Origin of the sequence: Microcoleus vaginatus FACHB-2002 (genome assembly GCF_040004035.1) — a bacterium.
GTDB classification, from domain to species: Bacteria; Cyanobacteriota; Cyanobacteriia; order Cyanobacteriales; family Microcoleaceae; genus Microcoleus; species Microcoleus vaginatus_C.
In genome coordinates, this window is sequence record NZ_JAMPLN010000009.1 from 1 (window position 1) to 115,343 (window position 115,343).

Genomic DNA, 115,343 nt, shown 5'->3' on the forward strand with positions numbered 1-115,343 from the left:
CTATCGGGAGCGCAATGGAATATTGAGAACGTTTCCTCTATCCTGGCTCTTCGCTGTGCTTATCTCAACGGTCAACTTTCAATTTGATGTATGTGCCAAAGTGAGATGCACCCGTTGCCCCTTCTCCTCGTGCTGCCAAAAACTGCAAAATAGCTAATCCTGCTGCATCTGCTTGATTGCAGGGCTTGCGATCAAATTGCTTTACGTACTTAATTTTGAGTAGTTTCATAAATATAACGATCGCTAGAAAACTATATCAAAGAAAGGATTAAATAAATTATCGAAGGACTGCATCTGTTTTAACCCTTCTTCCTGCCAGTCATCCCCCATTTCCTCATCTTCCAAACTAAATAATCGTTCTCGACAAAGGATTTGCAGCAGCAGAGGCCAGCATTTACTTTGAGTCAAAATCCACTCGACATCCTCAGCCGGAAAAGGCATGGGCGAACTGGCTATCAACTCGCGCGCTTCAGCTTCAGTCATAGCTCCGAGAGTTGTGGTATTATATCGAAAGATATTGAAAAAAGGCAAACTATGTCCGGTGCTACGCGCTAATTCGATCAGCGATACTGGAGTTGCCAAGACAAACCCTAAATTCCCATTGGTTTGGTATGTTCTCAAAGAGTGCAAACTCTCCCAAAACTCATCATCTAATTCGGGACAGCGCTGTAAACCTACACCAATTTCATCAAATAAGATGACTGTAGGCTGAAGTAAATTACTGCTAACCACATCCATAAATCCCTCTAAGTCGCAAGGGCTGGGAACTGACATTTTTAGGCATTCTAAAATGTAGCGCAGCAACCCTTCCCGACTCTGCCGTCGCGGATCTTGAAAATCTACGAAAATCCAGCGATAGTTTTCTGGAGAGGGCAACCAGTCAGATTTTTGACCGGGACGCAACTGTGCTGTTGGGGTGGTGGTAATATTTTTCAAGTATTCCAGCAAAGAAGTCTTGCCACTGCCGCTCTTGCCGATAATGACAGCATTTTGCAGGGGACGGCGTTTCAGTAAGTCGAATAGGCGTTTTAGTTCCTTCTTCCGCCCAAAAAAGTAGCGCGGATGGGTGATGGGAGTGCCAGTTACAAACGAGGAAGTTTCGCTATCTTCTGCATTTTGCAGTTGATTTTTAGGAGCCAAATCACAGTCAACCTCCTCCAGTTTTAGCCGAAGCGCCCTAAAAACAAGTTCAAGAGAGCTTTTTTCGACTCCCTGACCCCGCACTATCTTCCTGACTGTATCAGGATGTAACGTTTCGCCGTTGAGCTCAAGTTGAATTTTTTCATGGATTTTACCGACGGCGTATCTTTCGCTGGTGATACCCAACCGATCTATCTCAGCCTGAAGTTTCTGCTTTCCTGTGGGTGTCAGTATCACACCGCGATCGCGCTGCTGCGTCCGTGAATTCATAAATTGGCGAAGTTTAACGTTCGGGTGACGATATTCCCGAACTTAAGGAAGATAGTAATAGTTTATATGAACTTAAGCCAGTAAACCAAGTTTGCTCGGATCTCAGCCTCCCAAGCTGAAAAGCTAGCTGGAACTGAGATGGCAAAGTTAATTACTCAAAATCTACAAAGTTCCTGCCTATCGTCTTCAGAATCGTCCCAAAGCTGTTTCAGTAGGTGGAAGATAGACAGTGTACAGTTTAAAGAAATGAAATGCTTCTTAATAAGTCCACTTCCAACCCACCATTCCGTTCTGATGATTACCCAGAAATGGAGCGAGATGTCATTCAAGAACGTTTGCGTCAAGCTAAATTTAGTTTTAACGTGACTATTGGGTTAAAAATAGTAAACGCCTTTATGAGTATTTTAGTCATCGTACTGTTGTTTTCTGGAAAAGTCACAGAAGGCTCAGTTGCCACCGCTGGCGGATTAACATTAAATATTGTCAGCGGTAGGTTACTCAAGTTTACAAAAGAAACGAACGACAGACTCGATCGCCTAGCCAAAGAATTCAAAGACGACGATTAAATAAAAATCGTTAAAGTAGGGTGCGCCTTCCGCACCTGACAAATTACCAATTCCACTAATACGCGGTTTACAAGTCAAAGTAGGGCGCGCATTCCGCACCCTACAAATTCAACTAACGCGCACCTGACAAATTCAAGTTAAATTCTGCAAAAATTTATCAAAGGTTGCCCGATCGGGCATAGCACCTTGAGCACCCACTTTAGTTGTGCACAGAGCGCCCGCTGCTGCGCCCCACCGTACCGCTTCCGGCAAGGACAGACCGGCATCTAATGCAGAGGCCAACCCGCCGTTAAAAGCATCGCCAGCAGCCACAGTGTCGATCGCCTCCACAGCAAAAGCCGGTACAAAAAAGGTTTCATCCGCAGTAACAGCAACAGCCCCGCGATCGCCCAATTTAACAATAACAATCTTGACACCACGCTCCTGCAAGTGTTTGGCAGCTACAATCGCTGTTTCCCTGTCATTCACCCGAAAACCGACTAACTGGCTGGCTTCCACTTCATTCGGCGTGATAATGTCAATTAGCGGATAAAGTTCCAGTGGCAAATCCGCCCTAGCCGGTGCTGGATCGAGAATAACTCGCACCCCCGCTTGACGAGCAGCTTTCGCAGCTTTTTGGACAACTTCCAGGGGAATTTCTAACTGTAACAGCAAAGATGTAGCTGCTGTTAACACTTTTTTGAGACGTTCTATATCTGCTTCACCGACATTGTTATTCGCGCCCGGAATCACAATAATATTATTTTGACCTGTCTCGTCTACAGCGATAATTGCCACTCCTGAATGAGTGTTTTGGTCTATTAATACATTGTCTGTATTTACCCCATAAGATTGTAAATTTGTCAATAATTCTTCAGCAAATTTATCGGTGCCGACGCGACCGATGATGTTGGTAGAAGTGCCGAGACGGGCGGCGGCGACGGCTTGATTTGCTCCTTTGCCACCGCCGGCTGTGATAAAATTGCTACCGATGATAGTTTCCCCTGGCTGTGGCAACCGGGGAGTTTTGGCTGCTAGGTCGATGTTGATACTGCCGAATACGATGATCGTCATAAATTATTCAATTTGGTAATTGGTAAGCTGTAGCGCATTTAATTTGTAAGCTACTTTTTACTTAAACTCTTGTGGGGCGGGCAGGATAGTCCGGGGCGAGCAAGCTTCAATTTAAATGCCAAATAGCTTAATTGGTAATTGGTAATTCTCCCATTCTCCCACTTTCCCCTTCTCCCTCTCTCCCCCTCTCCCTCTCTTCCTTAAGACGTGCTAGAACAGTTATGGTCTTCACAGGTCAATTCAATGGCTGCAATTACTCTCGATCGCAATCCCTGTGTCCTGCTAGTTGAAACAGACGAAGTTCTCGCCGGACACTTGAGTCTCGACTTAAAATCCTCCGGCTATGAACCGGTAGTAGCTTCTAACACCGCCACCGGCCAAAATTTAGCTCATGAATTGCAGCCTGCTTTGATTGTAATTGACCGGATACTTGGCGCTGAGTCGGGGCTGTCACTGTGTTCTCACCTCAGAAGTATTGGCAATCGGGCGCCGGTGCTGCTATTGGTCGGTCGTGATACAGTTGACGATCGCGTAGCTTGTCTGGAAGCTGGGGCGGATGATTATTTTCTCAAACCTTACCGCACTGAGGAGTTTTTGCAGTTGGTGCGCTTGTATTTGCAGCCGGATAACAGCAGCAACGAACAATTGAGGTTTGGCGATTTAGTTTTGGATTTGGCATCTAGGCGGGCCCTACGCAACGGACGGGCGATCGACCTGACGATGAAGGAATTTGAGCTGCTAAAGTATTTGATGGAACATCCCCGCGAGGTTTTGACTCGGGAACAAATTCTGGAAAATGTTTGGGGTTACGACTTTCTGGGCGAGTCGAATGTAATTGAGGTTTACATCCGCTATCTGCGCCTCAAGATTGAAGATGAGGGCGAAAAGCGCTTGATTCAGACGGTGCGCGGTGTTGGCTATGTGATGCGCGAAGCTTGAAGCAGTCATTAGTCATCAGTCATTAGTCAGTTGTCTGTTGACAGTTGTCATCACTCAACGCAGTCAACAGTCAACAGTCAACAGTCAACAGTCAACAATCTAAAATCATTATGAGTTATTTAACTAATTTGCTCGGTATTGGAGTAAGTATATTTTTGCTGGGATGTTCGCCGACTTTACCGATCGCGAATGCTGGTGCTACTGGTATTTTGGCGGATCAGTCTCCGACGGCGACAACATCGGGTCAAGTGCTGCCTGTTTCTGCTAGAGCTCGGATAGGCGATCGCCCAATCGAACTCGAAGTCGCGAAAACACCGGAACAACAGGCTATGGGTTTAATGTACAGAACTTCTTTGCCGGATGACAGAGGAATGCTGTTTGATTTTAAACAGGCGCGGCGGGTCAATTTTTGGATGAAAAATTGCAAGATTTCTCTGGATATGATTTTTCTGCGAGATGGGGTAGTTGAGGCGATCGAAGTTTCTGCACCTCCTTGTACTGAAGATCCTTGTCCTACCTACGGGCCCGATACTGTTGTCGATCGAGTTATTGAACTCCGGGGCGGGCGAGCTGCTGAACTCGGTGTCAAAGTGGGCGATCGTATTGAAATCGAGTTTTTCCAGTAAAACTTCGGACTCTTTCAGTAAAACCTGCAAAAAGACACCATCCCTCGGTTCCCATCGCCCAGAGAGCCCCCTACCTTCGGAATACCGGAGAAAATTTAGAAACTTTACAAAAATTGATTAAATTTGTTAAGATATTAATGTAAGATTCAGTACAAACACCGAAAGATTTGCTAGGATGTCAATCTCAGTCAGTCAGGACTTGAGCTTGTTTCCGGAAGCTGTAGATTATTGGTCGCAGGTATGAGACGAGTCAGCGACTCGTTACCAATCCTGAGAGACGATACTCAGCCTCAAGGTGTAGCAACACGAAAAGAAATTCTCTGGAAGTTCTGGCGATCGAGCTAAATCTACTAAACCTATCTAAAGTAATATGCTACGAGCCAAGTTAATTGGCGGTAATTGGCCAACTTAACTTCTGGTAGCAGTTTCGGGTTTGATCGAAATATCTAACTAATTTTGCCGAAGTAGATTTGCGGATTCTGCATTTCGGCAGATGAAGTTAAACTCTGAACTTGGTTTAGTAGTTTTAGGTAGCAGAATTTATTCTGATTCGCGCTGCAAAGATGCCGAGGTATTCAGTTTAGGTTCGATCGGGCTCACCAGTCGATCGGGCAGACATCAGCCAAATTGCATAACCTTTCACTTTTTGGGAAAGGTTAGCTTTACAGTCGCACTCAGCATTACGTTTGGCAGTTCAACCGCTAATAGCGTTTTAAAACCTATCGACGGTAACAAGACAAATTTAAAACTGGCTTATTACTCATCAAAAACATCAGGTTCACATCAGAAAATGGTGTCCTATACTTAGAGGTGAAATCACATGGCACCCGCTAAATACACTCGATTAATTCGATTTTTACAAGAAGATTTGGCAATTTCTCCCGCGTCAATTGCTGTCGCCGAACGTCGTGGCGGTGACAAACAGCGCCAGCGTGATAAAGACCCGAATTCCTTGCCGATGGTTCTGTGGCAATACGGTTTAGTCACTCTCGAACAGTTGGATAAAATCTTTGATTGGTTATCCGAAGCATATTAAAAGGATTTTAGATTTTAGAGAGTATCAAAAATCTAAAATCCTTTAACAACTGAGATTAGGATTCAGCCAAGAATTTGGCAGCAGCAGCAACGCCGGCACCAGGAGTGTAGCCTTCATGACCCAATTCTCGCAACACGACTTCTAAAGAGGAAATTGCTGCTAGAATATCGCGATCGGCCACAAAGCCCAAATGACCGATTCGGAAGATTTTACCTTTCAAATGGTCTTGTCCGTCGGCGAGAGCAATGTCAAATCTCTTTCTCATCAAAGTCCGCACTTTTTGAGCATCTACGGATGCTGGCGGCATAACCGAGGTAATCGCAGGGCTGGCGGCATCGTCAGCAGCAAACAACGGCAAACCTAAAGCTTTTACAGCAGCCCGAGTAGTTGTCATTAACCGTTGGTGTCGCGCGAAAACATTTTCCAAGCCTTCTGTTTTCATCATCTGCAGCGATGCTTGCAGGGCAAAAAACATATTGACAGGGGGAGTAAAAGGAGTGGTATTTTTGGCAGCGTCTTTGCTATATTTGCCCAAATCCAAATAATAGCGGGGCAGTTTAGCAGTTTTGTAAGCTTCCCAAGCTTTGGGACTGACGGCCACAAAACCCAAACCTGGAGGAATCATGTAAGCTTTCTGAGAACCTGAAGCAATGACATCGATGCCCCAAGCGTCCATCGGAATATTGACAGCGCCTAAGCTAGTGACCGCATCGACCATAATTAAAGCTTCACCGTGGGCTTTAACGTGGCGGTTGATGGTTTCGAGGTCGTTGAGGACGCCGGTGGAGGTTTCAGAGTGGGTGAGGATGACAGCTTTGATTTGCTTCTCTGTATCTGCTTCGAGTTTTTCGCGGAAGTTTTCGGGGTCTAAAGGTTGGCCCCACTCGGCTTTAATAATTTCGGCGTTTAAACCGTAAGCTTCGGCGACTTCGGCCCAACGTTCACCAAATTTGCCGTTGCATCCGACTAAAACTCGATCGCCGGCACTCAAGAAATTAATTATCCCAGCTTCCATCGCGCCGGTACCGGAAACCGTTAAACTCAGCACGTCACTTTTTGTTTGGTGCAGCCATTTCAAGTTTTCGGTACATTCTGCAAAAATCGCGTCAAATTCCTTGCTGCGGTGGCCCATCGGGTGTTTTGCCATCGCTAACAAGGCCGCTTCAGGTACCGGCGTCGGGCCGGGAATCATCAGCATTAATTTGTTGTCCATGATATTGTCCTAAGTTTTTCTGTGGGAGTTCTATAGAATAAATCAAATACGATACGTCACGTCGCGTCGATACTCTAAGTTTTTTAACTTTTAACTCCCTTGTGGTTAATTTCATTTAGAGCCCAGCGATGTTCTACCGCTAAGTTCGATCGCTCGCAGCTTTGTTCTAATTGCTTTTGAATGGCAAGGGCTTTACGCAGTGTAATAATAAGCTGGTGAACTTGTTGCTGCTGCGGCGATTGTGGACTGACAGCAAACATCGTTTTGCGCTCTAACAATTGAAGTAGCAATTCATAATGAATGTACGAAGGAAGGGGGATTGGCTCCATGAAAGCTAATATACCTCAGCGAACCGACACCCCATTGCAATTGCATGAGGCATCACAGGTGAACATTAGATGCCCGATTTTTTATTTGTTTTCTAACCGTACAATAACCCCTGCTTTGCCGATCGAATATTCGGGGCTGGGTGCGTTGGACACGCTAAATCTTGCGATCGACAGGCTTACAGAATAGATTTAATTGCTTTCTGGCAAAATATTTCTATGCAATATAGCTTTCAGTGCTATTTCTTTTTTACAGTAGCGCTTGAGTCGATGCAGGCTAGAAATTCTCATTATTTACCTACTTAATCATTTTTTATCAGAATTAAGGGTGGTTTGTCAAGCGGTCTCGCCTTTCACAGGCTGGGAGGGCGATCGGCTAGCGAGGCTAAAGCAGCACCCGGATCGGGCTGCTTGACCAGAGATTCGCCGATGAGAACGGCTTCGGCTCCGGCGCTGGCAAGTTTAGCTAGGTCGTCGGGAGTGTGGATTCCTGACTCGCTGACGATGAGGATGCCTTTTGCTTGGATTTCGGTTTGTCTATCGGCTAATAGTTGACTGGTAGTTTCTAGGCTGACGAAAAAGTCTTCTAGGTTGCGGTTGTTGATGCCGATTAGGTTGACGCCTTCTAGGGTTAATACTCGATCGAGTTCTTCGAGAGTGTGAACTTCGATTAAAGCTGTCATCCCCAAAGTCTTGACAATTTTCACAAAGTATTGTAAGTCTTTATCTGACAGAATGGCTGCGATTAACAATACAGCATCGGCGCCGTGAATCCGGGCGAGATAGATTTGGTAGGGATAGATGATAAATTCTTTGCAAAGTAAGGGTAAATCGACAGCGGCACGGATTTTAGCGAGGTTGTCGAAACTGCCTTGAAAGAACTTTTCATCGGTGAGTACGGAGATGCAACTGGCGCCGTTTTGTTGGTAAGCTAGGGCGATCGCCACTGGGTCGAAATCTTCACGAATTACGCCTTTGCTGGGAGAAGCTTTTTTAACTTCGGCGATGATAGCGGGTGTGGTTTTGCCGTTTTTAAGGGCGGCAAGAAAGTCGCGGATGGGCGGTGCGAAGGGGAGTTTTTTGTGAAGATCGGCTAAGGGGGTGCGATCGCGCTTTTGGGCCACTTCTACTTCTTTTTGCCAGACGATTTCTTCGAGGATGTGCTGGGGTTCGGCGTCGGGTACGGCGATTTGGTAGCTGAGGTAGAGGACGGAGACGGATGTGCTGGGGGGACGACGGCGGATTTGAAGCATGATAAGGGGATAAAGGGCGATCGTAACAAGTTTCAACGTATTATATAATGGTTACAGTAAATCCTCCTAGCCTGAGAGCTAATGCGTGCCAGCTAAAGATATTTATCACGATACAGTTAAGCGTGCCTTACAAAAGGATGGTTGGATAATTACTCACGATCCATTTCCCCTGCAAATTGGTCGCAAGCGTTTATCTGCTGACCTGGGTGCAGAGCGTCTAATTAATGCCGAAAAAGGAACCCAAAAAATTGTTGTTGAGGTCAAGAGTTTTGTGGGACGATCGGATGTAAAAGATTTGGAGCAGGCTTTGGGGCAGTACGTTCTTTACCGCCAAGTGCTTAATGAAATGCGGAGCGATAGAAGCCTATATTTGGCAATTTCTCAACCTACTTTTAATAGCGTATTTACCATAGAATTAGGACAAGTGTTATTAAAAAATCAGATTGTCAAACTGATGGTTTTTGATGATAAAAGTGAGGCGATAGTTCAATGGATACCCGATTAAGATACCAAGAAATTATCAAAACCATACTGCAAGAGCACGCCAACTACCGCGCTGCCATACCTGACGGATATAATTCCCAAGTTCTCTTTGATGATGAACGAGGAAGCTACTTAGTCTTGGATATTGGTTGGAATGGCGACAAATACCTTCACGCCACACCAATCCACATCAATTTAATCGGCGATAAAATCTGGATTCAATATGATGATACCGAAGAAGGAGTGGCGACTGATTTACTGGCGGCAGGTGTTCCTAAAGAAGATATTGTACTCGGTTTTAGGCATCCTCAAGTGCGACAATATACTGAATTTGGAACTGGTTTGAGGGACAAAGATGAAGAAATTGTTGCTGAATCTGCTGCGGTGCGATCGGCCTAAGTAGAGTACGGAGACTGATGTGCTGGGGGGACGACGGCGGATTTGCAGCATGATAGGGGAATAAAGGGCGATCGTAACAACTTTCAATCTATTATTATTAGACCTCTTGCAAAAAAAATATGTGTTATCCTTAAAGGTTTGCTCAAGTTTAGGTCAAACTTTGAATTATTGGGTTGATTGGCATCTCCTTAAACTTGCCCAGCCTGCTAGATTATAAAATTGCCTAAACTTTCCATAATAGCACAAAATTATTTTGCAAGAGGTCTATTATAGAAGTTTCTATTACCATTAATCAAACAGAAACAAACCCGGATTTACATGAAAGAATTTTCCCAAAGCCTCAGCTTGTTTTTTGCTAATTTCTAGCTGACCGTTAACGATTTCAGTTACCGTCTCAATTGTGCCAATAATTTCTCCTAAATCTGCTATTTCTAAACTTCTAGCATCCATCAAATGAAGAAGTCTTGAGTGGGGAGTTGAAGCATTCAGTTGATAGTGATTTTCTTCATAATCCTCAATTAGTTTGACTAAAAGTTCTAACAGAGTATCTTCTTCGGGAGTTAGATTTTTCCGAGAGAGCAAGTTTTCAACTATTTCTAAAAAAGTCTCGTTTTCCGCTTCATTTTTGATAATTCGAGGTTGATATTGAGATAGCAGGCTGCTGTACCTGTCGGAGTCAAAAGTAAGGGTCATTTTTCCAGTTGTCTTTGTCATATTCTGCATGAGTCAAAATGTACTTGATATAAACAATCTGCTTTTGATAGTTAAGACTTACGATTAAGCGATATTTATTTCCTTTGATATTGAAAATTGTAAAATTTCCTACTGCTTCAGCTTGAGGATAAATAGTTTGAACATCAATAAGTTTAGTCCAGTTGGCTTGACTAGCAATCTTGTACCAATCATCGAGGGCTTCGCAGGAATCAGCATGATTTTGGCAGTAGTCTCTTAATTTTTTGCGACTGATAACGTGCATTGAGCGATCGGTCAGATGTTTTGCAGATACCTAATTCTATCAAATTTAAGTGCGAACGGCTAAAACCCCAATTTTACTCAAAGGGCGATCGGGCTTCTTTTTATATGTTTGGGCGGGAATAGTTAGTTTTGACATACTCTTTTAGTATCGGGCAAAGGGTAAAAAATGTGCGATCGCCCTCCGGGATTTTTTCAACTAATGAACGCCGTCCCAAAGATTGCATCACTTTCAAAAATTGCGATCGAGATAATTGCAGATTCTCTGGCACTTTTGAGATGGAAACTGGCGCGGTTTCACTCGCTAGCCATGACATTACCTGTTTTTCTGACTCGGATAAGCGATTAAATGGCTTATCCAGTAATAATTCTAAATCACCTAAAAATAGTTTCTCCTCAGACAAAAATTCATATATGCTGCCGTTAAATAAATCTTGAATCATTGTTGCAACTATTTTTAACCACAAGGGATTGCCTCTGTATTGTTCAATTAGTTCTGACCATTTTTGATGTTCAGCTAAACCTTTTTCTCTGATAATTTCCCCCCCTGCCGCACCTAAACCATTAAGTTGTAATGAGCGAATTGGCTGATTTTCGCCTTCTAATGCGGCGATTTCTCTGGGTTTTTCCGAACCTATCAGGATTAAGCAACTGTTGTGACATAATTCTCCTACCTGTCTGAAGAGTGTGCCGTAATCTTCATATCGAGGTTTGTAATTACCAGCGAGTTGTCCGCTGCTGTTTATCATTTGTACGTCATCGAGTATCAGCAGACAGCGGTATTTTTGCAAGTAGTTCAGTAGGGGCAATCCCCCCGTGGTTGCCCCATTCTCTGAAACAACCACGCCATCGGCATTTGGGGCGGGAACGGGGGCGCCGCCCCTACAGAAGAATTGAATTATATTGGTTTGAAGTATGGACAGGGGTGGAGATGTGGCGAGACTTCGCCAGATGACGAAATCAAATTCATCTTTGATTTGTTGGACAAGTTGTGCGACGAGTGCGGTTTTGCCAATGCCGACTATGCCTAGTATGGCGAGTAGGCGGGTGTTTTCTTGTAGAATCCACTGTTTGAGGGTGGTGAGTTCGGATGTGCGATCGTAGAAAATGCCACACTTAGGCATTTCAGCTAAGAATTGACGCAATTTTGATTCACTGTTGCCTTTGTTTAGAGGTTCTTCATCCGTTGGTGAATTGGGGACTTTTGGGGACTGTGAATTATTTTCACAGAAGTTGACTTCCCCAATTTGTACAATATGTTTATTGAAGTTCCAGAGATTTGAGAATTTTACTTGTTCCAATCTGACTCTAAAATTTGATTTATTGACTTCTTCGCCTAATACTTCTGATAGTAGCTTCCATAATGCAGAGGCAATATCTTTAATGTGACCTTCACTACAGTGAAATTCATCTGCTATTTTTGAGTATTTCTGACCTTGTAAAGTTCCCCGCAGTATCACCTCTTGCAGATTGTCTAAGTGTTTTCCCGTATTGATAAAAACTAGGTCGTCGGCAAGTTTTAAGACTTCTTGAACGTCCATAGGTCGGGTTAATGCTGGGGTTTTGCCTATTATATCCTACTCGATCCGACTTTTTCCGACCCGACCCGATCGAGTTGTCCAGCTTTTTCTGGCGTGGGTAAATGGCAAATGATATTAAAGTGCCTACTTGATCCGACTTTTTCCGACTGGACAAGACTGAGATTTTATAGCCACAATCATATTTAAGAGGCACTATTATAGCTTTCCCATAGGAAAAAAATGACTGCACAACCATTATCCCTCCCACAAGCAAACTTAAAAATGGCTCTCTGGCAAGTAGATGCCGATTCAATGAGTAGTAGCGAGTTGTATGTCTGGTTAAATGATAGCGGCTTGCCCCACGAAGTCACTATCAGATTGCACGAGTTAGCTAGCTACACAAAAAAAGCTGGTAACAAAGTTTTGGCAGTAGGGAAAATTGTTCTGATCAAAATTATCGAGTTTGTCAAGGCACATCCTCATTTAGCTACGGGCATTGCTCTAGGAGCTGCTGTGGGGCTATTGGCAAGTTCAGTACCAATTATAGGCCCGGTGTTAGCGCCATTGGCAGCAGTGCTAGGTATAACTGTTGGTGCGATCGCTGGACATAGACTAGATCAAGGCTACCGTCAAGTAGATGGCATAGTTGGAGTAACACAAGACTTTATTCAAATCGCCCAATTGTTTTTTCAACTACTGATTGATGTTTTCAATTCAGTTTTTCGCAACGTTATCACTGCTTAAATAAGAAAATTTGAAAAAATCACAAGGCTTAATATGTCAGGAAATAAAACCCTAACTAAGGAGCAAATCCTTAAAGCGATCGAGCAATTGGAAAAAAATCCTCATGATAAGCTAGGAATTTTAGCTGATATTGGGATTGGTGTGGTAGGTGCTGGTGCTGCTGGTGCTGCTGTTGCGGCTTTCGGCGGTACATCCATATTGTTTGGGCTAATAGCGGTTGCACCCCCAGTAGGATTGGTTGTTGGCGGTGCAGCATTAGGTGCAGCAGCTCTCGTTGGAGCAAAGAGGATCTTCTTTGATGGCACTTTCAACGAAGGGAAAAAAGCAGAAATGCTCCAACAGCTAAAAGAACAGCAAAGAGAGGTTGAAGCAAAAGAAAGAGCATCTAAGCTTGGAGAGAGTGACAAGACAAAATTTATTGTTTCCTTGAAAGAACCAGTTAGGCTTAATCTAATTAGCCCTAAAGAGGCTCAGGATTTAATGAGGGCTGTTGAAACTGGTCAAATACCTATCAGGGAAGCTATTAATATGGTCAAGGCTATAGTGGAAGCAGCTCAACTCCAATAGTCTTTTAAATTCATGACCTGAAAATGCTAGACACAGGCTATGTTGCTCGGGTATTTCTGAGATTTTATATCATGTCCGGGAACACGCCCATAGTAAAATGAATAAGTATGCCTTCAGTCGCCAGCATCCACGCTCTCCCATGCCAAAACGTATTAGTATAGAGCCACATCTATCATTGACCGAGTTAGAACAGCGCTACCGTCAGGCAAAAGATGCTGTGGAGAGAAGCCATTATCAAATTATTTGGTTATTAGCATCTGGTAGAAGTAGCCGAGAGGTTTCACAAATAACTGCTTACAGTCTCAGTTGGATTTATGAACTAGTCTGGGGGTATAACCGCATTGGTCCAAAATCACTTGGAGATAAAAGGCATGAACATCCAGGTGCCGATACACTTTTGAATGATGTACAACAAGCACAACTATGGCAAGCGCTACAATCACATCCAACTGTTGGTGGGCTTTGGAACGGACAGAAAGTTGCAAATTGGATGAGTGAATTATTAGGACATTCAGTTAGTAGACAACGAGGTTGGGAGTATTTGAAGGCAATGAGACTACGTTTGAGAGTACCTCGACCATCTCATCAGGAAGCCGACTTTACGGAACAGGAACAATGGAAAAAAAAACTAGCAAAAACGGTGACTCAAGTTCAAGAAAAGTACCCAGACGCCGATGTAGAAGTTTGGACAATGGATGAACATAGAGTTGGGCTAAAACCAATAATTAGACGTATTTGGGTAGATGAATGGACAGTACCCGTAGCATCGGTAAATTGGCGATTTAAATGGTTATGGTTGTATGGCTTCGTTCACCCACAATCTGGAGAAACATATTGGTGGATTCTACCTTTTGTGAATACCGAAATTTTTAATCAAGTTTTAGCCGATTTCGCGCAACATTTTGAAGTCGGGGAAAATAAACAAGTCGTATTGACGTAAGGATCAAGCTGGATGGCATACCGCTAAAAAACTTGATGTACCGCAGGGCATTCATATTATAGAAATGCCCTCTCACTCTCCAGAACTTCAACCTGCAGAAAGACTTTGGCCGCTTACAAATGAGCCTCTTGCTAATCGAACATTTAAAAATCTTGATGAATTAGAGGAAATTTTATTTAATCGCTGCCAACAATTACTCCAACAGCAAGACTTAGTTCGAGGTTTGACAAATTTCCATTGGTGGCCCCAAGTTGCGCCTTAATTATGGTTATACTACCGGACATGATATGACTTAGCTGCTGAAAGAGCGATCGCCCTTCTATTATTGAGGTGCGATCGCTCTTTTTTTGAGTATCACTAATTCTGTCTCTCCAACACCATAGGGAATTTTTACCGCTTTGACAAGCATTCATAAGACAAACTATAGTGAGTAGGAGAAAATCGGAGTGGGATATTTGGTATAACGAAAGAATCCCGATCGCCCTCCAATCCTTTATCACAAATATGAGCATTAACGATAAACTTAAGAACATATTGATGCAATTACGATCGCACTTCGAGCAACTCTACGGCGATCGCCTCACCCCAATGGTGCTCTATGGTTCCCAAGCGCGAGGTGATGCACATCCCGACTCAGATATAGATGTTTTAGTAGTTCTGAAAGCGCCACTTCAAGCGGGCGAAGAAATTGATAGAACTCTTCAGATTGTAGCAGATTTGTCGCTCCAAAATGATGAAGTGATTAGCTGTCTGTTTATGGACGAAGAGCGATTTATACATTACAGCGGGCCTTTATTGAGGAAGATTCGCAAAGAGGGAATGTCATTTCTCAATAAGCCTTTGACGGGCGGGCAGGATGCCCACCCCACAAAAAAACTTACTCTTTGTGGAACAGGCATCTTGCCTGTTCTGGAGAATGCTAAAAGATGCAATTGCAAGCAGTTTCATCTCCTTTAACTTGCTCTACCACCGCCCTAAAACCGAATACTGAAATCCCCGACTTATTCAACAAGTCGGGGATATAAAACAAGAAAACTGCCCCTACAGATTAATGACTACCCGCTCCAGCCGCCCGTTTGAAAGCCTCATCCAACACTTCCGAAAGCGTCGGGTGAGTGTGCACTCGGAATGCTAAATTGTTAACAGAATCGCGCTGGGCGATCGCATTTGCCGCCTCCTGAATCAAATCCGCAGCGTGCAAACCGAAAATGTGAACTCCCAACAACTCCCCAGTATCTTTCCGGTAAATCACCTTAGCCATACCGTCAGTTTCACCCTCCGCAATAGCCTTAGAATTTCCCTTAAAATAACTCTTGACAGAACCGACCTCAAACCCTTCAGTTTTTCCTAACTCCTTCGCCGCAGGTTCCGTCATCCCCACATAGCTAATTTCCGGGTGAGTAAACGCCGCCGCCGGGATACTCAAATAGTCAACTTCGCGGGCACGGCCACAAATATTTTCTACTGCGGCAATTCCCTGAGCAGACGCAGAATGCGCTAACATCATCTTGCCATTAACATCGCCGATCGCCCACAAATTTTGCACCGGTTCTCCCGCCGCCAAAACCTGCATCTTATCGTTAACTGGGATATAACCGCGCATCGTTTCCACGCCAACAGTTTCTAACCCCAAATTCTTGCTCACCGGAACCCGACCAGTTGCTACCAAACAAGCATCAACTTCCAAAACTTCGACAACTTCCTTAGTTTTGAAATCAGCTAATTCAATAATGACCGGCGAACCAGGAGTAATCTTCTTCGCCAAAACACCTACTTTTGTTTCAATATCGCGGGGTGCAATTAAGACTCGTTCTGCCAACTTAGCAATATCCGGGTCAAAAGTCGGCATCAATTGGTCTAGAGCTTCAATCATCGTAATTTCGCAGCCCAGGGCTGTGTAAATATCCGAAAACTCCAAACCGATATAACCGCTGCCAATAATTGCGATCCACTTCGGCAGCGATTCCAACCTGACAGCATCGTCGCTGGTAAATACTGTTTTTCCGTCAATTTCTATCCCGGGGGGGACGAAGGGAACCGAACCGGGAGCGAGAATAATATCCTTGGCGGTAATAGTTTTCTCGCCTTTATCGGTTTCGACGGTAATTTTTTGAGCACTGGCAATTTTGCCCCAACCTTGGATGACATCGACGTTCAAACGTTTGAGGCTGTTGGTCAAGTCGCCGCGAAGTTTGCTAACAATAGTGTTAGCGTGATTGGCGATCGCCCCGCGATCGAAATCCACACTCCCCAATTGAATTCCCAAAGTCTTCAGGTGGTGGGCATTCCGCAAATCCCGCACTCGCCCGGAAGCCGCCAACAGCGCCTTCGAGGGAATGCAGCCACGGTTGACGCAAGTCCCGCCCATGTCTCCCGCTTCGATAATTGCCACTTTCAGCCCGCAGCTAACCGCGTGTATGGCGGCCCCGTGTCCACCCACGCCAGCGCCGATAATTGCTAAATCGTAATCAAATCCCTGAGTCACCTTAAAATCTCCTAATGCCTTTGAAATCTTAGGACTCAAGCAAAAAATACCGTATGTCCGTCCTTTCGAGCTGGCGCGTTGCCATCGCAACCCTTGAACAGCGGTAATAGTTGCGCAAGTCCTGTTTCCTTATTCTCGACTAGACTAGGGTTAATTAGACAACGAAAGAGCCGTAACTGAGATTTTTTCATGGTCAATGATTTTGAGCTGGGTCTACACAAGTCTCAAATCACTCAGTAGGCGGGTGTACAGTTAAATATAGTTTGAAGGCTGACAATGCCCGCTGCGGCTTTTATATTGGGGCAGCAAGTTCAGCAGCAGGCATTCCACCGCCCGGTTAAATTGTGTGCGCCTGCTTGTTTTAGTCGGGTTTTCATGTCTGCACGCGCCGGGGTGGGCAGAGTTTGTTGACAATTTTTAGAGTCTATGGAGTAGCTTATGACAGATGATGACGATCAGAAAGATTTACGCCGTGCCTCGGCTCAATCATTTTTTGAGTCCCTTGATGAATTGTTCGATTCTATAGAATCGAACAGCAGTCAACCTGCACCACCTAAATCTCCACCGCCTCCGGCTAAGTCTTCGAGTCAGTCTTCGAGTCCGCCGAAGAAGACTAGACCTGCGAAAATTAATTTGTCGGATTTTGAAGATGCGATCGCCGATTTGGAACAGTTTATCCAAAATAAACACCAGAAGCGCCCGGAATCCAATCAATAGTGCGATCGACACATTTTCAAGTAATGACTGTTGACTGTTGACTGTTGACTGTTGACCAGGGAAAAATTTTAGACCGAAGTTCCAGCTCCCAGATTCATCTGTGGAGTCAATTTTTAAATCTCAAATCTCAAATCTCAAATCTCAAATCGACTGGCTGTTAACGGTGCTTTTGGCTTAAGCTGCTTAGGTTGCACCTACAAAATATTCACATTTGGTTGAGGATTGCTTTACAAGAATTAAGCCAAATAAATTATCTCAATTTACTATTAATAGCCTTGTTTTTAGGCTTTGAGTGCTGTGGTAATTGCCTCGATCGCACTTCGATCGCGCGATCGCCGATCGCACTCAAAGGCAACTCCCATTCATCAATATCAATATCATTGCGGAACTTGACCGGAATATCAGCACCGTTAATAATCGCTCCCAACAGCCGCGGCCCGGATTTATTCGACTCCTCATCCTCAGATTCCAGCAACTGATCTGCAGCCTCAGACAACATACTAGACAAAGTGTAACCAGGCCGCGCCACCAAAATCATACCGTCTGTGTACGGTTCCAGCGTCAGCGCGTCGTTGCACTCGCTCAAAGCCGGAGAATCCACAACCACAAAATCAAAGCGGTTGCGAACATCCTCAAACAATCTCCGCATTTCGCTTGATTCTAGTACGGCGGAGGCTTGTCGCAAAAAGCCGGGACTCGGCACAACGTATAGATTCTCTACCTCTGGAACCAAAAGAACGCACTCGCTAATATTGCCGTAATAGTGCAAAGGTTCCACCGTCGCCAGAGGATCTGCAGCAATTTTCAACGATTCAACATTAGAAGGCGATCGCAAATCTGCTTCAATTAGCAAAGTCCGTTTACCCGATCGAGCCGATGCAATTGCCAAATTGTAAGCACTAAAACTTTTCCCCTCCAAAGGCGCCGCCGAAGTCAGCAACACCACCTTCACCGGTTTGTTCCCGATCCGGCGCAAATTAGTACGCAACCGCTCGTAAAATTCCAAATAGGGAGAATTTGCCTCCAAGGCCAGCGGCATTATTTCATCGCCGTAAAAATCAAACACCGTCACTTCAGGCAAAACTGCCAGTATCGGCACCTCTTTTTCCACCAAAGCCGCCCGCACTTCTTCCCAACTGTAAAACTTGCCGTTGAGCATCCCCAACAAAAATATCAACCCCCCGCCCAGCAGCAATCCCACAAATCCGCCCACCGCCAGCATCACGGGCAAACCTCTCTTGTTTGACTCAACGTCATCAGTTTGCGGCCCTTGGGCGATTGTCAAACTCCCCGTTGTCTCAGCTACCGCCGCCTCAGCATCTACCAAAGCCGACTGCATCTTGTCGTAGAGAGCTTGTTTGAACGCCACTTGTTGAGCCAACCGCGCTTGTTCTAACTGCTTGTTGGGGATTGTCGCGTGTTCCCGACGCAATTCTTTTTCAGTTTTCTCGATTCCTTGAAGTTGCTGTTGCACCGTATCCCGCTGCGTTTGCAAAGCAATCAAAGTTTGAGCTAACTGCTGTCTGGCCGGATCTAAAGAAGAGTCTACCCGAATTCGAGCGGCACTTCTGAGCGGAGCCGCCACCCCGTTACCGCCGAGTACCTCAGATTGCCGCTGCTGCAACTGCTGCTCAAAAGCTTGTTTTTGTTTGAGCAATTCTACAATTTTCGGGTGTTCCTCCTGCAAGTCGCTGCGGAGAATTTTGAGCTGAGATTCGATCGAAAACAATTGCACTCGCAGTTGGGCAATAATTGGATCGGCAGAGAGTGCTTGAGCGACGTAAGCTTGCTCCACATTCAATCCCAAGCGATCCTGCAAACTATTAATTTGAGCTTCAATTCCTCCCAACTGCAGGCGGAGTTGCCGCTGCTGCTGTTGGCTGTTGGTAATCGCTTGCGGCAAAGCACCGCTCTGAGCAGCTAAAATTGAAGTTCCTTCTCGTTTTGCGTAGGCTTCAAGTTTTGCTTCCGTCTCTCTGAGTTCCTGAGTTACTTTCGGCAAACGCTGGTTAATTTGGGTGATCGTGTCTCGCAGTCTAGAAGTATTAAATGTTGTGCTGTAATTCACCATTTCGTTCATCAGCGTCTCTAGTACCGCTTCTGCTTTTTTACGATTGGCATTTTTGTACAATACTTGAATCAAAGCGCTGGGGTCATTATTCTTACTGGGCATCTTTACTTGCACATCTTTTACCAGCTTTTTAGCCAAAGCTTGTACTTCTTCTTCCTCTTCTTTTTGGCTTAATTTTTTTTCGGGTTTGATGAGTTGTTTTGCGGCTGCTTTAACCACCGTTTTATCCAGCAGCATATCTTTAGTTATTTCTTGTCCTTCCTGTTGAATTTTAGTAGTAGTCGATGAAAAAATCACGCTCGGTCTGCGGTAGGCCAGCGTACCTGTAGCAACGTAAACTGGCGCCGCCTTTGGCTGCATAGCCACTACTCCCGACACCCCCACAGTCACCGCGAGAGTAGCCAGTCCCACCCACTTGTATTGGTCGAAAGCAATTAAATAACGTTTGACAACGGATAAAGTCATGACGATTTTAGATTTTAGATTTTAGATTGCTAATTTTTAACGATAACTAATGATTGTTGACAAATGATACCCATTTCCCAACAAGCTGCAACTGTAGGTAAGTTGTAAACACATATCGCATAAGTTATTCCCCATCGAAAATCGAAAATGGAAATTTGAAAATGGTATGACTACCTATCATTACGTGACGGGCCGAACAAATCTGTCACCCCATTTCTCAACTGCTCAAAGAACAGAATAAATCCCAAAGTATCCCGGAATGGTCGAGTAAAAGTATTGAGTACATAACCAATGCGCTCTACCAAATTCCTACCAATAACAATCACATCATTATCTTCTAGCATCGGGTTCTGAGAAACATTGCCCTCCAAAGCAGCTTTGGCATCTATCGAACGGTTGATTGCTCTACCTTGCTTTTCGTCGAACCGAATCAGGGCTATTTTCCGCAAGTTAGCAAGATTAACAGGCAAGTTGTTGAGAGCATCCAAAAACCTGCTGCCATTTTCTACGTAGAACGAGGTCAAACCACCACTAGCGTAACTCAAAACTCGAACGTAGATCCTGGGTTTAATCAGAGTAGACCGCGAAACCAGAGCTTTATCGTAGTCTAGGTTTTTGGTACTAGCGTCCAATTCCGGGATGACAATCACATCTCCCGATGCCAAAGGAAAATCGAACAAATCGTTACCGTTTGCTAGGGGAGTGTAGAGGTCGATTGGTTCCTCCACCGAGGAGCCGTCCATCAGCGTCCGCCGCACTCGCACCTCCCGCAAATCGGCTTTTCCCGTGACTCCCCCCGCAATCACCAAAGCAGCCGAAATTCGACCAGAACCCGCCGGAAGCGTGTAAAAACCCGGTTTGCTGACTTCTCCGGTGACAGTGACTTGGACGGGGACAGCAGCAGCAGCGAGGCTGTACCTGGATGCTAAATCTTGATCGGATTTGCGATCGGGCGTAACCTGTTTATACGGTACGACGATCGCATCTCCATCTTCCAAACGCAAATCCGGCGGAGCAATACCAGTTTGCAACGGTGTCAAAATATCAACCACTTGCTCAGCGACAGCACCTCCCGGCAGAGTCCGCCGCACCCGCACTGCCCGCAGTTCCGCCGTAGGATTAGTCCCAGCAGCCGCCGCCAGAGCCGCCGGAAGCTGGGGGGTTTGCAGCGGATAAAAACCCGGTCTGGCCACTTCCCCCGTCACCGTCACCACTACGGGCCGCTGAACCAGCAAAGCAGCCGAGACTTGAGGATTTTTGATAAATTGGCCAAAGCGATCCCGGAGGCGCTGCTGTGATTCTTCGACAGTAAGACCGCGCACATTTACTGTTCCGATTAGCGGCAGTACAATTACCCCTTCAGGGCTGATTGCACCTGTAAAACCTAGCTCTGGGAAGCGCTGAACTTGAACCGAAATCTGGTCTCCCGGGCCCAGGCGGTAGGGCCGATTCCGAAAAGCTGGGTTAATATCCCGGTTGAAATTGGCAGGCGGCGGTGGCGGTACACGCAATTGCGGTGGCGGCACGAACTGTTCGTCTCTTGGAACAACAGGTTGAGCTAAAGCCGTTTCCGAAAAAATTTTGCTATTAAAACCCCAGAATACAGCAGCAAAAGATAGAGTCCAAGCAGTTGAATACAGACCTGCCAAGGAAAAAGCGAGGCGATTTTTAATAGTGGATTTTTCCCGCATTTTCAGAGGATTTAAAAAAGTAATATTTTGAATAATGACCTGATTTGTAAGTTTCATCTAAATATAGCGACGACAAAAAACAATAAGATATTTTCGGGGCGGGTTGAACTAGAATATTGACTAGGAAGCAGTTGATTTTGGCAAAACTCGCCCACGCCCTAGGCTGATTTATTTACACCTACCTGCTTACTGAAACCGAAAAGTTTCTGTAATTAATTTAGCCTGAACACTTTCGGCAAGAGATTCCAGCAATGGTTGAGCTATCTTAATGTCGCCCTGCGGTTGAATGGGAAGGATGATACTGACAGCAACCCAAGAGGCGCGGCGGTTCGACAGTCTAGCAATGCTGTCTTCCCAAAACCAGCGGCTGGTTGTTGGAGAACCCCCGTTAGGCCAAGCGTACCACTGCACGACAGCAAAAGTTTGTTGGGGAGTCCAGCTTCGGAAAAACCTCGCCTCGACATTAGGCGGTGGCTGGCCGGGTATTGGTGCTAATTTAACTGTAAACCTCAAAGTGCGATGAGAATCGGTTTGCCACCGGTGAAATCCATCGATATCTAGCCATTCCACTTGGGGCTGGTTTTTGGCGTAATTTTGAGGCAACAGCAATAAAATGGCAATTGTTCGATCATTTTTAATTTCTTGAACTAACCATCTGTGAGCGCCAATTTGGACGTTATTCTGAACGGCTATAACCTGCCACCCAGGAATTTTTATCCCGTTTTGGCGCACACTTCTTAATTGCTTGAGGTTGGCAAGGGTTGGCGGGTTTGTCCAAGGCCACCTTCCCGTCGCGTAGCCGGGAATTGCTACTGCCCCAACTAATACCAGCAAAAACACCAGTACCATAATTTTAGATAATTGATACCGCCGCAGTAGTTTCTGTGCTGAAATCATCTGTTTCATTAATTGCCAGACTGACTTGGGAAATACTTTTCCATCCCGTTGAGGAGAAGTACCAATAATCCTAGTATACAAGCAGAATACAAATCTCCGCCCCATCCGGCGTGTAGCCAAGTAAAAAGCGCCTCTCTGTCGGTTCCGTGAAAGTAAGTTAGCAAAGTATTGCGAAAAATGTTGGAAGTGATGCTAAGAATGGATGTAATCACTAAAAACAAAAGGCTTTTTTTGCTAGAGTTCCAAACTCCCGTCCAATCCAGCAGAATTAAGCTGACATAAAGACTGGTAAACAGCATTTTCAAGCCGGCACAGTGTGGAGCAACTTCTACAATGCGCTCGTTTACGTACAGATAAATTTCTTCCACTCTCACGTTGATACCAACCTTAATTAATATCCAGCCTGATGTTTCAGCAATGAATTGCTGTAAGGGCAAGGCGTAGGGTTCTATAAGGTAAGGAATGTGGTTTGGCGATGCCAGAAATACGAATAAAAGCGCCATCGCCTGCAATTGCAAGCCGGGAATTCCTTTTAAAGATAAGCAAATGCTGGTCAGCATTACGGGCAGGGATAAATTTACTAAATCGCTCAAGCGACTTAGATAAAAAAGCGTGGCTAGTACCAGCAAAAAGCCTCCCAAAGGATGCGGTGAGTTGGGTAAGCTGCGCCAGCACTTTCGGTTCATCCAAGCAATATAAGCTGCGTAGGGCAAACCAATTAGTCCGTGGCTGAAATATTCGTGTTCGAGGCTGATGGTTTTGTTGAGCCAGCCGTCGTACCAGTGTACTAGCAGGGGGGCGTACAGCAGCACTAGGAGCACTGTGATACCTTCCGCCAGTAGGTATCGCTTGAAAACAATGTGAATTCTGCGCTGGATGTGCATGGTTTGAGAAGTTTTAAGATTGCCGCGCTGGATTCGCAACGCTTTCGGGTTTTAAAGTGTGAGTTAAAGATTTGTTAATTATCCACAAAAACGCTTTGATAACCGCACCCTACTGCTTGAAACACCTCCAGCATAAATTTTATGAACAATTAGCAATTCAATGATAGTACGATCGCCCGAACAACTTGCTCGATCTGAGTATTGCTCAATCCGGGATACATTGGCAATGATAAAATTTGTTGGCACAGGGTTTCTGCGTGGGGGAAGTCGCCCGGATTGCCTAAGTTTTGGTAGGCGGGTTGCAGGTGACAAGGTAGGGGATAGTGTATACCTGTTTGAATGCCGTGTTGGGCGAGTTTTTCCTGAAGGGTGTTGCGGTCGATCGAGCTTTCCTCAGTAATTTTGATAACATAGAGGTGATAAATGTGACCGCTGCTGCTGTGGTTGGCGATGGGTACAATGCCTTTGCGTTTCAGGGGTTCTAGTAGAGTATCGTAGTGTTGAGCAGCCTCGGTGCGATCGCGATTCCATTTTTCTAAGTAAGGCAATTTAACATTGAGCACGGCGGCTTGCAAATTGTCGAGGCGGCTGTTGGTACCGATTTCTGTGTGCAAATATTTGCTGGGTGCTCCGTAATTGCGGAGAGTTCGCATTTTTTCTGTGAGCTCTGCATCATTAGTAATTAACATCCCGCCGTCGCCAAAAGAACCAAGGTTTTTGCTGGGATAAAAGCTGAATGCTGCTGCTTTCCCAATGGAGCCCGCGCGGTATCCTTCTCTGTGGGCTAAGTGCGCTTGGGCCGCATCTTCAAATATGATTAAATCGTGGCGGTTTGCAAAATCTAAAAGCTGCCGGGGCGATACCATTTGACCGTAGAGGTGTACGGGGATAATTGCTTTAGTTTTCGAGGTAACTGCTGTTTCGGCTGCTGTGAGGTCAATCAAGGCGGTTTCCGGGTCACAATCTACAAGAATAGGTATAGCTTTGGCTTGGAGGACGGCGATCGCGGTGGCGATAAAAGTGTTAGCGGGTATGATAATTTCGTCGCCCGGATTAATGCCGCAAGCTTGGAGTCCCAGAGCGATCGCATCAGTTCCACAAGCCACTCCTACGCCGTATTTTACTCCAGAAGCTGCTGCAAATGCTGCTTCAAATTCGGCGAGGGCTTGGCCTAAAATAAAGTCTCCTTCCTGGATAATTTTTCTAATTGCTTCTGCTATTTGAGATTGGATTGGTTGGTGTTGCAGGGAGAGATTTACAAACGGAACTTGTGGCGGGCGGTTACTCATAAACTATCGGGTCGTAATTATTTATATTAACATTTAATTGCAGATCGCTTTTAAAATATTTTAACCGCAGAGGGCGCAGAGTAGAGAGGAAAAATGGATATTTTTTACAGAAGAGCTGCGCCTCACTTCGTTTTTTTTGAGTGAGCAACTAAATGAAACTTTTTCTGTAATATAGAAGCAGAGAATTTTGCAGCAATCAAAATCATGGAATACAAAAAACTCGGCAACAGCGATTTATCAGTATCTGAAATCTGTTTGGGGACGATGACTTACGGCCAGCAGAACACCGTTGCAGAAGCGGCGCAACAGCTCGATTTTGCGATCGATAGAGGAATCAACTTTATCGATACGGCAGAAATGTATCCTGTCCCTGGAAAGGCGGAAACTCAGGGAAAAACAGAGGAATATATCGGCGAATGGTTGGCGAAACAGCAGCGGGATAAAGTCATTATAGCGACTAAAGTGGCGGGCAGAAGCACTCGATTAAAGTGGATTCGGGAAGGGAAAAATCAGATCGATCGCCCCAATGTCGAAAAAGCCCTGAATGACAGCCTGAAGCGCTTGCAAACTGACTACATAGACCTGTATCAGATCCACTGGCCCGATCGCTACGTGCCGCTATTTGGTGCGCCGGATTACGACATCGCCCAAGAACACGAAACAGTACCGATTTTGGAACAGTTAGAGGTATTTGCTGACTTGATTAAAGCTGGGAAAATCCGCTATTTGGGTTTGAGTAACGAGACGCCTTGGGGAGTTTGCGAGTTTTGCACGTTGGCTGAAAAACACGGTTTGCCGAAAGTTGTTTCGATTCAGAATGCTTTCAGTTTGAGCAATCGCACATTTCACCTAAATTTAGCAGAAACTTGCCGTTTTAAGAATGTGGGATTGATGGCTTACAGTCCTTTGGGGTTTGGGCTGTTAACGGGTAAATACTTGAATGGAATTCCAGAAAATTCTAGGTTGGCTTTATTTGCGGGATTTGGTCAGCGTTACGATAAAACTAATCTGAATGATGCGGTGAAAGCGTATGTTGAGATTGCGGGGAAACATGGGATAAGTCCGGCGCAGATGGCTTTGGCGTATGTGCGATCGCGCTGGTTTGTAACTAGCACAATTATCGGTGCAACAAGTCTCGAACAGTTGGAGGAAAATATCGGTAGTTTGGAGGTGAATTTGGATAAGGATATCATAGCGGAAATCAATGCGGTGCACGCTAAGTATCCGAATCCGACACCGTAAGTTTATTAGTAGGTTGGGTTGAGGTAACAAAACCCAACTTACCACTTTAATATGCGAAAATTACATAAACAGAACTTAGGCACTCCGCCCAAGAAACCGGGTTTTTTAGTGAATCTGCGGGCTGTAACGAAGTTTTATCGCAAAAAACCCGGTTTCTGAGTTCCCCTGCGTAAGTTTTAGTTGAGGAAGTTTGCAATTTCTGGTTGGGAAAAGGTTTTTGAATGCGATCGCACTCAAGTATTAGATGCGCTCAGAGGTTTTCTTCAGGAAGTGATGCAGCTAGCGGTAGATCAGGGTTTCATCACAGCCGAGGAGAAGGATGAGTTTATTAGTCCGGCTTTTGCTAGCAGTACCTATGCTGTGGTATTGAGGTAGGGGGTTTGGGTGGTGTTAAGGGCGATCGGTCTTTTTGTTGTCAATGAACATTTAAACCTTGTTTAACATCCGTTCCCAGCCCTGGGAAGGCGATCGCACTTTTTGTTGTCAATGAATATTTTAACCGCAGATGATGTACGGGCGTCTCGCCCGTATCACAAATCATGTACGGGCGAGACGCCCGTACCACGATAGCCCCGGCTGTTTCGGGTGGCGCAATTTTGCGATCGGCGAGGGCGATGGGTTCAGTTAAACTCACTGCATCGAATAACTGAAATTTGCTCATTGCTGTCTCCCAAATCGCTTGTTGACTTGGATACTGTCGATCGGTAGGGGCGATCGTAAATAAAAGTCACTTTTTTTAGTACAAAAGTATCAGTGTAGTTTAGTACAAAAGTATCAGTGTAGTTTAGCACACAAGTATTTATGTAAAACACAAGTATTTATGTAAAACACAAGTATTTATGTAAAACACAAGTATTTATGTAAAACACAAGTATTTATGTAAATCACAAGTATTTATGTAAATCACAAGTATTTATGTAAATCACAAGTATTTATGTAAATCACAAGTATTTATGTAAATCACAAGTATTTATGTAAATCACAAGTATTTATGTAAATCACAAGTATTTATGTAAATCACAAGTATTTATGTAAATCACAAGTATTTATGTAAATCACAAGTATTTATGTAAATCACAAGTATTTATGTAAATCACAAGTATTTATGTAGTTTAGTACAAAATTCTCTTATGGTGCTTGCAATAACAGGATAAGATACCGCGATAACACTCAGTTTCAATCCCGAATGTTTCGTGAGTAAATATCCCAAAAAGACTTGACAATTGGCCGGAAAACCGTTAAAAATAAATAAGCCCCTACACCTACAAGTGATAGGGACTCTCTGTTGTAATTCAGAATCTAGAAGCGGCTGCACTGACCTGTATCAAGCGGTTCTAAAGATTCTTGTCGCAGACTTCTGCAATTCATCAGCGTATATCTGCGCTTCAAAGTAATAAAAACGAAAAAGGCCGCCTGAACTACTAATTCAGACAGAGCCCTCGTTTTAGCTAGCGAACTCCAGGTGGTTTGACATCCTAACTTCAGACCACCACAAGTAAACGTCACTAATTTTAAATAAATGTCCCAAAATTTTAGCACAGAAGATGGACAATTTCCTAACCCTTTAGGCTGGCAAGTCCGTACCATGCTGATTGCTATAGCCCAACTGGTAGTCAAAGGCAGGGGCATAGTTAACCCGCCAGACTTTGACCGCCTGAGTAATGACCAAATTTACGATTTCATAGCTAATTTTGGACAAGCTCAATAACTATGTAACCTTTCTGATGATTAGCGCTCAGACAAAAACTTATCCGATCGCGAATCAGCCCAAAGGCTAGGAATCTGGTAAAAAGTCCGATCGCCCTTCCCATCCAAAAAATAGGACAATGGTAAAGGGTGATCGCACTTCACCTAAATGCTTAATACGATCGCACTTTTTGCTATTTTTCCTGCAAAAACTCGGCAAAGTCGCAGACTTCTGCAATTCATCAGCGTATATCTGCGTGCATCTGCGGTTCAAAGTAGTAAAAACGAAAAAGGCCGCCTGAACTACTAATTCAGACAGAGCCCTCGTTTTAGCTAGCGAACTCCAGGTGGTTTGACATCCTAACTTCAGACCACCACAAGTCAACCTAACTAATTTTAAATAAATGTCCCAAAATTTTAGCACAGAAGATGAACAATTGTTTGCCAACCTTCCGCGGGCTGCGATCGCCACCTCAGAGATGAAAAACCTTGTGCAACAGGAAATAGATGACTTGAGGCAGGAAAAATTTGAACTGCAACAGGAAATAGATGACTTGAGGCAGGAAAAATTTGAACTGCAACAGAGAATAGATGACTTGAGGCGCGAACTTGATTGGCAGTCAAATTACTGCGATAACGATGGTTCACCAAACTGCAAACTGTCACGATCGCGAATATGTTACGGATAGACTAGGAATCTCATAGAAACCTCGATCGCCCTTTCCATCCATAAAATAGGAGAATGGTAAAAGGCGATCGCACTTCACCTAAATGCTTAATGCGATCGCACTTTTTGCTGTTTTTCCTGCAAAAACTCGGCAAAGTCCCAGACTTCAGCAATTCATCAGCGTTTATCTGCGTGCATCTGCGGTTAAAAACTCCCCTCAATTCCCTGACAACAAGCTTAATGTCCCAATAGCTTATCCCGCAAATGCTTAATCCGATCGCGCAATTTACCCGCCTCCTCAAACTCCAACTTCTTAGCCGCCGCCTTCATCTGCGCTTCCAAGCGCCCGATTAACTGAGGAATCTCATCCAAAGATAACTCGTTTACCTGTTCGTAAACCTCCTCCAACTGCTGAGAATTCAGCTTGCGCGACACGTCCAAAAATGCCAAAATCGCATTACTCGATCGCTTTTTCGCGATCGGCTGCGGCGTAATCCCGTGCATCTTATTGTAGGCTAGTTGAATCCCCCGGCGTCGATCGGTTTCGTCGATCGCCTTAACCATACTATCCGTCAAATTATCCGCGTACAAAATAGCCTGTCCCTGAATGTGCCGCGCCGCCCTTCCAATCGTTTGAATCAACGAACGTCCCGATCGCAAAAACCCCTCTTTATCCGCATCCAAAATTACCACCAGCGAAACTTCCGGCAAATCCAAACCTTCCCGCAGCAAGTTAACACCAATCAATACATCAAACTTACCATCCTGCAAATCTTGGATAATTTCGATGCGTTGAATCGACTGAATTTCCGAGTGCAAATACCGCACTCTAATTCCCCTTTCCTGCAAATATTCCGTTAAATCTTCCGCCATCCGCTTCGTTAAAGTCGTCACCAACACTCGCTCATCCCGACTTACTCTCTCCTTAACTTCCCCCAACAAATCATCAATTTGTCCTTGCGTCGGGCGCACAAAAATTGTCGGATCTACTACTCCGGTAGGGCGAATAACTTGCTCTGCGACTCTGCCTTCAGATATTTCCATTTCCCAATCCCCAGGCGTAGCAGAAACAAAGATGCACTGATTTTCTTTTGCCCAGAATTCCTCTGCTTTTAAAGGGCGGTTATCTGCCGCGCTGGGCAAGCGAAAACCGTGTTCTATCAATACTTTTTTGCGCGCTTGGTCGCCGTTGTACATCCCCCGAATTTGCGGCACTGTGACGTGAGATTCATCTATTACCAACATCCAATCTTTCGGGAAATAATCAATCAAACATTCTGGCGGTTCCCCGGCCTTTCTCCCTGCTAAATGCCGCGAATAATTCTCTACTCCGTTGCAGTATCCTACCTCGCGCAGCATTTCCAAATCGTAGCGCGTGCGCTGTTCCAACCGCTGAGCTTCTAATAGTTTCCCCTCTTTTTCAAATTCTGCCAGTCGGTCTTCTAATTCGAGTTCTATCCCTTGGCAAGCAGCCTCTAATTTATCTTCTGCCGTGACAAAGTGGCGCGCTGGATAGATATTTAAAGCCGTTGAACTTTGCAGGATTTTACCTGTTACGGGGTCAACGTAGCGAATGGCATCTATTTGGTCGCCGAAGAATTCAACCCGAATAATTCTATCTTCGTAAGCGGGGCCAATTTCCAAAACATCGCCTTTGACGCGAAATTTGCCTCTGCCTAAATCTATATCGTTGCGGCTGTATTGGACGTTGACTAAATCTCGCAAAACTTGCCGCTGGTTGACTTCCATTCCTACTCGCAAAGGGATAGATGCTTTCAGGTATTCTGCCGGCATTCCCAAACCGTAGATGCAGCTAATTGAAGCAACTACAATTACGTCGCGGCGTTCAAAGAGCGATCGCGTGGCTGAGTGCCGCAGCATATCTATCTCGTCGTTAATTGCTGCCGTTTTCTCAATGAAAGTATCCGTGACGGCTATGTATGCTTCAGGTTGGTAGTAGTCGTAATAACTGACAAAGTATTCGACTGCATTGTTCGGGAAAAAATTTCGCAGTTCGTTGCACAGTTGAGCTGCCAGGGTTTTGTTGTGTGCTAGGACTAAGGTGGGTTTGCCGACTTTTTCAATCACCGAGGCAATGGAGAAGGTTTTGCCCGTACCTGTGGCACCGAGTAAGGTTTGAAATCGATCCCCCGCTTCGATGCCTCTGACAAGTTGCTCGATCGCTAGCGGTTGGTCGCCTGTGGGCTGGAAGGGCGCTTGCAATTGAAAAGATGCTGCCGCAGTTACCATAGGAAAATGTAGCTATTACCCATAAATCTTAACAAAAATGCAGAGATTCTGCAATTTCGTTAAAAAAATAGTTAGACTTTGTAATATTATTTTAATCATCGGCCGAAATAGAAAGCAGAAAGCCAAGAAAAGCAGTTGTCCGCACCCAGCAATCAACACCCAAAAATAAGCGAGGAAAAGAATTATGGATACGAGGAGCACAGGTACAGGCAAAGGCAAAGCACTCGCCCGCCGCGGCAAAGGAGGTTCCAAAAGCCAACCGACAGAACCCACGGATACCAAAGCAACAGGAATCCAACTTTATCGCCCGCAACACCTGCATGACAACCGCCCCGTCGGCCCAGACGATTTTACCATCAGCGAGATCGTCTCGATATCGGGCGATCGCCCGATCGGCACTAGCACCCTGCACATCAGCGAAACCTACGGCACTGTAGGCAATCGCCCGGTCGAATCCAGCGACTTTGAAGTGGTTGCTACACTGGGCAATCGCCCGATCGGCTCCAGCGCCATGCAAGTCAGCGAAATGTTCAGTATGTCTGGTGCCCGCCCTATTGGCATCAGCACTCTGCACATTGATGAAGTGTACTCCACAATGGGAGGAAACCGGCCCATTGCCTCAAACGAAATTGACGATAGCTCGGCATTAATGGGCTTCTTAGATTAATTAGTCATTAGTCATTAGTTATTAGTTTTTCGCTGTTAACTAATGACTAATTAAACTTTTTATACAAGTTATTGAGGAACCCGATCGAGCAATTGAATCGTCTCAAGTGATTTATTTAACTCAGCCAATTTTAACAATCGGCGTTGCTGGTTTATGGTAGGAACGACTCAATCTGCAAAAAATGAAACAAGCGCTTCAGGGAGCATCTCACTTTTGCAGCCAAGCTAGAAATTGGAGCTAGGAGCCAGGAGGAAAGAGTAAGAAGGAAGAAGGAAGGAGACAGAAGAAGTTTTTTTACAAATAAGAGATGCTCCCGCGCTTCAGAACATCTTCGGAATTTCCCACTTATCTATTTTTATCCCGTGATTTATCAACACCCTAGAAGTGATTTTTACCCTAAATGAGAGGGAATATCAAACCGTGTCTATTTGGATTATTCGTCATGGTCAAAGTCAATCTAATGCAGGGTTGGCAACTATTGGACCTCATGAAAATGCCTTAAGTGAATTGGGCGATCGACAATCAAGATGTATTCCAACCGCCGTTAAACAAACTCCAGACTTGATTGTGACTTCACCTTATCTGAGAACACAACTCACTGCTCAACCATTGATTGAACAATTTCCACATACACCCGTTGAGGTTTGGCAAGTTCAGGAATTTACCTATCTGGGTCTACAGCTCGACCAACCAACCACAACCCAGGCTCGCAAACCTTTGAGCAAAGCTTACTGGGACCGCTGCGACCCTGAATATGTCGATGGAACCAACGCCGAATCGTTGGTCCAACTGATGGAACGAGTCCGAACTACCCTGAACCAGTTACAACAACAATCGGGTTTTGTAGTTGTCTTTTCCCATGGATTTTTTATCAAAGCAATGCTGTGGCAGATTTTGGCTAACCCAACGGTAATTGATGCCGTTGCTATGAATCGGCTTTTGGGATTTTCGCGAGGATTTCCAGTACCGAATGCGTCAATTTTGCAGATGGAATTTGATTCAGGTGGGATAGCTCATTGGAGTTCCTTCATCACCAACCATCTGCCACCGGATCTAGAATCGGCAGCACCCGATGCAACTGTGGCGAGTGATGCAGGCGATCAACCCTCGTAACCTACCTTCACTGGAACAATGCCCCAACCAACGCCAGAGGGCGTTGCTGATTTATGGTATGAACGACTCAATCTGCAAAAAAAGAAACAAGCGCGTCAGAACATCTTCGGAATTTCCAACTTATCTGTTTTCATACCGTGATTCAGCAACGCCGCTCGATTAAATATTAAAATATTTTTGGTAAGTGGTAACAGTTATAGCAGAAGACCTTCGGCAGAAAACTATCCAAGCAATAATTTCAACAATTAATAACGTCCTCAGCGTCTTCGCGGTTGCTATAACTGTTAAGAGTTCACAACATTTAACAGTTGATATTTCACATTTTCGAGTTCAAGGGCTAATGACTACTGATCTCGTTTGCGGTTGCATCGGTATTGTTTAAATGTCTCAACAGTCAGTTGTTCCGAAAGCATAATTTTAGTCAACAGCCAACAGTTAACAGTCAACAATATCTTGCTCGTGCAAACAGAATAGATATGACTAATAACTACTTCCCCAGACCCTGATATTTACTCAATAAAGCAGCAAAGCGCTTGTAATCCACAGGCTTCCTCAAATACTCCGCCGCTCCCAATTCCAAACCCTGATTTTGGTCGTCCAAAAAAGTTATCATAATCACCGGAATCTCAGCCAAATCTCGATCGGCTTTCAAGGCAGACAGCACCGCCCAGCCGTCCATACTCGGCATCATCACGTCCAGAATAATCGCGTCCGGCAGCAACTCCTTAGCCAACAGCAGCCCCCCTTGACCGCTAGCCGACGATCGCACCCGAAATCCCTGTTTCGACAAGCAGCGAGTCATCAAATCCCGCGCGTCTGGATCGTCGTCAATCACCAGCACAGTAGCAGCATCCGGCAGATCCAGCGGTTGCGATCGCACTTCTTTTTGCTTCGCTTCAGTCGCCGCTACACTCGTTTCTAAATCGTCGGAAGACTTCGCCTGCATTTGTGCGATTTCTCGATCGTCCGGCGCTTCTTTCGGGCTTTTAATCGCAATCGGCAACCGGATCGTAAAACTAGAACCGCAATTAAATTCGCTCTCAACCGTAATGTCTCCGCCCATCATCTGGCAAAATTTCCGGCTAATTGTCAGCCCCAAACCGGTGCCGCCGTATTTGCGGGTAGTAGAATCGTCCGCTTGAGCGAAAGCTGCGAACAGCCTCGACACCTGATCCTCAGTCATGCCGATGCCGGTATCGGTTACTTGAAAGACGATCGCAGGCAGTTGACACCGGGAAGGATCTGCCGAGAGTTCTTCGGAATTGTCGATCGGCAAAACCTTCCCTTCTTCTTTCCAAACATTAATCGTAATTTTGCCTCGATCGGTAAACTTAGCAGCATTGGTCACCAAATTCAACAGCGCTTGCCGCAGCTTTGACAAATCGGAGTATATCGTGCCAATATTGCGATCGCAATTGACAATCAAAGTATTGCCATTTTTCCCTAGCTGGGGTTGAACAGTAGTGACAACCTGCTCGATCAAATTCCACACCTCAAAAGTCTCCAAGAAAAGAGTCATCTTTCCTGCTTCAATTTTAGAAATATCCAGGATGTCACTAATAATGGTGAGCAACTGCTTGCCTGCCATATTAATGCTTGCCAAATCCATCACAAACTCTTCTTCGCCGAGTTCCAGAGCCTCTTCTTGCAGCAGCTCGCTGTACCCAATAATCGCATTCAAGGGCGTCCGCAACTCGTGAGTCATATTTGCCAAAAAAGTGCTTTTCGCCCGGTTGGCAGCTTCCGCGGCATTCTTAGCAACTTCCAATTCGCGCGATCGTTCCTCTAGCTGCCGCTGCCGCACTTCCAAACCGTTGAGCAAACTGCTAATTTGCTGAGCCATTGTATTGAGAGTAGAAGATAGCACCCCGATCGCGTCATTAGAAACCACAGGCGATCGAGCCGTCAAATCACCGCTGGCCATCTGTTCGGCAGTTTCCCGCAGCAAGCCGAGATTCCGAATAATTGCCGACACCGACACAAAAGCCACTATCCCCGCGATCAAACTCAAACCCAAAGCTGCCAGCAGCCAGTGCTGAGTGCGGCTCGCCACAAAGAGAGTTTGCTGCACCAGCACCGCCATTGCTGCCTCAGAAACCCCAGCCCCCGGATGTGAGGCAGCCTCTATTGTCAGCAAATAGTTCTTCATCTCCACAGAACCCATCCACCCGACTCCCACCGCCATCCAAGTTATCAGTACCAAGATGACAAACAGCCCGCTCAAAGACGCCCGAGTTCCCAGAGAAATCGACCTCGTAGCAAGTGCCGCCGCCCAAGGATAACCCTTGAGAAAAGGATCTGGCGGAACCGGTGCGCCGGAATTCCAAATCTCCTCAATTTGACCGTCTAACCTCACCTTGCCAATCCGCACTGTTTTCCAGATATGCTGAGTTTGGGCATCTATTTTTACCTTGCCAGATGGCGCTGCAAACTCGATATTTTTAGCAGCCGCCCTGACTTTAACCACATCTGTCGAACCAGCTTTTTCTACTGCTTGCTTCCACAGGTAAACGCCCAAATAAGCCGCTTCGATCGGGTCATCCGTGACTCGATTTTCCCCGTATCGGGCTTTATAAGCCTTGACAAATTTACGATTTTCCGGTGTATCGACCGTTTGAAAATAGTTCCAAACCACCAAATGTCCCGCAATATTGGACGGCCCGATCGCTCGCACTTCCTCTTCTGCTACGCTGACCGACATCACGGGCAAATCTTCGGGTTTCACGCCAGCTTCCCGCAGATGAAGGAAAAAAGCCACATTGCTGTCTCCGTTGAGAGTGTTGAGAATAGCATCCGGTTTCACTGCTAAGATATGTGCGATCGCCTCGCCCACTTCCCTCGAACCCAGCGGCAGATACACTTCCCCCGCTAACTCTCCCCCCTGTGCCGCCAGTTGAGCTTTCACAATCCGATTTGCCGTGCGGGGAAAAATATAATCCGAACCTAACAGGAAAATTTTCCGCTTCCCCTGTGCCAGCAAGTAATTCACCCCAGGCACAATCTGTTGGTTCGGGGCAGCACCAGTGTAGACAATATTCGGACACTGTTCTAGCCCTTCATACTGCACCGGATAGAACAGCAACCCTTTGCCCTGGTCGAAAGCCTGCTGTACAGCTTTGCGGCTCGCCGAAGTCCAACAGCCAAATACCACCGCCACCTGAGCTTCTAAGAGCAATTGCTTAGCTTTTTGAGCAAAAGTTTGCAAATCGCTGGCTCCATCTTCTATAACCGCTTCCAAGGGGCGTCCGAGCACCCCTCCTGCCGCATTAATTTCCTCAACAGCCAACAGCGTCGCATCTTTAACAGAAATTTCGCTGATGGACATCGTGCCCGTCAGCGAATGCAAAACGCCTATTTTGATCGGCTCACGAGCCGGGCCGGCTGCTTCGAGGGGGTTACTGCTCCTTGATCCCATAGGGTTTTAGATAATTTTTACCGAAAAATGGGGTTGAAAGCCCCGCACTTAAGTGCGGCTTTTATCTAGGACTTTCCTTGATAAAAAGTGCTGAGGTTTGATATAATCATACCATGATAGTAAGAAAAGCAAAACTAAAAAACAGAACGAGAGACCAATACGAGAGACCACTACTGTGCACTTGATGAAGCCATCCGAACAGGCGAGTTGATTAGAAAAAAAGCTGTCAGATTTTGGATGGACAACGCAGATATTAGTAAGACCATCTTGTACGCACTCTGCAAAGATATTGCCTGCATAGTTCGCTTTCGCGAAAAAGCTCAAGTCAGCCGCCCGTTAAGCCAGGGCCGAACGCGCTTGGGCTTCTATATCTAGCTTCTATAGCCGCTGTAAAAAAGGCGAGAGAAGGAAGGGTTATCCCAAATTCAAAAAGCACTGTCGCTCTGTAGAAGACATTTCCGAAAACAATCAAAGCCTCTGTGTAGTTAAGCTCTAGGACGTAAATGTAATCATCCTAAATTAGCTAGTGTGTACGATAAAACCAGACTATGAGATATGTATTGTTGATAATTGTACCAAAATATTGAGTTAGCTGTGTGAATTTTAATCGGACGATTTCACTGCTTTTCCTAATGGTAATATTAGCCCTGCAATTCGCAACCTTACTCTTCCACAAATCGTTAAAATTACTGGCTCATATTTTTGGAAATTTAATTTAAATCTTTCTTGGGCAACTAGAAATCTGTTGACCCTTTTAATTCGATGTTTGACAAAAAGTCGGAGAGCAGAACATGCTTTGTTTTGTTCTTTTTGTTGCGTTGTCAATTCTCCTTTTCTGGCTTTTTGAATGGGAGTTGTTATTAAATCTTCTCCAACGTAAGCTTTATCTCCCTTAAGTATTTGTTGAGAGTCAAACTTTGAGCTATATTCCCGGAATAAGGTTATATAGCTTTTATATCCAGGTTCACCTGCCACAACATCAACTATACCTCTACCATATGGCATGAGAATTATTAGACTTTTAAATGTATGATTACTCTTCTTGCCTGAAAAGTATTTTTCTTGTTCATCACGAGTTCCAGGTCTTTCTCTGACTTGTTCGTAGGTATCTACTGTTAATTAATATTCTGTGAGTATTTCCTTAGCTATTGCATAGTCAGCAGCGTTTTTTTATTTGTTCAAGCAAGCTAGATGGTAGCAATCAAAGCAGGCGCCCAAACTAATAGTTAAATGTATCATTAGCTGTAGACTCACTTACTCCAAACTGGATGCCACGAAGTTGCAATGTTGTCCTATGCCTAAGATATAACAAAGTTAAAATTATTTGTTCGGGAATAGATAGTTTGGGTTGGCGACCGACTCCACTAGCAATAATTCTCACTTTCTTGGATTCTAGTAAAGCTTGTTTTTCATGATGTAATCTTTCGGCATTTTGGAGCAATTGTTGTAACTGTTCATATTCCACACCAATTAATCGCTGTGTTTCTTTATGATTCTCTTCAATATGATTCAGGATGTGTCACTCATATCTATGGGTTAAAAAATGTTTTTTATTTTATATTTTTTTCTACATAATGTTACTATTTTGGAGATGTCTGCTGTTATTGATTAGTAAATTTCTAAGCTGTCGCGCATTCTTGTAAATTGCATATTCGAGGCGGGCGGGACGCCCACCCCACAAAAGTTTTATTGTTTTTTGACAGACAATTTAAATTCCGCAACAGCTTAACTAAATACCTTTTATTTTGATGAATACGGCCGCTTGTTTGTCCACATCGTGGGCAAAGTTATGTTTTATTTTTGACGATAACGGATCAAATAATTGTTGCTTCTGTCTCTAAGCTATCCTCTAGGATTACACCAGGTAGATTCAGTATTTTTATCATTAATATTTAGTCATTGATATTTTTATATTTAACTTAAATGCTGGCTGTCTTCATAAGATTTTAACAGACTAAGTACGGAAGAACCATTAATTGCTTGAATTGCTGCTACAAACTAATAGCAATCAATATTTCTTTACAATGTTCGGAATCTGGACTTCACCAATGAGCGTCGAAAATTGATGGTTTTTGAATCCTGAATGTAATTTTTTGCGTAGATATACGTATACCGGACTCAACATTTGCCTCTCCCAGCTTCACAGAATCTTCATAATTCTCCGTGATAATACGGTATCTTTATAAAGATTAGGTAAAGATTGCCCTGACAGGTAGCCAAAATCACGATTCTGTAAGTTAAACTGGGAGCCAGCCAAAACCATACTTACGTAATCACCACACAATCCTGAAAGAACGCTATTTTATCTATCCTAAAGGCGTTGAAGGGATGCCGTAATTAAGGGGTGTTAGTCGGACATATCGACAAACAGTTTTTAAGCCAACTAAATTGCAACTCAACCAATAAAAATTGCTCATAATCGGGTTAGTTGTAATTCAAAAAAATTGAAACAAATTTTTGACAGGGTGAATTATGAAAAAACAAATAGGGGTTAAAAATCACATTTTTACAACCCGAGAAGCCTGGGAAAATTTCCCGGCTATTCAGAAAATTTTCGAGGAAGTCGGTGCAGGACCGACATTAGTGGCGAAATTAAAGACAGCCTGTGAAATTTGCGAGTTTCAGCTCGGAGATGAAATCACTCAATATCAAACACCGGATAATAGCCACAATTTAGTTGAACAAGAACAGAGCGATCGCCATTTTTATTTAGTTTGCGAGGGAAGAGTCAGGCTGCTAGCGGTAGAAGCGTCTCAACAGCAGGAAATTTCGGCGGTGGTACTGGAAGTCGGAGCAATATTTGGGACAGATAACCTATTTCTTGACAGCGGACTGCCTTACAGGGCAATTGCGGCCGGCACTTGCCAAGTCGGTCGAATTGCGGCCACCACAATGCAGCTTATTTTAGAGGAATTCCCGCAACTGCAACAGCACTTGCAGCAAGAATTTCAAGAGCGACAGCGGTTAATATTTTTCAAGGCACAAACAGATTTGCGATCGCTCCCTCCCCACCAACAACAGCTTCTGTGGCCGCACTTACTTCCTTACATAGAAGAAAGCCGAATTCCTGCCGGAGTTTCCCTCGCTGAGCATTGCCAAAACTCCAACAATCATTTTTGGCTCCGCAGCGGTCAAATTCAAGGTCAAGCACCGCCAATTATCGGCAGTAACTGGGAAAATTCAGACGTGAAAAGCAACTGGATAGCCGTAACAGACCTGCTAATTTACCAGCTTAGCAGCGAACAGTGGGAAATCGCCAAATCCACAATTAGTTCCGAAAGCAATTCCCGCCCTAAAATCCTCCGTAAACCTCCGATTTTAAGCTTAGTAACGGCGCCCCAAGATGCCAAACCCACCTCACAAACCGAGCCATCAAAATTAACCGCAGTTGCTCAGCAAAAACCCGCAGCCGGAATCATCAGCTTTCCCAAACCCAAGCAGCGCCGCTGGTTGAGCAGCAAACACCCATTCATTCAACAACAGAGCGCAGCAGATTGTGGAGCTACTTGCTTAGCCATGATTAGCGAGTATTGGGGTAAAAAATTCAGCCTAAATTACTTGCGCGAATTGGCTGAAATCGGCCGCAGCGGCGCGTCGCTCAAAAGTCTGGCAAAAGCAGCGGAAAGGATGGGATTTCAAACCCGTCCCGTGCGAGCTTCTTTAACTCCGCTGCGAAATCAAAATCCCTGGATTGCTCACTGGCAAGGCAATCACTACGTGGCAGTTTACCGCTTTAAAAATCAACAGGTTTTAGTGGCTGATCCGGCTGCGGGCAAGCGGTGGATGAGCATTAAAAGTTTTACCGAAAATTGGACTGGGTACGCCCTAATTTTAGACCCGACAGCGGAACTATACCGCAATCACACTGCCGAACATCAAGGCATCAAACTTAAAAATTTTGTTGGCATAGTCTGGCCCTACCGCGCTGCGATCGCCCAAATTCTGCTCCTCTCCTTGTTGCTCCAAATATTTGGTCTAGTTACTCCCCTATTTACCCAAGTAATTCTCGACCAAGTGGTTGTCAGCAAAAGCGTAGTAACTCTGCACGTTTTTGCGATCGGGCTGCTGCTGTTTAGTGTTTGGCGAACGCTGTTGGGTGCAACGAGACAGTATTTGCTGGATTATTTGTCGAACCGCATTGACCTGACTTTAATTAGCGGCTTTATCAGTCACACTCTCACTTTGCCGATTAAGTTTTTTGAATCTCGTCAGGTGGGCGATATCTTGACGCGGGTTCAGGAAAATCAAAAAATTCAGGCATTTTTGACTCGCCAAGCTATTACGGCTTGGTTGGATGCTTTGATGGCTGTAGTTTACATCGGACTGATGGTTTACTATAACTGGCGTCTGGCGTTGTTGGTGCTGGCGTTGATTCCGCCGATCGTAATTTTGACTTTAGTCGCAACTCCCTTTCTGCGAAAAGTTTCGCGGGAGGTTTTTACCGAAAGTGCCAAGCAAAATTCATCTTTGGTGGAAATGATTACTGGGGTGGCGACGGTTAAGGCAACTGCTGCTGAGCGAGAAATGCGCTGGCGCTGGGAAGACCAATTAACCTGCATGATTAATGCTAAATTTCGCGGGCAGAAGTTGGCGAATTCTTTGCAGGTGATCGGGGGTGGGATTAATACTTTGGGGAGCACGGCTTTGCTGTGGTACGGGGCAATGCTGGTGATTCAAGACGAGTTGACGATCGGTCAATTTGTTGCTTTTAATATGATGATTGGGAGCGTGATTTCTCCTGTGCTTTCAGTGGTGGGACTTTGGGATGAGTTTCAAGAAGTGCTCGTTTCGATCGAGCGTTTGGATGATGTATTCTCTGCCCAACCTGAAGAAAGCCCTTACAAACCAATGCTGGTGCTGCCTCCCATTCAGGGAAACGTCAAGTTTGACAATGTTTCTTTCCGTTATGCTCAGGATGAGGAACGCAATACGCTGCAAAATCTTTCCTTTGAGGTGCAAGCTGGAGAAACTGTGGCAATTGTCGGCCGCAGCGGTTCCGGTAAGAGCACTTTGGTAAAGCTGCTGCAAGGTTTCTATTATCCAGAAAAGGGGCGGCTGACAATTGACGGCCACGATATTCGGCACATTTCTTTGCAGTCGCTGCGAGTTCAGTTGGGTGTTGTTCCTCAAGATTGTTTCTTGTTTTCGGGAACGATTTTGGAAAATATTACGCTGTATAAAAACGGAAATGATGCTGCTTCTGCAAGCTTGGAACAGGCGATAGAAGTGGCGAAGCTAGCAGAAGCTCATGCTTTTATTCAAGATATGCCGCTGGGTTATCAAACTCCTGTGGGGGAAAGGGGAACGAGTTTGTCTGGGGGCCAGCGACAACGAATTGCGATCGCCCGCGCTCTTTTGGGCGATCCCCGGATTTTGGTTTTGGATGAAGCAACTTCTTCGCTGGATACCGAATCTGAGCGCAGGTTTCAGCAAAATCTCGCCCGCATTAGTCGCGATCGCACTGCGTTTATCATCGCTCATCGGTTGTCTACGGTGCGTAATGCCGATCGAATTTTGGTTCTAGACAAAGGCATTTTAGCCGAACAAGGCAACCACGACGAATTGATGGCTGAACGCGGACTTTACTATCACCTCGCTCAGCAACAACTCGATATTTAAGTCATTAGTCATTAGTCATTAGTTATTAGTCATTAGTTATTAGTCATTAGTCATTAATCTTTAGTCATTAGCAACCTACACAAGACTAAAGATAATTTTCACTTACTCCTGACTTCCAACTCCTGACTTATAGCTCCTAACAACTGCCAACTGCCAACAGTCAACAGACTAATTTGGAGGAAATACAATGTTTTCACAAGATGAGAAAGAATTAGGCCACGCTCCTAACGAAATAGGTGAAGTCTATGGGGGCGTCGCTTCTAGGCAAGAAAACGAACCCAGAAAAAAAGACCGCTCTTTAGAAGTTGTCGAACCTCAAAATCGCTCTTCTCAAACTCATGAGGGTATCAATATTGCCAAATTACAGTTACGGCAGCCTGATGCGAATAATTGGTCTACTTCTTTGCACTCGGTGCTCGACCAGCCACCAGTATCATTTCCGCAGCGGTTGATATTAGGAGGAATGGTTTTTTCCGTAGCTTTTGGAGCGTGGGCAACTTTGGGAAAAATTGACGAGGTTGGTCATGCTCAGGGCAAATTAGTTCCCAAAGGCGCTGTTTACAAAATTCACCCGACGGATACGGGAAAAATTATTAACCTCGCTATCAAAGAAGGTCAAAAAATCAAAGCTGGACAATTATTGGCCGAATTAGACCCGTCGAATGCCCAGAGCGAGGTGGAGCGTCTTGATAAAATTCTGGACGCTTATCGGATTCAATTGGTGCAAGAGATGAGTTCGATCGAGAGAACTCGACTGGAAGTTGAAGCGAGCCAAGCTATTGCTGCTGCAGACCAGCGGGGGGCTGAAGCTGCGATCGCCCGTGCTCGCGCTTCAGCGGCCACCACGCAGTCTCAAATCGAGCAATTGCAAGCAGATTTAGTGTCTCAGCAAGCGCGCAAGCAACAGCTCAAACCTTTGGAAAAGGATGTGCAAGACTTGCTCTCGCAACTGAATACAGATATTAACTCCCAGCAAGGGCGGCGCGATCAGGTGAAACCATTGCAACGCAAGACTCAAGAATTGCTCGCGCAATTGCAAGCAAAAGTGACTGCTCACAAAGAGCGGATCGCGCGTCTCAAACCTTTGGTAGATGAAGGAGCACTGTCAAAAGACGTATTGTTTCAAGCTGAGGAAGCTCTGCGAGAAAGCGAAAATGCCGTGATTAGAAGCCAGTTGGGGGAGACCACTCAGGCTGACGATCGCGCCTTTGAAGTCGAGCAAACCGTTCGCGACAGGCAAAGTGCTGCCATCAGGAGTCAACTGTCTGATGCAACTGGGGTTAAGGAAAGGTTGTTTGAAGTCGAGCAAAATTTGCGCGATCGAACAAGCGCCATTTCTAAAGCCCAAGGTGAATTAACCCAACAACTGGCAGAAGTCGATCGACTGCAAGCCGAAGCCGCCAGCAAACAAGCTGCAGCGCGCCAAATGCAGTTAGAAAAAGAGCAAAAAATTCAGCAGTTGGAAATGCAATTAAATCAAGTCAAATCCAAAATTGCCGAAACCCAAACCCTGCTCGATCAAGCCAAAAATAAGCTCAAACAAAGATTTCTCTACGCACCCGTCAGCGGAGTCATTTCCGCACTCAACATTCACAACACTGGCGAAGTAGTTCAACCCGGTCAAACTATTGCTGAAATGACTCCGAATCAGGCTCCTCTGGTGCTGGAAGTCAGTTTGCCGAACCGAGAAGCGGGATTTGTCAAAACCGGAATGCCGGTGCAAGTCAAATTTGATGCTTTTCCTTATCAAAATTACGGCGTGATTCCGGGAAAAGTTTTATCTATTTCGCCCGATGCCAAAACAGACGAGCGATTGGGTGTTTTTTACCGGGTGGAAGTGAGTATCGATCGAGACTCAGTGAAAGCCAAAAATCAAACCTGGAAACTCAAAGCTGGCCAAACAGCTACTGCGGAAATTGTCATTCGCCAGCGCAGCATAGCCGACATTTTGCTTGACCCTCTCAAGCAGCTACAAAAGGGCGGCATGAGTTTGTAGAACTTAGTTAAGTGGTTGTTGTCCTTTGTCACTCTCTATACACAAAACAGGATAAAATAATGACTTCCCAATTTCACCATTCTGCCAATCATTCTCAAGTTGGAATCAAACCAGAACAATTGGATGAGATAATTTCAGCCATCCTGGCAGGAAAGTATTCTTGGGCTTGTTTTTTACTTTTGCGGTCCACGGGTTACAACCCTCTGGACTACATCCCTTACCGTACTTCCAACCGCTTGCTTAAGGAAAACAGTCAAATCAGCAAGTCGAGTAAATCGGAAACTAAGCCTGCATTGGGCAAAATTGCTGATTTAGATTATGTGGAAGTGGTGAGGGAAAAACGAGCCGGAGTTCGAGGGGGTTATGTAACCGAGGCTTTTAGCGAGTTGCACCCCGATACCAGAGGTTTTGGACTGGAAGTCAAGGAAGAGCCATGTCTCTCGACGCCGCCAATTGGTGTTCCACATCAGGGCTTTTTTGCGGGATTAAAGACACGTTGGTTGAATTTCGCGGGCGAGTAAATTAGTTGCTCGAAACAAAACCCGATTGCGGGCGTTGGGTGTACCTGTTTTTTGGTTGACTCACCGCGGGCGATCGGGTTTTTTAGTATCGAACATCCGCACTTCCGATAAATCTGCCAAAATGGCAACTTTAGCCAAAGTAATTACTTTATACTCAGAAACCCGATTTTAGCTATTGTCGATTTATACTGCTTTGCGATCGACTCTAATACAGTTATTGCTCTGTTTCGGCAATGCCCTTTCTACTCAATTTTATTGATTAGCCTATCTTTTTTGTCTTCAGCTTCTGTCAAAATTAATCTGCCAAAATGGCAACACAGGTCTGATTAGCCTAGCTATATTAAATACAGAACAACCAAAGGTTGCTTCTAGCAAAAAACTCACAACTAAAAAGGACAAAAGCCATGATTATTTCCGATTTGAACTACTTGGAAACTGCTGAAAATTCTGCTGTTGTTGGTGGTATCTTTTTCGGCAACCTCAACTCCGATGTTTATGCCGAACTAGATGTTAAGGAACGCTTTGACGTGCAGAAGCTTTACAAGCAATATGTTGACATCAAGGGCAATCTAGCGACCGCTCAATCTGAAGCTTTTGGGAAAAATACCTCGACCCAAATCTTTACTACTGTTGTAGAAGGTAAGTATTCTGCCTCCACTGGATTTTCGGCGGCTAGCTAGGAGATAACTCCAATTCATCAAATCACGTGGCAATTGGAATAAGTAGGTCGGCAGAAAAAATCATAACTATTTGGTAGTAGGGCTTCAGGCGTCAAGCCCTATGACAAAAAACCTAATACAGAAACTTTAGGTTTCCTTAGAGAGTTTGGTTAATTTTCACCGACTTACTTAGGTGATTTATGTAATTGATTACTTCGCTTTTGAAAAAGTCATCAACTACATAAATCTTGTTTCAAATCGAGCCGTAGCCAAATAGCGTCTACGGCTCACTAATTTATGGTTGAGCCAATTTTCTAATCAATAAGAATCGGTGTTAAACTCATGACTGACTGTAAAGTTGTTGTCAAACGCATAGTCTCACCCGATGGTAAAGTTATTGCTGAGGCTAAAAGCGTAGTCGAAGCATCTGGCGATGATCGAGGTGAAATTAGTCAAAGCGTTTCTGTAAAGGTTTCATCTGCTAATAGCTCCAGCAGTTACGCAAAATCGAGTTCTAGTAGTTCTTCTTCATCTAGTTTTAGCAGCACTTCCTCAACATCTAGTTGCTCTAGTATATCTTCAATTTAATAATGAAGTTAGTCTGCTAAAAACTTCTGGTGATACTGCCATGAAATATTGCTTAGTCATCTCTGACTTAAGTTATTTAGAACCCATTAACGAAAGCGAAAGCACAGTTGTAGTAGGTGGTGGCAATGTTTACGCTGATACATTCGCCACAACAACAGCCGAGCCTGGATATGCGATCGCTGTTGCAGGTGGGCTTGCCATTGGTAATCAAACTTATGCAAATAGTGTAACCAACACAACGGTTAAAGACTTGGGTAGTCTTGAGTATAGTAGAGCCACTGCAACAGCCACAGCCTATGCAAGGACTGGAAACCAAAGTGCTTCATCTACAATTCGCAGTACTTCTATTTCATTTTTTGGGCGTTAATAGTCTCACCCGATAGGAAGATGATCGATAATACTGGGTTTCAGACATCCTCTCAGGAGGATTAGGAAGATCTAGTCTTAACCGACAAATATGGGGAGTATAATTGGTGAGGGAAAAATTATATGCAGATTGAGAAAATTGATAATTTTGAAACATTTAAGAAAATCAGAGAAAATTGAGATTCTGTATACGCCGCAGATCATCAGGCTCACTTCTTCTGATCCTGGATTTGGTTATCTGGATGGTTGCAGAGGGTGCATGAGCGGTGGTTCCTATTAGCTGCAAAACCAGATATCCATGATTCATCCTATGTTGCTTTTTCCCTCTAAAAAATTCATTAACCCACCAGGAGGGAGGCGGCTTTGAAACTGAAATCTGCATGGCAGGAAATAGCATAGCAGATTACACAGGACTTATTTGCCTGCCGGGTTATGAAGAAGAGGTAATTCCTGCTTTTGCTGCTTACATCCAGCAAAAGTTAGTATGGTCTAGTTTCAATGTAAAAAGTATTCTAGAAACAGATACACGGATGTCTCTCTTCTTGACTAATTTCTCTGCCGATAGTTTTGAACTCAGTCAACTCCGCATTCAAAGTGTGAATGAAGAAGAACCCGATATTTATCTTGCTCCTTATGTTTCATTACCAGATGACTGGGAGCAATATCTGCAAAACTACGTCGGTGTCAATACCAGGGCGATCGCCCTGCACCTGCCATGACTCCGCATCCATTCGATCGCGATCCTATTCAAATCGGTCAAATCCGTCGTCTTTGAGGCTTCTCCAAGCCCCTCGACCCGCCGTTCCAAGTCCCCTCCTATCCGCTCAACCACAGTCCTCAAGCTGCTGCCAAACCCCGCTCTGTTAATCCCTATTCAGGAACGCGAGCAGGCGTGTATCGGGCGCTCCACACCAGCAAGCGCGCGCCCGATACAAAGAGTGTAAAAATTGAAAACTTGCGTAAGTCCTATAATTTCAAACAAATCTGCCAAATTGGCAACATACCTCTAATTAGTCCAGATATATTTAGGTAAATCGAAATAAAACAACGTTTTTGCTCTTCTTTAGCAGTTCGCCCTAATATTTTTTTAGTACGGGCGGGTGCCAGGAAGGTGCAATTTAAATTTAAACAGGCCTTTTGAGAGTGATGGTGATGGCTAAATCAAATGCCGTTGGCAAGCACTGCCGATCGCGATCGCCCAGATTGGTATTGGTAACAATTTTTTCCCGTCCTACTTTCGGGATAGACCAAGGTTCATTTATGAAAAACATTTCCTTCTTTAGTCTGAAGTCAAGAGCAATTGCTTCACACTTTTTAAAATTATACATTTGCATTCATTGAAATGCGGAGTGTCGGCGATCGTGCAAGTGCTTTTCGTGTTTACAGGTCAAAGGAGATAAATCGCGATGCCTCCATTAGATTTATTAGCTCCTGAGCCCTTAAATAATATTGTTGGAAACAGCAATAGTTTAAACACCTTGAATTCGTTGGCGAATAACCCTGGTGCCGGCAGCAGCAGTTCCAGCACATCTAGTTCCTTTGTCGATAGCAGCGGTGCAGGCAGTACCAGCAGCGCGACAGCAACTTCCCCGACGGGAAGTAGTACAAGCAGTGAGACTGCTTACGCTGTGGCGGCTACATCTAGCAGTGGCAGCGCGACAGCTAGTGCTTCTACAGTGGCGCCCCCAACTACTAACGCCACAGCGCCAACACCCACACCGCCTACACCCACACCGTCAAATAATGACGGTTCAACGTTCACCCCCGTGACTGGTGGCACTTCTAGCAATTCAAGTCCTTCTAATTTCTCTCCAGACAGTACGGGTACTGGCGACGAGAGTACGATCGACAGCAACGGCGAGGGATATTGGCTCGGCACCAACGAGAGCGATGTGATTAGTGGCGATAGCGGGATCGATCGAATTTTTGCAGGAAGCGGCGACGATATTGTCACAGGTAACAGAGGTAATGATGCGATCGATGGAGGCGATGGAAACGACACTTTGCGGGGAGGAAAAGGTCAGGATTTACTGATTGGCGGCAACGGCGACGATTTTCTTTGCGGCGACTTCGGCACCGATACATTGATTGGAGGTAGCGGCGCTGATACCTTTGCATTTCAACCCGAAACAGCGAGTGCAGCAGCTAATCCATTTTTAGCTGATCGAGTCGTTGATTTCAATCCCGCTCAAGGCGATCGAATTGGGCTGACAGGGGGACTTTCGGTAACAGACATGACACTCGTCGCGCTTGATACTGATGGTGACGGTGCGACAGACGCGACTCTGCTCAAGTTTAGTTCAAATAATGGCGATCGAATTTTAGCTGTTGTTTTGGGAACAGTTAACGCAGCGGGTGCAACAACTTTGAGCAATGCTGATTTTATTAGTTTGCCAAATGGGATATTGTAGCTAACCGTTAACCGTTAACACCAACTACCCCGCAGGAATCGTTAGGGGATGAAGTTAATAAATTCATAAAGGTTGAGAGAGAAAGATGAAGGACTTTTACGGGCCATTGATTGAAGCAAGTGAAATCATCGAACTACTCAAACAAGAGATGCAATTAAAAACATTTAGTCAAAAGGTTTTGCATAAAAAAGTTATTGAGAAAGCAGCCAGGGAACGGGAGTTAACTGTGACTCCAGACGAAATTCAAGCTGTGGGCGACCAACTCCGCCGCGAGAAGCGTTTGGAGAAAGCGGCGGATACGATTGCTTGGCTGGTCGATCAGATGATTTCCGTAGAAGATTTAGAGGCCGGGATTCGCGATCGGCTCCTCAGCCAAAAACTAGCCGAACACTTGTTCAGCAAAGAAGTAGAAAAGATTTTTGTTCAAAACAAATTGCAATTCGATCAAATAATTCTTTATCAAATAGTTGTTGCCAACGCCCAGCTTGCTCAGGAACTATTTTATCAAATTCAAGAAGGAGAAATCAGCTTTTTTGATGCCGCTCACCTTTACGATATTGACGAAAATCGTCGGCATATATGCGGTTGCGAAGGCAAGGTTTATCGGTGGGGTTTAAAACCAGACATAGCCGTCGCTGTATTTAGCGCTAAACCCGGAGAAGTGATTCGTCCAATTGAAACAGAGCTAGGATATCACTTGTTCCTGGTTGAAAAGTTTCTCCCGGCGGAATTAACCCCTGAACGGTATCAAGAAATATTGCACAATCTGTTTAACGAATGGTTGGCTAACGAAGTCAACTATTTATTGTACAATGCTAAAGTGTAGAAACTTAATTTCTCGCCCTCAAAAAGCCATTATATAATTTTGCTGCCACCACAGACAATGCTAACTTTTAGGTTGGTTCTGGGTGCACAGAGAGACCTAATATCTTTTCCAACTGCATCAATATTATTCATTCCTTGGCGCGGTGAGTGAGTGTAAATAGTCTCATGCTTGTGGATTTAAATATTGCTCCCTTTCACGCACTCTACTACTTAGATAAAAAGTGGTTTTACGAGGTACTTATAGCTCAATAAAGTTTAGTTAAAAAGGGAACTAATCGCCCTCGAAACTGCGCGAAGCCTAGCGAAGGATGAGACGCTTAGCAAACCCAAGCTTACTGACTTATAGCAATTTAAAAATTACTTTGGAAATGTGAGTTTTGTCAACCCCATATACGCCAGCTAGCAAAGGCAAATGGAAAAAATATATCGGTTAAAAACGCCACTCTAATATATTATCCCACAAGCTACTTTTTTAATTCTCATTTTTCCATCTTATCTATTAAGTATTTGCGTTCATCAGCGTTCATCAGCCTACATCTGCGGTTAAAAACCCACATAATTTTGCCGCCACCAAGCGCGCACAAACTTAATCTCCTCAAAGGTATAACGTTCTTCCAAAAAATCATAAATTGCTCTCAGTTTCTCATCCCCCATAACTTCAATTGCATACACTATCGCCTGCTGGCGTTCCGATTCCACCAACAAATTGATATCAACTTCCCTGCCCATTTCCATCAATTCTATCAGATGGCCAGAAATAGTATTAGGACTCATCCCCCGCGCATTAGCTATTCCTTGAACTGTCAAACCTTGTCGGTATAATTCCCAGGTTTGCATCTGCGAATAAGACGCAACATTGGAAAGATTGGGAAGATTAGCGACATCAGGAGATGCAGCACCACTTGGCAATCCTTGTTCTTTGCAAAAATTGCGAATTGCCTCCAAAAAAACTTTGCCGTACTTATCTCGCTTGTTGCTACCAACGCCGTAAACTTCCTCGAATTCTCTGAGATTTTGCGGGCGTTTTTCTGCCATGTCTCGCAAGCTTTTATCGGCAAAAACTACGTAAGGTGGCACAAATTGTTCGTCGGCAATTTGCTTGCGTAGCGTCCGCAGTATGGTAAATAAAGCTTCTACTTCTACAGCCAAAGACCGAACTTTCGCCTGTACTTCCCGCTGGGGTTCAATGGCGATTTCAACTGTGCGCTGACGTTTCATAATTTCCCAACTTTTTTCATTCAGTTTCAAAATGGGAAATCCGTCTGTTTTTTCGTCTAAGAAACCTTGATTTAAGAGCGAACGACTCAACTTTTTCCATTCATCAGCACTTCTATCTTTGCCAATTCCGTAAGTAGAAAGTTGGTTGTGCTGGTATTGCAATATTTTTTGATTTTTTGAGCCACGCAGCACGTCAATAATGTGATTCATGCCGAATTTTTCTTGGCATCTCGCAACGCAAGAAAGAAATTTCATTGCCTCAATTGTCCAATCTTCTACGGGTTTTTGGTTGCAACAGTTATCGCAAGTACCGCAGTTTCCGGGGAATGAATCGCCAAAATAACTTAACTGGATTGTGCGACGGCACTCGGTGGATTCTGCATAGTTGATTACTCGACGCAACTGTTGGCGGGCAATTCGTTGTTCTTGCGGGTCAGGTTTTTGCTCGATGATGTAGTCGATGGTTTTAACATCGCCGTAGCCGAAAAATAAGCTGCAATGAGCGGGTTCGTTGTCTCGGCCTGCGCGGCCGGATTCTTGATAGTATCCTTCGAGATTCTTGGGTAAATCGTAGTGAATTACAAACCGCACGTCGGGTTTGTTGATGCCCATACCGAAGGCTATTGTGGCTACCATTACTTGCACGTCGTCGCGAATGAAGCGGGTTTGATTGGTGGCCCGATCGACATCGTTCATGCCAGCGTGGTATGGTAAGGCTTGGATGCCGCTTTGTTGTAATTTATAGGCAACTTCGTCCACTTTTTTGCGGCTGAGGCAATAGATAATTCCCGAACCGCCTTTTTTTTGGATGATTTGCAAAACTTCGGCAAAACTGTGCTTGGTTTTGGGGCGAACTTCGTAGTATAAATTGGGGCGGTTGAAGCTAGCGACGTGGATGTAGGGATTTCGCAGGGTTAGCTGCTGGATGATGTCTTGGCGGACGCGCTCGGTGGCGGTGGCGGTTAGTCCCATAATGGGAATGTCGGGATATCGATCGCGCACTCGTTGCATTTGCCTGTATTCTGGTCGAAAGTCGTGCCCCCATTCCGAAACGCAGTGGGCTTCGTCGATCGCAAATGCCGAAATTCCTAACTTATTTGCTACTATATCTAAAAACGGTAAAAATCTCTCACCGAGCAAGCGTTCGGGTGCAACGTAGAGCAATTTAATCTTACCTTCGAGAATCGCAGTTTCGCGCGATCGGGTTTCCTGACTGCTCAAAGTGCTGTTAAGAAAAGTCGCCCCAATTCCATTATCCTGCAAAGCTTCCACCTGGTCTTGCATCAGAGCAATTAACGGCGAAACAACCACAGTCAATCCCGGTTTCAACAGTGCCGGTAATTGAAAACACAAAGACTTGCCACCGCCCGTCGGCATGACAATCATCATATCCCGTTTTTGTAAAGCAGCTTCGACAATTTCCTGCTGTCCCGGACGGAAAGAGTCATAGCCAAAAAAATGTTTGAGTGCTTGTTCCAGGGGCAGCGGCACAGAAGATATTGGCGGATTAGACGCTGACATTTGCAGTAGGTGGTTGTTGGCTTCTCAACTATTCTATGCCTTTTGAGCACAAATACAGTTACAATAATTGAGAATCTCAATTTAAGCAGAAAAACTGATGCCGAAAGCAATTTGGAATGGTGCCGTTTTGGCCGAGAGCGACAAGTGCGAAATTGTAGACAATAACTATTATTTCCCCGCCGATGCCATCAACCGTGAGTATTTCAAGGATAGCAGCACTCACACTACTTGCGGTTGGAAAGGTGTTGCTAGTTACTACAATGTCGAAGTCGGCGGACAAGTTAATAAAGATGCTGCGTGGTACTATCCTACTCCGAAAGATGCTGCTAAAAATCTTGCCGGATATATTGCTTTTTGGAAAGGAGTTAAGGTAGAGGCTTAAAGCAGTTTTGAGTTAAAAAAATGGGGCGGAGTTTGGGCGAATGTTGTGCTTAACCCGCCCCTTGAAATTTTAATCTTTTTCCCAAACGGCTACAGCTTCCCATCCCAAACCGCGACGAACAACAATCGGTTCGCTTTCTGTCAAATCGAGAATGGTAGAAACTTGATATCCCGGATCGGAACCGTCATCGACAATGACATCAACTAACTTTGAAAAACAGTCAAAAAGTTCAGCTTTGCCAAAGCTTTCTGCTTTAGATGCAGGCACGGGTGCTGCACCTTCATCATCCGTGGTAATGTGAGCGGATGTTGAAATAATTGGATTTCCCAACGCTTCCAAGAGTGTAAAACAAAGCCGCTGGTCGGGAACGCGAATTCCAGTGGTTTTGCGCTTCGGGCTCATTACCAACCGTGGCACTAACTTGGTAGCTGGCAGCAGAAATGTATAAGGCCCCGGTATTAACCGCTTGATAATTCTGTATGCTTCATCGCTGACGGCTGCATAGTCGGCGATATTTGACAGAGAGGAACACAAGAACGTTAAAGGCTTATCATTGGATAGTTGCTTGATCTGCCTGACTCGTTCTACTGCAGATTTGGAGTTGATATCGCAGCCGATCGCGTAAACTGTATCTGTCGGATAAAGCATCACTGCCCCATTTTTCAGAGCTTTTTGAATTTTCTCGATCCGGTCTCTTTGGGGTGCAACTGGATGCACTTCGTAAATAGTTGCCATGTTAAGATATTGCAGGCTAAGTGGGCGATCGAAATATCGAGTGAAACAATCAATGCTAAAAATTAATTGTTAACAATGAATAAAATAGCTTATTTTGACTGTCCAACCGGCATTGCTGGCGATATGTGCATCGGAGCTCTCATCCACGCCGGCGTTCCTTTAGACTACCTAATTGAAAAACTCAATTTGCTCGGCATTTCGACAGAGTACCAGTTGCGGACGGAATTAGTCCACCGGAATACTCAACAAGCAACTAAATTTTATGTCGATTTAGCTGCGGATTTGTCGTTAAAACCAGAAAATCCCGCTACCGAACTCGATCCCTCGGAAACGGAATCCCCGACTTTTGACGCCCGCCACCACCATCATCACGGGGAAGAACATTCTCACAGTCACGGGGAAGAAGATGCAGAAATTAGCCACACTCATCACCGCAATTTGCCCGAAATTGAGCAAATCATCGTCTCTGCAAAATTGCCTCCGCGCGTGGAAGCTTGGAGTTTGGCCGTATTTGGCAAATTAGCAGAGGCAGAAGGTGCCGTACACGGTATCCCCGCAAGCGAGGTTCACTTTCACGAGGTGGGGGCGACGGATGCAATTATTGATATTGTCGGTACTTGTTTGGGTTTGGATTGGTTGGATATTCAGGAGTTTTACTTTTCGGCGATGCCGACTGGCGCAGGTACGGTGAAGGCTGCACACGGCCGATTAGCGGTGCCGACGCCGGCGGTGATGCGGTTGTGGGAAACGCACCGAGTGCCGGTTTATAGCAATGGGATCGATCGCGAATTGTGCACTCCTACGGGAACTGCGATCGCCTGTACTCTCGCCGCTGCTTTCGGCCCGCCACCGCCGATGCAAATTCAGGCGATCGGTTTGGGTGCAGGTTCTCGAATGCTGGCAATTCCTAATATTTTGCGCCTCTGGATTGGGGAGAAGGAAGAAGGAAGAAGGAAGAAGGAAGAGGGAAGTTCGGCAACGGATTCTGTAACGGATGTAACGGATGTCAGAAAGAGGGAAGAAGGAAGAGAGAAGTTTTTAAACAATTCCCCATTCCCGATGCCCGATGCCCAATGCCCAATGCCCAATTCCATAGAAACTATTACGGTGTTGGAAACGCAAATTGATGATTTGAGTCCGCAGGCGATCGGCTATGTTTTTGATGCTTTGTTTGCCGCCGGAGTTCTGGATGTTTTCACGACCCCAATTGTGATGAAAAAGTCGCGGCTGGGGGTTTTATTAACTGCGATTTGTCATCCCGAATTTGAGGATGCTTGCGAAGCAGTTATCTTTCGCGAGACTACTACTTTAGGAATTAGGCGATCGACTCAACAAAGAACGATTTTACACCGAGAAATCCAGACAGTTAAAACAGAATACGGCGAAGTCAAGATAAAAGTTGCGAAGTCTGGACAAACGATTGTTAATGTACAGCCGGAATACGAGGATTGCGCGGAAATTGCCAGACTTAAAAATATTAGCTGGCGGGAAGTTCACCGCTTGGCGCTGCAAAGTTGGTACGATCGCACTTAATCAATTACAGTGACTTACAAGAGGGTAGAGAAGCCTGTCAATGCCGCAAAGCATTGATTCAAAGGAATCATATTGCTTGTACAATTTTAGCGTGTAAATTCTTCAAAAAAACAGCGCGAATGGTTGAAAAAACAGTAGACCAGTTAAAGCAGGAATTACTGTCAGACTACCTCAAACCAGAAGTGAAAGATCCACCTATACGTTGCGTACTTGTTTAACAGGAAAGTAGGTGATTCTTTGGGTAGTTCAATTTGAATCTTACGACAATCGCTCACTTTTCTTGAACTGGCGATGGTAACTTGTGTCAGGCTATATATAGCGTACCTGCGTAAGTCCTGTGTACGATAATTAACCCGCCCAAGGTTCTAACCAGCAGTAGATTTTTTAGCTAACAAAAAGACCAGCTTGCAGCCGATCTTCCGACGGGGGAATGACCCGAACTTTTGGCTGGGTATCGCCCGCAACTACAAGCTGGCCGTGTCCCCGGCGTATCGAGTACAGCCTGGGTTCAACAAACAGCGATCGAATTGAAATAGTCCTGAACGCAAAAAACCCGGTTCCCCTCAAAATCGTGGATATATCCCTTGAGATATTGACGCAGAAACCGTGTTGAAAGGCCCCCCGTGCGTCCAGGACTGTTAAAGTTTATTCTTCGACAAGCTATGTCGATCGCATCATAACGATCGAATATCACCAGCGCGCTTAATTCCGTGCGATCGCCCCTTCCATGTCGATCGGCCTTTTTTTGTAAGACTCTTGTGCCAGCACTTTCTCAACAGCTTCGCGTACTTTAGCAACGCTTGTGCCATTGCTTGAATTCATAATAGTCATATCATAATAATCATAATTAATGTTTGTTACAAATCAAGCTTTTTCCTAGCAGCTTTAGTTAAGCCTGAAGTATAGTAAAAGCTGTCAATATTTAGAGAAAAAGTATGGTAGAGCGAGTGTTAAAAGAACGTTATGCCATTCAGCAATGCCTGGGGAAAAATGGGGGACGACAAACTTTGCTGGCGCGCGACTTACAAACTCAGGAGTTAGTCGTCATCAAAATCCTTACTTTTAGTGCAGATTTCCAATGGGACGATTTAAAACTATTTGAACGAGAAGCCACAACCTTACAGTCACTTTCCCATCCGGCCATTCCTCGTTACTTAGACCATTTTGAATTCCAGACACCAAAGACTAAAGGGCTGGCACTGGTACAAAGCTATATTGAAGCGAAATCTTTGGCAGAATGGGTTGAATCGGGACGGAATTTTAACCAAAAAAAAATAAAGCAAATCGCTAATAATTTGCTGAAAATTTTGATATATTTGCAACACCAAAACCCGCCAGTAATTCATCGAGATATTAAGCCTAGTAATATTCTGTTAGCAGATCGATCGCCCCTCAAACAAAAACACTCCGCCCTTAATAAAGGTGGTTGGTTGGGTGAAGTTTACTTAGTAGATTTTGGTTCAGTTCAAACCTTAGCAGCGAGAGAAGGTAGCACCGTTACTGTAGTGGGAACTTACGGATATATGCCGCCCGAACAATTTGGCGGGCGTGCGGTTCCGGCTTCCGATCTTTACGGCTTGGGTGCCACGTTAATTTACTTAGTAACGGGAGTCCATCCAGCCGATTTGCCGCAAGAGGATTTGCGCCTTAATTTTGAGCCAAAAATCGCTATTAGTTCGGATTTTGTTGACTGGTTGCAGTGGATGACAGAACCGGATTTAAACAGCCGCTTAACCACGGCCGATCGGGCATTAAAAGCACTGGAAAAACCGATAGATGCGATACCCTTGATTGTGCCACAACCTGCTAGGAGTAGGGTTAAAATTACGAAAAGCCGGAAGAGTTTGGAAATTATAATTTCTCCTTATCGTTCTCTATGGTCAGTTATTTTTGAGATATTATGGTTGTCATTTATATTGTTTTTTGCGCTTGTTGCAGGTGTAGTGTTTATTCGAGCGGCGTTTATTACCTACTCTTGGTTTCTTGGATTATTCGCGGTAATTTTCTGTGGGTCTGTCGGAATTGGAATTTTTATTTCCGTCAATTTAATAATCACCGAACCTAGCTCTACTAGACTGCGCCTGGATCGCAAACAAATTTCTTTGACTTCCAATTGGTTGGGATTTGTACGTTATAATCTTCGGCCCCCAAGTCCAAGGATGGCTATCTGTAAATTACAATTCATAGTGAATAAACCTACAGAATCGCGCCCTCATCCTCATCGTGACATTCAGATTTGGGCGGGAACACAGGAATATAAACTTATTACCAGCCATCTCACTGATGGCGAGATTGATTGGATAGCAGGGGAACTCAGCGAATGGTTAGATTTGCCTATTAGTGAATAAAGTATAGATGGCAGATGAAATTAACAACCACTATTTTCAAGAGGACTGGAAAAAATGGTAAGTAAAATTTTAAAAGAACGTTATGTCATTCAGAAACAGTTAAGTAAAAAGGCGGGAAGGCGCACGTTGCTGGCGCGCGACTTGCACACCCAACAGTTAGTGGCGATTAAGTTACTGATTTTTGGGGAAGATTTTCACTGGGATAACTTGAAGCTGTTTGAACGAGAAGCGCAAACTTTACAACTGCTTTCTCATCCGGCAATTCCCCGTTACCTGGATTACTTTGATGTGGATACACCAACTGGTAAAGGATTTGCCTTGGTACAAAGCTATATCGCAGCCAAATCGTTAGAGGAATGGTTAAAAAGCGGGCGAACTTTTAGCGAAGCAGAAATCAAGCAACTGGCTAAAGCATTACTGGAAATTTTGCGTTACCTTCACGGGCAACAGCCGCAAGTTATTCACCGAGATATCAAGCCGAGTAATATTTTACTGGCAAATAGATCTGGCAATAGTGTCGGTGATGTTTATTTAGTTGATTTTGGTTCCGTACAGACGCTAGCGGCCAGAAAAGGTAGTACGATTACTGTTGTTGGCACTTACGGATATATGCCACCCGAACAATTTGGCGGCAGAAATGTTCCCGCTTCCGATATTTACAGCTTGGGTGCGACATTAATTTATTTGGCAACAGGTAGGCATCCAGCCGAGTTATCCCAAGGTAATTTGCAAATTCAATTTGAGCCAACAGTCAATCTCAATCCAGATTTAATTGCTTGGCTGAAGTGGATGACAGAACCGAGTTTGAACCGCCGCCTCGCATCTGCAAAAGAGGCCTTGGAAGCTTTGGAAAATCCCCGCCAGACAACTGATATCTCGATGGTTAGACAAAAACCTTTTGGGAGTAGGATTGAACTGAAGGAAGATGGGGAGAATCTAGAGATTCTGATTCCGCGAGAAAGGTTGACTTTTTGGGGAGCCTGCGTGATGTTGCTAGTCACATTGCCTTGCTTGGGGTTAGTTTTATTGCCTTTTATATTGACAATCCTCGTGATTCAAGACGGGCTTCAATTCATTGATTTATTTGTGATATTATTCTCGTTGGTTACATTCCCTTCGGGAGGCATAACTTTTGCTATATTATGGAGCATCGCGAACACATTATATTTAAGAGCGACTAAAATAAATATCGATCGCAATCAGATTTCCGTGACTCACCTGTGGCCTTGGTATAAATGTCAGGTTGATCCAATTTTGAATGAAAATTTTAGCGAATGGAGTATGTATATCCGGCATTCGATGGCAATTTCAGGGCAAGAAAAATATTATAAACCCCTAGGAATTGAGCGGCTAACCCCTCCAGAAATAGAATGGCTAGCCAATGAAATAAGTGCGTTTTCTGGCGGAAAAATTACTGTTGTATCCGCAGATAATAAGTACGTAAAAATCCCTACAGCAAAATAGGGCGATCGTCCTACCTTTCTGGTTCTTGCCAGTAAAAGGTATATTTACACTTTATTGTAGGCTACACAGGTAGATTCGAGCTATTCTAGAAACATACTTGATTCTCGATCGCATCATGGTTGCCTTACCCGATCGCCTATCGATGAGTGCAGAAGAATACCTGGCTTGGGAACCCACCCAAGAGGAACGCTACGAGTATTGGGATGGCGAAGTAGTCGCGATAGGAGGCGAAACCCGCAATCACAATCGAATTTGCATCAACTTCTTCAAGCTATTAGATGATAGCCTTAATCTCCCCTCAGAAATTTACATCTTAAGTGTGAAACTACAAGTGGAGCGAGGGCAAAAGTATTTTTATCCTGATGTTGTGGTAACTTGCGACGAGCATGATAACGATCCGCAATTAGTGCAATTTCCTTCCTTAATTATCGAAGTTTTATCGCCTTCCACAGAAGCAGCAGATCGCGGCATTAAATTTGCTAAATACCGCCAATTTTCCACACTGCAAGAGTATGTCTTGGTGCAAGTTGAACAGCCAGGAGTAGAGATGTTTCGGCGCAATCACCAGGGGCAATGGGTTCTCTCCGAGTATGGTTTGGGCGATTCCTTACAACTTGAATCGGTGAATTTAGAAATTGCGATCGCCGATTTATATCGCCAACTACAATTTTATTAAGAATTCCGCTATCAAGGGATTTGATATTAATTCTCCTAGCGACTTTTAATTATTTGAACAAACCACGAAGACGCGAAGATCGCGAATAAAGAACAGTATCTTCTTCTTTCTCTTTCTTCGCGTCCGCGTGCCTCGCGGTTCATTTAATCTTACTCCAGATTCGTAAAAAACCCGGTTTCGGGACCCCGATGCGTAAGTCCTATTTAAACAAACTGACCCGTTGGAGTCGATCGCACCCGACGAATTCCAATCACCGACGGCATGGGCGATCTGCGCCTGTCATTCTCAATATTACTCGGCCACAAACTGCCGCGAGAAACATTACGAGTCTGATTGAAAACAGCACCGTTCAAATCCAACATTTCAATTGGCCGGCTGAGTACAGTACCATCATCGATCGGGCAATCTTCCCCAGGATGCTGCACCGCAAGCAACAGCGTATCTCGCCCCACAAAAGTCGGCCCCGTCAGTTCGCATCGGTTGGGCCCGTAAGCAAACGGAATTACTGTTCCTGCATTCGGGCCAGAAGTCGGAATGTAAAACAGAAAATTGTTGCCGAAAACTCCAGTAAAATCTGACACATTTCCAGTCTCGTTGTGGTCGATTGTTGTTGGCTCTGCAGCCGCACCCACATCAAAACCGTTGTGCGTGCTCGTAGACATATCAGTCACGCCCCAAACATTGCCTTGAGTGTCAAAATCCAAATTGTCTACATTAGCAAATCCCGCCCCAGCTACCGCACCCGCCTCTCCACCTTGAGCAAAACGCTGCCAGCGGAACGTCAAACCTGCACCGTCGGGACTGTCTTCAATTATTTTGTAAAGTCCTCCCGACTGCTGGGTGCTGTTGACGGCGCTACTGTATTTAGCAACAGTAAAAATGCGAGAATCTGGATAGCCGTCGCTTCCGGGTGCGGCGTCAGTATAAGCAATGAAAACTTCCTTAGTAGTAGGATTAACTTCCAAATCTTCCGGCCGCGCCGTCGGGGTACCACCAATCAAATTAGCAGCTAAAAAAGCATCAACTAAAACCGCACCTTGGCTGCTGTAGAAATTAGCCAGAGTTTTATTTTGGTAGCCCGGAAGTGCTGTTGCTTCATTGGTGGTATCTACTACAAAAGAACCGCCGTCTTCGGTTTGACCGGCAATTCCGGCGCGTTTGGGCAAGCGAGTATTTGCATCTCTTTGAGCTTTGCCAAAACTTGCCAATTCGGCCTCGCCCACTTTTTGGGGACTCACCGGATTGGTTTGGGTATTTAATGTTAGCGGCAGCCACCTTCCGGCACCGTTGCGGTTGTATTGGGCGACGTACAAAACGCCGTCTTCAAATAACCGGCTGTTGGTTTTATCTGCGGGATTGGTGACAGTACCGTTGCTGACAAATTTCCAGGTGTGTCCGCCGCGCCGATCGTCCCCCATGTACACTACTAATCTCCGGCCTGCTTCGGCGCGAATCGCGACGTTTTCGTGGCGGAAGCGACCCAACCATGTGTGCTTCCGGGGGCGGAAACTTGGATCTTGGGGATCTACTTCTACCATCCAGCCGTATTTTTCGCCGACTAAGCCGAATTCTTCACCGATAGTGCCCTTGGGGTAGCTGGTTTGGCCGCCGTTGGGTTGGACGTTTTCCTGAACTCCGACGAAAAATGCTTCGCTACCTTGGTAGTTTTCTTCGGCGGAAAGGATTGTACCCCAAGGGGTTGTGCCGCCGGAACAGTTATAGGCTGTACCGATGATCCGGTTGCCCAGTCCGTCGGTGTTGACTTGCGCGAAGACTTGGGTGGCTGCAGGGCCTGTGCCGATGAGGTACTCGTTATCCCCTTGTCTGGTTCCCCAGGAGGTGACATCTTTGTATTTGTCGGTACGCTGGCTGTTGATTCCGAGGCCGGAAAGTCCGTGGATACGGCGGTTGAGGGGGTCGCCGGCGATCGCCTGAAATCTGCCGTTGGCTTGTTTGGTGATCCGGACGATCGAACCGCCGAGATTGTACAGGAATTCGCCAAGGGTATCCCGATTCTTTACCGATAAGTCTATACCGAGGACGGCGCGCTCAGTTGATGGAAATGATGCCAAATCTGACGGGGTATCGGGTGCCAGTTTCGACATCGGGAAGGATACGTACTCGTGGTTAACCCAGAGATAACCGTCGTCATTGCTGCCACGAAGGCCTACAAAGCCGGTGTAGTCGGAGTTGTAGCCGAAATAGTCTGCCGGATTGGGGAAAACTCGATCGCCCCAGCGGACAATCACGTAACGTTCGTATTCCGGCGGCACAACCACATCGTCAACAATGCTGTAACTCGTTAATTTAGTATCCTGTGAGGCAGCCATCACGGTTCCCTGTCCGTTTAAGCCCGTCGGCATAAAGCTGGACAATTCTCGATAAATCGGCAGCGGGTGGGGCAGTCTTAACGGAGTGAAAGATAGCGGAACTACAGCTTCGGCCGAGGTGGAATTAATGCCGAATAGTGTTTTAGTTAGTTGAGGGGCAAGCACAGTGGTAGCTGCACTGCTGCCGAAGAAAATTAGCAGTTGTCGGCGAGTTATTTTAGACATAAATTCCTTTTCAAACCAACATCTCTAATCTGATGATTCCGTATGAAACTATATCACTGTTCAATTAAGGGAAGTTAACCTGAAGGTTAATTAAAATTGGGAGATATTTAGGTTAACAACAAGTTAAAAATTGGGAATTATAGCAATCATAAATTATTGGTGAATTTCTTACTCCCTCCCCTTGATAAGGGGAGGGTTGGGGTGGGGTAAAAATTTTACGAGTCATTTAGGATTGCTATAGTATGAGAGAGATATTTAGGAAAAAATATCTATCCGTGTATCCCTAATTTCCGTGTTTTGCTGTTGATTATTTGTTATTTGTTATTTGTTACCAATGCCCGATGCCCCATGTCCAATGCCCCATGCCCGATGCCCGATTTCAATCATCTCGAAAACCCGGATCATTTTCTCGGGATGTCGATCGACTGGACGCAGGTACATTCATCACTTGCGAAGACCCAGAATTTGCGCGCGAAGTATTGCCGTTTCTGAATCCCAGCAGCAATTGAGCATCGGCAAAATATCTAGTCCACTGTTCGATTCTCGCATCTTGTTGCCAGTCGCGGCGGGATACTCTCGATCGCAAAACTGGAACTCTTTGTCGGCTGCGATCGGCTGTAATGATGACTGTAACTTCTGTTAATGCCGGATTTTCTTGAAACTCGCGGGCGATCGACTCTTTCGCTAAATCTTCCGCCTGCTGCACTAAACTCGCAAAAGATTGACTGCCGTCCGAATCTAAGGTAAGGTAGCGCTCTTTTGTTTCAGCCAAACCTATCGATATACTTGCTGTTAAACTGATAATTGCTAGAATGACTGCCGACAATAAGCGTAGGTACAAATTCATTATGTTTGAAACTCAATACTAACACTTGTCAATGATAGTTAATAAAATTTAACAGACTGTTAAGCTTAAATTAAAATAATATTTTGTGTTATTAGAATGCGCCAAAAATACAGGCATTAGGGGGGATTTTAGTAAAAATACAACTTGTATGGGCGGGTTTAACCCGAAATCTTTTTAGGTATCAAAGGATATCGATAAACCCGCCCCGCCTTACTCTTCCCTTTTTCTTTAAATCCATTAAATCCGTTAAACAATCCGTTGCCGAACCTTCTGCTTTATGAAATCAACAAAATGTGCGATCGCCCTCGGTAGCAACTTAGGCGACTCCCTCGCCACACTCAAAAGCGCGATCGCAACCCTCAACAACACCCCAGGAATAGCAGTAAAATCTCATTCAAGCTGGTATCAAACCGCCCCCGTCGGGCCGCCGCAACCCGATTACATCAACGCCTGTGCCATCCTAGAAGTTGCATTAGAACCAGAACAATTGCTAGCAGCTTTATTAAAAATTGAAATAAAATTTAATCGGATTCGCAGAGAAAAATGGGGGCCAAGAACCCTCGACCTAGATTTGCTGCTGTATGACGATTTAATCTTAGAAACTCCGACACTGACTCTACCTCATCCCCGGATGACCGAAAGAGCTTTTGTATTAGTACCTTTAGCAGAAATTGCCCCGGATTGGGTGCATCCGGTGACGAAAAGTATGATCGTCCAACTCCTGCAAACCGCAGACTGTTCCGGAGTGCACAAATTGCAACTGTAAAAATTGAGCAAAATTCACCGCGGGTACCAGTAAAAAAAAATGCAACCGTAAGTAAGCTCCAAACTGTGATAGTTATCAGTCATTCCCAATCTAAAATCTAAAATCTAAAATCTAAAATCCTATAAGATCGCCTATGATGTCTTAAATCGGTGCAATCAAACATTATTCGCTTGTCGCTTATGTCGATCGGTCAAGAACTACCCCAACTCCTCAAACAACGCCTATTTTACCAAGGGCGCAAATTTAACTTTGACGTAGCCACCCTCCGTCTTCCCAACGGTTCCGAAGGCGAGTGGGAATGTATTCGCCACCCAGGCGGAGCACTTGCAGTTCCCGTCACACCCGAAGGTAAACTCGTCTTGGTACGCCAATATCGCTTTGCCACCAAAGGGCGAATTTTAGAATTTCCCGCTGGTACGGTAGAAATCAATGAAAGCCCCGCCGAAACTATCAAACGCGAAATCGAAGAAGAAACCGGATATCGCGCCGGAAAATGGCATAAATTAGGGCAATTTTTTCTCGCCCCCGGTTATTCCGACGAAATCATTTATGCTTTCTTAGCCCAAGATTTGGAAAAACTGGAAAAGCCACCAGCACAAGACGATGACGAAGACATTGAAACAGTTTTATTCACGCCGGAAGAATTAGAAAAAGCTATTTTAGCTGGGGAACCAATTGACGCGAAATCAATTTCTAGCTTTTTCTTAGCCCGTCCATTTTTGATGTAAATAGAACTGACGAAAAAACCCCGGTTTCTTATAAAAATCGTGCATCAAACCGATAAAGCTTAACTTAGAAACCGGGTTTTTGACCCCGCGTGTGTCCAGGACTGTAAAATCTAAAATCTAAAAATCTAAAATCTAAAATCTAAAATCGAATGTCCGATCTAATTTTATTTTGGCACCGCCGCGACTTGCGTATTTCTGACAACATCGGACTGGCAGCAGCGCGCCAGCAAAGCCCGAAAGTAGTCGGGATTTTTTGTCTCGATCGCAATATCCTAAACCGGGATGACGTAGCGCCAGCTAGAGTCACCTACATGATCGGCTGCTTGCAAAAACTCTCCTCGCGTTACAGGGATGCAGGCAGTCAGTTGCTGATAATTCAAGATGACCCGATTCTAGGAATACCGAGATTAGCAACAGCTATAAACGCTCAAGCAGTATTTTGGAACTGGGATGTAGAACCCTACGCAAAACAGCGCGATCAGTTCGTATCAAACGCTCTCCAACAAGCAGGAATTCAAGTTCAAAATTTCTGGGATCAACTTCTGCACGCCCCAGATGAAATTCGCAGCGGTACAGGGACTCCCTACACAGTTTATACACCATTTTGGAAAAAATGGAACAGTAAACCAAAAGCCCAACCAGTAGAAACATTGCCGATAACTTATCTGGAATTAATGACCGGATTAACGGCAGAAGAACAAGAACTCGCTAACCAAGCAGGTGCAATGGAAACAGTACCAACAGCCTCTAGTTTGGGATTTATTTGGGAAAATCCATTAGTAATAGAACCCGGAGAAGATGCAGCGCAACAAAAATTAGAAGAATTTTGCCATCGGGCAATTTACCAATATCAAGAACAGCGCAATTTCCCCGCCATTAACGGCACATCCCAACTCAGTGCCGCCCTAAAATTTGGTGCAATTGGCATCCGCACTGTTTGGCAAGCTACTCAGATAGTAATGGACACTTGCCGCAGCGAAGAAGCGTCTACAAGCATCGGCACTTGGCAACAGGAAATAGCGTGGCGGGAATTTTACCAACACGCCATGTATAATTTCCCAGAATTAGCAGACGGCCCCTACCGTCAAGCATTCAAAGACTTTTCGTGGGAGAACGATGAAAAGCTTTTTCAAGCTTGGTGTCGAGGCAAAACTGGCTATCCTATTATCGATGCAGCAATGCGACAGTTAAATCAGACAGGTTGGATGCACAATCGCTGCCGCATGATAGTCGCCAGTTTCCTCACCAAAGATTTAATTATTAACTGGCAGTGGGGCGAAAAATACTTCATGCAAAAATTGATAGACGCCGACCTTTCTGCTAACAACGGCGGCTGGCAGTGGAGTGCATCTAGCGGCATGGACCCGAAACCTTTGCGAATATTCAATCCGGCGAGTCAAGCTCAGAAATTCGACCCCGAAGGCGAATATATTCGGCACTGGGTTCCAGAATTGCGCCGCGTTGATACTAAACTTTTGCTAACAGGAAATATTTCACCTTTAGAACGCCGACTTCTTCATTACCCCTCTCCGATTGTAGATCACAACGAGCAGCAGCGCAAGTTTAAGCAACTTTACAGCCAGCAAAAAAACGCAGATTAGACAGCTCGATTTTGGGCGATAGTTAACAGTAAATTAAGTTGAGGGGGCGCTGTACACCCCTCAACTTAAAAGGTTGTATCAGTTATAATAAACTTAAATAAATCGGAGGTTGAAATGGTAACGCTGCAATTAAGACAAATCAGTGTACCCCCAGGACATAGAGTGCTGTTCCATGATGTCAACTGGCAGGAATTTGAAGCAATTTTAGAAGAGTTGGGAGAACACCGTGGCTCTAGAATAGCTTACAGTCAAGGAACTTTGGAGATTAGGATGCCACTACCAGAACATGAGAAAGCTAAAATCATTATTGGCTATTTAGTGAAAATTCTGTTTGAGGAACTAGAAATCGAATTTGAACCATTTGGTTCGACGACTTTCAAGCGAAAAAGTATGTTACAAGGAATTGAACCTGATGAAGGTTTTTACATTCAGAATTACGCTCTAATGATTGGTAAAAAGCGGATTGACTTAACTGTCGATCCGCCGCCTGACTTAGCTATTGAAGTCGATATAACTTCCAAGACTCAACTGGACGCTTACGAGGCGCTGGGAGTACCTGAAATCTGGCGCTATGAAAATAACCAGCTTCAGATTAATGTGCTTCAAGAGGGGAAATATGTTGAAGCGGAAATTAGTCCGACTTTTCCCAATCTGCCAATTATTGAAGCTATTTCTCAATATTGCGAACAAAGCCAAACAGTGGGTACGAGTCAAACTCTCAGATTGTTTCGGAAGTGGGTGAAAGACCAAATACAAAATTGATATGAAATCGCTATTGCACGCACTGGCTGTTAGAAATCCGGCTTATTTACGATCGCAAAAAAGCCATTTTCTCACAGCCCGCCTCCTAATCCCGTTGTATTGTTAATTGCGCTTTTGGGAAATAGAGAGAGAGTAAGGGTGTTGACCTTGAGATCGATCGCCCACAAAAATAACATAAGTCCCCTTGTCCCCATAACCGGAAAATTCTACATTCCCCGCAGCAGCATTCGCCGGCAGCACACAGAAACGCCCCCTTGGCCCCTGAATCATCAAACTTGGAGCTCCAGCGGTTTGTACTGCAATCCGCCAGTAAGGCAAATCCTGCGTTACTTCAATGACGTGGTTCGGTCCTTGGGAGACAAAACCGCAGTCGCCGCTATTGTTCGGGCCGCCGGAAACTCCAGAAACTCGCAGCGGTTCGGGAAATCCCGGAGCAATTTGTAGCGGTTGGCTCCCAACAGCGCCGGCATCCGCTAAAATCATTGCCAAGGCTAGGGTCACAATCGGGCTAAACCACCGTTTGCCGCGATCGCCCAGATAATTGATCTTCATATTTCCTCACACAATGACATTTGGTTCTAGTTCTTTGACGGTAGGGGATAATGGCGGTTCCAAACACATTAATCTAAAATAACTTCCGAATTTTTTTATGAATCCTCAAAATAACTTCAATTGGCAGCAAGCGTTCGGAGAACTAAAAGCTAAAGTAGAACGATCGCCACTCATCACACAAAATTCAGACAGCTATCAAGCCGTCGGAACCTTCTACAATCAATTACTGGACAAGTTTCAAAGACTTCCCAAACCTGGGCAAGTGGCAGCCTTTGCCGTCGGAGCGATAATTGTCCTGACAGTATTCAATAGCATCGTACAGCTAATTTCAGCGCTGATGACTCTTGCCGTTCTGGGAGTGCTAATCTACATAGCGTATAAATTGGCAATTTCCCCCCAGTCCTCAAATACTAACGACAAATAATAGGAATTTCTAAATATGGCTAACCCCACCGCGCCCAGCGGCATCAATCAACCCGATCCGTCTTGGCAAACACAATCCAAGCAAATGCCACTGCTGGTTCGCAGGTGCGGCGCTTGGGCAGTGGAAATTTCGTTAATAGCGGCCAGCGCCCTCGTTCCCTTCAGTATCGGGGCATTGGTCAACAAGGAAACTGAAACCGTGCCGCTCAATTCCTCAGTAGCAGCAGCATCCGAAACCGTCGCCCGTACCTTGGGCATACCCGTGCGCGATCGCAGCCCCAGAGTCGCACCCCTAACTAATCTATTCTGGTCAGGGGCGCTGCTGGCACCGGCAGTTTTAGCGGGGTGGCAACTGTTTTTGCTCGCCAGAACCGGTCAAACTCTCCCCAAACGCTGGTTCGGGGTCAAAGTTGTCACAGCGTCGGGTACTCCTCCGGGTTTTGGGCCAGTGCTAATTCGCGAAAGTTTGGGGCGCTGGGGAGTGCCTCTGGGCGTCGCTTACGGCATTTGGCGCTTGAGCGGTGCGTTTCCTGATTTGCTGATTTTAGGGGGGTTGAGCGGCTTGGCAGTGCTCGCAGACGGCGCTTTTGCATGGCGCTACAAACGCCAATCTGGACACGATCGCCTCGCGAATACTTTGGTCGTCAATGCTCGATCGAATCAACTGTCTGCCAATCCTGTCCCGACTCAAGATTGGACTGAGGAAGACGCGCAGATTGCGGCTTTGGTTGTGACTCCGCAAAGCGGCATGAAAGCAAATGCCAGTTTGTGGAATTGGATGCGCCAACACCCAGGCACAACTTTAGTGATAGTTACCGTCGGCAGCGCGGGATTGATTTTAACTTTGTTTGTCGGCACTCTCATCTACACTCAAAGTCAAGCAAATATGCGGGATTCGCGGCAGCGGAACGACGAATTATTTGTCGCTTTAGTCAGCAAATTGTCTCCCACATCGGCTAGCGGGGCATCGGGCAGGCGATCGGCTATTTTGGCTTTGGGGGCGGTGGAAGACTCCCGCGCCGTACCCCTGCTAGCGGATTTGCTAGCTCAAGAAGACAACCGCGCCATGTTGGACGCAATCCAGCAAGCTTTGGTCAGTAGCGGGCCGAAAGCTTTGCCTGAGTTGCAGCGGTTAAATCAAGCCCTCAGCAACGACCTCGATTCCCTGCGGTTTGGCGGCAAGGCCCCGGAACGCGAGTTAGCGGCCGCCCGCCAGCGAACAGTACAAAGGGCGATCGGCAAAATTCTCACAGTGTATAGTAGCCAGCTCAACGGTGTCGATCTCAGCCGCACAGATTTAGCTCAAAGTCCTGCCGGCCCATCTCAGTTTACTTTAGTTTTAAACAAAGTTGACTTGTCGGGAATTAAGTTGAGAAACGCCAATTTAACCAATGCCAGCTTGCAGGGAGCTCGCTTTTACGGCACCGGCGAAGACAGGCGTCCGGGTACATTTGACGATTGGATTTCTGACTTGAGCGGCGCTAATTTGGAAGGAGTAAATTTGGTCGGGGCGTCTTTGAACAGTGCTGTAATGAACCGGACTACTTTTGTGCGCGCTGTCATGAACAAAGCTAATTTGTCCAACGGCAACTTGAATTCAGCTAACTTTAGCAGTGCTATTTTAATTGGAGCAAATTTACAGGAAGCACTGTTAAAAAATGCAAGTTTTACCGGGGCAGATATAGGAAGCGCGAATTTGTCGCGAGCAGATTTGTCAGGTGCACGTTTGGGCAAAGTGAAGGCTCAAGGCGCTCAGTTGTCCTTGACAAATTTGTCTAAATCGCAATGGCAAGGTGCTGATTTGTCCGGTGCAGATTTGAGCGGCGCTAACTTACAAAATGCCGATTTGACTTCGACTAAACTCACCAACGTGAATTTCAAAGATGCTCGGTTGCAAGATGCAAATTTTCGTAATGCGGAGGTGAGTTCGGTTGATTTTAGGGGCGCGAATTTAGCGGGAGCGGATTTTAAAGGCGCTGTGTTTCTGGGGAAAACAGCTTCGGATCAATTTATTCAAAGTCCGACTGGTAGTAAATCCGGTCGATTCCTAGGAGTTGATTTTGCGGAGGCTAAGAATTTAGATAAAAGTCAAATTGCTTACATTTGTTTGCAGGGGGGGAGTCATCCGAAGTGCCCGCAGAAGAAGTAAGGATTGGTTGTTAACGAGTAGGCTAATACAGTTGATCAACGAACAGGTAGGGTAATTATGAGCGTTAAGCGAATCATTTATCTCATCCTAGCAATTCTGGGGCTTGTGCTGCCTTGGTACTATAACTTGCAGTTTTTTAGCAATGCTGGCGTGCTCGACTTTGTAAACGAGAGTTCGGCTAATCTTGCTGCGAAATCGGTAAGTTTAGATTTGTTTATCGCAACTGTAGCAGGAAGCACTTGGATGTACGCTGAGTCGAAACGATTGGATATAAGTTTTGTAGGGCTGTACATACTTCTGGGTTTGCTTGTTTCGTTTTCATGTGCTTTCCCGCTTTTCTTGTTTGTGCGGGAAAGCAAGCTGGAAAAATCAAGCGAAGTCTCAAGTTGAAAAGTTGTTTCACGGGTTAGTGCCGCGCAGCACAATAATTCGGTGCAGGCGATCGAGGTATTATATAATTTCCGGTAAAATCACCGTTATAGGTTTGTAGTGACGACGGAAGTGCTCAGAATTTTATGAGGATGAAACTCCTCACTACAAACCAACGTGATTGTTGTCGTTCGAGGGGACATAATATTAATACCAATTTCACTCATTTTTTGCTAAAAACTTTTGGCTTGAGTTTCATTCCCCCTGCCCAACCTACTACTGCATTGTTTATTGAAAGTGCTATTATATCGTTTCCGGTTACATCGGTATTTGTTCAAATGTCCAAACAGTTCGTTATCCCGAAAGCATAATTTTAGTCAACAGTCAACAGTCAACAGTCAACAGTCAACAGCCAACAGCCAACAGTCAACAGTCAACAGCCAACAGTCAACAGCCAACAGCCAACAGTCAACAATCATGAGCAATGCAACCGGAATTGATATTACGCAATAGCATCCGAACTGGCAAGATTCTCGAATTGCGCCAATAGCATTGCCTCACCATTATTTGGAGTTCCAAAAATTTTAGGTAACTGGCCTGTTTCAGCGAGAACTTGTCTCACTTCTCGGTTAGATACATCGGCGAGATTTTTGTTATTTAGAATGGCATTAACCGCAGCGATACCCACACCTTGACCAACTGCAGCGTTGAATTCCACAATTCGGCCGACAGAACAAGCAAACCCTTCAAATCCAGAACAGGGACTGACCACTGCCAGGTTAGGAACGTTTTTAATCAATGCGTGGCGGATGCCAATATTAAAGATAGGGTGTTTAAAACTCAGACTTTTAAACCATCCTAGACGGTTTGCTTTATCGCGAATACCCTGGATGCCTCCCCGTACATCAAAATGATAGCTAAATGTTGCCAGGGCTTCATTAGCAGGTACGCCACCTGACAGCATTTGTGCGCCAGTTAAAGGTTCTACAACTCCCGTCACATTGCCCGCGTGTCTGATATAAAGTTCTGAGGCAGAAGTAACAGAAGTAGCCCCCAAACTCTTCAGCCAAGTTGTAATAAATAACATCTCTCTTTGCATATTAGCCGTGGGTTTGCTCCCGCTTCTAGCTAAGGCTTCCGCTTCGCTGGCGGTGACTGCAAATAAAAGCGCATTCCACGAAAGTCTGTCATTTGGAAGTATAGCTATATTTCCCTCATCTAAAATTATGCCGGTTTCAGGAAAAGATAGTTTTATGCCTCTAAATGAGTGGTAAGCTACAGACAGAGCCGGCGAGCGAACATCGATGTAATCGTTACCCGCCCACAGAGTTTTGAGATTGCCTTTAGTGTCGGTCATTTCCCGCCGGAGTTCTTCTGCTAGTTGGGCATCCTTGTCGGCAGCGTACAGCAAAAATTTTTGACTTTCTGCATCGGCCCGGTTTGTGAAGCGTTTTAGATAAATGTAATCGAATTCTTTCAGTGCTCTTGCACTGAGTCCTTGGGTTTCAAAAACGAGGGTGACTGGAAGTTCTGAATTAGGCAGACCAAATGTTTCAAATCCCTTCAGCTTTCTCACACCCGCAGCTTGAGCTAATTCGGCATTGACAGTGGCATCAATAAATTGCTTGCCGGCATAAACTACGCCTTGAGAGGTGGTTATACTGGCAATTTTTTGACCTTCTTTACTGACTGATTTAATTTCTACTTTGCTGAGGAGATCGGCCCCAGCTTGTACCAGCATTTCTTTCAGCGCTGCACTGGCTTTGCGGGGGTCAAGTGCAATTGCCTTAACGCCGGATTTTTGTAAAAATTCTTTATAGATTGTCGCTGGTGAACCAAAGGTATCTAACTTTAAAGATTGTTGAAGTTCTTCACTAATCTGGCTTCTATCTAAATAAGCAAGGCCGCCTCTTACCAAATGTCCGCCAATTCCTTCTTGCAAGCTTGCTTTAGACATCAGTAGAATTCGCGGATAACGCTTTGTGCGGCGCAGATATTCTCTGGAGGCAGAGATAACAGCTAGAACTCCTGGAACTTCATCACCAAAACAGATGACATCGTAAGAACGCAGATTCATTACCATTATTTAATAACCTCTGTTGATTTTCATTTTTTCGAGCTGCATCTCAATGTTTCCCGTCAAACTCTCTGTTTTTTCCAAATCTAGCTCGATATTTCCTGATTGTTGAGATAAATATTCACACATTTCTGGATGCAGCAACCGGGTTTTTTCCAGAAAATCCTCCCTTGAGGACGATCGATCTCGGTTGAAAAACCCGGTTTTTGAGCGTCTAGAGTCGGTCAGTCTGGTACTCTTGATTGCCATCAGGTCAGATTATCAGGATCTATCCCCAACTCCCGCAATCGCTGAGCTAGTCGATCGGAACGTTGGGCCAATCGATCGGCGCGCTGGGATTCCTGTTGGGCGCGCTGGGATTCCTGTTGGGCGCGCTGGGATTCCTGTTGGGCGCGCTGGGATTCCTGTTGGGCGCGCTGCGATTCCTGTTGGGCGAGTTGCGCTGATTCTTTCACCTTTTCTTCAGGAGTCAGATAACGTTTTCCATCGGCATCATACCAATACAACCACTCCCTTGTCACCCCAGAATAATTTCCCCTTTCACAACCAATCCCCAAACCAATCTCTGGCATCCAAACTGGATGTCCGGGCTGTAATTCATACTTCCCATTGACTAACTTATGTACTTCTAAACGGGGTTTACGGCGGCGGCGGGAAGAATAAATGACGTAATAAAGTACGCCTAAAGCTTGATATTCCTCCAACTTTGCGGTGTATTCTTTGCGATAATTTGGGGAAACTACTTCCAGCACAAAACTCGGCAGAACATTTTCATCCCACAGCACGTAACTGGGACGCAATTCTTCATCATAAAACCTTTCTACACCTAAACTCAAGAAAGCATCTGGCACAATGGCAGGTTTATCGGGGTGATAGTAGATACCCATATCTATGCCAAAGAACCAGTCCATGCGTTCTGCCCAAACTATGAGCAATATTGCTTTTAGCAATCCTGGTATTAATTCTTGCAGTTCGTTATCCACAGGCGTTTCATCTGAGTCTGGTAGTTCATCGGCTGAGGGCCAGTGCCTCGGAAATTTGTAATCTAACATGGCGGCTTTTCTCAAAACTCACTAATATTATACCGTTGATTTGTTTAGCAATAGTATTTAGGGCACGAACCGCGAAGACGCGAAGGAAGAGAAGAGAAGATGATAGGTAATTTTGACTTAGTTAATCTGAAGTAATTTTTGTAAAATATTTGCTGAGATTTACACGATCGACTAAACTATGTCTAACCAGTCGGTTCTAATGGGGAGCAGCCGTTAGAGGAAACGGGGAAAGTTCGGTGCAAGTCCGGCGCTGTCCCGCAACTGTAATGAGAGTTTTGTCGCTTTCTGAGTCAGGATGCCCGCCGATGTGTTAGTTTACATAGTCTCATCTGCGAGGTTCAGCGTGAAGGCCAGAAATCGGAAATTGGTCAGCTTGGGATTGATGGCTGGCTTGAGTTGTTATATTGTCCTGGGATCGGCAACGCCCGCCGCAGCTATGCACATTTCGGAAGGTTTTTTGCCGGTGCAATGGGCTGCATTTTGGTGGATTGTGGCGTTGCCTTTTTTTGCCTTTGGGTTGCGATCGATTACTCGCATTACAAAAGAACACCCGGAACTTAAACTATTGCTTGCTTTGGCGGGTGCGTTTACTTTTGTGCTTTCAGCTTTAAAAATTCCTTCGGTAACGGGCAGTTGTTCTCACCCCACGGGTACGGGTTTGGGTGCAATTTTGTTCGGCCCTTCGGTGATGGCTGTACTGGGGGCTTTAGTGCTGCTGTTTCAAACGTTCCTGTTAGCGCATGGTGGCTTGACAACGCTGGGAGCGAATATGTTTTCCATGGCGATTGTCGGCCCTTTCGCTGCCTATTTTATCTATCAATTGCTGATGCGAACTGGCAGGCAACGGGCGGCAATTTTTTGTGCAGCAGCTTTGGCAGATTTACTGACTTATGTGACGACTTCGATTCAATTAGCGTTAGCTTTTCCGGCAGCAAGTGGCGGTTTTATAGCTTCGTTCCTCAAGTTTGCGGGCATCTTTGCTATCACTCAAGTACCGCTGGCTATTAGTGAGGGATTGCTGACTCTATTGGTCTGGAATTGGCTGCATTCTTACGGGAAGCCGGAGTTGGAAACTTTGAAATTATTGAGACAGGAGTCATAAGCCATGAGTCAAAAAAACACAAGAAATCAGCAAGCTACTTCACAACAAAATTGGATGTTGGTAATTGCTGTTATTGCGCTTGCCGTTATTCCCCTAGTTTTTGTCCGGGGTGAATACGGCGGAGCGGATGGGGAAGCACAGAAAGCGATTACGGAAATTCAACCGGACTATCAACCTTGGTTTAACCACTTTTTTGAGCCTGCTAGCGGAGAAATTGAAAGTTTGCTGTTTGCGTCTCAAGCGGCGATCGGGGCTGGCGTAATTGGCTACGCGATCGGACTTTATAAGGGGCGATCGCAGCGACAAAAATCTGATGATGAATAGCCGTCGGAATGAACCATCAGATTGATAGTCTGGCTTATACAAACCGCTTGCGCCAGTTGCCGCCAGCTCACAAGTTATCATTTGCGATCGCCCTTTTAATTTTGTCTCTGGTTTCTGGGGCGATCGTCCAATTGTCGATCGCCCTTTGGTTGGCTGTCTGGATCGTCGTCTATGCCGGTATTCCGGGGAAACTGTATTTGCGGTTGCTGTCGCTACCGTTGATGTTTTTGCTGACAAGTTTGCCTGCTTTGGCGCTGGGTGCGGTTGAGTTAAGTCAAATCCAGGAAACTCAGTGGGATATTTGGCAAGGTTGGGGCATTAGCACCGGCACTTTTTATCTGTATGTGAGCCGCACGGGAATATACCAAGTGAGCTTGCTGTTTGCCCGCGCCTTCGCATCGACAAGCTGTATGTATTTCATCCTCTTGACGGTTCCATTTACCGAAATCTTGCAAATCCTCAGACAATTACGCTGTCCAGAGTTAGTCACAGAACTGCTATTACTAATGTATCGGTTTATTTTTAGCTTATTGGCGATCGCCGACGAACTTTGGATCGCACAAAACTCGCGTTGTGGCTACCGCACTTGGAAGCGGGGAATGCAGAGTTTAAGTATTTTAATCGGGCAATTGCTTCAGCGAACTTTGGAAAACTACCGTCAAGTCTCCCTGAGTTTAGCGTCGCGCGGCTTTAATGGAGAACTGCGCGTTTGGCATTCTTACTCTTATAAACCTTCGCGAAGATATACAATTGAAGCTTTGTTTGGTTGCACAGTTTTAAGTTTGTTAAGTGTCGTATTTTAACGCTAAATTTATTTTTAGTCCTGGACAATGGGGACCCAGAAACCGGGTTTTTTGACCGAATCTATGAACTATAACGTGTCTTTTCATAAAAAACCCGGTTTCTTTGGTCGGAGTGGGTAAGTCCTGCATTATATTCACGATTAGTGGCGGTGGCGGTGGCGGCGGTGGTTAATATCAACGGGAGTTACGCATCACAACCTTCATAACCGGGTTTTTAGAATCTGCCGGTTGTAACCAAGTATTCTCGCAAAAAACCCGGTTTCTGAGCACCCGCGCCTCCAGGAATATTGTGGATAATTCTCGTATTCTCGTTAGTTTAGCGCGCCGGATTTGCATAAGGGCGATCGCACTTCTTGCAACAGCTATTACCAATATGACTTTTATGAACTTAATTAATGAATTATATGAATTGACGTGAACAGTCGTTGAATGAATAATTATAGTATCAAAATACCGAAAAAAAAATCATGTATCAAGATACTAACAAAAAAAACAGCCCGCCGCCCATTGTTTTTATTATTGCCATCGGCTTAATTGGGTTTGGCGCATACAAGTTCCTTCCCGGTTTATTGAAAGCCAAAACTTCAAATACACCTACATCTACATCTACATCGACAACGATCGCAGCCGGAGCGATCGCAAATCGCATCAGTTTTGGAAATCAAATATTGGTAGCCTCCCAAACAACAGCAGCGAAACAAGCAGGAGTTCAAGCTTTTGCTGAGGGAAATCACCAAGCTGCCGCCCAATATTTTCAGAAATCGCTGCAACAAAATCGCAACGACCCGGAAACCATTATCTATTTGAATAATGCCACAGCCAGCAATGGTTCTTCCTTAAAAATTGCTGTCAGCGTTCCCATTGGTAGCAACCCCAATGTCGCCCAAGAAATCCTCCGGGGTGTTGCCCAAGCTCAGGATGAAATCAATACTAGCGGTGGCATCAGCGGCGCCAAACTGCAAGTAGAAATTGTCAACGATGACAACAGTCCAGAAGTGGTCAGAGAAGTTGCAAAGACATTGGCACAAGATCAGAATATATTAGCAGTAATTGGACACAATGCTAGCAACGCATCTCTCGAAGCTGCTCCTATATATCAGCAAGAAAAACTGGTAATGGTGACACCGACGAGCTTTGCCAATAATCTATCAGGATTTGGCAGCTACATCTTTCGGACAGTACCCAATATTAGCGTAATGGCGGCTCCTTTAGCAGAATATGTAGTTAAAACAGAACGCCAAACTAATATTGCGGTTTGTTATGACTCCCAAGCACCCGATAACATATCCTTTAAAGATGAATTTGTGGCATCTCTTACGGCTGCTGGTGGCAAATTAGTTCCCACTGTTTGCGACTTTTCACTTCCTTCTTTTAATGCGGAAAATGCCCTGGCTGATGCTGTCAGCAAAGGTGCACAAGGATTGATGGTAGCGCCCCACATCGATCGCATTGACCGTGCGATTTCTCTGGCTCGCATCAATCGAGGCAAATTGCCACTCTACGGCAGCACTACGCTCTACACCTTTCAAACTTTAAAAGACGGACAAAAAGACGTTGACGGGCTTGTTTTGCCCGTTCCCTGGCATCCTGAAACTAATCCCGGTAGCCGTTTCCCAGAAAATGCCCGCCACCGTTGGGGAGGCATTGTGAATTGGCGAACAGCAACGAGTTTTGACGCCACTCAAGCTGTGATCGCTGGCTTGCGGCAAAGCAATACGCGGGAAGGATTGCAACAAGCACTGAGAAATGCGAATTTTTCAACAACAGGATCAAGCGAGGATGTGAAGTTTTTGCCCACGGGCGATCGGGCTGGTAAGCCGATTTTAGTGCAAGTTAAACAAGGAGGAAGCACTGGCTATAACTTTGTCCCGCTGCGGTAAGTTTCTTAAGTGCGATCGCACTCACATCTTGCACATTCTCAATCAGCTTTTCAGGGGCGGGATATCCTGCCCACCCCCCTGAAAATTCCCTCTTTGTGGAACAGGCATCTTGCCTGTTTCTTAGCATGATTAAAATCTAATTTTCTGTTAAAGTAGCATAACTTTTAAGATAAAATGAAATGAGTAGATTAAAGGAGAGCGTTGTGTATGATCGCGCCAGTTGAAACCAAAACCTACACGGCCCAAGAGTATCTAGAATTGGAAATCAATTCTCAGGATCGGCATGAATTTATCAATGGGAAGATTGTTCTGATGGCTGGTGGCGCACCGAATCATAATGAAATTACAAGCATCTTAAATGCTATTTTGAGGGTGAGTCTCAAGGGTCAACCTTACAGTATTTTTGCATCGGATCAGCGGCTTTGGGTTCCGCAGCTTAATAATTATACTTACCCGGATGTGATGGTGGTAGCGCGCCCGATAGAGCTGCAATCTGGACGAACGGATACAATTACCAATCCGCTGCTAATTGCTGAGGTGCTGTCTAAAGGAACCAAAGCTTATGACCGCGATGAAAAGTTTGCTGCCTATCGCAGTATTCCTAGTTTTCAGGAGTATTTATTAATCGACCAATATCGGCTACAGGTCGAGCAATATTCTAAAGCTGAAGCGAATAAGTGGATTTTTTCGGAATATAGCTGTATGGGCGATCGGCTGACTTTAACCTCTATTCCGGTGGAGATTTCGCTGGCCGACTTGTATGAAAATATTGAGTTTGGTGAATAGGCGGACGGTTTTGTGTCAAAGATCCTAAATAGTGGTAATATCCCCGTATATCGATCGGCTCTGATGAAAAACACACATCAGACGTAAGGGGGAAAGTTCGGTGCGAATCCGGCGCTGTCCCGCAACTGTAATGAGATCATTGCATCTCTGAGTCAGGATGCCCGCCGATTTGTTTACAATCATGTTTTTCATCTGCGAGGTATGGATGATGGTGAGTTTATTATTTTTTAAATTATTGGATTGGGGTTTTTTAACCGCAGATATCAGCAGATAAACACAGATGAACGCTGATGTAATTCGATCTGTGTTCTGAAGCGTATATTATTTTAAGGAAAAAAATGCGAATTGAAGATAGTGTTTGGCAGGGTAGTTTTGGCTACTGGCAAAACTTGTTTATTCACCAGAATATTTTGCAGATCGGACATACTGCTTGGAATGGCTTTTTGCATCAAGGACGAGGCTTGGTTGCTTGCAACATCAATACTCCCATTAACGGCTCTGTGAATTGGAGCGTAGATACTATAAATTATGATCTGCAATTTGTTTCCCAATTGCAGGCAACTGCTTATTTGCAACAACTAGAACTAGAGGGGAACACTGTTTCAAATCTGCTCCAAATCATTGATAGCTACGAACCCAAGGAAGCAATTATATTTTTGTCGCTCGCCAACGGTCAGATTGATATCAATTTGTTGCAAAACTTGGCAATTTCTCCTGTTGAGTGCTATGAACAACTATGCAAGCGCTGGGAAGAATTTCAACTCTGCCCGAAATCCTAAAACTTACTAAATTTTCCGAATGTCGCAGCCAAAATCCATCGAAATTTCCAAGGTAACTCGCTACCAAAATGCAGCGCTTAATTACTATTTGGGCCTGACAGATTCGCCCTACCTTCACTACGGCTATTGGGAAACCCTACCTGTGCCCGCTGAGGAACTAACGATCGCCCGATTGCGCCTCGCTCAGCAAGCTTATACTGTAAAACTGTTGGATGCAATCCCCAAAGGCACTCATACGATACTCGATGTGGGCTGCGGGATTGGCGGAAATGCCGCTTATTTGCTCGATCGAGGTTTTGCAGTAGAGGGGCTCGCACCCGATCCGTTCCAACAACAGCGCTTTCTTAAGTGTACGGGCGATCGGGCTATTTTCCACCTCACGAGGTTTGAAGACTTCAAAGCAACCCATTTCTACGATCTTATTCTCTTTAGCGAAAGTAGCCAGTATATGTCGGCTGTTGATATTGCTAACGGTGCCGCCAAAATCCTCAATCAGGGCGGTTACGTTTTGCTGGCTGATATGCTGCGATCTGATGCTAATTATAAAGAGGGAATGTTCTCTAATTGTCATGTTGTTACGGAACTTCATGCAGCATTAAAGCAGGCTGGATTCACTTTAGTAAAAACTGAGGATATTTCCGCCCATATTTTGCCAACAATCGATTTGTATGTCGATACTTTCCGCCGATATGGACTAAATACAATGATCTATGTTGCAGATTTGATTGCGATCACAGTTCCGCCCGTCCACAAATTCCTGCGCTGGATCTTTCGGCGCTGGTTCAAGAAGCTGGTGGTTGAAGGATTGGAGGCGGGTCAACTTTTTGAGCAACATCTATGTTATGAAATGCAACTTTGGCAGTTGTCAAAATCTGATCGAGGGTGACACAAATATAGCACTTCTAAATCATTTGTGAATTTCTTACTCCCTCCCCTTGATAAGGGGAGGGTTGGGGTGGGGTAAAAAGTTTACGACTCATTTGTGAATTTCTTACTCCCTCCCCTTGATAAGGGGAGGGTTGGGGTGGGGTAAAAAGTTTACGACTCATTTGTAAATTTCTTACTCCCTCCCCTTGATAAGGGGAGGGTTGGGGTGGGGTAAAAAGTTTACGACTCCTGCAAGGATTGCTATACAATGGAAATCGGTAATCGGTAATTGGTAATCATTCATCGGTAATTGGTAATTGGAGGAATAGCCTCCGGGTATTTATTCCCAGGCAGAGCCTGGGAACAAGGCTATAAAAAATAAAAAATAAAAAATAACAAATATGTCTGAATGGATTCTCGAATTCGCTGGCACTTCCTACTCCTATCCCTGCGGTTCGCGATCGGCAATTCATGATTTAAACCTCAAAGTCCCCGCCGGGAAACGCTGCGGGCTAATCGGTCAAAATGGATGTGGCAAAACTACCTTTTTTCTGTTAGCAAATGGCTTATATCAACCGCAACAGGGAATCATTAGCTGGCAAGGTGAACCTTTTCGCTACGATCGCAAATCTTTAATGCAACTGCGCCAACAAATCGGACTCGTCTTTCAAAATCCCGAACATCAATTAGTAGCTTCGACGGTAGAAGAAGATATTTCCTATGGATTGTACAATTTAGGCTTGACAGAATCCGAAATTGCTCAACAGGTGCAGCAGGCGATCGACCAATTCGATCTAAGCGAACTCGCCCGCGAACCAATTCACAATCTCAGTTTGGGCCAGAAAAAGCGGGTTTCCATCGCCGATATCATGGTTCTGGAGCCCAAACTGCTGCTGTTAGATGAACCTACCGCCTATCTCGATCCGCGTCACACCCGACAACTGATCGGTTTACTCCAACAAATTCACAGCGCTGGAACCACTATTCTTTTAGCAAGTCACGACCTCGATTTCATCTACCGCTGGGCAGATTGGGTGTTTGTAATGGATCGAGGAAAATTGATTTTAGAAGGAACACCGGAAACAGTTTTTGCTCAGCGGGATGTCTTGGAACAATTGCAGCTTGGTGTACCGCTGGCGATCGAGCTGATGGAGCAAATAAGGGCGATCGTTGAGAGAGATGGTAGCTCAAAAGTCTTTACTTTTGAGCAGTGGCAACAACAGATTTTACAAGCGCGCCGGCTGCTTTAAAGATTAAGCAGTTGTGTCATCGACCCGGACAGGAACTTCATAGCGCAACTCCGCGAAGGCATCTCCATAAGCCTTCGCGGATAAAAGTCTTAGCGGGGGTGTTGTGATCGTGCGCGGTAGCAACGGTGCTCCGCTACCAAGTGTCACCGATGCAATTGACACAATTACCTCATCAAGCAACCCACGATCGTAAAATTGACCAACCAGATCGCCACCTCCTACAAGCCAAATATTCTTATTTCCTGCCGCCGCCATCATCTCTTGATGGACAGGTAAGACATCCCCTTTAACAAATCGAATATCTGCACCCTCGATCGCAGGCAAAATCCGAGAGGTAAATACCCAAGCCGGTTGTTCATAAGGCCATGCTTGGGGAGGATCGGCATCTTCATCGCTCTGATGGGTCAGAATCCATTCATAAGTAGTTGCTCCCATTGCTATTGCCCCAACTTCGCGGGTGAAATTAGGATAGCTGTCTCCCGCCTCGCCGAACTGAAACAACCAATCGAGAGAGTTGTGTGAATCAGCAATAAAACCATCTAAGCTGGCGGAAGTGTAATATTGAGTTTTCATTAAAAGTAACCTCTAAAATGGCTTTACGGATTAAAATACAAAACCCCTTCTATTGTAGAGCGTTCAAGCGCGCCTTGTCTATAATTTAAAGAAGTGAAAGATGGCGATCGCACTCTTCACCTTCATTTGCCGTTATTTGGTGAGGAGATGAACGAGTGACGATGTGCGAACGTCACCCTAATAGCTGGCAGCTTGGTGTATAGTTGGCGATCGAGATTATGGAGCAAATAAGAACGATGTTTCCTACAGACGATCGCTCAAAAACCCCCGCTTTCGCGCAATGGCAACAACAAATTTTACAAGCACGTCGGCTGCTTTAACGAGACTTAGATAATTGATAATTGGGGTTGCTGATTCACGGTATTAATTACCTTTTCGCTTGAAGTTACAAACCTCACCCTCAAGCAGGCTTATAGCAATTGCGAAATCTTGAATTCATACCTGTATCCAGCAACGCTTCCATGAGGGGAAGTTCAGATTACACATTACCAATTATCAAAAATTGATTTAGGAAAAAGGCGATCGCCCCACTGCCGATCGGCACAGTCAGATTGTCAATTCCCAACTTGGAAACCGACTCCAAAGTAGCAGCAACTAAAGCTACAACAGCAGACACAGCCCAAGTTTGCCAAATATTGCCTTGAACCGTCAGCAAAATCAAACTGCTAACAGCAAAACTCACCAAATACATAGTTGCAGAACCTTCCCAACTCTTCTGGATTCCCCAAACTCGATAAATATGTTTGCCGTATTTCTGGCCGATGACAGCAGCCAATCCGTCGCCCCAAGTCATGACTAAAATGCCCAAAGCAGCATACTCCTGATGTTGCAGCGGCCAAAACCAACCTACGAGAACGCTGATACTAACAGCATAGAAAAAAGTCCCCAAACTCTTGCGGTTGATACTGTTAAGACTGGGCAAAATCGGAACTTGGTAAGAAATTAGGGCGATCGCACCTGCTAAAACTCCCGCCGAAATCCCCACCCAACCGGGTATTTCCAGCCACCAAGCCAGCAAAATCACATTTCCAGTACCGATGTGCACCACCTTCCGCGATACTTCAGGATCGACAGAAGTAAAGCGATTTAACCCCTCAGCTACCAATAAAATCACACCCAGCCAGACTCCCACGAGGGAAATTTGCAACCACACAGTCGGAATTTCAGAAAATATAGACACGATATTTAGGAAAAACTTATTTACATCAGGCACTATTTACTACTTTACAGTCCTGGACGCATAACCTCTATATGTAGGGTGCGTTGTGCATGGAGTCTTATCGCTATAATTTGCGCGTCAAACCACTTGTTACGTAAGTCCTGATACATAAGTATGCCATTGCGACCGAAGGGAAGCAATCCCTTGCATTGATGACAGCTTTGCATTTTGAACGTGGGGCGATTGTAGTTTAGGGATAAAAAATGTGCGATCGCCTGTTATAATTTGCAACATCACCCACTTAAACTCCCCATAAACTTTATTGCTATGCAGTATGTCTTAATTATTCATGAAGTAGAAAATTATGAAGCTTGGAAACAGGTATTTGATAATGCTGAAAGCATCCGAAAAGAAGCTGGAGAGCGCTCCTATCAGGTCTTGAAGTATGACAATGAACCCAACAAAATCGTTCATTTCTCCGCGTGGACATCAACAACAGATGCAAGAGCGTTCTTTGAGTCGCCTGCACTGGTTAAAATTAGAGAGGAAGCGGGAGTTAAAGCTCCTGAATTTATTTATCTAGACCAATTAGAGTCTGGAGTATTATGAAAGACGTATTTGTATAATGTAAGTTGTTCAAACTATGTGGTTAAGTTTTGAGTATGTACGACGGTAGCTACTACCAGCTAATGGCCGAGTACAATTGCTGGATGAACCAAAATATATATTCTGTCTGCTCGGCAATTCCTGATGAACAGCGCAAACAGGATATGGGTGCCTTTTTCAAGTCGATTCATGGCACTTTGAATCACTTACTGTATGGTGACAAAGCATGGATGGGGCGTTTCACTCTTCAGCCATTTTCTGTTACGGGTATCCGTCAAGAACTGTATGCTGAATTTGAGGTTTTGAGAGCAGAACGGGAGACAACGGATCGGCAAATTCTAGAATGGTCTAGACATCTTAATCCTGACTGGTTGAGTCAACCCTTTGAGTACACAAGCAATGTAGATGGTAAATGCCGCGTGCTACCGACTTGGGTTCTGGTGACACATATGTTCAATCATCAAACTCACCATAGAGGGCAAATTACCACACTGCTCAAACAACTTGGCTACGACCCAGGCGTTACAGATATTCCGTGGCTACCGGCTATATCATTCGGATAATTTCTGCTCGTAAAACGACACACCAGAATTCTCGGCGCTTAAAAGCTCATCTACACTTGCCTCTCGTCCCAGCAGAGGGGCACTGAATAAAATCAAGAATTCATATCAATTCCGGTTGCACTCAGACCTGATTCTTGAGTGTTGACTGTTGGCTGTTGGCTAAAATTATGCTTTCGGGACAACTGACTGTTCGGACATTTGAACAATACCGATGCGACCGGAAACGAGATGAAACGATCGATCGAGCAATAGAAATAGCAGGAGTGCCAGTCCCTCCTGCTAAACAACTACTATTTTGGCGAATTCGCGCCTTGTTACGCCGGCACTCCCAAGGGGATTCCTTTGTTGCCAACCACAGCGACTGCTTGTCGCAAGGCTGCGGTACGATCGCTCATGACATGCTCTGGCGCGATCAGATCCAACAATCCCAACTTCTGCAAGCGCTGCTGAATTTTCTCGCTGGCACCGACAATGTAAACCTGCAAACCCTTATCGGAGGCATCGCGAATCGCATTTTCGATCGCCAGCGAAGCCGTCACCCCCAGCATGGGCACAGCACTCAAATCCATCACTAAAGCATCCGCATCCTTCATAGCATTGTGCTCGCGGGAAATCGCCTTCGACAACCCAAAAATCATCGGGCCGCTCAAGCAGAACAGCAACACGCGCCCCCTACCCCGATCCAAGAGTTGCTTCTCCTCTTCACTGAGGAGGACCTCATCATCCGTATCGGAAATCAGCTTCACTCCCGCAGACTGCAAACTACTCAACCGTTCGATTGTCAGGATATTGGCGATAAAGACGCCCACACCCACCGCCACAATCAGATCCACAAACACAGTCAGCAACAGCACCCCGTACATGATCAGGGAACCCTTAACAGATACTTTGTGCGATCGTTTCAGGAAACTCCAGTCAAGAATATCAATCCCCACCTTCAGCGCAATCCCCGCCAACACCGCCATCGGAATCGGTTCAGTTAACTTCGCCGCCCCCAAAACCACCACCAGCAACACCAATGCCCGAGTTAAACCCGACACCGCCGAAGTCGCGCCTGTTTGGATATTGACCACAGTTCCCATCGTTGCCCCGGCGCCCGGTAAGCCACCGCAGAGCCCCGACACGATATTGCCAATTCCTTGACCGATCAACTCCTTATCGGACTTGTGCTCCGTCCGCGTCAGACTGTCCGCCACCACTGCCGTCAGCAAGGTATCAATACAGCCCAGCATCCCCAGCATCACCGCATCCACAAACATCACCGTGATTTGACCGGCGGAAAAAGTCGGCAATTGCAAGGGGGGCAGTCCCACCGGAATTTCCCCAATCCGGCGAATATCGGTGCCCTGAAACACAGTCAGGGAAATTACCGTGCCGACAATCAGCGCTATCAATTGCGGGGGCACGATTTTCTTCACCTTTTTGGGCATCAGAAAAATAATTGCCACCGTCAAGACACCCAGAATTGCTTCCGGCGGATTGACGTTTGCCAGCAACTGCGGAATTGCCATAAAAGTGCCCAAAACACCGCCCTTGGGAGGGGCTTGACCCAGAAACGGTGCAATTTGCAGAATGATCAAAATCACGCCAATTCCCGACATAAAGCCGGAAATCACGCTGTAGGGCATCAGGGTGACGTATTTCCCTAGCTTGAAAATACCAAAGATGATTTGAAACAGCCCCGCCAGCATCACAACGGTAAATGCCATTGCTAGCCCTTGTTCGGGATTGCTGGCGGTGAGGGATGCGACGATCGCAGTCATCACCACAGTCATCGGTCCGGTGGGTTCAGAAATCAGTGTTGGGGTGCCGCCAAACAGCGCCGCAAAGAAGCCAACGCAAATGGCACCGTACAGTCCCCCGATCGGCCCGACTCCGGAAGCGACCCCGAAGGCGAGGGCCAGGGGCAGCGAGACGATGGCAGCCGTGACACCGCCGAAGATGTCGCCCTTGAGATTATTAAAACGAATCTGATTAGTTATTGACATGAGTGGTGCATTAATAAACTAGACAGAATTTAACAATGCTGACTTTGAGCCCTTCACCGAGTCTCAGGGCCAAAGTTTTCCCGAATGGCATGACAGATAGCACAAGCAGGGCAGACCCAAGGAAAGGTCTGTACTTTTGCCCGATATGTCAAACTCGTAAATACTTAATTTTTCAGTATTTCTTAATTTCTTAATTTAATGTAAAACGTGTCCGATCGAATTTTTATTTTTTCCGCCGACTCTCTCAACTATCCCCGGCAAGTTCTCGATCGAGCCAAATCTCAGTAAATCTCAATCCCCGACAAAGCCCCGTACTCTAATCAACATTAATGTATTATCCACTGCTGAAAATTAATAATTCTTATTGATGGTTATTTCATCAACTCCCGTACAATCTCAAACGCCCTGGGACGCAACTCAACTGGCAGCAGCGACAATCCCAAACCCGCCCACATTTTCGCCACAGAAACTGACTTTCCAGCCCGCACCATCAATCGCCCTTTTGCAGTTTCACCCACCTCAATCAGCCGTAAACCTAGCGCTAACTGAGTTTCTGCAATCCTTTTGAGCCTGACTGTTTCCAACCTCTCGGAATCAAACTCGTAGCCGGTCAAATAGCGCAATTTATCGCTTAAATACGGAATTGCCCGATCGACTCCTTGCTGTCCTGCATGAACTCGATACTCCATCAACAGCTCCGGCAAGTAATAGCATTTTTTGCCCGCAATCGCAAGTCTCACAAACAAATCGTTATCTTCGCAATTTTGCAAATTCGGCCGCAGAAATCCGACTTCTTCCAGGGCGCGGCGCCGAAACAAAGTCGCCCCTATTTGCAAACTCTGTCTCAGAAACACTGCAGAGAGCAAATCTTCAATAATTCCCGCCGACAACTCGGTGCGGCCCCACCGCTGCGAATTGAGTTTCGTCTGGTTTTCATCTATATAATTGTTAATGTCGATCACCCAGTGCTCTGTACTGACAAAATCGATGCTGGGGTCTTTATCTAAAATAGCCGATGTCCGCTCTAGAAATTGCGCGCTCAGGCGATCGTCATCGTCAAACTTGATAAAATACTCGCCCCTTGCTGCAGCAAAGCCCGATCGCATATTATTACTCTTGCCGATATTCTGCGGGTGACGAATGTAGCGAATCCCGCGATCGACAAATTCCGACATCAATAGTGGAGTGCTGTCTGTAGAACCGTCATCACAGATAATTAATTCAAAATCTGTATAAGTTTGATCTAGCACGCTGGCGATCGCACTAGCTAGCAACTTCACTCGATTGCAAGTAGGAATGCAAACGCTAATTTTAGGCACTACGACCATTTTAGATTTGAAATTGTGGAAAAAATTCGCACTTCAGTCCAGGGAAATAAACCACCAATGCCCGATGCCCAATGCCCAATGCCCTATGTATTTTAACTCAAACGAGCCGTACATTCGAGAATTAACTTTTGATTAACCAAAGCAAACGGTTGAATTTCCAAAGCGCGACGAAAAGCTTGAATAGCATTTATGTATTCTCCCAAGGCAGCGTAGCACAAGCCCAGACCGTGCAAGGCCCCAAAATGCACCGGGTTCAGTTTGAGGACGATTTCGCAGTCCTCGATCGACTTTTTATAATTTCCTTGAGTATAGTGAAGTACGGCGCGTCGGTTCCAAGCTTCCGCAAAATCCGGCGCTTCCGCAATCAGTTTCGTCAGCAAATCCAAAGCGTGGTGAACATCGCCTGCATCCAGCGAAACTTGCGATCGCCTGAGAATTTGCATCCCATACTCACCCTTCTGGTTAAACCAAGTGCGCCAGAGTTCTGTAGTTGCCCGATCGCGCACGCTTTCGTCGGACTTTTTCAAGTCTTCGAGCAGCGCCTTAACAGATAATTCGTCCATAGGTGCGAAGATTGTTAAAAAGATTTTATCAATTAATTTTATCGCGCAAGCGGCAACTTTATTTATTCCACATCCCATGAAGATTTTGATGCTTTCCTCGACTTTTCCCTATCCGCCAGGCCGCGGAGGAACTCAGGTAAGGACTTTTAATTTATTGCAATACTTGAGTCAGCGGCATGATGTAATTCTCGGCACTGTACGATCGCCAGATGTCACCGATGCACAAATCGACGCATTGCGCCAGCAAGTTGCAGAATTGGCAGTTTTTCCCCATCCGCAGACACCCCCCCAACCCCTCCTTGCTAAGGGGGGGCTAAGACTCCACCAGGAGACTGAGGAAGGATTTTTACCTCCCCCCCTTAATAAGGGGGGGACTGAGGGGGGGTTCTCTAAAATAATAGGAAAATTCCACAGATTCAGTCGATTTTTGCAGTCGGGCACACCTCCAAACGTACTCTCAAGCTACTCCCAAGCAATGCAGAATTGGGCAGACGAATTGGTAACAGCAGGTAAATGCGATGCTGTCACCTGCGAGCACAGCGTTAACGAGATTTACGTGCGTCCCGAATGGCGGCAAAAACTGCTGACAGTAGCAAACATTCACAGTTCCGTTTGGGGAACTTGCAGGGAAATGTTAGCAACCGGGACTTCGGAAAAACCCCTGCGCGATCGACTAAATTTACCGCTACTCGCCCGCTACGAAAAACGATACTGTTCCAAATTTTCCCGCATTGTCGCGACAACATCCACAGACAGAGGGCAACTCTTAGAATTGCTGTCGCCTCCGGTTGGGGTGCGAGGAAAACAAGATTTTTTTGTACCTCCCATAGATGTAATTCCTAACGGCGTGGATTTAACTCAATTTCCGTATCGGTTGATCGATCCGGGAGGACATACCTTAATTTTTGCAGGCGCAATGAACAATTTGCCCAATATTGACGCGGCGCGGTTTCTCAGTTTGCAAATACTGCCGCCTTTGCAGCAGCGCTATCCCGATGCTACCCTCACCTTAGTAGGGGCTTCGCCAGTCCCGGAAGTGCTCGCCTTGGGGAAACTTCCGGGAATTCAAGTAGTAGGTCGGGTGCAAAGGGTGGCAGAATATTTGCATCAAGCTGCTGTTTGTGTGGTGCCGATGCGGATTGGTTTTGGGATTAAAAATAAAACTTTGGAGGCGATGGCTGCGGGAACCCCCGTGGTTGCGAGCGATCGAGGTTTGGAGGGTTTAGCCGTCGATGGCGGCCCACAACCGAGAAGGGCCTTGCGGGCGAACAAAGTTCACGAGTATGTTGAGGCGATTACCAGTTTGTTTGAAAATCAGCAGCTAAGACAGGAGCTCTCTGTCAACGCGCGATCGCTCGTTGAAAGCCAATACACTTGGGATATCATAGGTCGGCAGTACGATCGGCTATTGCAATTTTAAACTCTAAATTCTAAAATCTAAATTCTAAAATGGCATGATGGAACACAAAATTAACCCCTCAAAAAATCGAGCCTTACCCCCAGAAAATCGCAAAGTTGCTCCTCCTCCGACAAGACGCCGTCGCCAAGCCCGACGCCCCAAAAATCTTCAAGAGTCCCAGCGTCCAATACCTACTCCCCGAACTCGCGCCAGATATCCCTGGAAAAGACTGGTAGCTAATTTGACAGCCCTCAGCATCTTGGGTGGCTGTGCAGCTTTAATGGGAGGCGGCGCTTGGCTGAGTTATCAGCTAATTGTCGATCCCAATGGCAACAGGTTGATCTCTCAGTTTGTGCCGGAATGGTCGCGCCTGCCTACAGGTAGCAGAGATTCGATCCAAACTCTCGATCAAATCAAAGGCAGCATCCGCAAATTGGGATTCGTAACCGGAGAACCCCTGCCTCTTCCCGTCGATCAATCCCGCGATAATTCTATTTCCGATTTGCTATTGCCGGTGATGGTAGAAAGAACTGTGAAGGCTTCTACTGTTTGCAAAAATCCTTGCCGTCAAATTGTCGAACTTCGGGTGTACAAGCGAGTACAGTTGCCCGATCGCAGTTCCGATAAAGAGCAGTATTTTCAGCTAGCAAGTTCTGTGAACGTAGAAGGCCCGGCGGAATCTTTTGTCATTACTTCTTTAGCTGACTCTACATCTGACAATCAAGCCTCGAATCAGTCCCTACCCCTAACAGAACTGCGCCGCTTTGACGGAAAGCCCCCCGCCTCTGGCATTTGGTTTAATGTCAGCGGTCAACTAAAGCGGGGCGACAGGAAAATTCCCTACGGACAAGTCGTTCGCTACAACCCCAGCCAAAATCATTTAATGCCGCTGTTGGAGTGGGCGAGTGCGGCCGGACAACCGCCGAATTGGCAGCAAATTGTTAAGGGGGAAAACCCACAATTGGCGATCGACCAAACAGTTGGTTTAGAGCCGCAATTTACCCTTTATCAAATTGGCCCGCGCAAATTTTTGCCGAACCCAGTTCAGTTAACTGCGATTTCTTTAGAAGAATTTGCTGTCAATGACGAGACTTACAAAAATGGGCTGCGACTGGCGAAAAGCGGGCTGTGGTCTCCAGCATTAAATGTCATGCGTGTGGCGAAGGGGAAAGCGGGCAAAAATTGGCCCGCAGTCGCGCAAGCTCAGCTAGAAACGATCGAATTTCACGCTAAAATTACTCGGGCTCAGGCGATCGCATCTTGGGCCAGTCCCGGTCAACAAGTTCTCGCAGAATTGATCGACGGCCGCTGGGCCGAAGCTTTGCAAGTATTTGAAGCCGATCCGAGCAACAGTCACGAAATAGCCACAACCCTCAAAAATGACAGCGGGCGCATCTGGAACCGCATAGACGCCGCCTTGAGAGTGAATGCCGCTGACGCCGATGTCAAGGCTTGGGGCGCCCTGATTATAGCTTCTCAAGACGGAACTCGTGAGGCGATGAATTGGCTCGACCAGCAATCAGATACTGACGGCGAAACAAGAAGTCGAATTCGGAATTTGGTCAACAAACTTCAGGAAGCAGTTTCTCAGGCTGAAAGTTTAGAAGCCCACAAGAGTCAAATTATGGGTTCTGCTACTTTAATTAATAGTATCAATCCCGCTGAGTGGCTGGAACCAGAACCGAAAAACGAGTTAAAATTGGCGGGGGAACAAGTTTGGTATCAGGTGCAGGTAGCCAGTTTTTACGATGGTAGCCGCTGGGTTAATTCGCCCTTTTCTGATGTAGAAGTGCGCTCTTTTCCTGCTACTCAAGTCAAGTGGCTCTGGGGGCGGCTCGGATTACTGGCTGACCCCAAGATTAAGATTGAGGTAGCGATGGCTAACGGTCAACAAAGAGTTGCTGTGGGAACGGTGAAAGCAGTGCAGGTTCAAGACGGAAGTCTGCGCTTGCTGGCGGCGGTTGACAAGCGATCGTAATCTGGCAGAAAGCATTCGGCAGATAGAACAGTCCCGGAGGCACTCTTGACACGAAGAAACCGGGTTTTTTTACCATTTCTGCCGATTGCAACAGAAGTATTTTCGTAAAAAAACCCGGTTTCCTTCCACCCGTGCGTCCAAAACTAGGAATAAGGAAAATGCTTTCTTCTCCCCCTCCCGCAACTCCGAAAGAGGCGCAATCTCACAACTCCTCCCCTCCCCACTTATCGCTCTTGGACAACAATGCAGACAAAAATTTTGTTAATTTAATTAACACAAGTTGCACACAAAAAACCCAGAGCTCTCAAATCGCGCCCTTTTTAGAGAGTGCTGCAATCATCTGGCGTTTCACTGCTTTAGCCCAAAGCTCAAACTCCAAACTGTTGATATTCTGAATTTTCACTTCCTCAACAGGCTGAGTTGGGGCTTCTTTCTGTGCTGTAGTCTCCATTGTTTTTTCCCTCGTCAGAAAATGTTAGTAGTCGATCGCAAACGGTTAGCATCATACATCTATTTTAATAACTAATTCTTGCGATTAATCAAACTAAAGGCAGAGAATTTAACCATCAAATGCAGTTAATACATCTAGATCATGCAATTTACGAATTCAATGTAAGAAAACCCTACAACCATTGTTATATATAAGCTTTTCCTGACATTAAAATTTTACAATTTACATTGTATGGCACTATCAAACCAATGCTTATGTTAGTAAACTTATTTTTAAATGAATGTATTGGCATATACAGCAGAAAATAATTTTATTGAATTCACATAGTGCCGTAAAGCCGATCGCCCGCATCTCCGAGCCCAGGTACAATATAGCCGTGTTCGTCCAAACACTCGTCAACTGCCGCCGTATAAATCTGCACGTCAGGGTGTTGTTCGTGAAAGTGCCCCACTCCCTCCGGCGCCGCCAGCAAGCACAAAAATTTAATAGACTTCGGGTTAACTTCTTTCAGCCTATCCACTGCCGCGACTGCTGAATTACCAGTAGCCAGCATCGGATCGACAATTAAAACATCTCGCTGTTCGATATCCTGGGGAACTTTGAAATAATATTCGATCGCCATCCGAGTTGTCGGATCGCGGTACAAACCAATATGTCCTACCCTCGCAGACGGAATCAGCTCTAAAATACTATCTAACAGTCCCTGACCGGCGCGCATAATCGAAATAATAACAATTTTCTTTTCTGCTGCCAGCACCGGTGCATTCATTTTGGCGATCGGCGTTTCTATTAGTTCGTATTTTAGCGGCAAATCTCGCGTCACTTCATAGGCTAGCAGCATTCCAATCTCTTTCAGCAGTTGGCGAAATTTCGCCGTGCTCGTTTGAGTTTGCCGCATGAGAGTTAACTTGTGCTGTATCAAAGGATGGTCAATGACAGTAACTTTAGCACTCATTTTTTTGAATAATTAATTTGCTTTATTCTAACTTATCAGCCATCGAGGCCTTCTTGACGCAAAAAAACCAGGTTTCTGCCGCCCCTGCGTCCTGGACTACTTATATCAAACCCCTATTGAAAACACAAATACCGCGCGAATAAAATTCGCTCCGACAATTGCCTTTCATCGGCCCAGGGCGACACTAATTATGCGAGGTTGGAAAATAGACAAATATGTCATTCTCTCGTTTCTATCCTTCCCGCACTCTTCCTAAGAACGCATATCCGGGCCCAAAAGCCTCCCCACTGGTTTCGCTGTCTCGCACTCCATCCAAGCCCAATAACACAGAGCCGGAGTTTCGCACCGAAATCTTCCGGAACTTGTACCAACAGATATGAAGCTTAAGAAGTATCAACATAAAACCTATTTTTTCGATTAATTCACTCATCGAAAAAACCTGAATAGGAACTGCATATGAGGTTATAAGCTTGGCTTTACAGGCTTTTCATTTTTCAACATGAATGCGGCCATATCCAAGTTAAAAACACATTACCTATATTCAGTTCCATTTTTTTAGGGTGCTCCTAACCCACAACTGAACTTATTAAGGAGAACATCCATGAAGTTTGTAAAACTATTGCTAGCTACGGCATTAATGACTGCTTCTATCAGCCCCGCCTTGGCTAATCCGGCGGCCGTTCAAATTTTAGGTGCAAGCTACGGCGGTAGCGGTTGCCCCGATCGCTCCGCCAGCGTCAGCGTCAGCCCCGACGGTCAAGAACTCACCATCCTATTTGACAAGTTTGCAGCCCTGGGAAATGTCTCAACAGAAAGCCGGAAAAGCTGCAATTTGAGCATTCCCATCAAAGTACCCCAAGGCTACCAAATTTCTATCTACGATGCTGATTACCGCGGCTACGTTGCTCCTAGAACCACAGGCAACCTGCGAGCAGAATACTTTTTCGCTGGAACCCGCGGCCCAGTTTTTACTCGGAATTTCAGCGGCGAAACTAACTACAATGTTCGAGATAAGTTAGCCACTGTAGCGAATGTTTGGTCTCGCTGCGGCGACAGTGTAAATATGAGAGTAAATGCTGCAATGACAGCCCGCGGTGCCGGCATGGCCACCGTTGACTCCTTCGATTTGGCTCATCGCGGTTTAGTTTATCACGTCAAATATCGCGCTTGTCGCTAAGCAGCTTGTGGGAGTGTAGTGTGAGGTATAGTTTTCTGGTTTGAATTTTGAATTTTGAGTTTTAAGTTGGAAGAGGGGATAATTTTCCCTCTTCCTTCTTTTTACCCTGAGCGAAGCCGAAGGGCCTTCTTCCCTTTAAAACACAGTGCCGTCACTTTCAATCTGAATTGGTGGAACTCCACCAGGCCTCAATTCGCCCGCAATTTTCCGCCCCGCCGCCCAAGTTCCTCCTTGCAAAATCTTCACCAGCGGCAATTGTTCCGCACTCAAATGCAGCTTTTCTCGAATAGCTGCGGCAATTTTATCTAAAAGATTGACAGTCAGCGATCGCCATTCTACTATAACTTCCGAATCCGGCAAGTAACTCTGCTCAAAAATAACTGAGTCTTTTGCCTGCAGCAGCCCGATATCCAAACACAAACCGCCGTTGCGGTACTCCGGCAATCCAGTTAACTCATCCAATCCGGCGACTTCTAAACCAAGTTCTTGCAGCGGTTCCAACAGCGAATAAGTCAACCACTGCGAGAGTTTGTGAAACGGCACGAATTCATCTCCCAGATTTTCTCCTTGTAATGCCCGATGTCGCCACACATCGCCTAAATTAACGCCACCAATTGCATATCTTCCCGGCCAAATTTCCCCAAAACCTGTCAAAACAGCGTTCAATACTTCAGTAGCATTCACAGTTTTGACTCCAGAAACCCGATTGTCTAGCAAGTATTTTGCCAAATTGCCGGGACGCGGGTTTTCGCGGCCAAATAATAATGGATGTTGGCAAATCGCATTTCCCAAACGCTGCAATAATTCTAATCTTCCTGTTAAACCCACTAGCGGATTGTCTCGACTTACCTGAAATCCCGCAGCTAAGGTTTCTAGTTTTAATTGAGAAAGTCCCTGAGAATCAGCTTGCCAAGGAAAACCGGGATTGCTGGAAAAAACACCTTGACAAAACATCCGTAAGCTGGCTATTGCTAACCCTTCAGAACGGCGGTAAACCTGCCCGGTTTCTGGTTCACAATACTGCCAATCTGCACCAGCACCGGCATCGATCAAAACGCTGACAATTGCTAAATCAAATTTGATCTTAGCTTGCTCTATGAGTGCAAATTCTGCTAAAGCTGCATTCAATTCGGCGAGTCGCGACAAGTTGCCAGCTTCAAAATGTCGCCAGCGACTGTGAAAGGGAATGTTAAAATCGGCATACTGTTGGCGCGTTGTGTCAATTACATAATTTGCTGCGTTGTCGAGTTGGGATAAATCGACGCGGAAGTAGCGGAGTTTGTCTAGGCGGGCTAAATCAAAAAGCCGATCGCACTTTTGGCGAATAGCAGCCGGCGTTCTCAGATATTCTACAGTCTCAAGTTGAATATTGGGCAACTTCATACAACCAAACAGCGGTAAACATCGTTTTCTTGAAAAAAGTCAAACTGACTGTAATCTAAAAGATTATCTAAAATCGCATTTTTATCGATTTTGATCAGCTTATATTCCCACTTCGACCCGCTGACTTCGCGTTTTATGTGATCAGAAACTATCACCGAGTTTTTTTCTTTGCCCGGAGATACTATTTTACTTAAATCTTCCAGCCTGTCCGCTATGTGAATATCTTTTCCGTAAGTGCAAGACCTAAATATATATAGATTTCCCTTAGCAACTCCCACCGACAAGCCACAAGGTATTTGATTGGCGTTAATAAAAAGTTTCCAATTCTCGCACAGACTTTCCATTGCCGCTAAGGCTGAGTGAGCTTCCGGGAAAGTCAACAAATGCGAATCACCAACAATACTCCGAATTGTGCCGCCGTATTCTTCACAAATTGTTTTTTCAAAAGTATCAAAATTTGTGAGTAAATATTCCACATCTTTGATAGAATTAGATTCTTGATAAGCTATAAAACCTCTCAAATCCGCTTTAATTATTGCTTGGTTTTTAATGATTCGTGTTTTGTAACTTTGGTCAACTTTGTAGACTTTTTCAGGTTCGCTCATCCCTTTCAAAGAAAACTCGTTAACAAAAGACGTTTGCACTTCTGCTTTGTTGAGCGCCAACCATGCTGCTTGGGACAAATATATTTCATCCGGCGGAGTTACTGATTCTATGCGCGCTGTTAAATTCACCGTATCGCCAAAGATATCTTTATCTTGATGCAAGACATCTCCTAATGTAATAGACACGCGAATAGCAATTCGTTCGTCGTTCGCCTTGCTAGATTGTTGCGATCTCAATTCTTGCTGCATTTCTATAGCTGCTACTGCCGCTGCTGTGACGCTGGGAAAAATTATCCAAAATGAATCACCTTCCCCTTTAATCACGCTGCCTTCATTTCTGGCGCTAATATCTGAAACAAAAGTTTTATGCTCGTTTAACAAACTACTTAAGTCCGACTGAGATAATTTTTTGACTCTGGCGGTATATCCACAAATATCTGTTTTTACGATCACACTAGAACGCAAATTAGCCATAACCTACCCTGACTGATCAAAAACCAGCAATAAATTTTATGTAGCAAAGACGCGATTGTTCGCGTCCCATCGGTCGCGTCTTTGCCCTCTCAATCTCCTAAATCGCGTCCGATCGCTTCTGCAAGAATTGTAGCATCTGGCACAGGGTCAGGCGTGTAGTAGCCGGCGGCTTTTTTGGCGACAATTTCGACTTGTGCGTCTGCGGGAATCCAATCTTCAGGAATGGGGATGCGATCGACCACCTGAATGCCAGAATTAATAATCGCATTGTATTTCATATCGCTCATAGAAACTAAACTGTCAATTCGAGAGATACCCAACCAGTGCAGCACGTCTGGCATTAGTTCTTGAAACCGCATATCTTGAACTCCCGCAACACATTCAGTGCGCGTAAAATAGGCATCAGCGCGATCGCCGCCTTCCTGCCGTTTTCTGGCATTGTACACCAAAAACTTAGTCACTTCCCCCAAAGCTCTCCCTTCCTTGCGGAAGTAAACAATTACCCCAGAACCGCCTGATTGTGCCGTTTGGATGCAAATTTCCATCCCGTGTACCAAATATGGGCGGCAAGTGCAGATATCGGAACTGAAGACATCAGAACCGTTGCATTCATCATGTACCCGTACCGCCAACTGCTTATCCGGGTCAGAAATATTCGCGACATCGCCAATAATATAAACCGTAGTTCCGCCTATTGGTGGCAAGAAAACGTGCAAGTCCGGCCGCGTCACTAAATCCGAGAACATTCCGCCTGTTTGCTCGAACAGGACACGGCGAAGAACGCTTTCTTGGGCGCCGATCCGCCGAGCAATTCCCGGCAAATACCAAACCGGGTCGATCGCAATTTTAGTTACTGCTAAATTGCCACCTGCTTTGACTATTTTGCCATCAATTTGCACTCGCCCCTTAGCGATGGCATCTTGCAATTCTGGCATATTAATGTGAGCTTTAGTGACCGCAATTGTCGGTCGAATATCATATCCCTGCTGGATAAATGAAGTATAAACTTCGCTGACCAAACCCCCAAAGGGATCGAGAGAAACAATTAAATTGCGATCGCCCCAACTCGGGTGCGGCCCGATGTGTGCGGCCGGAGAGGTGTTGGTAAAATCGGGGCGGTGATCTGCTTGGAGTGCGCCGGAAGCAACTGCTAGCGCGCGATAAACAGAGTAGGAACCCGAATGAGTGCCGATCGCATTCCGGTGAGACGATTTGGTGAGGCTACCAATCACAGGCCCCCGTTTCAGCGGATCGATTTCTCCCCAGTAAATGGGATGAGGTTTTGTGCCGGATCTGTCGGGATGGGATGTTAAAACTATATGCTTGGGTTTTGACACAGTTGTTTTTGGCTCTTGCTATGGATGGTGCTGTTAGTTGAAAGTGAAATTGCAATTTGAAGCAGTAATTTATGATAGCAAAAGGATTCAGGCTCTGGAAGTATCCGGCATAGCCAAACTCGTGACGCTGACTTTCGCGCGGTCCTGAAAATATAAAAATTTTGCCTAAGTGCTTCAGTGATTAGGGCGGGAGTACCAACAGCAAAACTACCTATTTAATCCAAGTTTCTCTAGCATTTATATTTTCTTTCTGCATGATATTTGTTTAACTAACCGCAGAGGGCGCAGAGGGCGTAGAGAATCTAGAAAAGAGAGAAAGAGGAAAAGAGAGATGTTCACAATTCCTGCAAGGGTTGTTATAGTTACAACTGGTAGCCAGTAATTATCAACAAAATACTAACTCACAAAATTAATGTTGCCAAGTACATCTAATTATTTGCTCAAAAATGGTCGCGTACCCGCGTCTCTTCTAGAGATGAAATCGATCGCGCCCTCAGCTTCTACTGTGGCGACAACGGGGAGTGAGAACAATTTTTGTTTGGTGGATATCGAAATTGCAGCGGGTACGATCGCCGAAATCATCCCAGCAGGTACAAAACCTGTATCCTCCTCTGAAGATATCCCAGTTGTAGATTTGCAGGGCGGCTTAATCTGGCCTTGTTTTGTGGATATGCACACCCATTTAGACAAAGGCCACATTTGGGAACGATCGCCCAATCCCGATGGAACTTTTGCCAGCGCGATCGAAGCGGTAGGCGCTGATGCCCAAAAAAACTGGAATGCAGAGGATGTTTACCGGCGAATGGAGTTTGGCCTCAAGTGCAGCTACGCCCACGGTACCAAAGCCATCCGCACTCACATAGACAGCGCAGGGGAACAGGGAACCGTTAGTTTGGGAGTATTTGAAGCGCTGCAAGCCGAATGGGGCGATCGGCTGATCTTACAAGCAGCTTCCTTGGTTTCCCTCGACTATTACCTGACACCCGCAGGCGAAAAATTAGCCGATCGCATTGCCCAAATTGGCGGCATTCTCGGCGGCGTCGCCTATATCAACCCCGACTTAGACAAACAACTCGATCGAGTTTTTGCCTTAGCCAAAGAACGAAATTTAAACCTCGACTTCCACACCGACGAAAACGACGATCCAGATTCAGTAACATTGCGGGAAGTAGCAAAAACCGCCATCCGCCATGAATTTGGGGGTCAAATTATCTGCGGACACTGCTGTAGTTTAGCCGTACAACCGTCAGATTTAGTAACAGAAACTCTGGAATTAGTCAAGGAAGCAAATATTGGCATTGTCAGCTTGCCGATGTGCAACCTTTACCTGCAAGACCGAGAATCTCAGCATACACCGCGGTGGCGGGGAGTGACACTGCTGCACGAACTCAAAGCAGCAGGAATTCCCGTTGCAGTTGCTAGCGATAATTGTCGCGATCCGTTTTACGGATTTGGCGACCATGATGTTTTGGAAGTTTTTAATATGGCAGTCCGCATCGCTCATTTAGATAGACCTTATGGAGACTGGCCCTGTGCAGTTACAAAGACTCCAGCCGATTTAATGGGATTGCAGAATTTAGGACGAATTGCAGTGGGTTTACCTGCTGATTTGATTTTGTTTAAGGCGCGGAATTTCAGCGAATTGTTATCTAGAGTGCAGGGCGATCGCACGGTTTTGCGGCAGGGCATTAAAATTGATACAACTTTGCCAGATTACCGCGAACTAGATGACTTGTTACGAATTTAAATCTGACATTTTGCACCAATATCAAGAACAGGCAAGATGCCTGTTCCACAAAAGATGAATTTTCTTTGTACTCGTTACTAGGCTCTGCCTGGTAACGTATATCTGGAGGCTCTGCCTCCACTTTTCCTGACCGTAATGCGAGGCAGAGCCTCTAGATCTCGGTTCCTAGGCTCTGCCTAGGAACCAGTTAAACACGTACTAGAAAATATCAACAAACGTCCCTTCTCTTTTCTTCCTTCGCGTACTTCGCGGTTCGTTCAAAAAACAATCTTTTAACAACAAGCATTTCGCATTGATATCTTGTCAATTTACCACTAATTTGATATAAATATAAAAGCTAATTTTAGTGAGGATGTTTTAAGTGAAAGCAGTTATTTTATTGTCGGGAGGGCTGGATTCCTCAACAGTTTTGTATCAAGCCAAAGCCGACGGCTGCGAGTGTTACGCTATTTCCTTTGACTACAAGCAAAGACATCGGCGGGAGTTGGAATCAGCAAGGGCGATCGCACTTTCGGCAACGGTTAAGGCACATCAGATAGTAAACTTTGACCTGACGCTTTGGGGCGGTTCGGCATTGACGGATAATGAGATGGAATTACCGATCGATCGCAATCTTGCAGAAATGTCTCAAAACATCCCCATTACCTACGTTCCTGCTAGAAATACGATCTTTCTCAGCTTTGCCCTCGCCTACGCAGAAACTCTAGAAGCCGATCGCATTTACATCGGTGTCAACGCTTTAGATTATTCTGGATATCCCGACTGCCGCCTCGATTACATCCAAGCAATGCAGGAAGTATTTCGGTTAGGAACAAAGCAGGGTAGAGAAGGAAATTCTATTAATATTGTAACACCTTTGATCGAACTTAAAAAGACAGAAATTATTCAATTAGGCAACAAATTAGGAGTACCTTGGGAGCAAACTTGGTCTTGCTACGCAGGCGGGGAAAATGCCTGTGGCGTTTGCGATTCTTGTCGGTTGCGGCTGGCGGCTTTTGAGGAATTGGGGCTGAAAGATCCGGTGCCTTATGCTTAAACAGTATTCCGACTCGGCGGTTGAAAGCGCTCCTCCATAAACTCTCGTCTCTCTCTAAGAGATTAAAGAATAAACGGGGTTGCTAACCCCGATTGGGGAGAAAAAGTTGCGCTATTTTGATCGCCCTTTTCATCAACATCTTAATGAGAAAATTTTGCCACACTACTCAACCCGCTATTCTTTCGCCCTTTCCCCACAACTTCCTCATCCGCTGCTGCAACTTCACCTAAAGCTCGATCGCCCGCAGCCCCTTCCAACAAGTGAATTTGAAGTTGCTCCAACCGCGGCCCGCACACAGAAACAACAGTAAGTTCCACATTTTCGCCGCACCAAACTTCCCCCACAGCCGGCATTCTTTGCAACTGATAGCTTAGAAAACCTCCGATTGTCTGATATTCGTCAGTTACTGGCAAATCCAAATTCAATATTTGATTCACATCATCTAAATTTAACTGCGCTTGCACTAAATAAGTGCGATCGTCCAATACTTGCAAAGCAATTTCTTTGCTGTCGGATGACTCGTAGCTGCGACCGATAATTTCAGCTATCAAATCCCGCAGTGTAACTAACCCGGAAATGCCACCAAATTCATCAACAACGATCGCAATTTCTTCCGACGAACTCTGCATCAAAGGCAGCAGTTCCCCCAGCAGCATCATCTCCGGCACAAACCTCACCGAACCCATCCAAGTTACAATTGGCGTGTCGGGAGATAGCAAACCTTCAGCTAAGGGTTTTGCAAGTTGTTTGAAGCCAATAATGCCGATAATGTCGTCTAAAGAATCTCCCGTCACGGGATAGCGGGAATGGTTAGAAATCGCCATTTCGTCGAGCAAAGTTTGAAAGGTTGCCGTCTTGGGAAGTGCGACAATGCTAGGCCTCGGCACCATGACTTCTTCTACCCAAACTTCGCCAAATTCAAACACGTTGTTGAGCAATTCTCGCTTTTCTGCTTCCAAGCCGCTGGATTCGCTGGAAGTAGCTATAATTAATTGCAGTTCTTCGGGAGTAACCGGGCGATGCCTTAGATCGTATTCGATGCCCGCAAACCGCAAGAGCGATCGAGTAGATTGATTGAGAAACGACACAAAGGGCTTGAACAAACGGGCAATCAATAAACTCGGAGGCCCTAAACTTCTGGCTAGCTGTTCGGAATACAGTAACGCTACAGATTTGGGAAAGAGTTCGCCCAGTACGATTTGCACGTAAGCTAGCAACAAAAAAGTTACTATTGATATGCTAAAAGAATGGGCGATCGCCGACTTGATGTAAATTGGCAGTGGCAAATAGCCGATCGACATTCGGACTAGCACGGCGATCGTACTTTCTCCAATCCAGCCGAGAGCTAAACTAGAAAGAGTGATTCCCAACTGCATTGTCGAGAGCAATCGCTCAATACTGTGCTGCAAAGATTGCACAGTTAAAGCTGCAACGTCGCCAGCTTCCACTAACTGATTGATTCGCGATCGGCGTACCGTCACCATCGAAAACTCAGCCGCCACAAAAAAAGCATTAATCGCAATCAGCAACAGCACTGACAGCAACCGCGACAGCACCTCTGTCGAACTCATCGCGGGTAAATCAGAAATCTCCTGCACTCTCGCCCCTAAAAGTGACACAATGCTCCCTAAAAAAACTTTCTCGATCAAACCTGAGAATCTGTCTGCAGGTTTGGTCTTCTTTTATTTTACTTCGCCACTGGAATGCCAGATATTTGCAACTGAAGTTTTTGACCTGGATAATCTGTCAGCGTCAGCGAAACTTCTTTAGCATTTTCCAGCAAAGCTGTGGGAATACTCACCGTACCGTAAAACACCTGCCCGTTGGGGGGGAGTTCCGAGGGTAAATCCTCGGCAGTCGCGCTCAGGGCCCGGCCACGATCGTCAGTGACGTTCAAGAAACTGTAGAGAAACCTCACAGCTTGGGAGCCTTCATTTTTCATGCTCACGTCTAGCAGCATGGAATTGTTGCGCTGACTGGCCGCGCTCACTTCCAGAGTTATTCCCCCGTCGCGACTGTTCAGGGGAAACTTGGCGCTGGCATTTTGTGCAGCCGGTTTTTTGGCTGCAGCTGGTTTAGAGCTTGCCTTCTCTGTTTTAGTATTTGCTTGAGCCGTTTTTTCTGGATCGCGACCTTCTATCCGTGCTTTGACGGTTGTGAGAATGTCTTTTTCTTTCAAAATGCTCACTTGGTCTTTGCTAGCCGTCGTTCCAGGCTTGCCGCTGCCAGCATTGTTGCTGGGACGAACATCGGGTTGAGTCGTTCCTTGCAAGGCTTCGCGACCTATAGTAAATCCCCAAACAGAACTCGTCACGCCTGCTCCAAACATCAGAGCCAGCAGAATTAGAGTCAGCACTACCGTCGAATTCACTGCCATTGCCTATAAGTTTATGCCGAGTCCTAGACACTGCTTTGTCCGGTCGATCGGCTCCAGCACATTGGCTAACAGGCGATCGGGAATCAGCAGATCTAAAGATTTTGATTTTTGTTCTCTAGTTCTAGCACGGACTGAGAAATTATGTTATACTTCATTTTCAGTTAGATCGAAGAAATCGATTTAACGGCAGTTGGCCGAGCGGTTTAGGCAGCGAACTCATAATTCGCCCCAGGCAGGTTCAACTCCTGCACTGCCGATTTTCAATAAATCAAGACGCTCCGCGCAACGGCGAAAAACTAGGTTTCTTCCTAGAGGCTTGCTTACCCAAGCCCCTATTCTGGTAGAAACCTGGTTTTTTACGTTGTCAGGGGGCGGAAACGAAGTATTTTGCTCAGTGATGGACGCAAAAAGTGGTTTGACGCGCTACTTACAGCGCACCCTACTTAGTTTATTTAGCTGGACTTTGTTTAACAGTCAGTTGTGCCCAATCTAAAATCTAAAATCTAAAATCGTATCAACCCTTAATTAACTCCACTCCGTCGCGCCCGTCGAGATCTTGAACGTAAACCTTAACTTGTTCTTCCTTTGCAGTTGGCAACTTTTTACCCGTAAAATCCGGCTGAATCGGGACTTCTCGGTGGCCGCGATCGACTAATACCGCTAACCAAATTTTCTCCGGCCGCCCGTAATCGTTGACCGCATTCAAAGCCGCTCGACTCGTTCTGCCTTTATATATAACGTCATCTACCAACACCACAGTTTTGCCCGTCAAATCGAAAGGAATTTCTGTTTTAGCCGGTGTCCGCATCGCAACTCGATCCAAGTCATCTCGGTAAAAGGTAATATCCAAAGCGCCCACGGGTACTTTGACTTGTTCGAGGACTTCAATTTGATCGGCCAAAATTTGAGCTAAAGGCACTCCTCTACTATGAATGCCCAACAGCACTAACTCCGAGGGATTCCCTGATTTTTCGACAATCTGGGAAGCGACGCGGGTGAGAGTGCGTCTCACTTCATCAGGGGATAAAATTTCGATAATTTTAGTCATGGGTTGCTGCGAGCTAATTGTTGGCTGTTGGCATATCGAACAATTTGAGATTTGAGATTTGAGATTGACTTGACAGATAAATCTGGGGGTTTGAACTCAAGTCAAAACTTTTTTTGCTGCTGTCGGTGGCGGATCTCTGTCTTCTGCAGGACTTACCCCGAACGGAGGAAAAGCAGATGGTGCGATTGCTTGCAAGCGGGCGAACAATGATAGAAATAAGTTATTTATGCCTCTTGGACTGTTCTAGTGAGGTCATAAGTTAGCGGCTCAAACCTAAGAAGGTATAAAAAAGCAATGATAGTCCCAACCAAATCAGAAAGCAATACCGAGTTAATTGCAATGCTTGGCAAATTAGCGGCGCTGTGATAGGGTGAACCGGCTCGCCTAACAGCGGTTTGTGTTTGAGAACTCCGCGATAGGAATTAGTACCTCCTAGTTGCACTCCCAAGATGGCCGCGTAAACGCACTCGCTCCAACCGGAATTGGGACTGGCATCTTTAACAGCATCTCTCTGACAAATCTGCCAAATGTAAATCGGTTTGCCAGATATAAGGGCTAAAGTAATCACTGTTAGCCGGCAAGGAACCCACGTCAGCACGTCTTCTAGTTTGGCGCTAAACCATCCTAAATCAGTGTATGGCGCTTCTTTGTAGCCGATCGTAGAATCTAATGTGCTGGCTGCTTTGTAAGCGATCGCCAAGGGGACTATAGCACTCGCCCACATCGAGTTAGGATCGATCGGCCCAGCGGTAACACTTAATAATAGATGCGGCAGAGCGAACCCAAGTAAGGCATAAAATAGCGGTGCTGTCACACCATCGACTGCATTCTCTGTTACAGTTTCTAACAATGCTCGCAGAATTTCTGGCTCGGATAAGTTTTCGGTATCCCGGCCGACGTAAAGGCTCAACCTTTCTCGCGCCTTGACTAAATCTCCAACATTTAAAGGTGCTAGCACATCCTCTGCTGCCGCCCTCAAACTGCGACCTGCAAAACAGCTTGCCAGCAAAATGGTCTGTATGGCAATACCTAAAAGAGGATGCACCCAACTAGCAGCTTGGACGATCGACCAACTGACAGTATAACTGCCTACAATCAGCCCGATCGCTAGTATTGTACCAGCACATCGTAGAAGCAGTTTGTGCCGGTCGCCAGCGGGACGATCCGCTGCTTCAGGCATTTTGCCTGGGGGATTATTCCATATATTAAAGACAAGTCGAGTATAGCGGTCGATCGCCCAACCCATCGCCTGCACGGGATGTGGCCAACCCCAAGGATCGCCGATCGAATAATCCAACACCGCAGCTAAAATCAAAACAGGAAATTCATCCGGCATCATTATATATTTTGTCAAACTTGATAGTCCGTCCGACCAGGAGCGATCGTCCGGGTAGCGCAGGTTTTAACTGCTGCTACCTTTGGGGACTTTAATTTTTTAGCAGCAATTTTAACTGCTGAGATTACTTTCGTCGCGGAGCAAGTGTACGTTCTCCTCCCAATTAACACCGTCAAAGGGTAGAATCTCAAAGTGTTTGATGGCATCGTCGTCAAGACAGCGGACGTTGACATCGAATTGATCGGGATGCGAGCGGGGGCGATAGAACGAGTGAATGCCGCAAATTCCGCAGAAAGTATGTTGAGCAGTTCCTGTATTAAATGTATAGGTGGTCAAAACATCTTGGCCACTGAGCAAGGTAAAACGTTCCGGCGGCACAATGAGGTGCAAAAATCCCTTCTTTTTGCAGATAGAGCAGTTGCAATCTGATGCTTCGTGTTTGTCAACGGCGACACGGAAGCGGACAGCTCCGCAGTGACAGCCGCCAAAGTAAGTAACAAGTGTTGCGTCCATGTGTGATTGCTGGCGATCGAATGAATGAACTTACCATTTAAATGATAAAGCTAGTTTCTTCCCCAAGAGCCGCTTGCCAACTGCGGACATCATAGTATAAGTCTTCGAGGGAAATACTGTACAGCGCTTCGGCAAGTTTTTTGTGCAATCGGTTCCACAAACTGAATGTTACCCAGTCCTCTGCTTGCGTCGCGTCGGGAAAATGTCGAGGTAAAGGTTCAATAGTTTCACCTACAGCCTCTAAGATTTGTCCTAAAGAGATTTGAGCGGGCATGCGGGCTAATTGATATCCTCCTTGGGAACCCCGAACAGATTGGACTAAACCGGCTCGTCGCATTTCAATCAGCAATTTTTCTAGATACGGAGCAGGTAACTCCTGTCGCTTCGCTATCGATTTCACCGATGTCGGGCCATAGCGAGGTTGCAAACTTAGATCCAGTAATGCTTTGACACTGTAGTGTCCGCGTGTGGTTAACTTCATGGGATTTTAAGAGCGGGGCAAATATTCAGCTAGCTGATAGCTGATAGCTTATGCTACCGAGTTTAGAGATTGCTCGCACCGGCAGCAGCTACTCCTCAAGAAAGACTGCAGGTTGTTAAAAATATTTAGATAATAGTGGTTAACAATTGAGCCGATCGGTGTAATATGGTTTTACGACCAGCTATAAAGCTAAAGTTTCTTGGTCAAACCAAAAACCAACCGAGAAAAAATCCGTACACCAGTTGAATATTTCAGGACTCAGTAAATGGCTAAAAAGAAAAATATCGAACCCCTTGAAGGCGAAGATCTGATCAAAAAGGTCAAAGACCTAGAGAACCTTACCAAGGAAGAAAAAGCTAGAGCCTGTGGCTACTACACCGTTACCAAGAACGGCGTAGAACGGGTCAACATGATGAAATTCCTGAATGCGCTGATTGATGCAGAAGGCATTCAGCTAGACGGGAAGCAAAACGGCAATGGACGCGGCGGACGCTCTGCCAGCTATCGGATTAGCGTTCAATCTAACGGCAACTTACTGATTGGAGCTGCCTACACCAAACAGATGGAACTCCAGCCTGGAGATGAATTTGAAATCTCTCTGGGACGCAAGCACATTCACCTGCGCCAAATCGATCGAGAAGAAGAAGTAGCCTAGGCCTTTACGACTTGCTTTGACTTCTTGCTTGAACAGGTTGGTTTGACTTCAAGCATTGACTGCAAGTAGAGAATTGGCTCTGAAATCTTTCTGTGAGCCTCAAACAGTATGGCTTCTATAGATGGCAATGGCTGGACAAAAGCCACTGCCACTACTTTATATTTTCCGAGAATACCTATTCTCGACCCTCGCTATATCCGTTTGGACAAGCGGGGGATTTTCCGCGTACCTGTTAAAGAGAAGTTCGGCAAGGGATTGTGTACCGGATGTAACGGATGTAACGCATGGATGTTCACCAAGGGATTGTATAGCGGATTTAACGGATGAATGTTGAGTTTCGATGGTCGAGGTTCCAGGCAAGAAGCAGGTTAGGTGGAGCTACGAAACCGAACAAAGCAAGACAATGGCCCAGGTATTCTGGGCCAAGAGTGCGTAATACCAGTTTAAAAAAAAGAATGCAACTGTCGGCAAACTCTAAAGCACGAGCTTCCTCATTCATCCCCAATTATTTAATCTAAAATCTAAAATCTAAAATCTAAAATTGTATAAGTCTCGTGCTTGCTCCTGATTGGTGTGTGTGTGGGAGGTGTTTTGAGGGCAAGGAAACACCTCGATCGCCCGTAAGTGAAATTACAGGCTGGAACAGTTAAAGTGTTAGGGAGCAATTAGTCACCAGCCTATGCCGTTGCCTCGATTCGCGAGTAAAACTTCTCAACACCCAATAAAAATCCCCCTGCGTCGCCTTCTAGTGGCCTCTTTTGTGCTGCAAATCGTCGCAGCAGTTGGGATTGTCGGGTATCTGTCCTTTCGCAACGGAGACAAAGCAGTCGAAGAGCTCGCCGAGAAATTGATCGCGGAAACGGGAAAGAGAGTTGAAGAAAAGCTGATTTCTTTTCTCGAACCTACCCAGTGGGTAAATAAACTTAACGCTGAAGCGATCGAGCGCGGTGAATTAAACTTACAGTTAGAAAAGCCACAGCCTCGGGGAGATAAGTTCCTCTGGCAGCAAATGCGATCTTTTAAAAGCATTCAATGGATATCCTTCGGTGCTGCAAAATCAGGAGAATATCTCGGCATTTGGCGCAATCCCACGGATAACAGCTTGCAAATTGTCGCGGCGAACAAGTCTACCAACTTTCAGAGCATATACTACGCTACAGACGGCAGAGGCACTCGCACCGCTAAATTAAAGGCAGAACCCGGAACCTACGATGCCCGTCTCCGCCCCTGGTACAAAGAAGCTGTCGCAGCTAACAAACCGATTTGGACGAGCATTTATCCGGGTTTTACTTCGGGGACTGTTTTTATAGCTGCCAGCCAACCAATTCGCGATCGAAATGGTAAATTGCTGGGAGTTAGTGCCGTAGACTTTTCGCTCTCGGGGCTTGAGCAATATCTCCATCGCATCAAGCTTAGCAAAACGGGACAAATTTTCGCGATCGAACGATCGGGCTTGCTGGTTGCCAGTTCGAGTCAAGAATCACCCTTTAGAAAGATTTCTGGAAACCCGCAACTGCAGCGGCTGAATGTTTTAGACAGCAAAACTCCTGTCATTCGCACTGCAGCTAAATATTTGTACGAACACTTCGGAGGCTTTGGCGACATTAAGCAGCGGCAGCAACTGAAATTTAGCCGACACGGGCAGGAATATTTTGTCGAAGTGCTGCCGTTTTCGGATAGTTACGGTTGAAACTGGCTGATTGCGATCGCAGTTCCCAAATCAGATTTCCTGGGGGAAATTAACAGAAATACCAGACTACTATTTTACTTGGTTTGGTGGCGCTGCTGCGACCATAGTCGTGAGATGGCCTAACGTTCTCGCTGAGATGCTCAATACATTCTTATAATTATCATGCTGGATTTGTAGCTAATAATTTAGTGTTTCACTTGGCTTTTGTCCAGCTACAGTTAACCCCCCCGATCGCCCTTTTGGTAAGGGGAAATCGAGGGGGTTAACTGTTATTTGTCAAGTATCTGAGGATATTAAGCAGGGTTCGCTTCGGCTCGTCTTTGTAGCAGGCGGGCAATTTCAGCTTTTTCTACAAGTCCGACGAGGACACCGTTTTCGCGAATGACGGGGAGTTCTTGTACTTTGAGTTGTTCTAGGAGGGTGACGACTTCGAGGAGGGATAATTCTGGTTTGACTGTTGTGGAAAATTCGATCGGCTTCAGGAGTTCTTTGACGAAAACTTGGGGCCAAGTTCCGGTAGGAATGGTTTTGAGGTCATCAAGGTCGATCGCCCCTACCAATTGTCCGGCATCATCTGTTGCCAGGAACCTGCGCCAGGTATGAGCGCTACCGATCACGTAGTTGTTGGCAAATTCTCTGAGGGACAAGTCTTGGGAGACGATCGGACTTTCGGGGGTCACAGCATCTGCGGCTGTCAATCCTGCCAGTTGATTTTGGACTGTGGCATATTGTGCAGATTGACCGGCATTTTGCAGTAAGAACCAACCGATTACTAGATTCCAAATATTGCCGAATATGCCTGTAGCAATGGCAATCCAACCAATTATTTGACCGACGCGGCTAGCAAAAATTACACCTTTGTAAGGGTTGCCAGTAATTTTCCAGACGATCGCTTTGAGGATGTTGCCGCCGTCGAGGGGCAAACCCGGAATTAAGTTAAATAAGGCTAGAACTAAGTTGATGGAAGCTAAAAGTCCGACGATGGCCGCTGCCGGGCCTGTGAGACCAGCACCGATGCCTATTGCAGTTAACAAACCGGATAACAATAAGCTGACCAACGGGCCTGCAATGGCTACCCAAAATGCTTCGGCTGGGGTTTTGGATTCTCTTTCTAAATTAGCCAGTCCGCCAAACAGAAATAGCGAAATCGATTTCACGCCAATCCCCTGTTTTATGGCTACCCAACTGTGTCCTAATTCGTGGGCTAAGACCGAAGCAAATAACAGCAACGCTGTGAAGAATCCCAGCATCCAGGGCGCTACAGGGCCCAATGTGGGAAACAGGCCAGCTAATGCGCCGCCGTACTGCCAGGTTACTAAACCCAGAACTAAAAACCAAGATGCGTTGACAAAGAAGGGAATCCCAAACAGGTTGCCGACGCGAAATGTACCGTTCATAATGGCTACCTCTGATTTTACGAATGAGAGGTTTTTCTCTCTGTCTCCTTATCGTAACGAAACGTAACGGCGATGTTAATGTTTCAATTAGGGTGTTATCCGTCTGTGGAGGTTCGGTTTGCTGAATAATTACCGCCGGCTGCGGTTTGGCCGGCTAGGGGTTAAAAATCCTTATCTCAAAACGGAAGTTCTTGCTATGAGGCTTGAGGAGGATATCTGTTTTAGTTTTCTGTTTTAATTTTCAGCCGGTTTTAACTGAATGCCAGCTTTGATACGGAGAATTAATTCGCCGACGGACTATTACACCTGTAGCAAGATATCAGTTTCAAGCAGCTTTAGCTATAATGACTGACCATACCAATAGTTTTGGTGCTAATAATTATGCCAGAATCCTTTTTGCTCGGCCGGCTGATGCTGCAATTAAACACCGAAGCCACTGATATTATTACAGACTTATCCGCTGTTGCTTTAACTCCCGATGGCCATTTGTGGCTGGGTTCCGATGAAACGACTTCGATCGAGCGTTTGTCGCCTGTCGCGCCTCATATTTTTGGAGAACATCAAAGATTTGCGATCGCAGATTTTATCGATCTACCTGGAAAATCCGAAATCGATATCGAAGGAATGGATTTTAGCAGCGATTATCTTTGGTTGGTCGGCTCTCACAGCACAAAACGCAAGAAAGCTAAAGGCAAAGACGCAGACAAAGACATTGAAAGATTAGCACAAATCGAGACTGAGGTCAACCGCTATTTGCTGGCGCGCATTCCTATGAAAGACGGGATTTTGTGCAAGTCAATTTCCCCTTCAAACAATCCCGAAACCCAACTGAAAGCGGGATGTCTTCAGCGGACAGAAACAGGCAATTTGCTGACAGACGCACTCAAAGATGACAGCCACCTCGGCTTGTATTTATCTGTGCCGATTCCGAGTAAAGAAAATGGCTTTGATATTGAAGGGTTGGCGGTGCGGGGCGATCGCATTTTGCTCGGTTTGCGGGGGCCAGTGCTGCGGGGTTGGGCGATAATTTTAGAAATAGAAGTTGAAGAGGCAGAACCGGGAGTTTTAAGGCTTAAGGCTATTGGGGAAGGAGGGAAATTGTACAACAAACATTTTGTTGATTTGAACGGTTTGGGCGTGCGAGAATTGTGCTGGAACGGGGAAGATTTGATTGTTTTAGCCGGGCCGACGATGACTTTATCGGGGGCGACGAGGGTTTTTCGGTTGAAGGAAATTTTAGGGCGATCGGGCGACAGTATTACTGGGCAAGATGGGGGAGATTTGGAGGTATTGTTTGACTTGCCTTTTAAGGTTGGTACGGACAATGCTGAGGGATTGAGCCTGTTTCCATATTTGGGGGAGGAGAATTCGCTGTTAGTAGTTTTTGATTCGCCTGATGCGGGGAGAATGGTGGAAGAAACTGCTATTTTTGCGGATATTTTTAGGTTGGGGTGAACAGAATTTACCAAGCAGCCGAAGCATACCTTACTCAACGGAAAACTGCTGTAGTTGCTTGTTTATCCAGATATTTTTTACTTTTGTCCTTTGCGAACCATATTCAGTCCATAAAGATACAATTCAGCAACAGCATAGACACGGGGGGGAGGATCTTTAGGACGAGAGCGTTCTGTAAGAATACCAGCGTCTACCATCTCTCTGATGAGTTCCGCTAATTTTGTATCCTTGACATCCCATATTTCAGTCAGTCGAGTCTCATCAATGGGGGAACGCTCGCCCCGTAATTTTGTTAGATATTCTTCCAGTTCAGGGTATTCGTTGCGTACCTCATCCACCCGTTGCTCAGAAACATATGGCAAAGCTTCGATCAGTGCTTTTGGACGTAAAACTATCTCAGAACTGTATTCTGTAAGAAAATTTTTCTCAGCTTTGACTGCTTCTTGTAATAGCAATACTAAACTTCGAGGGAAACAGTTCTTTTGTCCGTCAGCAATACGGGTGCGAACCCAGTTATAGGTGTAGGCTTTTTTTCCCCGACCCATCCGCTCGCCCCATAAAGGATAAAGACTAGTACGCAATTGTTCTAACTCAATTGTATTGAGTCGATCGACAGTAACTCCCAATTTTAGCTCCAAAGATTTTCTCAAAGTCTCAGAACTTGTCAGGGATTGGCGCAGTACAAGTCTCCAAAGATCTGCCTCATCCCAGCGGAGTTGTAGCAATCGTCCGCTGTAATGTCCTTTGTTAGTAAAGGTGAGCTGATTCCAGATATCTTCTCGCAAAAATATCTTGGGGACAATACTTTTCAAACTTGTTCCGCTTTCGAGCCACCAACCAAGCAACGCTTCGAGGGAACGCTTACGACGAAGATAGTCTGTTGGAGTAGAGCCAAAGCCAGCATCTAGCTCATCATAAAGTAGCCACACGCGCTGAGTATTGTCTTGTAACCAACGGTCAACAGCACGCAATCGATCGCCTGATTGTGGAGAATTAGTGCTATCTGCCAACCACGAGACAATTTGAGCGTGTTCGGGATTTGGTTGAGAACTCAATCTAACCAGAGTCTCATCTGGATTAAATAGGGAACGCACTTTTGGTAGAGCGCGACACAGTTGCAATAGGGCATAATTTAACCAGAAGAATTGCCAGCTACTCTCACCCACCTGTTGTTCATAACTAGCTAAATCCGTGCTTTCTAGTATTTGTTCTTGCAGTCTTGGTTGGCCGTGTCCTGCAATAAAATAAACGTTGTTTAAATCAACATCAGAATGAGCTAACTTCTTGGCTGTTTCTGATTGCTCAACAAAAAGTCTGAACAGCAAGCTTTTTCCTGTTCCCTTAGCACCTCTTATCAGCCAACTTTTATTACTTAAAAACTTGGGAAAGTCCTCGGTTCTGTGAAATATCTCTGGAATACTAGATGGTTCTAATTCTTGGGCTGTTGCTGCTTGAAAATCTAACTCCTTTAATATCTTTTTATATTCGATATTTGTAGTTGCCAAGCTAGATTTAATATCGGGCAAGCTAGCATCAATGACCTCTGCAATCGGCAGATAATCATCTAGTAAGCTGTTAGATACGTTATTGACGAGACTAGACAAAGTGGCAATGTTGGGATTGTATAAAATTTTGTGGTAAAGTTCCTCAACTTTTGTTTCTACAGGCAAGCCCCAGTTATCCTCAATCCAACTCTCAACTCTGTTAGTCCAAATTCGCTGCAATTCATCTCCTACGGGTGGGATAGGTGTTAGGAGAAAGCGAATATCTGGCTTGCCTTGATAATCTCTTTGTTTCTTAACAGCTTGCACAACCCAACGCAGTCCTTGAAAACTTTGGTCAGTTGGGGAAAAGCAGATGATTGCCGTATCTGCTAGATCGAACAAGGCGATCGCGCTAGTGTCATTAAAACCTGGTCTAGCATCAATTAGAATAACATCGGGGTCTAGTCGATCTTTGATATCGCTTATCAGTTGTTCAACAGGATTTATTTCGCCTCTATAAAAAGATTGTAAAGTATGGCGATCGAGGTCAGCTAACCGATGAATATAATTTTCGTTATACTCTCCAGCCGGAACTAAAAATAGTTCGCCGCGAGTGCCTAAGTTAACCTGACAAATACAGTTATCAATAGTAGGAATATTTTGATCGGGAGTTAAATAGCGTTGGTGTAGGTAATCCAATACGCCATACTGTTCTTCATTAATCTTCTCTAAATCGTTTTGAAACAAGACTGAAATGCCAGGGGCTTCAAGGTCGAAATCTACCATGACTACTCGACGCTTGCGGGTTGCCAAAATACCTGCTACCAATCCTAATGCGGTAGAGCGGCCGACACCTCCCTTGAAAGAATAGAATGTGACAACTAATGGACGTTTTGGACTATCTTCATCTAAAATTGCTGGCTGCTCGGGTTCGGGAGCCATTAAAACATCTGACCACAGCGGTATTTGAATATGTTCGGGAGGTTGGTCAGCAGCTTCTTGTGGAGTTAACAAATCATAACCAGCCATTGGGTATTGACCCAAATAACAACCTATATTCTCTAAAAAACTGTCAATTTCCTCTTCGCGTTCAGCTAAGGACTTGCCATCAAAATAGCTGGTAACTACTCGAAGCTTCAGCCACCCTAGAGATGTGCGCTTAATCTTAATCTGAGTTTGCGGATCTTTATTTTTTAAAACTTGGCTGAGATGTTCGGAAATTTGTTGTTCTAATATAATTGTATCATTCATGATGATTCCCCTTGTTTTTCTAGTATGAATTGATGTAACTTTTCTACGGCCTCTAGAAATCGCCTGCTGTCTTTTTCATCACCTAATTTATCTGAATAGCGCAGTTCATCATTTCGCCAAAGTGATGTAATTGTATTCCAGGCCTCTTTATAAGAGTTGGTTCTATCTAATGAAATAGTACGCTGTAGCGAAGCCAAACACTCTAATAATTTAGTTAAGTTATGCAAATCTGAACCTTGCAGTCCTTTTTTAAAGCTCCTAGTCTCTTTGAAATTGTTTATACGACCCTCTTCGTAACAAATGAGGGATTTTAGAGAACATTCGATCGCATAACCACCTAAGTACATAGCGCCAGACCAACGTTTTTTATCACGCAATGCTCGAGCATCTTCAAGTCTGCGACGAGACGCACCTAGCTGAATACGTTTATCGTAAGTATCTGTCAATGGACTTACCTCCAGTATCACTTGAGTTTCCGATCGAGCTAGCGGAGCTTTAAGTTTACAGTAGCATTTGATCGCAATTACAAGTGGCAGTCAAGCGATCGTACAAACGAAGTAATGCCCAATTACGGCCGCGAAATTGGGTTAATTGTCGATCGCATCCCTTCGCCGCTGGCTGTAGCGTTTCAATTCATCAATTAAGTGAGTATCGTTAGATGCTGTTCTCGCGCCCGCTTCCGCCGCCCAGCGCTTCAAATCTTCAATTTGCGATCGCGCGATCGCAGCTAAAGGTACTGTATCCTCGATCGACCTCAAAATATCCTCCGTCATCAAATCCCGGCGCTGTCCGTTGACAAACGTTCCAAAGGCCCGATATAACCCATCTATTACGACTTGTTCAATTTCTGCACCGCTAAAATTCTCAGCGCGTTTCGCCAAAACTCCCAAATCAAACTCGCGCAATCTAGTCGGCCGCAGTCGCTGCAAATGCACTTTAAAAATATCTTGCCGTTCCGATTCAGAGGGCAAATTTAAAAAGAAAATTTCATCAAACCTGCCTTTTCTCAGCAACTCTGCCGGCAAAATCCGCACGTTATTTGCAGTTGCGACAATAAATACCGGACTGGTTTTTTCCTGCATCCAAGTAATCAAACTGCCGAATACCCGGCGCGAAGTTCCCGAATCGCCGTCGCCACCGCTGATAATGTTACCAAAGGCTTTATCTATTTCATCGATCCACAAAACGCAAGGTGCGATCGCCTCTGCTAATTGTATCATTTGCCTGACGCGACTTTCGCTTTCCCCGACCACGCCGCCAAACAATCTCCCAGTATCCAATCGTAGCAGTGGCAAACGCCATTCTGAGGCTATTGTTTTCGCAGATAAAGATTTGCCCGTTCCTTGAATTCCTACTAACAAAACTCCTTTGGGATTCGGTATGCCGTAGCGACGCGCTTCGTCAGTAAAAGCATCTTGTCGCATCTTTACCCACTGTTTCAAATTCTCTAAGCCGCCCACACTTTTTAAGGATTCTCTGGAGTTGAAAAACTCCAAAATTCCCGTTTGGCGAATTGCTTGCTGTTTTTCCTCCAAAACTCCGTCAATATCTGACTCGTTAATTTGCTGTTTGGCGGCCAAAGCTTTAGCCAAAACCCGCCCGATTCTAGCGCGGCTCAAACCCTGACAAGCTTTAACCAACTGTTCCCTTGCTAAACCGCTAACTTGCAACTGTTGCGGCTTTTCCACAACGTGGGAAATTAAACTGTCGATTTCTTGTACGTTGGGCAAAGGAAAATCAATTACTGTGACTTCTTCTTTCAATTCCTCCGGCAATTCCAGCGTATGAGAAGTAAGAACTATAGTTTTTTTGCTGCGCTTCAATTCTCGCGTTAAATTCCGCAGTTCTCGCACTACCGCCGCGCTTTTTTCGCTGTATGGATATTTCAAAATTGGGTGCAAATCCCGCAGTACAAATATGGTATATTCTTCAACAGCAGTTTTGCTGACGCGATCGAGCGCCGCCATTACCGAACCTTTCCCAGAACCGTTATCCTCCCAGCCGCGCACAAGATCCCAGAACAACACCCGGCGCGCGGGAGTTACTTGCAGCGCTACTTGGTCAATTACAGCCTCGACCGGTTCTTCCTCCGCGCCGACAATGTACAGCAGCGAATAGCGGGCGCGAATCATCAAATCTAGTCGTTTTACGAGTGCCTCGAAATGGTTATTTTTACTGCCATTGACGACATCTAATTCTTTGGGGTTTGGGTAA

At 45.5% G+C, this 115,343-nt stretch carries 108 protein-coding genes, 1 tRNA gene, 2 pseudogenes and 2 riboswitches (1 of these 113 running past the window's edge); of the genes and pseudogenes, 60 read left to right on the top strand and 51 right to left on the bottom strand.

Annotated elements, in window-relative coordinates:
* Positions 1-64: 64 nt before the first annotated feature.
* Positions 65-229 (bottom strand): hypothetical protein, encoded by a 165-nt coding sequence (locus NDI35_RS10055; RefSeq protein ID WP_445312617.1) that lies wholly within the window; start codon positions 227-229, stop codon positions 65-67.
* A gap of 14 nt (positions 230-243) precedes the next feature.
* Positions 244-1,410, bottom strand: a complete 1,167-nt coding sequence (locus NDI35_RS10060; RefSeq protein WP_333449123.1) for an nSTAND1 domain-containing NTPase — start codon at positions 1,408-1,410, stop codon at positions 244-246.
* 251 nt (positions 1,411-1,661) lie between these two features.
* On the opposite strand from NDI35_RS10060, the gene NDI35_RS10065 reads away from it, so the two are divergent.
* Positions 1,662-1,976, top strand: a complete 315-nt coding sequence (locus tag NDI35_RS10065; RefSeq protein WP_333082373.1) for a TRADD-N-associated membrane domain-containing protein — start codon at positions 1,662-1,664, stop codon at positions 1,974-1,976.
* A 132-nt stretch (positions 1,977-2,108) separates the two neighbouring features.
* Here the strand turns inward: NDI35_RS10065 and rbsK are convergent, their stop codons facing one another.
* Positions 2,109-3,029, bottom strand: a complete 921-nt coding sequence (gene rbsK, locus NDI35_RS10070) for a ribokinase (RefSeq protein ID WP_445312618.1) — start codon at positions 3,027-3,029, stop codon at positions 2,109-2,111.
* 243 nt (positions 3,030-3,272) lie between these two features.
* Here rbsK and nblR point away from each other — a divergent pair, with 243 nt between their 5' ends.
* The 3 genes from nblR to NDI35_RS10085 all read left to right on the top strand — a co-directional run bounded on the left by nblR (position 3,273) and on the right by NDI35_RS10085 (position 5,630).
* Positions 3,273-3,968, top strand: a complete 696-nt coding sequence (nblR, locus tag NDI35_RS10075) for a response regulator transcription factor NblR (RefSeq protein WP_445312619.1) — start codon at positions 3,273-3,275, stop codon at positions 3,966-3,968.
* Positions 3,969-4,078: 110 nt separating this feature from the next.
* Positions 4,079-4,594 (top strand): DUF192 domain-containing protein, encoded by a 516-nt coding sequence (locus NDI35_RS10080; protein ID WP_445312620.1) that lies wholly within the window; start codon positions 4,079-4,081, stop codon positions 4,592-4,594.
* 820 nt (positions 4,595-5,414) lie between these two features.
* Positions 5,415-5,630, top strand: a complete 216-nt coding sequence (locus tag NDI35_RS10085; protein WP_333069463.1) for a DUF2949 domain-containing protein — start codon at positions 5,415-5,417, stop codon at positions 5,628-5,630.
* A 55-nt stretch (positions 5,631-5,685) separates the two neighbouring features.
* Here NDI35_RS10085 and NDI35_RS10090 read toward each other — a convergent pair whose 3' ends face one another.
* From NDI35_RS10090 to trpC, 3 genes are all read right to left on the bottom strand, one after another.
* Complete coding sequence (locus NDI35_RS10090; RefSeq protein ID WP_445312621.1) at positions 5,686-6,843, bottom strand: pyridoxal-phosphate-dependent aminotransferase family protein; 1,158 nt, start codon at positions 6,841-6,843, stop codon at positions 5,686-5,688.
* 83 nt (positions 6,844-6,926) lie between these two features.
* Positions 6,927-7,172, bottom strand: coding sequence for a DUF5340 domain-containing protein (locus NDI35_RS10095; RefSeq protein ID WP_333055069.1), 246 nt, complete (start codon positions 7,170-7,172; stop codon positions 6,927-6,929).
* Positions 7,173-7,522: 350 nt separating this feature from the next.
* Positions 7,523-8,422: an indole-3-glycerol phosphate synthase TrpC gene (gene trpC / locus NDI35_RS10100; protein WP_445312761.1), complete on the bottom strand. Its 900-nt coding sequence runs from the start codon at positions 8,420-8,422 to the stop codon at positions 7,523-7,525.
* Between the two features lie 85 nt (positions 8,423-8,507).
* Here trpC and NDI35_RS10105 point away from each other — a divergent pair, with 85 nt between their 5' ends.
* Together NDI35_RS10105 and NDI35_RS10110 are read left to right on the top strand one after the other, a co-directional pair.
* On the top strand, positions 8,508-8,927 hold the full coding sequence (locus tag NDI35_RS10105; protein WP_445312622.1) for an element excision factor XisH family protein: 420 nt from the start codon (positions 8,508-8,510) through the stop codon (positions 8,925-8,927).
* The gene (locus NDI35_RS10110; RefSeq protein ID WP_445312623.1) at positions 8,912-9,304 is read left to right on the top strand and encodes a XisI protein; all 393 of its coding nucleotides are present in this window, start codon (positions 8,912-8,914) and stop codon (positions 9,302-9,304) included. The genes NDI35_RS10105 and NDI35_RS10110 overlap by 16 nt, the downstream gene beginning before the upstream one ends.
* A gap of 288 nt (positions 9,305-9,592) precedes the next feature.
* Here the strand turns inward: NDI35_RS10110 and NDI35_RS10115 are convergent, their stop codons facing one another.
* The 3 genes from NDI35_RS10115 to NDI35_RS10125 all read right to left on the bottom strand — a co-directional run bounded on the left by NDI35_RS10115 (position 9,593) and on the right by NDI35_RS10125 (position 11,817).
* Positions 9,593-9,997, bottom strand: coding sequence for a helix-turn-helix domain-containing protein (locus NDI35_RS10115; protein ID WP_445312624.1), 405 nt, complete (start codon positions 9,995-9,997; stop codon positions 9,593-9,595).
* A complete protein-coding gene (locus tag NDI35_RS10120) occupies positions 9,981-10,280 on the bottom strand; it encodes a type II toxin-antitoxin system HigB family toxin (RefSeq protein WP_333095288.1) in 300 nt (99 codons plus the stop codon). The genes NDI35_RS10115 and NDI35_RS10120 overlap by 17 nt, the downstream gene beginning before the upstream one ends.
* A gap of 100 nt (positions 10,281-10,380) precedes the next feature.
* Complete coding sequence (locus NDI35_RS10125; protein ID WP_445312625.1) at positions 10,381-11,817, bottom strand: helix-turn-helix domain-containing protein; 1,437 nt, start codon at positions 11,815-11,817, stop codon at positions 10,381-10,383.
* A 219-nt stretch (positions 11,818-12,036) separates the two neighbouring features.
* Here NDI35_RS10125 and NDI35_RS10130 point away from each other — a divergent pair, with 219 nt between their 5' ends.
* The 3 genes and pseudogenes from NDI35_RS10130 to NDI35_RS10140 all read left to right on the top strand — a co-directional run bounded on the left by NDI35_RS10130 (position 12,037) and on the right by NDI35_RS10140 (position 14,309).
* Positions 12,037-12,540 (top strand): hypothetical protein, encoded by a 504-nt coding sequence (locus NDI35_RS10130; RefSeq protein ID WP_445312626.1) that lies wholly within the window; start codon positions 12,037-12,039, stop codon positions 12,538-12,540.
* A gap of 33 nt (positions 12,541-12,573) precedes the next feature.
* Positions 12,574-13,107 (top strand): hypothetical protein, encoded by a 534-nt coding sequence (locus tag NDI35_RS10135; RefSeq protein ID WP_445312627.1) that lies wholly within the window; start codon positions 12,574-12,576, stop codon positions 13,105-13,107.
* Positions 13,108-13,246: 139 nt separating this feature from the next.
* Positions 13,247-14,309: pseudogene (locus tag NDI35_RS10140) on the top strand (IS630 family transposase).
* Here NDI35_RS10140 and NDI35_RS10145 read toward each other — a convergent pair.
* Positions 14,224-14,460 (bottom strand): hypothetical protein, encoded by a 237-nt coding sequence (locus NDI35_RS10145; RefSeq protein ID WP_445312769.1) that lies wholly within the window; start codon positions 14,458-14,460, stop codon positions 14,224-14,226. The pseudogene NDI35_RS10140 and the gene NDI35_RS10145 sit on opposite strands and share 86 nt — an antisense overlap.
* A 13-nt stretch (positions 14,461-14,473) precedes the next feature.
* Between NDI35_RS10145 and NDI35_RS10150 the strand changes: the two genes are divergently transcribed.
* The gene (locus NDI35_RS10150) at positions 14,474-15,004 is read left to right on the top strand and encodes a nucleotidyltransferase domain-containing protein (protein WP_445312628.1); all 531 of its coding nucleotides are present in this window, start codon (positions 14,474-14,476) and stop codon (positions 15,002-15,004) included.
* 91 nt (positions 15,005-15,095) lie between these two features.
* Here NDI35_RS10150 and lpdA read toward each other — a convergent pair whose 3' ends face one another.
* Positions 15,096-16,532 (bottom strand): dihydrolipoyl dehydrogenase, encoded by a 1,437-nt coding sequence (gene lpdA, locus NDI35_RS10155; RefSeq protein ID WP_445312629.1) that lies wholly within the window; start codon positions 16,530-16,532, stop codon positions 15,096-15,098.
* 438 nt (positions 16,533-16,970) lie between these two features.
* On the opposite strand from lpdA, the gene NDI35_RS10160 reads away from it, so the two are divergent.
* A complete protein-coding gene (locus NDI35_RS10160) occupies positions 16,971-17,249 on the top strand; it encodes a hypothetical protein (RefSeq protein WP_445312630.1) in 279 nt (92 codons plus the stop codon).
* Positions 17,250-17,499: 250 nt separating this feature from the next.
* Here NDI35_RS10160 and NDI35_RS10165 read toward each other — a convergent pair whose 3' ends face one another.
* From NDI35_RS10165 to NDI35_RS10185, 5 genes are all read right to left on the bottom strand, one after another.
* Positions 17,500-19,785 carry a GumC family protein gene (locus NDI35_RS10165; RefSeq protein ID WP_445312631.1) on the bottom strand — a complete coding sequence of 762 codons (2,286 nt, stop codon included), beginning with the start codon at positions 19,783-19,785 and terminating at the stop codon, positions 17,500-17,502.
* Between the two features lie 170 nt (positions 19,786-19,955).
* Positions 19,956-21,533: a polysaccharide biosynthesis/export family protein gene (locus tag NDI35_RS10170; RefSeq protein WP_445312632.1), complete on the bottom strand. Its 1,578-nt coding sequence runs from the start codon at positions 21,531-21,533 to the stop codon at positions 19,956-19,958.
* A 129-nt stretch (positions 21,534-21,662) separates the two neighbouring features.
* Positions 21,663-22,382 carry a cyanoexosortase B system-associated protein gene (locus NDI35_RS10175; RefSeq protein WP_445312633.1) on the bottom strand — a complete coding sequence of 240 codons (720 nt, stop codon included), beginning with the start codon at positions 22,380-22,382 and terminating at the stop codon, positions 21,663-21,665.
* Positions 22,382-23,257, bottom strand: coding sequence for a cyanoexosortase B (gene crtB, locus NDI35_RS10180; RefSeq protein ID WP_445312762.1), 876 nt, complete (start codon positions 23,255-23,257; stop codon positions 22,382-22,384). Before crtB ends, NDI35_RS10175 begins: the two co-directional genes overlap by 1 nt.
* A 149-nt stretch (positions 23,258-23,406) precedes the next feature.
* On the bottom strand, positions 23,407-24,546 hold the full coding sequence (locus NDI35_RS10185) for a DegT/DnrJ/EryC1/StrS family aminotransferase (protein WP_445312634.1): 1,140 nt from the start codon (positions 24,544-24,546) through the stop codon (positions 23,407-23,409).
* Between the two features lie 204 nt (positions 24,547-24,750).
* Here NDI35_RS10185 and NDI35_RS10190 point away from each other — a divergent pair, with 204 nt between their 5' ends.
* Together NDI35_RS10190 and NDI35_RS10195 are read left to right on the top strand one after the other, a co-directional pair.
* Positions 24,751-25,788, top strand: a complete 1,038-nt coding sequence (locus NDI35_RS10190) for an NADP(H)-dependent aldo-keto reductase (protein WP_445312635.1) — start codon at positions 24,751-24,753, stop codon at positions 25,786-25,788.
* A gap of 180 nt (positions 25,789-25,968) precedes the next feature.
* Positions 25,969-26,163, top strand: a complete 195-nt coding sequence (locus NDI35_RS10195) for a hypothetical protein (RefSeq protein ID WP_445312636.1) — start codon at positions 25,969-25,971, stop codon at positions 26,161-26,163.
* 40 nt (positions 26,164-26,203) lie between these two features.
* On the opposite strand, the gene NDI35_RS10200 is transcribed toward NDI35_RS10195, so the two are convergent.
* On the bottom strand, positions 26,204-26,449 hold the full coding sequence (locus NDI35_RS10200; RefSeq protein WP_445312637.1) for a hypothetical protein: 246 nt from the start codon (positions 26,447-26,449) through the stop codon (positions 26,204-26,206).
* An 858-nt stretch (positions 26,450-27,307) separates the two neighbouring features.
* On the opposite strand from NDI35_RS10200, the gene NDI35_RS10205 reads away from it, so the two are divergent.
* The 3 genes from NDI35_RS10205 (at position 27,308) to NDI35_RS10215 (ending at position 28,393) form a co-directional block, all read left to right on the top strand.
* Entirely contained in the window at positions 27,308-27,496 is a 189-nt protein-coding gene (locus NDI35_RS10205; RefSeq protein ID WP_445312638.1) for a hypothetical protein, read from the top strand.
* A gap of 382 nt (positions 27,497-27,878) precedes the next feature.
* Positions 27,879-28,163: a hypothetical protein gene (locus tag NDI35_RS10210; protein WP_445312639.1), complete on the top strand. Its 285-nt coding sequence runs from the start codon at positions 27,879-27,881 to the stop codon at positions 28,161-28,163.
* A gap of 53 nt (positions 28,164-28,216) precedes the next feature.
* Entirely contained in the window at positions 28,217-28,393 is a 177-nt protein-coding gene (locus tag NDI35_RS10215; protein WP_445312640.1) for a hypothetical protein, read from the top strand.
* On the opposite strand, the gene uvrB is transcribed toward NDI35_RS10215, so the two are convergent.
* Complete coding sequence (uvrB, locus tag NDI35_RS10220; RefSeq protein WP_445312641.1) at positions 28,379-30,391, bottom strand: excinuclease ABC subunit UvrB; 2,013 nt, start codon at positions 30,389-30,391, stop codon at positions 28,379-28,381. The genes NDI35_RS10215 and uvrB overlap by 15 nt on opposite strands.
* Positions 30,392-30,575: 184 nt before the next feature.
* On the opposite strand from uvrB, the gene NDI35_RS10225 reads away from it, so the two are divergent.
* Both NDI35_RS10225 and NDI35_RS10230 read left to right on the top strand, forming a co-directional pair.
* Positions 30,576-31,058 (top strand): hypothetical protein, encoded by a 483-nt coding sequence (locus NDI35_RS10225; RefSeq protein WP_445312642.1) that lies wholly within the window; start codon positions 30,576-30,578, stop codon positions 31,056-31,058.
* Positions 31,059-31,478: 420 nt separating this feature from the next.
* Positions 31,479-32,171 (top strand): histidine phosphatase family protein, encoded by a 693-nt coding sequence (locus tag NDI35_RS10230; RefSeq protein ID WP_445312643.1) that lies wholly within the window; start codon positions 31,479-31,481, stop codon positions 32,169-32,171.
* A 487-nt stretch (positions 32,172-32,658) separates the two neighbouring features.
* On the opposite strand, the gene urtA is transcribed toward NDI35_RS10230, so the two are convergent.
* The 3 genes and pseudogenes from urtA to NDI35_RS10245 form a co-directional block, all read right to left on the bottom strand.
* On the bottom strand, positions 32,659-35,586 hold the full coding sequence (urtA, locus tag NDI35_RS10235) for an urea ABC transporter substrate-binding protein (RefSeq protein WP_445312644.1): 2,928 nt from the start codon (positions 35,584-35,586) through the stop codon (positions 32,659-32,661).
* 603 nt (positions 35,587-36,189) lie between these two features.
* Positions 36,190-36,639: pseudogene (locus tag NDI35_RS10240) on the bottom strand (transposase family protein); the annotation flags it as partial.
* A gap of 166 nt (positions 36,640-36,805) precedes the next feature.
* Positions 36,806-37,051 carry a helix-turn-helix domain-containing protein gene (locus NDI35_RS10245; protein ID WP_445312645.1) on the bottom strand — a complete coding sequence of 82 codons (246 nt, stop codon included), beginning with the start codon at positions 37,049-37,051 and terminating at the stop codon, positions 36,806-36,808.
* 1,007 nt (positions 37,052-38,058) lie between these two features.
* Between NDI35_RS10245 and NDI35_RS10250 the strand changes: the two genes are divergently transcribed.
* From NDI35_RS10250 to NDI35_RS10280, 7 genes are all read left to right on the top strand, one after another.
* Positions 38,059-41,205: an ABC transporter transmembrane domain-containing protein gene (locus NDI35_RS10250; RefSeq protein WP_445312646.1), complete on the top strand. Its 3,147-nt coding sequence runs from the start codon at positions 38,059-38,061 to the stop codon at positions 41,203-41,205.
* Positions 41,206-41,392: 187 nt separating this feature from the next.
* Positions 41,393-43,201, top strand: coding sequence for a beta-barrel domain-containing protein (locus NDI35_RS10255; RefSeq protein ID WP_445312647.1), 1,809 nt, complete (start codon positions 41,393-41,395; stop codon positions 43,199-43,201).
* Between the two features lie 59 nt (positions 43,202-43,260).
* Positions 43,261-43,722: a HetP family heterocyst commitment protein gene (locus tag NDI35_RS10260; RefSeq protein ID WP_445312648.1), complete on the top strand. Its 462-nt coding sequence runs from the start codon at positions 43,261-43,263 to the stop codon at positions 43,720-43,722.
* 404 nt (positions 43,723-44,126) lie between these two features.
* Complete coding sequence (locus NDI35_RS10265) at positions 44,127-44,402, top strand: hypothetical protein (RefSeq protein WP_445312649.1); 276 nt, start codon at positions 44,127-44,129, stop codon at positions 44,400-44,402.
* A gap of 321 nt (positions 44,403-44,723) precedes the next feature.
* Complete coding sequence (locus tag NDI35_RS10270) at positions 44,724-44,969, top strand: hypothetical protein (RefSeq protein WP_445312650.1); 246 nt, start codon at positions 44,724-44,726, stop codon at positions 44,967-44,969.
* Positions 44,970-45,009: 40 nt separating this feature from the next.
* The gene (locus NDI35_RS10275; protein ID WP_445312651.1) at positions 45,010-45,336 is read left to right on the top strand and encodes a TonB-dependent receptor; all 327 of its coding nucleotides are present in this window, start codon (positions 45,010-45,012) and stop codon (positions 45,334-45,336) included.
* A 379-nt stretch (positions 45,337-45,715) separates the two neighbouring features.
* Positions 45,716-46,054: a GNAT family N-acetyltransferase gene (locus tag NDI35_RS10280; RefSeq protein WP_445312652.1), complete on the top strand. Its 339-nt coding sequence runs from the start codon at positions 45,716-45,718 to the stop codon at positions 46,052-46,054.
* A 405-nt stretch (positions 46,055-46,459) separates the two neighbouring features.
* Here the strand turns inward: NDI35_RS10280 and NDI35_RS10285 are convergent, their stop codons facing one another.
* On the bottom strand, positions 46,460-46,606 hold the full coding sequence (locus NDI35_RS10285) for a hypothetical protein (protein ID WP_445312653.1): 147 nt from the start codon (positions 46,604-46,606) through the stop codon (positions 46,460-46,462).
* Positions 46,607-46,741: 135 nt separating this feature from the next.
* On the opposite strand from NDI35_RS10285, the gene NDI35_RS10290 reads away from it, so the two are divergent.
* Both NDI35_RS10290 and NDI35_RS10295 read left to right on the top strand, forming a co-directional pair.
* On the top strand, positions 46,742-47,746 hold the full coding sequence (locus NDI35_RS10290) for a calcium-binding protein (RefSeq protein ID WP_445312654.1): 1,005 nt from the start codon (positions 46,742-46,744) through the stop codon (positions 47,744-47,746).
* Between the two features lie 85 nt (positions 47,747-47,831).
* Complete coding sequence (locus tag NDI35_RS10295) at positions 47,832-48,572, top strand: peptidylprolyl isomerase (protein WP_445312655.1); 741 nt, start codon at positions 47,832-47,834, stop codon at positions 48,570-48,572.
* A gap of 542 nt (positions 48,573-49,114) precedes the next feature.
* Here the strand turns inward: NDI35_RS10295 and recQ are convergent.
* On the bottom strand, positions 49,115-51,310 hold the full coding sequence (gene recQ, locus NDI35_RS10300) for a DNA helicase RecQ (RefSeq protein WP_445312656.1): 2,196 nt from the start codon (positions 51,308-51,310) through the stop codon (positions 49,115-49,117).
* Between the two features lie 97 nt (positions 51,311-51,407).
* On the opposite strand from recQ, the gene NDI35_RS10305 reads away from it, so the two are divergent.
* On the top strand, positions 51,408-51,692 hold the full coding sequence (locus NDI35_RS10305; protein WP_445312657.1) for a DUF427 domain-containing protein: 285 nt from the start codon (positions 51,408-51,410) through the stop codon (positions 51,690-51,692).
* A 69-nt stretch (positions 51,693-51,761) separates the two neighbouring features.
* Here the strand turns inward: NDI35_RS10305 and NDI35_RS10310 are convergent, their stop codons facing one another.
* Positions 51,762-52,427, bottom strand: coding sequence for an L-threonylcarbamoyladenylate synthase (locus NDI35_RS10310; protein WP_445312658.1), 666 nt, complete (start codon positions 52,425-52,427; stop codon positions 51,762-51,764).
* Positions 52,428-52,502: 75 nt separating this feature from the next.
* Between NDI35_RS10310 and larC the strand changes: the two genes are divergently transcribed.
* The 4 genes from larC to NDI35_RS10330 all read left to right on the top strand — a co-directional run bounded on the left by larC (position 52,503) and on the right by NDI35_RS10330 (position 58,448).
* On the top strand, positions 52,503-53,960 hold the full coding sequence (gene larC / locus NDI35_RS10315; protein WP_445312659.1) for a nickel pincer cofactor biosynthesis protein LarC: 1,458 nt from the start codon (positions 52,503-52,505) through the stop codon (positions 53,958-53,960).
* 935 nt (positions 53,961-54,895) lie between these two features.
* The gene (locus tag NDI35_RS10320) at positions 54,896-56,308 is read left to right on the top strand and encodes a serine/threonine protein kinase (protein ID WP_445312660.1); all 1,413 of its coding nucleotides are present in this window, start codon (positions 54,896-54,898) and stop codon (positions 56,306-56,308) included.
* Between the two features lie 54 nt (positions 56,309-56,362).
* Positions 56,363-57,772, top strand: coding sequence for a serine/threonine protein kinase (locus tag NDI35_RS10325; protein WP_445312661.1), 1,410 nt, complete (start codon positions 56,363-56,365; stop codon positions 57,770-57,772).
* 97 nt (positions 57,773-57,869) lie between these two features.
* Complete coding sequence (locus NDI35_RS10330; RefSeq protein ID WP_445312662.1) at positions 57,870-58,448, top strand: Uma2 family endonuclease; 579 nt, start codon at positions 57,870-57,872, stop codon at positions 58,446-58,448.
* Between the two features lie 203 nt (positions 58,449-58,651).
* On the opposite strand, the gene NDI35_RS10335 is transcribed toward NDI35_RS10330, so the two are convergent.
* Both NDI35_RS10335 and NDI35_RS10340 read right to left on the bottom strand, forming a co-directional pair.
* Positions 58,652-61,003, bottom strand: a complete 2,352-nt coding sequence (locus NDI35_RS10335) for a PhoX family protein (protein WP_445312663.1) — start codon at positions 61,001-61,003, stop codon at positions 58,652-58,654.
* A 379-nt stretch (positions 61,004-61,382) separates the two neighbouring features.
* Positions 61,383-61,850 carry a hypothetical protein gene (locus tag NDI35_RS10340; protein WP_445312664.1) on the bottom strand — a complete coding sequence of 156 codons (468 nt, stop codon included), beginning with the start codon at positions 61,848-61,850 and terminating at the stop codon, positions 61,383-61,385.
* Positions 61,851-62,127: 277 nt separating this feature from the next.
* Between NDI35_RS10340 and folK the strand changes: the two genes are divergently transcribed.
* The 4 genes from folK to NDI35_RS10360 all read left to right on the top strand — a co-directional run bounded on the left by folK (position 62,128) and on the right by NDI35_RS10360 (position 65,707).
* On the top strand, positions 62,128-62,616 hold the full coding sequence (gene folK, locus NDI35_RS10345) for a 2-amino-4-hydroxy-6-hydroxymethyldihydropteridine diphosphokinase (RefSeq protein WP_445312665.1): 489 nt from the start codon (positions 62,128-62,130) through the stop codon (positions 62,614-62,616).
* A 179-nt stretch (positions 62,617-62,795) separates the two neighbouring features.
* Positions 62,796-63,344: an NUDIX hydrolase gene (locus NDI35_RS10350; protein WP_445312763.1), complete on the top strand. Its 549-nt coding sequence runs from the start codon at positions 62,796-62,798 to the stop codon at positions 63,342-63,344.
* 149 nt (positions 63,345-63,493) lie between these two features.
* Positions 63,494-64,945 (top strand): cryptochrome/photolyase family protein, encoded by a 1,452-nt coding sequence (locus tag NDI35_RS10355; protein ID WP_445312666.1) that lies wholly within the window; start codon positions 63,494-63,496, stop codon positions 64,943-64,945.
* A gap of 114 nt (positions 64,946-65,059) precedes the next feature.
* Positions 65,060-65,707 (top strand): Uma2 family endonuclease, encoded by a 648-nt coding sequence (locus NDI35_RS10360; RefSeq protein ID WP_445312667.1) that lies wholly within the window; start codon positions 65,060-65,062, stop codon positions 65,705-65,707.
* A gap of 102 nt (positions 65,708-65,809) precedes the next feature.
* Here NDI35_RS10360 and NDI35_RS10365 read toward each other — a convergent pair whose 3' ends face one another.
* On the bottom strand, positions 65,810-66,259 hold the full coding sequence (locus tag NDI35_RS10365) for a hypothetical protein (protein ID WP_445312668.1): 450 nt from the start codon (positions 66,257-66,259) through the stop codon (positions 65,810-65,812).
* 97 nt (positions 66,260-66,356) lie between these two features.
* Between NDI35_RS10365 and NDI35_RS10370 the strand changes: the two genes are divergently transcribed.
* The 3 genes from NDI35_RS10370 to NDI35_RS10380 are packed head-to-tail and all read left to right on the top strand — an operon-like array spanning position 66,357 to position 69,221.
* A complete protein-coding gene (locus tag NDI35_RS10370) occupies positions 66,357-66,683 on the top strand; it encodes a hypothetical protein (RefSeq protein ID WP_333182192.1) in 327 nt (108 codons plus the stop codon).
* A gap of 15 nt (positions 66,684-66,698) precedes the next feature.
* Positions 66,699-68,831, top strand: a complete 2,133-nt coding sequence (locus NDI35_RS10375; protein WP_445312669.1) for a pentapeptide repeat-containing protein — start codon at positions 66,699-66,701, stop codon at positions 68,829-68,831.
* 57 nt (positions 68,832-68,888) lie between these two features.
* Positions 68,889-69,221, top strand: coding sequence for a DUF2834 domain-containing protein (locus NDI35_RS10380; protein ID WP_445312670.1), 333 nt, complete (start codon positions 68,889-68,891; stop codon positions 69,219-69,221).
* A gap of 481 nt (positions 69,222-69,702) precedes the next feature.
* On the opposite strand, the gene NDI35_RS10385 is transcribed toward NDI35_RS10380, so the two are convergent.
* The 3 genes from NDI35_RS10385 to NDI35_RS10395 are packed head-to-tail and all read right to left on the bottom strand — an operon-like array spanning position 69,703 to position 72,329.
* The gene (locus NDI35_RS10385) at positions 69,703-71,283 is read right to left on the bottom strand and encodes an FAD-dependent oxidoreductase (RefSeq protein ID WP_445312671.1); all 1,581 of its coding nucleotides are present in this window, start codon (positions 71,281-71,283) and stop codon (positions 69,703-69,705) included.
* 3 nt (positions 71,284-71,286) lie between these two features.
* Positions 71,287-71,526, bottom strand: a complete 240-nt coding sequence (locus NDI35_RS10390) for a hypothetical protein (RefSeq protein ID WP_445312672.1) — start codon at positions 71,524-71,526, stop codon at positions 71,287-71,289.
* Entirely contained in the window at positions 71,526-72,329 is an 804-nt protein-coding gene (locus tag NDI35_RS10395; protein WP_445312673.1) for a Uma2 family endonuclease, read from the bottom strand. The genes NDI35_RS10390 and NDI35_RS10395 overlap by 1 nt, the downstream gene beginning before the upstream one ends.
* A 174-nt stretch (positions 72,330-72,503) precedes the next feature.
* Positions 72,504-72,650, top strand: a riboswitch (cobalamin riboswitch).
* Between the two features lie 61 nt (positions 72,651-72,711).
* Between NDI35_RS10395 and NDI35_RS10400 the strand changes: the two genes are divergently transcribed.
* The 9 genes from NDI35_RS10400 to NDI35_RS10440 all read left to right on the top strand — a co-directional run bounded on the left by NDI35_RS10400 (position 72,712) and on the right by NDI35_RS10440 (position 80,120).
* Complete coding sequence (locus tag NDI35_RS10400; protein ID WP_445312764.1) at positions 72,712-73,431, top strand: energy-coupling factor ABC transporter permease; 720 nt, start codon at positions 72,712-72,714, stop codon at positions 73,429-73,431.
* Between the two features lie 3 nt (positions 73,432-73,434).
* Complete coding sequence (locus NDI35_RS10405; protein ID WP_445312674.1) at positions 73,435-73,755, top strand: energy-coupling factor ABC transporter substrate-binding protein; 321 nt, start codon at positions 73,435-73,437, stop codon at positions 73,753-73,755.
* 8 nt (positions 73,756-73,763) lie between these two features.
* Positions 73,764-74,558, top strand: a complete 795-nt coding sequence (gene cbiQ / locus NDI35_RS10410) for a cobalt ECF transporter T component CbiQ (RefSeq protein ID WP_445312675.1) — start codon at positions 73,764-73,766, stop codon at positions 74,556-74,558.
* Between the two features lie 289 nt (positions 74,559-74,847).
* Positions 74,848-74,976, top strand: a complete 129-nt coding sequence (locus NDI35_RS10415; protein WP_445312676.1) for a hypothetical protein — start codon at positions 74,848-74,850, stop codon at positions 74,974-74,976.
* Positions 74,977-75,025: 49 nt separating this feature from the next.
* Entirely contained in the window at positions 75,026-76,438 is a 1,413-nt protein-coding gene (locus tag NDI35_RS10420) for an ABC transporter substrate-binding protein (protein ID WP_445312677.1), read from the top strand.
* Between the two features lie 207 nt (positions 76,439-76,645).
* The gene (locus NDI35_RS10425; protein ID WP_445312678.1) at positions 76,646-77,224 is read left to right on the top strand and encodes a Uma2 family endonuclease; all 579 of its coding nucleotides are present in this window, start codon (positions 76,646-76,648) and stop codon (positions 77,222-77,224) included.
* 38 nt (positions 77,225-77,262) lie between these two features.
* Positions 77,263-77,407: riboswitch (cobalamin riboswitch) on the top strand.
* Between the two features lie 155 nt (positions 77,408-77,562).
* Positions 77,563-78,003: a hypothetical protein gene (locus NDI35_RS10430; RefSeq protein ID WP_445312679.1), complete on the top strand. Its 441-nt coding sequence runs from the start codon at positions 77,563-77,565 to the stop codon at positions 78,001-78,003.
* 19 nt (positions 78,004-78,022) lie between these two features.
* Positions 78,023-78,889 (top strand): SAM-dependent methyltransferase, encoded by an 867-nt coding sequence (locus NDI35_RS10435; RefSeq protein WP_445312680.1) that lies wholly within the window; start codon positions 78,023-78,025, stop codon positions 78,887-78,889.
* A 382-nt stretch (positions 78,890-79,271) separates the two neighbouring features.
* A complete protein-coding gene (locus tag NDI35_RS10440) occupies positions 79,272-80,120 on the top strand; it encodes an energy-coupling factor ABC transporter ATP-binding protein (RefSeq protein ID WP_445312681.1) in 849 nt (282 codons plus the stop codon).
* A gap of 3 nt (positions 80,121-80,123) precedes the next feature.
* Here the strand turns inward: NDI35_RS10440 and NDI35_RS10445 are convergent, their stop codons facing one another.
* Positions 80,124-80,693, bottom strand: a complete 570-nt coding sequence (locus NDI35_RS10445) for a dihydrofolate reductase family protein (RefSeq protein WP_445312682.1) — start codon at positions 80,691-80,693, stop codon at positions 80,124-80,126.
* 478 nt (positions 80,694-81,171) lie between these two features.
* Positions 81,172-81,873, bottom strand: a complete 702-nt coding sequence (locus tag NDI35_RS10450) for a diacylglycerol/polyprenol kinase family protein (RefSeq protein ID WP_445312683.1) — start codon at positions 81,871-81,873, stop codon at positions 81,172-81,174.
* Positions 81,874-82,179: 306 nt separating this feature from the next.
* Here NDI35_RS10450 and NDI35_RS10455 point away from each other — a divergent pair, with 306 nt between their 5' ends.
* Complete coding sequence (locus NDI35_RS10455) at positions 82,180-82,461, top strand: putative quinol monooxygenase (protein WP_445312684.1); 282 nt, start codon at positions 82,180-82,182, stop codon at positions 82,459-82,461.
* A gap of 53 nt (positions 82,462-82,514) precedes the next feature.
* Positions 82,515-83,021 (top strand): DinB family protein, encoded by a 507-nt coding sequence (locus NDI35_RS10460; protein ID WP_445312685.1) that lies wholly within the window; start codon positions 82,515-82,517, stop codon positions 83,019-83,021.
* A gap of 314 nt (positions 83,022-83,335) precedes the next feature.
* On the opposite strand, the gene bicA is transcribed toward NDI35_RS10460, so the two are convergent.
* The 3 genes from bicA to NDI35_RS10475 form a co-directional block, all read right to left on the bottom strand.
* Positions 83,336-85,009 carry a bicarbonate transporter BicA gene (bicA, locus tag NDI35_RS10465; protein WP_445312686.1) on the bottom strand — a complete coding sequence of 558 codons (1,674 nt, stop codon included), beginning with the start codon at positions 85,007-85,009 and terminating at the stop codon, positions 83,336-83,338.
* A gap of 371 nt (positions 85,010-85,380) precedes the next feature.
* Complete coding sequence (locus NDI35_RS10470) at positions 85,381-86,328, bottom strand: glycosyltransferase family 2 protein (RefSeq protein WP_445312765.1); 948 nt, start codon at positions 86,326-86,328, stop codon at positions 85,381-85,383.
* A 101-nt stretch (positions 86,329-86,429) separates the two neighbouring features.
* Positions 86,430-86,900: a tetratricopeptide repeat protein gene (locus tag NDI35_RS10475; RefSeq protein ID WP_006635362.1), complete on the bottom strand. Its 471-nt coding sequence runs from the start codon at positions 86,898-86,900 to the stop codon at positions 86,430-86,432.
* 76 nt (positions 86,901-86,976) lie between these two features.
* Between NDI35_RS10475 and NDI35_RS10480 the strand changes: the two genes are divergently transcribed.
* Positions 86,977-88,320 carry a glycosyltransferase family 4 protein gene (locus NDI35_RS10480; protein ID WP_445312687.1) on the top strand — a complete coding sequence of 448 codons (1,344 nt, stop codon included), beginning with the start codon at positions 86,977-86,979 and terminating at the stop codon, positions 88,318-88,320.
* Between the two features lie 34 nt (positions 88,321-88,354).
* On the top strand, positions 88,355-90,277 hold the full coding sequence (locus NDI35_RS10485) for a hypothetical protein (protein WP_445312688.1): 1,923 nt from the start codon (positions 88,355-88,357) through the stop codon (positions 90,275-90,277).
* Between the two features lie 304 nt (positions 90,278-90,581).
* Here NDI35_RS10485 and NDI35_RS10490 read toward each other — a convergent pair whose 3' ends face one another.
* The 3 genes from NDI35_RS10490 to NDI35_RS10500 all read right to left on the bottom strand — a co-directional run bounded on the left by NDI35_RS10490 (position 90,582) and on the right by NDI35_RS10500 (position 92,113).
* Entirely contained in the window at positions 90,582-90,728 is a 147-nt protein-coding gene (locus tag NDI35_RS10490) for a hypothetical protein (RefSeq protein ID WP_332946242.1), read from the bottom strand.
* Between the two features lie 319 nt (positions 90,729-91,047).
* Positions 91,048-91,683 (bottom strand): uracil phosphoribosyltransferase, encoded by a 636-nt coding sequence (gene upp / locus NDI35_RS10495; RefSeq protein ID WP_333147071.1) that lies wholly within the window; start codon positions 91,681-91,683, stop codon positions 91,048-91,050.
* 232 nt (positions 91,684-91,915) lie between these two features.
* Positions 91,916-92,113: a hypothetical protein gene (locus NDI35_RS10500; RefSeq protein WP_445312689.1), complete on the bottom strand. Its 198-nt coding sequence runs from the start codon at positions 92,111-92,113 to the stop codon at positions 91,916-91,918.
* Between the two features lie 171 nt (positions 92,114-92,284).
* Between NDI35_RS10500 and NDI35_RS10505 the strand changes: the two genes are divergently transcribed.
* Positions 92,285-92,860: a DUF4360 domain-containing protein gene (locus NDI35_RS10505; protein ID WP_445312690.1), complete on the top strand. Its 576-nt coding sequence runs from the start codon at positions 92,285-92,287 to the stop codon at positions 92,858-92,860.
* Between the two features lie 135 nt (positions 92,861-92,995).
* Here NDI35_RS10505 and NDI35_RS10510 read toward each other — a convergent pair whose 3' ends face one another.
* The 3 genes from NDI35_RS10510 to NDI35_RS10520 form a co-directional block, all read right to left on the bottom strand.
* Positions 92,996-94,243, bottom strand: coding sequence for a URC4/urg3 family protein (locus NDI35_RS10510; protein WP_445312691.1), 1,248 nt, complete (start codon positions 94,241-94,243; stop codon positions 92,996-92,998).
* On the bottom strand, positions 94,240-95,322 hold the full coding sequence (locus NDI35_RS10515; RefSeq protein ID WP_445312692.1) for an adenylate/guanylate cyclase domain-containing protein: 1,083 nt from the start codon (positions 95,320-95,322) through the stop codon (positions 94,240-94,242). Before NDI35_RS10515 ends, NDI35_RS10510 begins: the two co-directional genes overlap by 4 nt.
* A gap of 89 nt (positions 95,323-95,411) precedes the next feature.
* Positions 95,412-96,659 carry a GTP cyclohydrolase II gene (locus NDI35_RS10520; RefSeq protein WP_333261436.1) on the bottom strand — a complete coding sequence of 416 codons (1,248 nt, stop codon included), beginning with the start codon at positions 96,657-96,659 and terminating at the stop codon, positions 95,412-95,414.
* 412 nt (positions 96,660-97,071) lie between these two features.
* On the opposite strand from NDI35_RS10520, the gene NDI35_RS10525 reads away from it, so the two are divergent.
* Together NDI35_RS10525 and queC are read left to right on the top strand one after the other, a co-directional pair.
* On the top strand, positions 97,072-98,406 hold the full coding sequence (locus NDI35_RS10525; RefSeq protein WP_445312693.1) for a cytosine deaminase: 1,335 nt from the start codon (positions 97,072-97,074) through the stop codon (positions 98,404-98,406).
* A 361-nt stretch (positions 98,407-98,767) separates the two neighbouring features.
* Positions 98,768-99,442, top strand: a complete 675-nt coding sequence (queC, locus tag NDI35_RS10530; RefSeq protein WP_445312694.1) for a 7-cyano-7-deazaguanine synthase QueC — start codon at positions 98,768-98,770, stop codon at positions 99,440-99,442.
* 140 nt (positions 99,443-99,582) lie between these two features.
* Here the strand turns inward: queC and NDI35_RS10535 are convergent, their stop codons facing one another.
* Together NDI35_RS10535 and NDI35_RS10540 are read right to left on the bottom strand one after the other, a co-directional pair.
* Complete coding sequence (locus tag NDI35_RS10535; protein WP_445312695.1) at positions 99,583-101,061, bottom strand: hemolysin family protein; 1,479 nt, start codon at positions 101,059-101,061, stop codon at positions 99,583-99,585.
* A 68-nt stretch (positions 101,062-101,129) separates the two neighbouring features.
* Positions 101,130-101,819, bottom strand: a complete 690-nt coding sequence (locus NDI35_RS10540; protein ID WP_445312696.1) for a hypothetical protein — start codon at positions 101,817-101,819, stop codon at positions 101,130-101,132.
* Positions 101,820-102,003: 184 nt separating this feature from the next.
* Between NDI35_RS10540 and NDI35_RS10545 the strand changes: the two genes are divergently transcribed.
* Positions 102,004-102,076: transfer RNA gene (locus NDI35_RS10545), tRNA-Ile, on the top strand.
* Between the two features lie 257 nt (positions 102,077-102,333).
* On the opposite strand, the gene pyrR is transcribed toward NDI35_RS10545, so the two are convergent.
* From pyrR to NDI35_RS10565, 4 genes are all read right to left on the bottom strand, one after another.
* A complete protein-coding gene (gene pyrR / locus NDI35_RS10550; RefSeq protein WP_333083995.1) occupies positions 102,334-102,867 on the bottom strand; it encodes a bifunctional pyr operon transcriptional regulator/uracil phosphoribosyltransferase PyrR in 534 nt (177 codons plus the stop codon).
* Positions 102,868-103,126: 259 nt separating this feature from the next.
* Positions 103,127-104,206, bottom strand: coding sequence for an adenosylcobinamide-phosphate synthase CbiB (cbiB, locus tag NDI35_RS10555; RefSeq protein WP_445312766.1), 1,080 nt, complete (start codon positions 104,204-104,206; stop codon positions 103,127-103,129).
* Positions 104,207-104,314: 108 nt separating this feature from the next.
* Positions 104,315-104,716: a GFA family protein gene (locus NDI35_RS10560; RefSeq protein ID WP_333041192.1), complete on the bottom strand. Its 402-nt coding sequence runs from the start codon at positions 104,714-104,716 to the stop codon at positions 104,315-104,317.
* A gap of 37 nt (positions 104,717-104,753) precedes the next feature.
* Positions 104,754-105,197 carry an Rrf2 family transcriptional regulator gene (locus NDI35_RS10565; RefSeq protein WP_333041193.1) on the bottom strand — a complete coding sequence of 148 codons (444 nt, stop codon included), beginning with the start codon at positions 105,195-105,197 and terminating at the stop codon, positions 104,754-104,756.
* Positions 105,198-105,462: 265 nt separating this feature from the next.
* Here NDI35_RS10565 and NDI35_RS10570 point away from each other — a divergent pair, with 265 nt between their 5' ends.
* From NDI35_RS10570 to NDI35_RS10580, 3 genes are all read left to right on the top strand, one after another.
* Entirely contained in the window at positions 105,463-105,852 is a 390-nt protein-coding gene (locus NDI35_RS10570; protein WP_333060228.1) for an AbrB/MazE/SpoVT family DNA-binding domain-containing protein, read from the top strand.
* Positions 105,853-105,960: 108 nt separating this feature from the next.
* Positions 105,961-106,179: a hypothetical protein gene (locus NDI35_RS10575; RefSeq protein ID WP_445312697.1), complete on the top strand. Its 219-nt coding sequence runs from the start codon at positions 105,961-105,963 to the stop codon at positions 106,177-106,179.
* A 433-nt stretch (positions 106,180-106,612) separates the two neighbouring features.
* Positions 106,613-107,542, top strand: coding sequence for a cache domain-containing protein (locus NDI35_RS10580; RefSeq protein ID WP_445312698.1), 930 nt, complete (start codon positions 106,613-106,615; stop codon positions 107,540-107,542).
* A gap of 293 nt (positions 107,543-107,835) precedes the next feature.
* Here the strand turns inward: NDI35_RS10580 and NDI35_RS10585 are convergent, their stop codons facing one another.
* Entirely contained in the window at positions 107,836-108,939 is a 1,104-nt protein-coding gene (locus NDI35_RS10585) for a site-2 protease family protein (RefSeq protein ID WP_445312699.1), read from the bottom strand.
* 381 nt (positions 108,940-109,320) lie between these two features.
* On the opposite strand from NDI35_RS10585, the gene NDI35_RS10590 reads away from it, so the two are divergent.
* Positions 109,321-110,394, top strand: coding sequence for a DUF3616 domain-containing protein (locus NDI35_RS10590; RefSeq protein WP_445312700.1), 1,074 nt, complete (start codon positions 109,321-109,323; stop codon positions 110,392-110,394).
* 77 nt (positions 110,395-110,471) lie between these two features.
* Here NDI35_RS10590 and NDI35_RS10595 read toward each other — a convergent pair whose 3' ends face one another.
* The 3 genes from NDI35_RS10595 to NDI35_RS10605 all read right to left on the bottom strand — a co-directional run.
* A complete protein-coding gene (locus NDI35_RS10595) occupies positions 110,472-113,129 on the bottom strand; it encodes a ParA family protein (RefSeq protein WP_445312701.1) in 2,658 nt (885 codons plus the stop codon).
* Complete coding sequence (locus NDI35_RS10600) at positions 113,126-113,575, bottom strand: HEPN domain-containing protein (RefSeq protein ID WP_445312702.1); 450 nt, start codon at positions 113,573-113,575, stop codon at positions 113,126-113,128. Before NDI35_RS10600 ends, NDI35_RS10595 begins: the two co-directional genes overlap by 4 nt.
* Before the next feature lie 141 nt (positions 113,576-113,716).
* Positions 113,717-115,343 carry the 3' portion of a Ycf46 family AAA ATPase gene (locus NDI35_RS10605; protein WP_445312703.1) on the bottom strand. It continues 11 nt past the right edge of the window, so 1,627 of the gene's 1,638 nt are visible here — the last part of the coding sequence; the start codon falls outside the window, past its right edge; it ends in the stop codon at positions 113,717-113,719.

Coding starts and splice junctions, on each gene's coding strand:
- NDI35_RS10055 (WP_445312617.1), bottom strand. CDS start 229: ATGAAACTACTCAAAATTAAGTACGTAAAGCAATTTGATCGCAAGCCC.
- NDI35_RS10060 (WP_333449123.1), bottom strand. CDS start 1,410: ATGAATTCACGGACGCAGCAGCGCGATCGCGGTGTGATACTGACACCC.
- NDI35_RS10065 (WP_333082373.1), top strand. CDS start 1,662: ATGCTTCTTAATAAGTCCACTTCCAACCCACCATTCCGTTCTGATGAT.
- rbsK (WP_445312618.1), bottom strand. CDS start 3,029: ATGACGATCATCGTATTCGGCAGTATCAACATCGACCTAGCAGCCAAA.
- nblR (WP_445312619.1), top strand. CDS start 3,273: ATGGCTGCAATTACTCTCGATCGCAATCCCTGTGTCCTGCTAGTTGAA.
- NDI35_RS10080 (WP_445312620.1), top strand. CDS start 4,079: ATGAGTTATTTAACTAATTTGCTCGGTATTGGAGTAAGTATATTTTTG.
- NDI35_RS10085 (WP_333069463.1), top strand. CDS start 5,415: ATGGCACCCGCTAAATACACTCGATTAATTCGATTTTTACAAGAAGAT.
- NDI35_RS10090 (WP_445312621.1), bottom strand. CDS start 6,843: ATGGACAACAAATTAATGCTGATGATTCCCGGCCCGACGCCGGTACCT.
- NDI35_RS10095 (WP_333055069.1), bottom strand. CDS start 7,172: ATGGAGCCAATCCCCCTTCCTTCGTACATTCATTATGAATTGCTACTT.
- trpC (WP_445312761.1), bottom strand. CDS start 8,422: ATGCTTCAAATCCGCCGTCGTCCCCCCAGCACATCCGTCTCCGTCCTC.
- NDI35_RS10110 (WP_445312623.1), top strand. CDS start 8,912: ATGGATACCCGATTAAGATACCAAGAAATTATCAAAACCATACTGCAA.
- NDI35_RS10115 (WP_445312624.1), bottom strand. CDS start 9,997: ATGACCCTTACTTTTGACTCCGACAGGTACAGCAGCCTGCTATCTCAA.
- NDI35_RS10120 (WP_333095288.1), bottom strand. CDS start 10,280: ATGCACGTTATCAGTCGCAAAAAATTAAGAGACTACTGCCAAAATCAT.
- NDI35_RS10125 (WP_445312625.1), bottom strand. CDS start 11,817: ATGGACGTTCAAGAAGTCTTAAAACTTGCCGACGACCTAGTTTTTATC.
- NDI35_RS10130 (WP_445312626.1), top strand. CDS start 12,037: ATGACTGCACAACCATTATCCCTCCCACAAGCAAACTTAAAAATGGCT.
- NDI35_RS10135 (WP_445312627.1), top strand. CDS start 12,574: ATGTCAGGAAATAAAACCCTAACTAAGGAGCAAATCCTTAAAGCGATC.
- NDI35_RS10145 (WP_445312769.1), bottom strand. CDS start 14,460: ATGAATGCTTGTCAAAGCGGTAAAAATTCCCTATGGTGTTGGAGAGAC.
- NDI35_RS10160 (WP_445312630.1), top strand. CDS start 16,971: ATGACAGATGATGACGATCAGAAAGATTTACGCCGTGCCTCGGCTCAA.
- NDI35_RS10165 (WP_445312631.1), bottom strand. CDS start 19,785: ATGACTTTATCCGTTGTCAAACGTTATTTAATTGCTTTCGACCAATAC.
- NDI35_RS10170 (WP_445312632.1), bottom strand. CDS start 21,533: ATGAAACTTACAAATCAGGTCATTATTCAAAATATTACTTTTTTAAAT.
- NDI35_RS10175 (WP_445312633.1), bottom strand. CDS start 22,382: ATGAAACAGATGATTTCAGCACAGAAACTACTGCGGCGGTATCAATTA.
- crtB (WP_445312762.1), bottom strand. CDS start 23,257: ATGCACATCCAGCGCAGAATTCACATTGTTTTCAAGCGATACCTACTG.
- NDI35_RS10185 (WP_445312634.1), bottom strand. CDS start 24,546: ATGAGTAACCGCCCGCCACAAGTTCCGTTTGTAAATCTCTCCCTGCAA.
- NDI35_RS10190 (WP_445312635.1), top strand. CDS start 24,751: ATGGAATACAAAAAACTCGGCAACAGCGATTTATCAGTATCTGAAATC.
- NDI35_RS10200 (WP_445312637.1), bottom strand. CDS start 26,449: ATGAGCAAATTTCAGTTATTCGATGCAGTGAGTTTAACTGAACCCATC.
- NDI35_RS10205 (WP_445312638.1), top strand. CDS start 27,308: ATGTCCCAAAATTTTAGCACAGAAGATGGACAATTTCCTAACCCTTTA.
- NDI35_RS10210 (WP_445312639.1), top strand. CDS start 27,879: ATGTCCCAAAATTTTAGCACAGAAGATGAACAATTGTTTGCCAACCTT.
- NDI35_RS10215 (WP_445312640.1), top strand. CDS start 28,217: ATGGTAAAAGGCGATCGCACTTCACCTAAATGCTTAATGCGATCGCAC.
- uvrB (WP_445312641.1), bottom strand. CDS start 30,391: ATGGTAACTGCGGCAGCATCTTTTCAATTGCAAGCGCCCTTCCAGCCC.
- NDI35_RS10225 (WP_445312642.1), top strand. CDS start 30,576: ATGGATACGAGGAGCACAGGTACAGGCAAAGGCAAAGCACTCGCCCGC.
- urtA (WP_445312644.1), bottom strand. CDS start 35,586: ATGGGATCAAGGAGCAGTAACCCCCTCGAAGCAGCCGGCCCGGCTCGT.
- NDI35_RS10250 (WP_445312646.1), top strand. CDS start 38,059: ATGAAAAAACAAATAGGGGTTAAAAATCACATTTTTACAACCCGAGAA.
- NDI35_RS10255 (WP_445312647.1), top strand. CDS start 41,393: ATGTTTTCACAAGATGAGAAAGAATTAGGCCACGCTCCTAACGAAATA.
- NDI35_RS10260 (WP_445312648.1), top strand. CDS start 43,261: ATGACTTCCCAATTTCACCATTCTGCCAATCATTCTCAAGTTGGAATC.
- NDI35_RS10265 (WP_445312649.1), top strand. CDS start 44,127: ATGATTATTTCCGATTTGAACTACTTGGAAACTGCTGAAAATTCTGCT.
- NDI35_RS10270 (WP_445312650.1), top strand. CDS start 44,724: ATGACTGACTGTAAAGTTGTTGTCAAACGCATAGTCTCACCCGATGGT.
- NDI35_RS10275 (WP_445312651.1), top strand. CDS start 45,010: ATGAAATATTGCTTAGTCATCTCTGACTTAAGTTATTTAGAACCCATT.
- NDI35_RS10280 (WP_445312652.1), top strand. CDS start 45,716: ATGGCAGGAAATAGCATAGCAGATTACACAGGACTTATTTGCCTGCCG.
- NDI35_RS10285 (WP_445312653.1), bottom strand. CDS start 46,606: ATGTTTTTCATAAATGAACCTTGGTCTATCCCGAAAGTAGGACGGGAA.
- NDI35_RS10290 (WP_445312654.1), top strand. CDS start 46,742: ATGCCTCCATTAGATTTATTAGCTCCTGAGCCCTTAAATAATATTGTT.
- NDI35_RS10295 (WP_445312655.1), top strand. CDS start 47,832: ATGAAGGACTTTTACGGGCCATTGATTGAAGCAAGTGAAATCATCGAA.
- recQ (WP_445312656.1), bottom strand. CDS start 51,310: ATGTCAGCGTCTAATCCGCCAATATCTTCTGTGCCGCTGCCCCTGGAA.
- NDI35_RS10305 (WP_445312657.1), top strand. CDS start 51,408: ATGCCGAAAGCAATTTGGAATGGTGCCGTTTTGGCCGAGAGCGACAAG.
- NDI35_RS10310 (WP_445312658.1), bottom strand. CDS start 52,427: ATGGCAACTATTTACGAAGTGCATCCAGTTGCACCCCAAAGAGACCGG.
- larC (WP_445312659.1), top strand. CDS start 52,503: ATGAATAAAATAGCTTATTTTGACTGTCCAACCGGCATTGCTGGCGAT.
- NDI35_RS10320 (WP_445312660.1), top strand. CDS start 54,896: ATGGTAGAGCGAGTGTTAAAAGAACGTTATGCCATTCAGCAATGCCTG.
- NDI35_RS10325 (WP_445312661.1), top strand. CDS start 56,363: ATGGTAAGTAAAATTTTAAAAGAACGTTATGTCATTCAGAAACAGTTA.
- NDI35_RS10335 (WP_445312663.1), bottom strand. CDS start 61,003: ATGTCTAAAATAACTCGCCGACAACTGCTAATTTTCTTCGGCAGCAGT.
- NDI35_RS10340 (WP_445312664.1), bottom strand. CDS start 61,850: ATGAATTTGTACCTACGCTTATTGTCGGCAGTCATTCTAGCAATTATC.
- folK (WP_445312665.1), top strand. CDS start 62,128: ATGAAATCAACAAAATGTGCGATCGCCCTCGGTAGCAACTTAGGCGAC.
- NDI35_RS10350 (WP_445312763.1), top strand. CDS start 62,796: ATGTCGATCGGTCAAGAACTACCCCAACTCCTCAAACAACGCCTATTT.
- NDI35_RS10355 (WP_445312666.1), top strand. CDS start 63,494: ATGTCCGATCTAATTTTATTTTGGCACCGCCGCGACTTGCGTATTTCT.
- NDI35_RS10360 (WP_445312667.1), top strand. CDS start 65,060: ATGGTAACGCTGCAATTAAGACAAATCAGTGTACCCCCAGGACATAGA.
- NDI35_RS10365 (WP_445312668.1), bottom strand. CDS start 66,259: ATGAAGATCAATTATCTGGGCGATCGCGGCAAACGGTGGTTTAGCCCG.
- NDI35_RS10370 (WP_333182192.1), top strand. CDS start 66,357: ATGAATCCTCAAAATAACTTCAATTGGCAGCAAGCGTTCGGAGAACTA.
- NDI35_RS10375 (WP_445312669.1), top strand. CDS start 66,699: ATGGCTAACCCCACCGCGCCCAGCGGCATCAATCAACCCGATCCGTCT.
- NDI35_RS10380 (WP_445312670.1), top strand. CDS start 68,889: ATGAGCGTTAAGCGAATCATTTATCTCATCCTAGCAATTCTGGGGCTT.
- NDI35_RS10385 (WP_445312671.1), bottom strand. CDS start 71,283: ATGGTAATGAATCTGCGTTCTTACGATGTCATCTGTTTTGGTGATGAA.
- NDI35_RS10390 (WP_445312672.1), bottom strand. CDS start 71,526: ATGGCAATCAAGAGTACCAGACTGACCGACTCTAGACGCTCAAAAACC.
- NDI35_RS10395 (WP_445312673.1), bottom strand. CDS start 72,329: ATGTTAGATTACAAATTTCCGAGGCACTGGCCCTCAGCCGATGAACTA.
- NDI35_RS10400 (WP_445312764.1), top strand. CDS start 72,712: ATGGCTGGCTTGAGTTGTTATATTGTCCTGGGATCGGCAACGCCCGCC.
- NDI35_RS10405 (WP_445312674.1), top strand. CDS start 73,435: ATGAGTCAAAAAAACACAAGAAATCAGCAAGCTACTTCACAACAAAAT.
- cbiQ (WP_445312675.1), top strand. CDS start 73,764: ATGAACCATCAGATTGATAGTCTGGCTTATACAAACCGCTTGCGCCAG.
- NDI35_RS10420 (WP_445312677.1), top strand. CDS start 75,026: ATGTATCAAGATACTAACAAAAAAAACAGCCCGCCGCCCATTGTTTTT.
- NDI35_RS10425 (WP_445312678.1), top strand. CDS start 76,646: ATGATCGCGCCAGTTGAAACCAAAACCTACACGGCCCAAGAGTATCTA.
- NDI35_RS10430 (WP_445312679.1), top strand. CDS start 77,563: ATGCGAATTGAAGATAGTGTTTGGCAGGGTAGTTTTGGCTACTGGCAA.
- NDI35_RS10435 (WP_445312680.1), top strand. CDS start 78,023: ATGTCGCAGCCAAAATCCATCGAAATTTCCAAGGTAACTCGCTACCAA.
- NDI35_RS10440 (WP_445312681.1), top strand. CDS start 79,272: ATGTCTGAATGGATTCTCGAATTCGCTGGCACTTCCTACTCCTATCCC.
- NDI35_RS10445 (WP_445312682.1), bottom strand. CDS start 80,693: ATGAAAACTCAATATTACACTTCCGCCAGCTTAGATGGTTTTATTGCT.
- NDI35_RS10455 (WP_445312684.1), top strand. CDS start 82,180: ATGCAGTATGTCTTAATTATTCATGAAGTAGAAAATTATGAAGCTTGG.
- NDI35_RS10460 (WP_445312685.1), top strand. CDS start 82,515: ATGTACGACGGTAGCTACTACCAGCTAATGGCCGAGTACAATTGCTGG.
- bicA (WP_445312686.1), bottom strand. CDS start 85,009: ATGTCAATAACTAATCAGATTCGTTTTAATAATCTCAAGGGCGACATC.
- NDI35_RS10475 (WP_006635362.1), bottom strand. CDS start 86,900: ATGGACGAATTATCTGTTAAGGCGCTGCTCGAAGACTTGAAAAAGTCC.
- NDI35_RS10480 (WP_445312687.1), top strand. CDS start 86,977: ATGAAGATTTTGATGCTTTCCTCGACTTTTCCCTATCCGCCAGGCCGC.
- NDI35_RS10485 (WP_445312688.1), top strand. CDS start 88,355: ATGATGGAACACAAAATTAACCCCTCAAAAAATCGAGCCTTACCCCCA.
- NDI35_RS10490 (WP_332946242.1), bottom strand. CDS start 90,728: ATGGAGACTACAGCACAGAAAGAAGCCCCAACTCAGCCTGTTGAGGAA.
- upp (WP_333147071.1), bottom strand. CDS start 91,683: ATGAGTGCTAAAGTTACTGTCATTGACCATCCTTTGATACAGCACAAG.
- NDI35_RS10500 (WP_445312689.1), bottom strand. CDS start 92,113: ATGAGTGAATTAATCGAAAAAATAGGTTTTATGTTGATACTTCTTAAG.
- NDI35_RS10505 (WP_445312690.1), top strand. CDS start 92,285: ATGAAGTTTGTAAAACTATTGCTAGCTACGGCATTAATGACTGCTTCT.
- NDI35_RS10510 (WP_445312691.1), bottom strand. CDS start 94,243: ATGAAGTTGCCCAATATTCAACTTGAGACTGTAGAATATCTGAGAACG.
- NDI35_RS10515 (WP_445312692.1), bottom strand. CDS start 95,322: ATGGCTAATTTGCGTTCTAGTGTGATCGTAAAAACAGATATTTGTGGA.
- NDI35_RS10525 (WP_445312693.1), top strand. CDS start 97,072: ATGTTGCCAAGTACATCTAATTATTTGCTCAAAAATGGTCGCGTACCC.
- NDI35_RS10540 (WP_445312696.1), bottom strand. CDS start 101,819: ATGGCAGTGAATTCGACGGTAGTGCTGACTCTAATTCTGCTGGCTCTG.
- pyrR (WP_333083995.1), bottom strand. CDS start 102,867: ATGACTAAAATTATCGAAATTTTATCCCCTGATGAAGTGAGACGCACT.
- cbiB (WP_445312766.1), bottom strand. CDS start 104,206: ATGATGCCGGATGAATTTCCTGTTTTGATTTTAGCTGCGGTGTTGGAT.
- NDI35_RS10560 (WP_333041192.1), bottom strand. CDS start 104,716: ATGGACGCAACACTTGTTACTTACTTTGGCGGCTGTCACTGCGGAGCT.
- NDI35_RS10565 (WP_333041193.1), bottom strand. CDS start 105,197: ATGAAGTTAACCACACGCGGACACTACAGTGTCAAAGCATTACTGGAT.
- NDI35_RS10570 (WP_333060228.1), top strand. CDS start 105,463: ATGGCTAAAAAGAAAAATATCGAACCCCTTGAAGGCGAAGATCTGATC.
- NDI35_RS10575 (WP_445312697.1), top strand. CDS start 105,961: ATGGCTTCTATAGATGGCAATGGCTGGACAAAAGCCACTGCCACTACT.
- NDI35_RS10585 (WP_445312699.1), bottom strand. CDS start 108,939: ATGAACGGTACATTTCGCGTCGGCAACCTGTTTGGGATTCCCTTCTTT.
- NDI35_RS10590 (WP_445312700.1), top strand. CDS start 109,321: ATGCCAGAATCCTTTTTGCTCGGCCGGCTGATGCTGCAATTAAACACC.
- NDI35_RS10595 (WP_445312701.1), bottom strand. CDS start 113,129: ATGAATGATACAATTATATTAGAACAACAAATTTCCGAACATCTCAGC.